The sequence below is a fragment of the Acetobacter nitrogenifigens DSM 23921 = NBRC 105050 genome (assembly GCF_000429165.1).
GTDB classification, from domain to species: Bacteria; Pseudomonadota; Alphaproteobacteria; order Acetobacterales; family Acetobacteraceae; genus Acetobacter; species Acetobacter nitrogenifigens.
This window is the reverse complement of sequence record NZ_AUBI01000010.1, coordinates 57,396-163,835: the sequence shown is the minus strand read 5'-3', so window position 1 is coordinate 163,835 and position 106,440 is coordinate 57,396. Positions and strand designations below refer to the sequence as shown.

Annotated in this window: 89 protein-coding genes and 3 tRNA genes (1 of these 92 cut by a window edge); 52 read left to right on the top strand and 40 right to left on the bottom strand. The window is 61.4% G+C overall.

Features of this window, described 5'->3' with window-relative positions:
- Nucleotides 1-296, top strand: a 296-nt coding sequence (locus tag G442_RS24435; RefSeq protein ID WP_026398287.1) for an IS5/IS1182 family transposase, incomplete at its 5' end; no start/stop codon positions are given.
- Between the two features lie 69 nt (nucleotides 297-365).
- Here G442_RS24435 and G442_RS0112620 read toward each other — a convergent pair.
- Complete coding sequence (locus G442_RS0112620) at nucleotides 366-1,709, bottom strand: metal-dependent hydrolase family protein (RefSeq protein ID WP_035376610.1); 1,344 nt, start codon at nucleotides 1,707-1,709, stop codon at nucleotides 366-368.
- A gap of 125 nt (nucleotides 1,710-1,834) precedes the next feature.
- Here G442_RS0112620 and G442_RS22190 point away from each other — a divergent pair, with 125 nt between their 5' ends.
- Entirely contained in the window at nucleotides 1,835-3,544 is a 1,710-nt protein-coding gene (locus tag G442_RS22190; protein ID WP_084440575.1) for an amidase, read from the top strand.
- 315 nt (nucleotides 3,545-3,859) lie between these two features.
- On the opposite strand, the gene G442_RS0112610 is transcribed toward G442_RS22190, so the two are convergent.
- Nucleotides 3,860-4,645 (bottom strand): aldolase, encoded by a 786-nt coding sequence (locus G442_RS0112610; protein ID WP_026398285.1) that lies wholly within the window; start codon nucleotides 4,643-4,645, stop codon nucleotides 3,860-3,862.
- Between the two features lie 366 nt (nucleotides 4,646-5,011).
- Between G442_RS0112610 and G442_RS0112605 the strand changes: the two genes are divergently transcribed.
- Together G442_RS0112605 and G442_RS22185 are read left to right on the top strand one after the other, a co-directional pair.
- The gene (locus tag G442_RS0112605; RefSeq protein ID WP_084440574.1) at nucleotides 5,012-6,979 is read left to right on the top strand and encodes a CocE/NonD family hydrolase; all 1,968 of its coding nucleotides are present in this window, start codon (nucleotides 5,012-5,014) and stop codon (nucleotides 6,977-6,979) included.
- A gap of 70 nt (nucleotides 6,980-7,049) precedes the next feature.
- Nucleotides 7,050-8,348: an MFS transporter gene (locus G442_RS22185; RefSeq protein WP_051292280.1), complete on the top strand. Its 1,299-nt coding sequence runs from the start codon at nucleotides 7,050-7,052 to the stop codon at nucleotides 8,346-8,348.
- Between the two features lie 336 nt (nucleotides 8,349-8,684).
- On the opposite strand, the gene G442_RS26675 is transcribed toward G442_RS22185, so the two are convergent.
- The 5 genes from G442_RS26675 to nrdR form a co-directional block, all read right to left on the bottom strand.
- Entirely contained in the window at nucleotides 8,685-8,891 is a 207-nt protein-coding gene (locus G442_RS26675; RefSeq protein ID WP_154660372.1) for a hypothetical protein, read from the bottom strand.
- 36 nt (nucleotides 8,892-8,927) lie between these two features.
- Complete coding sequence (locus G442_RS0112595; RefSeq protein WP_026398283.1) at nucleotides 8,928-9,632, bottom strand: dienelactone hydrolase family protein; 705 nt, start codon at nucleotides 9,630-9,632, stop codon at nucleotides 8,928-8,930.
- A gap of 153 nt (nucleotides 9,633-9,785) precedes the next feature.
- Nucleotides 9,786-10,817, bottom strand: a complete 1,032-nt coding sequence (gene thiL, locus G442_RS0112590; RefSeq protein WP_035376586.1) for a thiamine-phosphate kinase — start codon at nucleotides 10,815-10,817, stop codon at nucleotides 9,786-9,788.
- Nucleotides 10,801-11,388: a transcription antitermination factor NusB gene (gene nusB, locus G442_RS22180; protein ID WP_051292278.1), complete on the bottom strand. Its 588-nt coding sequence runs from the start codon at nucleotides 11,386-11,388 to the stop codon at nucleotides 10,801-10,803. The genes thiL and nusB overlap by 17 nt, the downstream gene beginning before the upstream one ends.
- Nucleotides 11,389-11,584: 196 nt before the next feature.
- A complete protein-coding gene (gene nrdR, locus G442_RS0112580) occupies nucleotides 11,585-12,052 on the bottom strand; it encodes a transcriptional regulator NrdR (protein ID WP_026398281.1) in 468 nt (155 codons plus the stop codon).
- A gap of 402 nt (nucleotides 12,053-12,454) precedes the next feature.
- Here nrdR and G442_RS23990 point away from each other — a divergent pair, with 402 nt between their 5' ends.
- Nucleotides 12,455-13,081 carry a copper chaperone PCu(A)C gene (locus G442_RS23990; protein ID WP_051292276.1) on the top strand — a complete coding sequence of 209 codons (627 nt, stop codon included), beginning with the start codon at nucleotides 12,455-12,457 and terminating at the stop codon, nucleotides 13,079-13,081.
- 107 nt (nucleotides 13,082-13,188) lie between these two features.
- Here the strand turns inward: G442_RS23990 and lpxB are convergent, their stop codons facing one another.
- Nucleotides 13,189-14,370: a lipid-A-disaccharide synthase gene (gene lpxB / locus G442_RS0112570; protein ID WP_026398280.1), complete on the bottom strand. Its 1,182-nt coding sequence runs from the start codon at nucleotides 14,368-14,370 to the stop codon at nucleotides 13,189-13,191.
- A gap of 215 nt (nucleotides 14,371-14,585) precedes the next feature.
- Here lpxB and tcuC point away from each other — a divergent pair, with 215 nt between their 5' ends.
- Both tcuC and G442_RS0112560 read left to right on the top strand, forming a co-directional pair.
- Nucleotides 14,586-15,953: an MFS transporter gene (tcuC, locus tag G442_RS0112565; protein WP_281285506.1), complete on the top strand. Its 1,368-nt coding sequence runs from the start codon at nucleotides 14,586-14,588 to the stop codon at nucleotides 15,951-15,953.
- A complete protein-coding gene (locus tag G442_RS0112560; RefSeq protein WP_026398278.1) occupies nucleotides 15,950-17,677 on the top strand; it encodes an OprO/OprP family phosphate-selective porin in 1,728 nt (575 codons plus the stop codon). Before tcuC ends, G442_RS0112560 begins: the two co-directional genes overlap by 4 nt.
- A 339-nt stretch (nucleotides 17,678-18,016) precedes the next feature.
- On the opposite strand, the gene G442_RS0112550 is transcribed toward G442_RS0112560, so the two are convergent.
- Both G442_RS0112550 and G442_RS0112545 read right to left on the bottom strand, forming a co-directional pair.
- Nucleotides 18,017-18,517, bottom strand: a complete 501-nt coding sequence (locus tag G442_RS0112550; RefSeq protein ID WP_146882457.1) for a hypothetical protein — start codon at nucleotides 18,515-18,517, stop codon at nucleotides 18,017-18,019.
- Nucleotides 18,518-18,762: 245 nt separating this feature from the next.
- Complete coding sequence (locus G442_RS0112545) at nucleotides 18,763-20,049, bottom strand: NupC/NupG family nucleoside CNT transporter (RefSeq protein ID WP_026398275.1); 1,287 nt, start codon at nucleotides 20,047-20,049, stop codon at nucleotides 18,763-18,765.
- Between the two features lie 293 nt (nucleotides 20,050-20,342).
- Between G442_RS0112545 and G442_RS0112540 the strand changes: the two genes are divergently transcribed.
- The 10 genes from G442_RS0112540 (at nucleotide 20,343) to G442_RS25110 (ending at nucleotide 34,339) form a co-directional block, all read left to right on the top strand.
- Nucleotides 20,343-20,825, top strand: coding sequence for a glutathione peroxidase (locus G442_RS0112540; RefSeq protein ID WP_026398274.1), 483 nt, complete (start codon nucleotides 20,343-20,345; stop codon nucleotides 20,823-20,825).
- Nucleotides 20,826-21,599: 774 nt separating this feature from the next.
- The gene (locus tag G442_RS0112535) at nucleotides 21,600-24,227 is read left to right on the top strand and encodes a penicillin-binding protein 1A (RefSeq protein WP_035376604.1); all 2,628 of its coding nucleotides are present in this window, start codon (nucleotides 21,600-21,602) and stop codon (nucleotides 24,225-24,227) included.
- A 37-nt stretch (nucleotides 24,228-24,264) separates the two neighbouring features.
- Nucleotides 24,265-25,396 (top strand): peptide chain release factor 2 gene (gene prfB / locus G442_RS0112530; protein WP_146882455.1). Its coding sequence is split into 2 segments (ribosomal slippage): nucleotides 24,265-24,333 and nucleotides 24,335-25,396, totalling 1,131 coding nucleotides; the frame shifts between segments, so codons are not numbered across the junction.
- 824 nt (nucleotides 25,397-26,220) lie between these two features.
- Nucleotides 26,221-26,877 carry an energy transducer TonB gene (locus G442_RS0112525; protein ID WP_371863415.1) on the top strand — a complete coding sequence of 219 codons (657 nt, stop codon included), beginning with the start codon at nucleotides 26,221-26,223 and terminating at the stop codon, nucleotides 26,875-26,877.
- 71 nt (nucleotides 26,878-26,948) lie between these two features.
- Nucleotides 26,949-28,001 carry a MotA/TolQ/ExbB proton channel family protein gene (locus tag G442_RS22170; RefSeq protein WP_084440571.1) on the top strand — a complete coding sequence of 351 codons (1,053 nt, stop codon included), beginning with the start codon at nucleotides 26,949-26,951 and terminating at the stop codon, nucleotides 27,999-28,001.
- A gap of 2 nt (nucleotides 28,002-28,003) precedes the next feature.
- Nucleotides 28,004-28,429, top strand: a complete 426-nt coding sequence (locus tag G442_RS0112515; RefSeq protein ID WP_026398270.1) for an ExbD/TolR family protein — start codon at nucleotides 28,004-28,006, stop codon at nucleotides 28,427-28,429.
- Nucleotides 28,430-28,536: 107 nt separating this feature from the next.
- A complete protein-coding gene (locus G442_RS0112510) occupies nucleotides 28,537-28,974 on the top strand; it encodes an ExbD/TolR family protein (protein WP_026398269.1) in 438 nt (145 codons plus the stop codon).
- Between the two features lie 4 nt (nucleotides 28,975-28,978).
- Complete coding sequence (locus tag G442_RS0112505) at nucleotides 28,979-30,214, top strand: tol-pal system YbgF family protein (protein ID WP_026398268.1); 1,236 nt, start codon at nucleotides 28,979-28,981, stop codon at nucleotides 30,212-30,214.
- 161 nt (nucleotides 30,215-30,375) lie between these two features.
- Nucleotides 30,376-32,475 carry a glycosyltransferase family 61 protein gene (locus G442_RS0112500; protein WP_146882453.1) on the top strand — a complete coding sequence of 700 codons (2,100 nt, stop codon included), beginning with the start codon at nucleotides 30,376-30,378 and terminating at the stop codon, nucleotides 32,473-32,475.
- Nucleotides 32,438-34,339: a hypothetical protein gene (locus G442_RS25110; RefSeq protein WP_146882450.1), complete on the top strand. Its 1,902-nt coding sequence runs from the start codon at nucleotides 32,438-32,440 to the stop codon at nucleotides 34,337-34,339. The genes G442_RS0112500 and G442_RS25110 overlap by 38 nt, the downstream gene beginning before the upstream one ends.
- An 8-nt stretch (nucleotides 34,340-34,347) precedes the next feature.
- Here the strand turns inward: G442_RS25110 and G442_RS25105 are convergent, their stop codons facing one another.
- Nucleotides 34,348-35,079, bottom strand: coding sequence for a hypothetical protein (locus G442_RS25105; protein WP_146882448.1), 732 nt, complete (start codon nucleotides 35,077-35,079; stop codon nucleotides 34,348-34,350).
- 197 nt (nucleotides 35,080-35,276) lie between these two features.
- Between G442_RS25105 and G442_RS0112490 the strand changes: the two genes are divergently transcribed.
- The 4 genes from G442_RS0112490 (at nucleotide 35,277) to G442_RS23985 (ending at nucleotide 39,211) form a co-directional block, all read left to right on the top strand.
- The gene (locus tag G442_RS0112490; protein ID WP_246789437.1) at nucleotides 35,277-36,665 is read left to right on the top strand and encodes a dipeptidase; all 1,389 of its coding nucleotides are present in this window, start codon (nucleotides 35,277-35,279) and stop codon (nucleotides 36,663-36,665) included.
- On the top strand, nucleotides 36,662-37,657 hold the full coding sequence (gene pdxA, locus G442_RS0112485) for a 4-hydroxythreonine-4-phosphate dehydrogenase PdxA (protein ID WP_026398265.1): 996 nt from the start codon (nucleotides 36,662-36,664) through the stop codon (nucleotides 37,655-37,657). Before G442_RS0112490 ends, pdxA begins: the two co-directional genes overlap by 4 nt.
- Nucleotides 37,654-38,397 (top strand): pyridoxine 5'-phosphate synthase, encoded by a 744-nt coding sequence (locus G442_RS0112480; RefSeq protein WP_026398264.1) that lies wholly within the window; start codon nucleotides 37,654-37,656, stop codon nucleotides 38,395-38,397. Before pdxA ends, G442_RS0112480 begins: the two co-directional genes overlap by 4 nt.
- A gap of 115 nt (nucleotides 38,398-38,512) precedes the next feature.
- The gene (locus G442_RS23985; protein ID WP_084440577.1) at nucleotides 38,513-39,211 is read left to right on the top strand and encodes a transglycosylase SLT domain-containing protein; all 699 of its coding nucleotides are present in this window, start codon (nucleotides 38,513-38,515) and stop codon (nucleotides 39,209-39,211) included.
- Between the two features lie 29 nt (nucleotides 39,212-39,240).
- Here the strand turns inward: G442_RS23985 and G442_RS25780 are convergent, their stop codons facing one another.
- The 4 genes from G442_RS25780 to G442_RS0112455 form a co-directional block, all read right to left on the bottom strand.
- A complete protein-coding gene (locus tag G442_RS25780; protein WP_026398263.1) occupies nucleotides 39,241-39,996 on the bottom strand; it encodes a hypothetical protein in 756 nt (251 codons plus the stop codon).
- Between the two features lie 300 nt (nucleotides 39,997-40,296).
- Nucleotides 40,297-40,373, bottom strand: a tRNA-Pro gene (locus G442_RS0112465).
- A gap of 99 nt (nucleotides 40,374-40,472) precedes the next feature.
- Nucleotides 40,473-41,066: an LOG family protein gene (locus G442_RS22160; RefSeq protein ID WP_051292291.1), complete on the bottom strand. Its 594-nt coding sequence runs from the start codon at nucleotides 41,064-41,066 to the stop codon at nucleotides 40,473-40,475.
- Between the two features lie 170 nt (nucleotides 41,067-41,236).
- A complete protein-coding gene (locus G442_RS0112455) occupies nucleotides 41,237-42,445 on the bottom strand; it encodes an MFS transporter (RefSeq protein ID WP_026398262.1) in 1,209 nt (402 codons plus the stop codon).
- Between the two features lie 204 nt (nucleotides 42,446-42,649).
- Between G442_RS0112455 and G442_RS0112450 the strand changes: the two genes are divergently transcribed.
- Nucleotides 42,650-43,210, top strand: a complete 561-nt coding sequence (locus tag G442_RS0112450) for an NUDIX domain-containing protein (RefSeq protein ID WP_035376600.1) — start codon at nucleotides 42,650-42,652, stop codon at nucleotides 43,208-43,210.
- 184 nt (nucleotides 43,211-43,394) lie between these two features.
- Nucleotides 43,395-44,636: an AI-2E family transporter gene (locus G442_RS22155; RefSeq protein WP_246789436.1), complete on the top strand. Its 1,242-nt coding sequence runs from the start codon at nucleotides 43,395-43,397 to the stop codon at nucleotides 44,634-44,636.
- Nucleotides 44,637-44,685: 49 nt separating this feature from the next.
- Here the strand turns inward: G442_RS22155 and G442_RS0112440 are convergent, their stop codons facing one another.
- Together G442_RS0112440 and G442_RS0112435 are read right to left on the bottom strand one after the other, a co-directional pair.
- Nucleotides 44,686-45,645 carry a hypothetical protein gene (locus G442_RS0112440; RefSeq protein ID WP_026398260.1) on the bottom strand — a complete coding sequence of 320 codons (960 nt, stop codon included), beginning with the start codon at nucleotides 45,643-45,645 and terminating at the stop codon, nucleotides 44,686-44,688.
- 275 nt (nucleotides 45,646-45,920) lie between these two features.
- Nucleotides 45,921-46,583: a protein-tyrosine phosphatase family protein gene (locus G442_RS0112435; protein WP_026398259.1), complete on the bottom strand. Its 663-nt coding sequence runs from the start codon at nucleotides 46,581-46,583 to the stop codon at nucleotides 45,921-45,923.
- Between the two features lie 368 nt (nucleotides 46,584-46,951).
- Here G442_RS0112435 and G442_RS0112430 point away from each other — a divergent pair, with 368 nt between their 5' ends.
- The gene (locus G442_RS0112430) at nucleotides 46,952-49,417 is read left to right on the top strand and encodes a TonB-dependent receptor (protein ID WP_026398258.1); all 2,466 of its coding nucleotides are present in this window, start codon (nucleotides 46,952-46,954) and stop codon (nucleotides 49,415-49,417) included.
- A 180-nt stretch (nucleotides 49,418-49,597) separates the two neighbouring features.
- On the opposite strand, the gene G442_RS0112425 is transcribed toward G442_RS0112430, so the two are convergent.
- The 7 genes from G442_RS0112425 to G442_RS0112385 form a co-directional block, all read right to left on the bottom strand.
- Complete coding sequence (locus G442_RS0112425) at nucleotides 49,598-50,056, bottom strand: hypothetical protein (RefSeq protein WP_026398257.1); 459 nt, start codon at nucleotides 50,054-50,056, stop codon at nucleotides 49,598-49,600.
- Entirely contained in the window at nucleotides 50,053-50,481 is a 429-nt protein-coding gene (locus tag G442_RS23980) for a hypothetical protein (protein ID WP_051292272.1), read from the bottom strand. The genes G442_RS0112425 and G442_RS23980 overlap by 4 nt, the downstream gene beginning before the upstream one ends.
- A gap of 202 nt (nucleotides 50,482-50,683) precedes the next feature.
- Nucleotides 50,684-51,466, bottom strand: a complete 783-nt coding sequence (locus G442_RS22145) for a succinate dehydrogenase iron-sulfur subunit (RefSeq protein WP_035376583.1) — start codon at nucleotides 51,464-51,466, stop codon at nucleotides 50,684-50,686.
- 36 nt (nucleotides 51,467-51,502) lie between these two features.
- Complete coding sequence (sdhA, locus tag G442_RS0112400; protein ID WP_026398255.1) at nucleotides 51,503-53,314, bottom strand: succinate dehydrogenase flavoprotein subunit; 1,812 nt, start codon at nucleotides 53,312-53,314, stop codon at nucleotides 51,503-51,505.
- Between the two features lie 88 nt (nucleotides 53,315-53,402).
- Nucleotides 53,403-53,822 (bottom strand): succinate dehydrogenase, hydrophobic membrane anchor protein, encoded by a 420-nt coding sequence (gene sdhD / locus G442_RS0112395; RefSeq protein ID WP_026398254.1) that lies wholly within the window; start codon nucleotides 53,820-53,822, stop codon nucleotides 53,403-53,405.
- Nucleotides 53,823-53,826: 4 nt separating this feature from the next.
- Nucleotides 53,827-54,297: a succinate dehydrogenase, cytochrome b556 subunit gene (gene sdhC, locus G442_RS0112390; RefSeq protein ID WP_026398253.1), complete on the bottom strand. Its 471-nt coding sequence runs from the start codon at nucleotides 54,295-54,297 to the stop codon at nucleotides 53,827-53,829.
- 256 nt (nucleotides 54,298-54,553) lie between these two features.
- Complete coding sequence (locus tag G442_RS0112385) at nucleotides 54,554-55,576, bottom strand: aspartate-semialdehyde dehydrogenase (RefSeq protein WP_026398252.1); 1,023 nt, start codon at nucleotides 55,574-55,576, stop codon at nucleotides 54,554-54,556.
- A 266-nt stretch (nucleotides 55,577-55,842) separates the two neighbouring features.
- Between G442_RS0112385 and zwf the strand changes: the two genes are divergently transcribed.
- Together zwf and G442_RS0112375 are read left to right on the top strand one after the other, a co-directional pair.
- Nucleotides 55,843-57,390 carry a glucose-6-phosphate dehydrogenase gene (gene zwf, locus G442_RS0112380; RefSeq protein ID WP_026398251.1) on the top strand — a complete coding sequence of 516 codons (1,548 nt, stop codon included), beginning with the start codon at nucleotides 55,843-55,845 and terminating at the stop codon, nucleotides 57,388-57,390.
- Between the two features lie 142 nt (nucleotides 57,391-57,532).
- Nucleotides 57,533-58,009 carry a DUF2501 domain-containing protein gene (locus G442_RS0112375; RefSeq protein ID WP_035376582.1) on the top strand — a complete coding sequence of 159 codons (477 nt, stop codon included), beginning with the start codon at nucleotides 57,533-57,535 and terminating at the stop codon, nucleotides 58,007-58,009.
- Nucleotides 58,010-58,528: 519 nt separating this feature from the next.
- On the opposite strand, the gene nusG is transcribed toward G442_RS0112375, so the two are convergent.
- The 3 genes from nusG to G442_RS0112360 all read right to left on the bottom strand — a co-directional run bounded on the left by nusG (nucleotide 58,529) and on the right by G442_RS0112360 (nucleotide 59,501).
- Complete coding sequence (gene nusG / locus G442_RS0112370; RefSeq protein ID WP_026398249.1) at nucleotides 58,529-59,059, bottom strand: transcription termination/antitermination protein NusG; 531 nt, start codon at nucleotides 59,057-59,059, stop codon at nucleotides 58,529-58,531.
- Between the two features lie 9 nt (nucleotides 59,060-59,068).
- Nucleotides 59,069-59,263, bottom strand: a complete 195-nt coding sequence (secE, locus tag G442_RS0112365; RefSeq protein ID WP_026398248.1) for a preprotein translocase subunit SecE — start codon at nucleotides 59,261-59,263, stop codon at nucleotides 59,069-59,071.
- 161 nt (nucleotides 59,264-59,424) lie between these two features.
- A tRNA-Trp gene (locus tag G442_RS0112360) sits at nucleotides 59,425-59,501 on the bottom strand.
- A gap of 307 nt (nucleotides 59,502-59,808) precedes the next feature.
- On the opposite strand from G442_RS0112360, the gene G442_RS0112355 reads away from it, so the two are divergent.
- From G442_RS0112355 to atpC, 7 genes are all read left to right on the top strand, one after another.
- Nucleotides 59,809-59,882 (top strand) — tRNA-Gly (locus tag G442_RS0112355).
- Between the two features lie 163 nt (nucleotides 59,883-60,045).
- Nucleotides 60,046-61,446 (top strand): MFS transporter, encoded by a 1,401-nt coding sequence (locus tag G442_RS0112350; RefSeq protein WP_307724323.1) that lies wholly within the window; start codon nucleotides 60,046-60,048, stop codon nucleotides 61,444-61,446.
- Nucleotides 61,447-61,691: 245 nt separating this feature from the next.
- Nucleotides 61,692-62,285, top strand: coding sequence for a F0F1 ATP synthase subunit delta (locus G442_RS0112345; protein ID WP_026398246.1), 594 nt, complete (start codon nucleotides 61,692-61,694; stop codon nucleotides 62,283-62,285).
- Complete coding sequence (gene atpA / locus G442_RS0112340; RefSeq protein ID WP_026398245.1) at nucleotides 62,285-63,820, top strand: F0F1 ATP synthase subunit alpha; 1,536 nt, start codon at nucleotides 62,285-62,287, stop codon at nucleotides 63,818-63,820. Before G442_RS0112345 ends, atpA begins: the two co-directional genes overlap by 1 nt.
- A gap of 15 nt (nucleotides 63,821-63,835) precedes the next feature.
- The gene (locus G442_RS0112335; RefSeq protein ID WP_026398244.1) at nucleotides 63,836-64,720 is read left to right on the top strand and encodes a F0F1 ATP synthase subunit gamma; all 885 of its coding nucleotides are present in this window, start codon (nucleotides 63,836-63,838) and stop codon (nucleotides 64,718-64,720) included.
- Between the two features lie 51 nt (nucleotides 64,721-64,771).
- Nucleotides 64,772-66,244, top strand: coding sequence for a F0F1 ATP synthase subunit beta (gene atpD, locus G442_RS0112330; RefSeq protein ID WP_026398243.1), 1,473 nt, complete (start codon nucleotides 64,772-64,774; stop codon nucleotides 66,242-66,244).
- Nucleotides 66,245-66,269: 25 nt separating this feature from the next.
- Nucleotides 66,270-66,680 carry an ATP synthase F1 subunit epsilon gene (gene atpC, locus G442_RS0112325; RefSeq protein ID WP_026398242.1) on the top strand — a complete coding sequence of 137 codons (411 nt, stop codon included), beginning with the start codon at nucleotides 66,270-66,272 and terminating at the stop codon, nucleotides 66,678-66,680.
- 38 nt (nucleotides 66,681-66,718) lie between these two features.
- On the opposite strand, the gene G442_RS0112320 is transcribed toward atpC, so the two are convergent.
- The 3 genes from G442_RS0112320 to queF form a co-directional block, all read right to left on the bottom strand.
- Complete coding sequence (locus tag G442_RS0112320; RefSeq protein ID WP_026398241.1) at nucleotides 66,719-67,246, bottom strand: PadR family transcriptional regulator; 528 nt, start codon at nucleotides 67,244-67,246, stop codon at nucleotides 66,719-66,721.
- A 293-nt stretch (nucleotides 67,247-67,539) separates the two neighbouring features.
- The gene (locus tag G442_RS0112315; RefSeq protein WP_026398240.1) at nucleotides 67,540-69,561 is read right to left on the bottom strand and encodes an FAD-dependent oxidoreductase; all 2,022 of its coding nucleotides are present in this window, start codon (nucleotides 69,559-69,561) and stop codon (nucleotides 67,540-67,542) included.
- A 645-nt stretch (nucleotides 69,562-70,206) separates the two neighbouring features.
- Complete coding sequence (queF, locus tag G442_RS0112310; RefSeq protein ID WP_026398239.1) at nucleotides 70,207-70,677, bottom strand: preQ(1) synthase; 471 nt, start codon at nucleotides 70,675-70,677, stop codon at nucleotides 70,207-70,209.
- A 161-nt stretch (nucleotides 70,678-70,838) separates the two neighbouring features.
- Here queF and rnd point away from each other — a divergent pair, with 161 nt between their 5' ends.
- Complete coding sequence (gene rnd / locus G442_RS0112305) at nucleotides 70,839-72,041, top strand: ribonuclease D (protein WP_026398238.1); 1,203 nt, start codon at nucleotides 70,839-70,841, stop codon at nucleotides 72,039-72,041.
- A gap of 179 nt (nucleotides 72,042-72,220) precedes the next feature.
- A complete protein-coding gene (locus tag G442_RS0112300) occupies nucleotides 72,221-72,997 on the top strand; it encodes a GcrA family cell cycle regulator (protein ID WP_026398237.1) in 777 nt (258 codons plus the stop codon).
- 728 nt (nucleotides 72,998-73,725) lie between these two features.
- On the opposite strand, the gene G442_RS0112290 is transcribed toward G442_RS0112300, so the two are convergent.
- Complete coding sequence (locus G442_RS0112290; RefSeq protein ID WP_246789435.1) at nucleotides 73,726-74,430, bottom strand: bactofilin family protein; 705 nt, start codon at nucleotides 74,428-74,430, stop codon at nucleotides 73,726-73,728.
- A 294-nt stretch (nucleotides 74,431-74,724) separates the two neighbouring features.
- On the opposite strand from G442_RS0112290, the gene G442_RS0112285 reads away from it, so the two are divergent.
- Nucleotides 74,725-75,714 carry an adenosine kinase gene (locus G442_RS0112285; RefSeq protein WP_026398234.1) on the top strand — a complete coding sequence of 330 codons (990 nt, stop codon included), beginning with the start codon at nucleotides 74,725-74,727 and terminating at the stop codon, nucleotides 75,712-75,714.
- Here G442_RS0112285 and G442_RS22140 read toward each other — a convergent pair.
- The gene (locus G442_RS22140; RefSeq protein WP_051292270.1) at nucleotides 75,711-77,258 is read right to left on the bottom strand and encodes a glycosyltransferase family 4 protein; all 1,548 of its coding nucleotides are present in this window, start codon (nucleotides 77,256-77,258) and stop codon (nucleotides 75,711-75,713) included. The two genes, G442_RS0112285 and G442_RS22140, sit on opposite strands and share 4 nt — an antisense overlap.
- The gene (locus G442_RS22135) at nucleotides 77,255-78,940 is read right to left on the bottom strand and encodes a glycosyltransferase family 4 protein (protein ID WP_084440569.1); all 1,686 of its coding nucleotides are present in this window, start codon (nucleotides 78,938-78,940) and stop codon (nucleotides 77,255-77,257) included. Before G442_RS22135 ends, G442_RS22140 begins: the two co-directional genes overlap by 4 nt.
- A gap of 260 nt (nucleotides 78,941-79,200) precedes the next feature.
- On the opposite strand from G442_RS22135, the gene G442_RS22130 reads away from it, so the two are divergent.
- The 5 genes from G442_RS22130 to G442_RS0112250 all read left to right on the top strand — a co-directional run bounded on the left by G442_RS22130 (nucleotide 79,201) and on the right by G442_RS0112250 (nucleotide 87,651).
- Complete coding sequence (locus G442_RS22130; protein ID WP_146882447.1) at nucleotides 79,201-81,402, top strand: glycosyltransferase; 2,202 nt, start codon at nucleotides 79,201-79,203, stop codon at nucleotides 81,400-81,402.
- A 322-nt stretch (nucleotides 81,403-81,724) separates the two neighbouring features.
- On the top strand, nucleotides 81,725-82,300 hold the full coding sequence (locus G442_RS0112265; protein ID WP_026398233.1) for a D-sedoheptulose 7-phosphate isomerase: 576 nt from the start codon (nucleotides 81,725-81,727) through the stop codon (nucleotides 82,298-82,300).
- 140 nt (nucleotides 82,301-82,440) lie between these two features.
- Entirely contained in the window at nucleotides 82,441-85,551 is a 3,111-nt protein-coding gene (locus G442_RS0112260) for a hypothetical protein (RefSeq protein ID WP_026398232.1), read from the top strand.
- 167 nt (nucleotides 85,552-85,718) lie between these two features.
- On the top strand, nucleotides 85,719-87,230 hold the full coding sequence (exaC, locus tag G442_RS0112255; protein WP_026398231.1) for an acetaldehyde dehydrogenase ExaC: 1,512 nt from the start codon (nucleotides 85,719-85,721) through the stop codon (nucleotides 87,228-87,230).
- Between the two features lie 124 nt (nucleotides 87,231-87,354).
- Entirely contained in the window at nucleotides 87,355-87,651 is a 297-nt protein-coding gene (locus G442_RS0112250; protein ID WP_026398230.1) for a helix-hairpin-helix domain-containing protein, read from the top strand.
- 196 nt (nucleotides 87,652-87,847) lie between these two features.
- On the opposite strand, the gene G442_RS0112245 is transcribed toward G442_RS0112250, so the two are convergent.
- Complete coding sequence (locus tag G442_RS0112245) at nucleotides 87,848-89,059, bottom strand: L-dopachrome tautomerase-related protein (protein ID WP_084440568.1); 1,212 nt, start codon at nucleotides 89,057-89,059, stop codon at nucleotides 87,848-87,850.
- A 200-nt stretch (nucleotides 89,060-89,259) separates the two neighbouring features.
- Between G442_RS0112245 and G442_RS25100 the strand changes: the two genes are divergently transcribed.
- Nucleotides 89,260-89,910 carry a hypothetical protein gene (locus G442_RS25100; RefSeq protein ID WP_146882445.1) on the top strand — a complete coding sequence of 217 codons (651 nt, stop codon included), beginning with the start codon at nucleotides 89,260-89,262 and terminating at the stop codon, nucleotides 89,908-89,910.
- 260 nt (nucleotides 89,911-90,170) lie between these two features.
- On the opposite strand, the gene G442_RS0112240 is transcribed toward G442_RS25100, so the two are convergent.
- Together G442_RS0112240 and G442_RS0112235 are read right to left on the bottom strand one after the other, a co-directional pair.
- Nucleotides 90,171-91,379, bottom strand: coding sequence for an MFS transporter (locus G442_RS0112240; protein ID WP_051292266.1), 1,209 nt, complete (start codon nucleotides 91,377-91,379; stop codon nucleotides 90,171-90,173).
- 4 nt (nucleotides 91,380-91,383) lie between these two features.
- Nucleotides 91,384-91,674 carry a putative quinol monooxygenase gene (locus G442_RS0112235; RefSeq protein WP_026398227.1) on the bottom strand — a complete coding sequence of 97 codons (291 nt, stop codon included), beginning with the start codon at nucleotides 91,672-91,674 and terminating at the stop codon, nucleotides 91,384-91,386.
- 823 nt (nucleotides 91,675-92,497) lie between these two features.
- Between G442_RS0112235 and G442_RS0112225 the strand changes: the two genes are divergently transcribed.
- On the top strand, nucleotides 92,498-94,369 hold the full coding sequence (locus G442_RS0112225; protein ID WP_051292282.1) for a cation:proton antiporter: 1,872 nt from the start codon (nucleotides 92,498-92,500) through the stop codon (nucleotides 94,367-94,369).
- A 304-nt stretch (nucleotides 94,370-94,673) separates the two neighbouring features.
- On the opposite strand, the gene G442_RS0112220 is transcribed toward G442_RS0112225, so the two are convergent.
- Nucleotides 94,674-95,192, bottom strand: a complete 519-nt coding sequence (locus G442_RS0112220; protein ID WP_035376580.1) for a L,D-transpeptidase family protein — start codon at nucleotides 95,190-95,192, stop codon at nucleotides 94,674-94,676.
- A 28-nt stretch (nucleotides 95,193-95,220) separates the two neighbouring features.
- On the opposite strand from G442_RS0112220, the gene G442_RS0112215 reads away from it, so the two are divergent.
- Nucleotides 95,221-95,409: a hypothetical protein gene (locus G442_RS0112215; RefSeq protein ID WP_026398223.1), complete on the top strand. Its 189-nt coding sequence runs from the start codon at nucleotides 95,221-95,223 to the stop codon at nucleotides 95,407-95,409.
- Between the two features lie 30 nt (nucleotides 95,410-95,439).
- Nucleotides 95,440-96,156 (top strand): response regulator transcription factor, encoded by a 717-nt coding sequence (locus G442_RS0112210; protein ID WP_026398222.1) that lies wholly within the window; start codon nucleotides 95,440-95,442, stop codon nucleotides 96,154-96,156.
- A gap of 163 nt (nucleotides 96,157-96,319) precedes the next feature.
- Here G442_RS0112210 and G442_RS0112205 read toward each other — a convergent pair whose 3' ends face one another.
- A complete protein-coding gene (locus tag G442_RS0112205) occupies nucleotides 96,320-97,114 on the bottom strand; it encodes an exodeoxyribonuclease III (protein WP_035376579.1) in 795 nt (264 codons plus the stop codon).
- 210 nt (nucleotides 97,115-97,324) lie between these two features.
- Here G442_RS0112205 and G442_RS0112195 point away from each other — a divergent pair, with 210 nt between their 5' ends.
- The 6 genes from G442_RS0112195 to G442_RS0112170 all read left to right on the top strand — a co-directional run bounded on the left by G442_RS0112195 (nucleotide 97,325) and on the right by G442_RS0112170 (nucleotide 103,063).
- A complete protein-coding gene (locus G442_RS0112195; RefSeq protein ID WP_026398220.1) occupies nucleotides 97,325-98,371 on the top strand; it encodes a dipeptidase in 1,047 nt (348 codons plus the stop codon).
- Nucleotides 98,372-98,688: 317 nt separating this feature from the next.
- Nucleotides 98,689-100,779, top strand: a complete 2,091-nt coding sequence (gene uvrC, locus G442_RS0112190; RefSeq protein WP_051292264.1) for an excinuclease ABC subunit UvrC — start codon at nucleotides 98,689-98,691, stop codon at nucleotides 100,777-100,779.
- 100 nt (nucleotides 100,780-100,879) lie between these two features.
- On the top strand, nucleotides 100,880-101,482 hold the full coding sequence (pgsA, locus tag G442_RS0112185; RefSeq protein WP_026398218.1) for a CDP-diacylglycerol--glycerol-3-phosphate 3-phosphatidyltransferase: 603 nt from the start codon (nucleotides 100,880-100,882) through the stop codon (nucleotides 101,480-101,482).
- Nucleotides 101,483-101,648: 166 nt separating this feature from the next.
- A complete protein-coding gene (locus G442_RS22125) occupies nucleotides 101,649-102,239 on the top strand; it encodes a hypothetical protein (protein ID WP_246789434.1) in 591 nt (196 codons plus the stop codon).
- A gap of 54 nt (nucleotides 102,240-102,293) precedes the next feature.
- Nucleotides 102,294-102,548: a molybdopterin converting factor subunit 1 gene (moaD, locus tag G442_RS0112175; RefSeq protein WP_026398217.1), complete on the top strand. Its 255-nt coding sequence runs from the start codon at nucleotides 102,294-102,296 to the stop codon at nucleotides 102,546-102,548.
- 68 nt (nucleotides 102,549-102,616) lie between these two features.
- Entirely contained in the window at nucleotides 102,617-103,063 is a 447-nt protein-coding gene (locus G442_RS0112170; RefSeq protein WP_026398216.1) for a molybdenum cofactor biosynthesis protein MoaE, read from the top strand.
- Nucleotides 103,064-103,067: 4 nt separating this feature from the next.
- Here G442_RS0112170 and G442_RS0112165 read toward each other — a convergent pair whose 3' ends face one another.
- Nucleotides 103,068-104,330 (bottom strand): adenosylmethionine--8-amino-7-oxononanoate transaminase, encoded by a 1,263-nt coding sequence (locus tag G442_RS0112165; protein WP_026398215.1) that lies wholly within the window; start codon nucleotides 104,328-104,330, stop codon nucleotides 103,068-103,070.
- An 874-nt stretch (nucleotides 104,331-105,204) separates the two neighbouring features.
- On the opposite strand from G442_RS0112165, the gene G442_RS0112160 reads away from it, so the two are divergent.
- The gene (locus G442_RS0112160; RefSeq protein WP_026398214.1) at nucleotides 105,205-105,984 is read left to right on the top strand and encodes an acetoin reductase; all 780 of its coding nucleotides are present in this window, start codon (nucleotides 105,205-105,207) and stop codon (nucleotides 105,982-105,984) included.
- Between the two features lie 292 nt (nucleotides 105,985-106,276).
- Here G442_RS0112160 and G442_RS0112150 read toward each other — a convergent pair whose 3' ends face one another.
- Nucleotides 106,277-106,440 carry the final stretch of an acetoin dehydrogenase dihydrolipoyllysine-residue acetyltransferase subunit gene (locus G442_RS0112150; RefSeq protein ID WP_026398213.1) on the bottom strand. 970 nt of this gene lie beyond the right edge of the window, so only the last 164 of its 1,134 coding nucleotides appear in the window; its start codon lies beyond the right edge, outside the window; its stop codon occupies nucleotides 106,277-106,279.

Sequence of the window (106,440 nt, the reverse complement as noted above, 5' to 3'; positions counted from 1 at the left end):
CCCTCCTTGACGCATTGCCGCACGCCCCGCGCTACGTCGTCTGCGATCGGGGCTATGCCTCGAACCAGTTTCGAGAGGCCTTATGGGACAGGGGTTCACGCCCGGTCATCCCGACAAAACGCAACGAACCGCAAGTAGCCTGCCCGAAATGGGCCTATCGGCACCGACATCTGGTGGAAAACCTGTGGGCACGCCTCAAGGAGTGGAGAGCAGTCGCCACGCGGTATGAGAAAACCGCTACGTCCTTCATGGCTGTCATCTGCATCGCTGCAACAGCAGATCATCTCAAGACCTAACAGACCCTAAGACGAAGGCGAAAGCGGCCATAATTGCACACTCAGCAATCGCCGCCATTAGCCCCCGCCTCAGTAGGCCTCCGGCAACGTCGGACGGCCATCGTTCCGGTAAACATCCCCGCCCTTCATCGCGAAATCCACATGGTCGAGAAGCTGAGGCTCCCGCAACGGATCGCCCTTGACGGCGACGATGTCGGCATACCGTCCCTCGGCCACCGAACCCATCTTGTCGGACACGCCCAGCAACTCTGCTGCGCCGCCAGTCGCCGAGACGATGGCCTGTGAAGGCGTCAACCCGTTGGTGACCAGAAGCCCGAATTCCATGGCGTGATCGCCTTCGCCAAGGTCGGTGCTGTAGGCGACCTTGACGCCGATCTTCGCGGCAATAGCGAAGTTCTTCTTCGGCTTGGCGTCGTTGGCGAGTTCCTTTTCCGCGCTCCCCGGAGGCAGAAGTTCGGGATGATGAAGCGCTGCATTGTAAAAAATCTCATACACGCTCAGGGTCGGCGACAGCCATACGCCCTTGTTCTTCATCAGTTGAAGCGTATCCGGCGCGGCGAAAGACCCGTGCTCCACGGAATCCACCCCGGCCTCAACAGCCGCGCGGATAGCCTTGTCGGCATAAATATGCGCGGCGACTTTCAGGCCGAGGCTGTGGGCCGTCTCGATAATCGACGCCATTTCCTCGTTCGTCATCAATTGCAGGTTGGGATCGTCCCCCGACGACCCGATGCCGCCTGACGGCATGATCTTGATGACGTCCGCCCCGCGCCGCTTATGCTCGCGAACGCGGAAGCGGCCTTCGTCCGGGGAATCCACGATGCCCAGCGCCCACGCCGGATCATTGATCTGCGGGTCGAGGCTGTTGCGTTCATCGCCGTGGCCGCCGGTTGGACTCAACGGCTCCAGCGCCACCAGAAGGCGCGGACCGGGGACCCATCCGGCGTTGATGGCGTCGCGCAGGGCGACGGTCTCCGGGCCGCCGCCGAGGTCGCGGCCGCCGGTGAAGCCCTGTTGCAGCATCGCCTGCATATAGTGCGCGCCCTCGAAGCCTCGATCGAGCGGCGTATGGGTCACTTCGTCTTCCGTCGCGTTGGCGCGGCCGGGTAGTTTTTCGCTGACATGGATATGGCAGTCGATGAAGCCCGGCATCACTGTCTCGTCCGACAGGTCGATGACGCGCAGGCCTTTGGGCGCGGAGAAGCCGGGGGTTACGGACTTGATCCGGTCGTCATGCACGATGATCGTCACCGTATGGCGGGGGAGGCCGCCGTGCCCGTCCAGAAGCGCGCCTGCATGAATGGCGTAGTCGCCAGCGAGAGCCGGTGCGTTTGAAAGTGCGAAGGTCGTGGCGCAGAGAGCGGCGTGGAGCCATGAACGGCGTGTGTGTGAGGGGCGGGGAAGGTGCGGCATAGCGGGCGGGGGCCTCAGGCAGTAGGCGACAGGTGTCGCGATATTTTCTCGCGCGATCGGCATTCTTTGATCGTTGCTTGTCCGTGATAGACTGTTTTGCACGGCGACGACAGCGGGGAACGTGGATGAGCAGCGGCGTGGACATTCGACTGGCCGGCGCATGGGGGAGGCGGCAGCCCTGGAAAGTACGCCCTTCTGGATGCTTCACGAGAACTGTCCACGTAGCCTGCGTGTTTGTTCTGGCGTCTTGCGCCGCCCCTGCGCCGCGTTCGGTTCTGGACGCGCAGGCGCCGGGCGGCGATTGCGCCCTGCCGTTTACGGTGGCTGCCAGTCTGCATGCGCTGGAGACGGGGACAGCGACCGCTGCGTCTCTGGCTGCCTGCGCCCGGACGCGTGTTGCGATGAACGACGACCCTCTGCGGCGCGACCGGTACGGGCTGCATGCGGTTCTGGCGCTCGACCCCACGGCGCAAGAGCAGGCGGCGGCTTCGGACCGACGAAGGCGGGACGGGCGCCTGAAGGGGACGCTGGACGGCGTTCCTGTTCTGCTCAAAGACAATATCGAGACGACGGGGACGTTGCCCACGACGGCGGGATCTCTTGCGCTCGCGGCGAATGTGTCGCGGTGGGATTCGACAGTGGCTGCGAAACTGCGCGCAGCCGGGGCGGTGCTCCTTGGCAAGACCAATCTGTCAGAATGGGCGAATTTCCGCTCCGGAGATTCGATCAGTGGTTGGAGCGGGGTCGGCGGCCTTACGCGCAACGCGTTCGATCGCAATCGTTCGGCCTGCGGATCAAGCTCCGGCAGCGCCGTCGCCGTGGCTGAGGGTATCGTTCCTGCTGCGATCGGCACGGAAACGGATGGTTCCGTCACCTGTCCGGCGGCATTGAATGGTCTGGTCGGGCTGAAACCAACTCTTGGGCTGGTCTCGCGCAGGGGTGTCGTGCCTCTGGCGCCGAGTCAGGATACGCCGGGGCCGATCGCGCACACGGTGGCGGACGCTGCGTTGCTGCTCGATGCAATTGCGGGTTCCGACCCGGCGGACAGCGCGACGCATGATGCTGAGTCGCGGCGGGGGAGGTACGGTGACGCCGTTAATGCGGCGGCGGATCGGCGAATGTTGCAGGGCGTGCGCCTCGGAGTGTTGCGTTTCGCCGTGGGCAGCGACCCGCGCGTCGCTGCGTTGTTCGAGCAGGCGCTCGAACGCCTGCGTGCGGCGGGCGCGGTTCTGGTCGACATCAAGGCGGTAGACCTGACGGGGTTGCGGAAGGAGGAAAGCGTTGTCCTCCATTCGGAATTTCACGCTGCGATAGATACGTATCTGGCGCATGCGCCAGCATCCGTCTCCAGTCGTTCCCTTGCGGATCTGATACGCTTCAACGTGGCGCACGCTGGCGAAGAAATGCCCTATTTCGGGCAGGATTCTTTCGAAAAATCGCTGACGGCGAATGAAGACGACGCCTATCGCGTCTCCCTGCTGGACGCCCGTCGCCTTGCGGGCGCCGAGGGCATTGACGCCATGCTGTCCGTTGCCCATGTCGAGGCGTTGCTCGCGCCCACGACCCGCGTCGCCTGGCCGATTGATCTGGAGGAGGCCGATCCTCCCGGAGATGGAACCGGCTCGGCGACGCATCTCGCCGCCGTCTCAGGATATCCGCATCTGACCGTGCCCATGGGACTGGCGCCGCAGCCCGGTACGGCGAAAGGTCTGCCGGTAGGGTTATCTCTGGTGGGGGCTGCGTGGTCGGATGCGCGGCTTCTGGCGCTGGGGGCGGCTTATGAACAGATCCGGGGGGCGTTTCCGGTTGCGCCGGAAACGAGGGAAGTTCGGTGAATGGAATTTTAAAAAATTCAATATTATGAAGAGAAAATTTGTCAGTATGTGCTGAAATTGAGGAGTCGTGTCTAGAGACGCCTCATCTGGGAAATTCCGTAAAGCCGATCCATTTATTCGGTATGCGAGCCTTTCAAAGTCGTTTGAAAGGCTCGCAGCTAAGTCGAGATGCATGCAAGAGGCGGGCGACCTGCGGCCGAATTACGGCCGAAAGTCTGGTAATCTCTCCCCCACAATATGACTCTCCATATAGACTCTGAATGAGTCGCATTGAGCGGGGCGTTGGTTCATTTGCTTCGACGGGCGACGACCCACTCAGTCGAGGAACGATGAGTCGGAGCGCTCCAGCCGACGCCGTGCGCTCGCCAGATGGAGCCGGGCGCTGTCCGCGCGTCCGGCCGCCTCTTGCGACGCGACAAGGCAAGCGATTTCGTCCGGGACAATTTTCAGCGGACGACCGGTGCTGGCTGCGAGCACCTGCGCCTGAGACGCGCGTTCAAGATAGTAGAGGTCGTCCCACGCTTCAGCGATCGTGTCGGCAAGTACAACCACGCCGTGATTTTTGAGAAATACGATATCTGCGTCTCCCGCAGTCAGGGCGATACGCTCGCCCTCGGTCGCGTCCAGCGCCAGCCCGTTGTAGTTCTCGTCGACGGCCACGCGCCCGTGAAAGCGCAACGCGGTCTGCCCGGCCCAGAGTAATGGCGGTCCTTCGACCATAGCCAGCGCGGTCGCATAGGGCATGTGCGTGTGAAAGACGACTTTCGCTCGTGGCAGACGCATATGAAGCTGCGCATGAATATGAAACGCGGTGGCTTCCGGCGTGCCGGAGCCTTCGAGGACTCGACCGTGCACATCGCAAAGCAGGAGAGAGGAGACCGTGATCTCCGAAAATGCGTAGCCGAGCGGGTTGACGAGGAAGGTGTCGTCCGAACCGGGGATCATGGCGGAGAAGTGGTTACACACGCCTTCTTCCAGCCCATGCAGAGCCGCCAGTCGAAAACACGCGGCGAGGTCTTCCCTCGCCGTCCGGACGGCGTCCGGATCAGGGAGGTCATTGCGTCCGGGGCGGCTGTCGTCGATCTGGTAGATGTGCGCCATGGGACGCTGTTCCTTTGCTCACTTTGACGTAACGCGCCTCCGGAGACGCGCGCTGCGTCCGGTTTCGAAGGTAGGTATAATCTACCTAGCGGCGCGCCTTGCGCCGACGCTGCTCTGGTCAACGCGCCGACCACTGGCAATGGCGCCCTGCGTGCTCGAATTTCCAGACCGGCTCGCCTCATCAATTACCACAGTGCGCCTATGGCGCGAAGTTGTAACGAAGTCGGCACGAATGCGTCGTCGCGGCGGCGCATTGCCGCTAAGCGTCGGTTGTGACAGGTTCGTATCGATTGGTGGCGTTCATGTGTGACGAACCTCTCCGCAGGATGACGTGTCGGCGAAACGCCGTCGGTAGTGAGAAAATTCATGGTAGTGACAGGCGCGCGTAACCTATTCATTCGTCAGGCGTTGGTGTGCGGAACGGCCTGCGCAATAGTCTTGGCGGGTCTGCCTGCGACGCGCGCCGCAGTTGCGGATACGGCGCCGACGGTGGTCCCGGCGCAAGAGGTTGGCAGAGCCTATATCGCCAGAGAACTGATGGTGCCCATGCGGGATGGCGTTCGCCTGCAAACAGTGGTTGTCACGCCGGTCAGGCAGACAGGGCCACTGCCGATCCTTATCACACGCACGCCCTATGGCGTCCCTGATCAGGCGATGGTCGACCGTCAGGACGGAGATCCGAAGTCGACCCTGCTTCCGAGTTGGCGCGCGTTCCAGAAAGACGGCTACATCATGGTGTATCAGAATTTGCGCGGCCGGTTCAAATCCGGGGGGCAGTTTCTGGAGACGTCCCGCTATGACGCGCATGATCCGAAACAGGCGAATGAAGTCAACGACGCGTGGGACACGATTGACTGGCTGGTCAAAAATATCCCGAATAATAACGGTCGCGTCGGAATCTATGGCGTTTCCTACGCTGGCCTCACTGCAGGCCTAACCCTCCTGCATCCCCATCCGGCGTTGAAGGCGATCAGTGAACAGGCGTCGCCCGCCGATCAGTGGATGAATGACGACGACCATCATTACGGGGCGCTTCGGGAAAGTTATACGTTCGAATACACAGTTCTGGTGCAGGCGGAGAAAGAGGCCAACACGAATTTCGATTTCGGCGTCCACGACGTGTATAGCTGGTATCTCGCGCTTGGTCCTTTGTCGCATATCAACAAGGACTATCTGCACGGTAAGCTCGACTACTGGAATCAGGTGGTTTCTCACCCCGATTATGATTCATTCTGGAAAGAGGAAGCCTGGGTAGACAAGGTTCAGGCGTCTACTGTTCCGAATCTTAACGTCGCCGGATTCTGGGATCAGGAAGATCCATGGGGGCCATGGCGTATTTTTCACGGAGCCAGCCAGCACGATCCGGATAATACGAACTTCATCGTCGCCGGCCCGTGGTATCATGGGGGCTGGCAGCGGACGGATGGCGGGAATATCGGCCCGCTGCCGCTTGGCGGGCATCAAACGGCGGTGGAGTTCCGTGAAGGGATAGAGGCGCCGTTCTTCCGCTATTACCTCCACGAAACCGGGGAAAAACCGTCGTGGAAAGCAAAAATGTTTGAAACGGGGTCGAATGAATGGCGCGAGTATAAAGTCTGGCCGCCGCAAGAGGCAAAGACCACCCAACTGTTCTTTCATGCAGACGGAACGTTGTCATTTCAGGCCCCGACAAAGAAAAATAGCGGAGTTCGTCATTACGTTTCGGATCCGGCGAGCCCCGTTCCCTATCGTCCGCGTCCGATATCGCCGACGTATCCGACGCCCGAATGGCGCACATGGGAAACAAACGATCAGCGTTTCGTCGACCATCGGCCCGACGTTCTGACTTTCGTCAGCGCGCCGCTGGATCACGACCTGCGCGTCGCCGGCCCACTGGAAGCCCATCTGTTCGCCTCCACCAGCGGAAAGGACGCCGATTTCGTGGTCAAACTGATCGACGTGTTCCCTGAAGAGGGCCAGAAGGCGTTTGTGGCTCATCCGGACGCCGCCACCTGGGCGGACTCACTGGATGGTTACGAACTGCCGATCGCGATGGACGTGCGTCGGGGCCGTTACCTGCACGACTACCAACACGCCCATCCGCTTGTTCCTGGCAAGGTCGAGGATTGGTCCATTCCCCTGCGCGATCACGACCACGTCTTTCTGAAAAGACACCGTGTGATGGCGCAGGTCCAGTCGACGTGGTTTCCCCTGATCGACCGGAATCCGCAGACATGGGTTCCGAGCATCTATCAGGCGAAGGAGGGTGATTTTCAGCCCGCGACGCAGAAGATTTACGCGACTCCTGAAGCGGCGTCCTATATCTCTCTCCCGGTGATCGAAGCGACGCCGTAGATACGATGTCGGGCAAGCCTGCTCCGCCTGTCGATTGTTTTCTGAATGATACGTTCCCGACGGTGACTGCATGATTTCGGCGGCTCTCGACGACCTGCAACTGTCCCGTCTGCACATGCGTCTTTTGCTGATCGCCGGACTTGGTTACATGTTCGACGGGCTGGACGGCTCGGCTCTGGCGTTTTTCCTGCCAGTCCTGAAGATGCAGTGGGGTCTGTCTGCATGGCAGGCGAGCATGATCGCGTCCAGCACCTCGGTTGGTTATCTTTTCGGCTCGTTCGCTTCAGGTTTTCTGGCCGACCGTATCGGCCGCCAGCGCGTGATGATGACGGCGTTGGCGTTTTACTGCGTCGCGTCGTGCCTGAGTGCGTTGGCCTATGACTGGCGCGTTTATTGCGCTTTGCGAGTTTTATGCGGCGTTGGAACCGGCGCCGAAGCGGTCGTCATTATTCCCTATATTGCGGAGTTTCTTCCGGCGCGTCTGCGTGGCGGGCTCTGCGGGGCGGTGGTCGGATTTTATTCTTTTGGCTATGTCGGGGCCGCGTTGATTGGCGTTGGCGTTGTTTGCAGGTTTCCTGACGGCTGGCGTCTGGCGTCCTTTATGACGGGCGCCCCCGTTCTGCTGCTGCTCTGGTGGCGTCGTGCGCTTCCGGAATCTCCGCGTTGGCTGGAAGCTCGGGGGCAGGTGGACAAAGCGCGGGAAGTCGTCGCCCATTTTGGCGCGAATGTCCGGGCGCAAGGGGCCGGACCTATTGCGGGGCCGATCGATACGAAGGTGATTTTGCGCGATCGACATTGGGTTTTTCGTATCGGTTTATGCATATGGATATGGACTTTCCTGTTTTTCGCCTTTTACGGAATTTTCGCATGGATTCCCTCCCTTCTCATGCAACGAGGGATGAATCTCTCGCAAAGCTTCGGAGTGTCGTTTCTGATCTTTGCGGCGCAAATCCCTGGATATTTCGTCGCGGCCTGGATGAATGGCGTCATCGGGCGGCGACGCGTGATGATCGGTGCTTTTTGCGTGGCGGCTCTGGCGGCAGCGTTTCTTGCAACTGCCCCGGCAACCATGGGCGTCATCATCGCTGCGATGGGACTTTCGGCGGGCCTGAACGGATCCGTCGCGGGACTTTACGCCTATACCCCTGAACTTTTTCCAACAGAGATCCGTGCGACGGCTATGGGCCTTGCATCTGGCGTCAGCCGTTTGGGCGCCATCGGCGGGGCGTTTGGAATCGGATTGTTGTCCAGTTGGGGGGGCTCTCAGCTTGTTTTTTCGGTCATTGGCGCCGCGCTGGCTTTTGCTGTGTTGCCATTGCTGACTGTCGCGCCAGAGACAAAGAACGCGCCATTGCCAGAACTTGGGTAACAATTTGCTCCGATGTCTGCCCGTTGCGTCAATTTTGTATCGGATCTAGCGAGAGTCTCTCCGTCCAAGCGGACGTAGTTTTACCGCCTCAGCATGCTCGATAAAAACTGATCACGAGTGCTCTTGCAGAGCCGATGAGGCATCTGATCATACAGACTCTACGATCTGTCGGGCATGCTTTCTCGAATTGCTCTGCAATCTTGCCCCCTCCAGTCGTAGGTAGGGCGTCGCGGTTGCTGCGCGACAGGCCGGGATAGGTCTGGCCGTGTTCCAGCGTTCAGAATGTGTCTCGCGATTTGGGGCGTGTTGGTAAAACGCTCGCAATGACAATGCTATTTATCTTCCGAATGGTTGTCGCTGCGTGTCCGCCGAAGGAGGGTGAGCTGCCCGCTCCGCCTCCGCGGCGCGCCGCAGGACGCCACCGGCTCCGGTGAGTTTACGAACCGCCGTCACCAAAAGGCTCGCAGCCGCGACGCTGATTCCTACGATAAGGACTGCCGCAGGCTTCTGTCGCGCCTGAAACTCCGGGGTTAGTCTCGACATCGCATATCCCCCACATATGTCGGTAAAAACTGGAGACTACCCTCGCTCGGGAATGTCTCCGACGGTGCGAAGGCCAGCTTCAAGAAACGTCAGGCTGCGTTCCCGTGCGAGATGCTCGGCGTCAGCGTTGAAGCTGGGACGATCACGATTGCCGAAACCGTGCCCAGCCTCATCATAGACGTAGATTTCGATCTCGGGATGCGTCTTGCGAATGTCGGACACGTCGGATGGCGGAATCGATCCGTCCTGTCCGCCAAAATGCAACTGCACTGCGCAATGCGGCGTCGCATCCTTGTGCGCCGCGATCCCGCCGCCATACCAGCCCACCGCTGCGGAGAAGGCGGTCGTGCGCGTCGCGCCGTCCCAGGCGAGCCGCCCGCCCCAGCAGAAACCGATGATCCCGACTTTCCTTTCCGGCGCCTGCTCCCGCAGATGGCGCGCGCAGGCTTCAAGATCCGCCAGCGTGCTTTCGAGGGGAATATCGGCCCGCAGCGCCAGGCCCTTCTGCACATCTTCCGGCGTGTAACCGAGCTTCGCGTCGGGCTCCACGCGGTCGAACAACGCGGGGACGATCACAGAAAACCCGTCGGCGGCCCAGGCGTCAGCTACAGCGCGCATGTTGTGGTTAACGCCGAAAATCTCCTGCACGACGACCAGAGCATGCGGGGCTTCGGGGCTGCCGGCGACGTAAGCGGAGAATGTATGACCGTCGGCGGCGGTGATGGAGATGAACTGACCCATGGCGCGACTCCTGTGCCATCCATGATGGGCGCGACCTTGCGGTCGGGCGTTTAGGGGAGGCCATTTCTGGCCCGTCAGATGAAAGTGTCAATCTGGGGCGTCAATCTTGCGTGCGGAGCTATGCAAGCGAGTCGAGAGGAGACAGGGCAGGGCCTACATATGGCTCCAGCCGTGTCGTTCCAGCGGGATGTCGGAGCCGTCGGCGCGCGCAAGTCGCGCGCCCGACACGCCTGAGTCGAAACGCCCGATCCGACTGATCGGCGTTCCGGTCAGACGACAGCTTTCCAGCAACCGCTCGCTCGCCGAATCGGGAACAGCGAGCAGAAGTTCGTAATCGTCTCCGCCCGTCGCGCAGAAGGTGGTGAGGTTTTCCCCGGTGAAACGACCGGCCGCCGCCCCGGAGGCGCGCGCGGCGGCGGAGAGCGGAATCGAGTCCGCGTCGATCACGACGCCGACGCCGCTTTCGCGCACCAGATGCCCGGCGTCCTGCACCAGCCCGTCCGAGACATCCATGGCGGCATTGGCGACTCCACTCAGCATCAGGCCAAGGCGCGGCTGCGGCAGTCGGTAGCGGTCAGCCAGCCAGCCATCCGGGTCCGGGATTTCGCCCCGAAGGGCCAGCAGACCAAGTGCGCCGTCGCCGATCGTCCCGGTCACCCAGAGGCCGTCGCCGTGACGCGCGCCGTTCCGTCGGAGCGCCGCGCCGGGCGCGACGTTCCCAAGAATGGTGAGGGACATCACCAGCGGGCCGCGTGTGGATGTCGTATCGCCGCCAAGCAATGTCACTCCGAACCGCGCCTGATCTTCAGCGACGCCAGCAGCGAACGCGGCGTACCAGGCGTCGTCACGGGCGATGTGACCGGGGCCACGGGGACAGGCAAGCGCAAGCAGCCAGCCGAATGGCTGGGCGCCCATCGCCGCGATGTCGGAAAGATTGACCCGGAGCAGCTTGCGACCGAGCGTTTCTGGCGGATCATCCGGCAGGAAGTGAACGCCTTCGACCATCGTATCGGTCGCGACCACCATGTCGTGGCCCGATTTCGGGGTGAACAGCGCCGCGTCGTCGGTCAGGCCCAGCGCTTCCACGCCAGCCAGTTGCTTGAAATGACGTCGGATAAAGGCGAACTCGTCAGGCTGCGGCGAGTCCGCGTCTGACGTCACAGGCGTTTCACGCCTGTTCGCCATTGGCGTCGTCCGGGGCGCCGGTTTCGTCCGTCGAGACGGCGCCAGCAGTCGCCTCGGCAGCGTCCTCGGTCTCAACGCCGCCCTCGCCCTCGCGGCGCAGGCGTTTCGCCACACCGTCGAGAACGCCATTGACCAGCTTCGTCTCGTCGCCCGAGAAGAATCCGTGGGCGACGTCCAGATACTCGTTGATCACGACGCCAGCGGGCGGCGCTTCAGGCGCATCCAGCTCCGCGATGGCGGCGACCAGAATGGCGCGCAGCACGGGGTCGAGCCTGTTGACCGGCCAACTGGCCGGGAGGGTTTCCGACAACAGGGCTGCGCGACGCGACGACGTTGCGCTGGCGCGGCGGGTGATCTCGGTGAACAGGTGGATGTCGGCTTCAGGGATATGACCCTCTTCGAAGGTCTCGCCGGACAGCGGTGTGCCGAAACGGTGCGTCACGAACTGCCGTATGACGTTCTCCGGGGCATCCGCGCCCTGCTCGATTTGAAAGAGCGCCTGCACAGCCGCGACGCGCGCTGCTGTTCGGGGCCGTATCGCCGGGCTCAGCCGTTCCTGTGTCTCGGCCATCCGCCGCTCTCCTGCCTGTTCTCTGTTCATGCGCTCTGCGTACGTCTGTGGTCGTATTCACGCGTGGCGCCGCCGGTCGCGACATCTTATCGCACGGATTCGCCGTTCCGGGGCGCGCTTCATCGCGCCTTTACCGTCTCAGGTCCACCCCCCTGGCGTCGGACAACGGCAAGTCGTGCGGACTTTTTGTCCCGGGTCAGTCCGATCCGGTCTTTCTGTCGGTCATCGAGGTGACGATCGCAGAGAAATCCTTGGTCTCCCGGAAGTCGCGATAGACGCTGGCGAAGCGGACGTAGCCGACGGCGTCCACGGTGTGCAGCGCCTCCATGGCAAGCTCACCGATCAGGTGCGTCGGGATTTCGCCTTCGCCGGACGCCTCCAGACGCCGGGCGATGCCGCTGACAATCTGCTCGACCCTGTCTTCGCTCACAGGCCGCTTGCGCAGCGCGATACGCACCGAGCGCAGCAGCTTCTCCCGATCAAACGGCGCCCGCCGACCATCGGCCTTTACGACGATCAGTTCCCGCAGTTGCACTCGTTCCACAGTGCTGAAGCGCTGACCACACTGGGAGCACGAACGTCGACGTCGAATGGACGCGCCCTCCTCGCTGGGGCGGCTGTCCTTCACCTGCGTGTCGTCGTGATTGCAGAATGGGCATCGCATCAAACTGTCTTTCCTCGGGCGATCTCGCACGGCGGCGAACATATCGACTGCTCCATTATAAAGCGAAGTGCGTCCCGGGCGCCACGGCGAGCAAAAATGTCGTCGCTTGCGTGGCGAATTGGGTTTGGAAGTGGCGAACGCAGCCGTGCTGCAGGTGTTGAACGGATTGCCGCAAATGCGGAGTGGGGGGCGAGTTGAAAGATCAGGAGTGTCGGCGAGTCGTAAACTGGGGACAGCGGCGCGGTGGCCCGGCGTTCGACTCCGCAGTTCGCAGTCTGACTATGCTGGCGACGCTTGCGAATCTGTTTCGACGGCTGACCCTGCGCGACTGGAGTGATAGGGTGTGTGGAACCGTTCTCGTGTCCGCAACGTAGTAGACAGGCGAATATCGAGGCGAGCGGCGTGGCGAAAATAAATAAGGTGCTCGGTGTGAAACGTTCGCGACTTATGTTCCCGGTGTTCCGCCGTTTTGTGGAGATTCGACAGGATACGCGCCCGAAGGTCTCGCTGTGGCGGGTCGGCCTCGCGTGTGCGGCGTTTCTGGCGGCGACGCCCGGCAACGCGGCGGACGAGGGCGCGGCCTCACCGGGCGCAGCGACGGCCAGTTCTGACGATATGAGTGGCGCGGAGGCGGTCCTGGTGCCCGGGCAGGAAGGAGCGGCTCATGACGTCGCCATCACCGGGCAGTGGATGGTTCGCGGAAAACGTGTTCCGGATCGGCTCTCGGCGTATTTCACGATAGAGAACCGGGCGGATGCGACATATCTGGTGCAGGGCGTGAGTTCGCCGTCCTGCGCACAGCTTTACGGCTACCACTCTGATCAGGAAATCTCGTCCGCCACGCGCAACCTGTTCTCCCATCTGGCTCTGCCGGAGAATCAGACGCTCGTGTTTCCTCCGGGAGGATACCATTTGATGTGCGATGAAGCGCCGGGCGTGACTGTAGCGGACGGCTCTACCGTGTCGGTCACGTTCACGTTCCTAGGCGGCGCCCACAAGACGGTGAATTTTCCAGTGAAAGCCCGATAATAAGCTACTGATCGAAAGTTGCCCGACTTCGGGTCTGGCAAGGTCGCTCGATCAGCCGCCACCGACCGGCGAGTTCTCTCGCTCACGCGAGAGCTCGCTGGATCAGCCTATGCGCCGGGTTGGTCCAACATGGACAGGATTTCTTCCGCCGCTGCGTCGGCGGGGATTGCGCCCCCCGGTCCACGCAATCCTTCCAAAAGCGTCTGGAATCCTGCGCGCTGGGCCTCAGCAGTCTGCCGGTCGGTGATAAGGCGCTCGACGGCGTCAGCCAGCACGTCGGGGCGGCAATCGCCCTGCAGCAACTCCGGCACAAGTCCACGTTCAGCAAGCAGGTTGACCATCGCCACATAAGGCACGCGTATCAGCCGCCTTGCGATCGCCGCGGTGAGCGGATTCACCCGATAGGTCACGGCCATTGGCACGCCCGCCAGCGCGAGTTCGAGAGTCGATGTGCCGGATTTGGTCAACGCTGCGCTAGCTGCGGCGAAAGCATCGTGCTTGTCGTTCACCTCCGTGACGATAATTGGCTGCGTCGGCCAGCGTGCGGTGGCGTTCAGCACTGTCTTCGCGACCACGGGCGAGACAGGAATAACCGGAACGACGTTCGGGATGCGCTGACGCAGCAGCGACAACATGCGCCCGAACACCGGCAGCAGACGCGGCGCCTCGGAACGACGGCTGCCGGGCATGAGGATCACGATCGGCGCATCATGGGACAGGTCGTGGCGTTTCCGGAACGCAGCCGCGTCGCCAGTGTTCGCGCCGGACTGCAGCACCGGGTGGCCAACGAAGCGGGCGTCCAGCCCGTGGCGACGGAAGAAGGCTTCTTCGAAAGGAAGCAGCACGAGAAGCCGCTCCCATAGCCCCGGAAACTCGCGGACGCGATGTTCGCGCCACGCCCAGACCTGCGGTGCGACATAATGTGCGCGGGGGATCGCGAGGGGCGCGATGCGTCGGAGCAGCCGAAGCGCAAACCCAGGACTGTCGATGGTCACTACGAGGGCGGGCCGGGTGCGTTCGATGTCGCGGACGGCGTCGTCCAGTCGACGGGACAGGCTGCGGATGCGAGGGAGAATCTCGACCAGCCCCATGACCGCAAGCTCATGCATAGGGAACAGGCTGCGCAGCCCCTGTTCCTGCATGCGCGGGCCGCCGACGCCTGCAAAGCGCAGGTCTGGACGGCGCGTGCGCAGGGCGGCCATCAGGCGCGCGCCTAAAACGTCGCCGCTCGCCTCGCCGGCCAGTATCCAGATCAGGGGGGCGTCAGCCCGGGCGTCGCTGGGGCTCATGCGCTCCGGATAATGCCGGGGCGCAGACGGCGCAAGCGGCGGCCTTATGGCCGGGGTGGCGGGCTGCTTCTTGAGAGCGCCTGAAGCTGACAGGGCGGCGATTACACAAAATCGATAGGACCCCGCGTCAACCGGGTTTTTCGGTCGACGCCGCGTCGTTCGTGGCGCAGGTAGGGAGAAGGCGAACCAACAATAAATTAAGGACAGGCAGCCGGATGACGAACAAAACGGCGTCTCTCGACGTCGCACGCAGCGCCGAAGGGTATGCTGCGGGCGGCGTTGCGCAAAGTTCCACCGTTGCGGACATCGCGCCGCCGATGACTACCGGAGCGCGCGTACGCGCGGCCATGCAGGTCGCCAGCGGCAATATGCTCGAAATGTATGATTTCATGGTGTTCGGCTACTATGCCGCCGCCATCGGTCGTGCGTTCTTCCCGTCCGGCGATGCCTACGCCGAACTGATGATGTCTTTCGCGACGTTCGGGGCGGGATTTCTCATGCGCCCGCTCGGCGCGGTCGTGCTTGGCGCCTATGTCGATCGCATCGGCCGACGCAAGGGCCTGATCCTGACGCTTTCGCTAATGTCGATCGGGACGATGTGCCTCGCGCTTACGCCGACATATGCGCAAATCGGCTTGCTGGCTCCGCTGATCGTGCTGTGCGGCAGGTTGTTGCAGGGCTTTTCGGCTGGTGTGGAGCTTGGTTCCACCTCCGTCTACCTGGCTGAAATCGCCACGCCCGCCACCAAAGGCTTCGTTGTCTCGTTTCAGTCGGCGTCGCAGCAGGTCGCGGTCGCCGCGGCTGCCGCTCTGGGCGTGTTTTTGTCGACTGTCATCCCGCCGGAAAGCATGGGGGCATGGGGCTGGCGCGTGCCTTTGCTGCTTGGATGCATGATCGTGCCGGTCCTGTTCTTCCTGCGCCGCAACCTGCGTGAGACTGAAGCATTCGCAGCGACGCATTCGCCACCTGCGATACGCGAGGTGCTTGCCACCATCGCCCGCGAATGGCGGATTGTGGGCGTTGGCGTGCTGATGGTGCTGATGACCACGACGTCCTTTTACGTGATCACTGCTTACACGCCCTCCTTTGGAGCGAGCGTCCTGCATCTGTCGTCTCGTGACAGTCTGGTCGTCACCCTGTGCGTCGGCGTCGCCAATTTTGCGATGCTTCCTGCCTTCGGCGCACTTTCGGACCGGATCGGTCGGCGCCGACTGCTGATCGTCGCGACGGTGACCGCTATCCTCACTGCGTGGCCCGCCATGACCTGGCTGACCACCACACCGTCCTTCGGTCGCCTCCTTGTGGTGGAATTGTGGCTGGCGCTGATCTACAGCGCCTACAACGGAGCGGCGGTCGCATTCCTGACGGAAATCGTGCCGCCAAGAATCCGCACGACCGGCTTCTCGCTGGCCTACAGCGCCGCGACCTGCATCGGTGGTTTCACGCCGACAATCTGCACCTTGCTCATCCACCAGACAGGCGACCGGGCGATGCCTGGAGCCTGGTTGTCCGTCGCTGCGGTGTGTGGTCTGATTGCTGCAATTCGGGCAAAGCCTTATAAGGACGAGGGCGCGCGCGCTTGACATCGATTGTGTGCTCGCCGAACGGCGAGAATGTAAGGCGTGGCCGATACGCTTGTGGCGTCGCCCTGATCGCCGTCGCCGCGTCGTTTTGTGGAGAGGGAGAGGCCCGGGCTGCATCTTCCGGAAACGTCGACGTTCAGGCATTGGCGGAGTTGGTGAAGGCGCAGGCCCGGCAGATTCATGATCTGCAGGCCCGTCTCGATCTCGTGGAGAAGCGCTCCACGCCTGCCTCGGCCAAATCCTCGTCTGCGTCAGCCGGGAAACCAAAAACGGCTTACGCAGCGACGACGATGGTCGCTCCAGCGGTGCTTCCGCCGGTCGTCGCGCCGCCTCAGGCCTCGAGCAGCGTGGTGGCGACGGTGAACCAGCCAGTGGTCAATGAGGCGAGGCCGACGTTCCGTATCGCAAATGATTCGTCGAACATGTTCACGACGCGTCATGTGTATCCGTTGATAGCGGCTCCGCCGGGCACATATGGCGCGATTTCGGCGATGCCATCGAACTCCTCGCCTGTCTATGGAGTCGAGTCTTCCATTCCGTCAGCGGCGCGGACGACGACCGTCGGTGGTCTGGTATTGAACTGGGGCAAGGGGCTGCCGGAATTTACGACGCCTGACGGGCACTACGCCTTTCGCGTGCGTGGACGTGTGCTGGCTGATTACGGGGCTGCGTTTGGTTCCCGGTTCGGCGGGCAGAATGTTTCGCGTACTGCGCTGCGCGCAGCCCGTATCGGCATCGAAGGACGGGCGCGGCAGCTTTCCTGGGTCTTCGAGACGGATTTTTCGGGAAATCAGGTCCAGATCGTCAGCGCTTTCGCGACCTGGAGCGACAAGATGGCAGGGCATCTTGTCGAATACACTCTTGGCAACAAATTCAACGAGCGCGGTTTCGACGGCTCGACGGGTTCGGACCAGACGGTGTTCCTTGACCGCGATCTGGTCGCCAATGCGATTTTGCCGGTCAAAGGTTGGTACGGGCTTGGCGGCGCCTACAAAATTTTTGGAAAAAGCTGGCATGTCGCCGCGCAGATCACCGGCGACGACGTTAATTCGTCGAATACGACCAACAATGTGCGTGACGATCTCACTTATGAATTGAGGTCGCATTGGATACCCTGGCGCTCCAAGGATGCGCTCATCCATCTGGGCGCCTGGGGTTTTTACGAGGACGTAAAACCCGCCGCGTCGTTCTCCCAGAATGTTCGGTTGATGGCGCGTACCGACGACGCGTTTTCTGCTTATCTGGGGCCGACCGTTCCTCTGGCCAATTCACTCGCGGGTGGGCTCGAGCTTTTTGGTATCTGGAAAAATGCGTGGGCTCTGGCGGAAGGCGGCGTTCGAAGCATGAAGTTCCGCGACCTTTCGGGCGGCGGCAGGGGCACGGAGAAGGCGGCGAGTGCGCAGACCGGTATCTTCCTGACGGGGGAGACGCCGAATTACTTCGCCCATACCGGCCAATGGGCTACGCCCCGGGTCCTGAATCCTGTGCCGGACGGAGGGGTCGGAGCCTGGGAGGTTGCGGCGCGCGCGGACTGGCTGGACGCCAGCGACGTGCCGACGGGCGCGCGCGCCTGGACCGTCACATTGGGCGTAAACTGGTATCTGGTGAACTATGCGCGCCTGATGCTGAACTACACCCATGCGCATGTATCGAACAAAACCGGCTCCTATATCGGGGAGACAGGCGGAAATATGATCGGGATGCGTGCGGGCATTACGTTCTGACGCCTATCCCGAAAACGGCGCAGAGGGCAGACGCCACGCCACATGGTCAATGGCGCAATAGGCGTTCACGTCGCGGTGCGGGCGCAGGGCGATGCAAGCGCTCGGTCGGTCGGCACTGTCTGAAACGCCATCCCATCCGATCGGTGCGGGCTGCTTCTTCGCCCGCATTTTCTGTGACAATCAGAACCCCTGACGTTCGGCGTTTGCTCCATGAGCCGCAGTCTGTGGGAACTGAATCGACATAGGTCGAGAAAACGGAAGATGTCAGCGCGATGGCTTTGCCGTCAGTGAGTTTCGCGAAAGCCGAGCGAGCGTGGCTTTCGCGCCTCAACGACGCGGTCAGGAGCAACGGATGCTGCTGACGCCCTGTGTCGATTTGCCAAGCACACGAAACCGCAACCGCGATGCTTCGGCGGACAGACGCACTCCATGCGTGTGAGTCGTGAGGCGCAATTCAACGCCCTTGGCGTTCTCCAGCGCCATGACCCCCGATCCGCCCCCCGCTGTAGCTTCAGCGTCCACAGCCCAGAACGTGCTGTCGAAATCGTTGGCCGACCCGAGATTGGCGACGCTGCCCTCCGCGCATGATTTCGAGTAACCAAGCGCCGGGGCGCCACCGCCGCTGACGGAGATTTTGTAGTCAGCGCCCTTGTAATGAAGGATGCCCTGGCCCCAGGCGTATCCGGGACCCAGATTGGCGCTGTGGACCTGAAAGACGAGCCGGTCGGAATCCGCGCCAGGTTGTGTCGCCGCATCGACACTTGCCGCAGCCGCTTCGCCTGTAGCGAGGGCGAGACCGCACAGCGCCGCCAGGACTGCAATTTTCGTGTGTCGGGACATGACGTAACTCCTGCTCATCGAGTATGCGCAATCGATCATGGACACGACTCAATCCGGTGCGTCGGTTGCAATGAAGCCATTTTCAGGCGCGTGCGCAACGGTCTGCATGCATGATCTTCGATAGCCCTGAGCGTTTCGCTGCGCATTGATTGGACGCAATGTTCGAGACGATCATTCCCCCCGCAGGCTTCGACCGTCCAAACGATGTCACGTGCGTGGCGCGCGCCTGAGCGTCTTTTTACGCTTCACGGCGTGCTTATGAACAGTCCTGCGATGACCGCGCTCGTCAGATTGGAGAGGCACCCCGCCAGAACCGCACGCGCGCCCATGCGGCAGACGAAAGCCTTGCGCTCAGGGATGACGCTGCTGAAGGCGCCGATCAGGATGCCGATGGAGGATACGTTTGAGAAACCGCAAAGGGCGAAGGATGCGATGGCGATGCTGCGGGGTTCAAGATCTCCCGTGTGGAGGTGCGGGGCGAGGGAGCCATAGGCGACGAATTCGTTGAAGGCGGTTTTCTGGCCGATCAGCGTGCCTACGACGCCTGAATCATGCCACGACGTTCCGATCAGCCACGCGAGAGGCGCGAAAACCTCCCCCAGCAATCCGGACAGGGAAAGCGTTCCGCCGATATGCAGCGCATGCCCGGCGGCCCCCAGCGTCCGATCCAGAAGCGCGATCAGCCCGACGAAGGCGATCACCGTTGCGCCCACCGCCACCGCGACCCGTGTGCCTGCGGCGGTGCCGTTCGCTATCGCCTCGAACACGTTGGAAGTCGCGCCCCCCGGAGCATCCTCCAGGGCGTTCCCGGTCGTGGTTGAGGCGGATGAGGTGTCGCGCATGTCGACGATGAGCGGCGTTTCGGTCTCCGGCATCAGAATCTGCGCGAACAGAAGGCCGCCGGGAATGGCCATGAACGACGCCGCGAGCAGATAATCCATGGGCACGCCAAGCGCTGCGTAACCGGCGAGAACGGAGCCCGTCACCGAAGCGGTGCCGCTGCACATCACAGCGAACATTTCCGCCCGTGTGAGACGCGACAGATAGGGAGCGATCGCGACGGGCATTTCGCTCTGGCCGACGAATATGGTGATGACGGCGGAGAAGGATTGCGCGATCGAGACGCCGATGAGCTTGCTGACCGCAAAACCGATCACCTCGGCAAGGCGCTGCATAATTCCGAAATGATAGAGCACCGCGATGAGCGCGCTGACATAGATGATTTCCGGCAGGACCTGAAAGGCGAAGATGAAACCTTCGCCGGGGAACACATCCCCCATTTTCGGGCTGACCAGCGCTCCGAACAGAAACGCGGAGCCTTGCGCGCCGCAGGAGAGAACCTGCCCCACGACTGTCGAGACGGCGTGAAGCGCGATGCGTCCCGGAGGCACGAACAGGACGATCGCGCCAATTCCGATCTGCGTCGCCAGAGCGGCGATGACAGGGCGCAACCGGATCGCGCTGCGATTCGTTGAGAAGGCCAGTCCAATCGCAAGCAGAAGCGCTACTCCCGCCAAGCCGCGCAAAATCATGCCTGCATCCCGGTTCGTGTCGATGTCGCGACGAGTCTTGTCCGCTCGCGCCGGGCTGTCCAGTGCCGCATCTGCAGGCTCTCGACAAATCGTGGCAGGCGAGGCAGGGCTAGGGCAGGGCGCGATCACGCGGATTCGGGACCGATAACCGACGGTTTCGCAAGCGACTCGCGCATGTGACGGGTTCGGCGATCGTCCTTCGACGCAGGAAGCGTCGTGCGACGTTTCAAGACCAGTCTGCGATGAAATTCGGCGCTCGCCGTGATGAGGCCGGAAGTTGCGAGGGAACGACCATGCAGTGCGCCTATGATTTCAGCATGCCCGGACTCGAAGGGGGTACCGTCGATTTCGCCGCGTGGCGTGGAAAGCCGTTATTGATCGTGAACACTGCCTCCAAGTGCGGCTTCACGCCCCAGTATGAAGGATTGCAGGCTCTCTGGTCCGAAATGGACCGGGAGTTGATCGTGATCGGCGTGCCCAGTAACGATTTCGGCGATCAGGAGCCGGGAGGTGGGAAGGAAATCGCGACTTTCTGCTCCCGCAATTATGGGGTCAGCTTCCCCATGACGGAGAAAGCCCATGTGCGTGGACGCGACGCGACTCCCCTGTTTCGCTGGCTGGCGGAGCAGGGTGGATTTCTGGCGCGTCCGCGGTGGAATTTCTTCAAATATCTGATCGATCGTCAGGGACGCTTGACGAACTGGTTCTCCAGCATCTCGTCCCCCGACTCACGCCGCGTGCGGGAGGCCGCGGCGCGGCTCGTGCTCGATCATTGAGGTCAGCCGTCCAAGGCCAAATGTGACTTGAGCGATGCCCCACGGGGCTTTCGAGAGGCGTCGTCCGGGTAAGGCTAAACCGAATGAACGGCGGCTGCGACGATTGGTGGTGGCGGCCCGCGTAGCGCTCGTCGGAAGATCACCTGAGAGCCCCGATTTCCGCTGCAGGAGACCCATCTTTCGGCGTGCTGAGCGAGCAAGGGCGATTAAGAGCTCTTTAATTGCAAGGCGGATCTTCACAGTTGGCGACGCCGCCACAAATGCGCCTTACCATCGGTTCAGAAGACAACTGATACGAATTACGGCCGCTGCCCCGCCCTATGCCGTTATCCGACGGCGTCGCCCGCCAGCGAGGATGGCGGTTGCGCGGGGGGCGACGGCTGACCGTGAGGATGCTAGACAGCCGCCATGACGCCTCGCCTGTTTTTTGCCTCCCGATTGCCTGCCGCATTCTTCCGTCCCGACGGCTGGTCGGGCGGCGGGGTGATCCCCACAGCCGCCCGCTGGCTTGCCGCAGGCATTCGCCTTCCCGTATTCGCGGGATACACGGCGCAGGCCTGGTCCGACATCCTGCATTCGGAAGGTGGACAGGGCGTCGGTGGTCTGAATGCGGGAGGACGTGGCGCCGACCGATTGGGAGCGTCGAGCGACTCTTCCCGACGTGCGGCGGGTAGTGGTTCCGGCGGCTCCGGGGGCGGTTCGGGCGGGGGGCGCTGGCTTGGCGGTGGGCCGCCGCGTCGTCCGCGTTTTCGGCAGTGGCGCAGGGCGCTGGGCATGGCGAGCGCGATTATTCTTCTGGGCGTCGGCGCCGCAGGGATCGTCGCGTGGAGCAAATACGCCGGGCTGGTCGCAGATCTGCCAACGGTGGAGGGGCTGAAATCCTACCAGCCTCCGGTGATGAGCCGACTTTATTCCGGCGATGACCGCCTTATCGCGGAACTCGCCTCAGAGCGGCGTATCTTCGTGCCGTACGAGGCGATTCCGGACAGGGTGAAGAACGCCTTTCTGGCGGCCGAAGATCAGAAGTTCTGGACCCACGGCGGCGTAGACCCTCTGGCGATCCTGCGCGCTGGTCTGACCGACATGACCCGGGGTAAGGGCCGTCGGCCGCTCGGCGCTTCGACCATTACGCAGCAGGTGGCGCGCGTCATGCTGCTCGGGTCGAACGCAGTGTCGATGGAGCGGAAGGCGAAAGAGGCGCTGCTCGCGATCCGTATCGAGCAGGTGCTGCCGAAGGAAAAGATTCTCGAAATCTATCTCAACGAGATCTATCTCGGCGAAGGCGCCTACGGCATAGGCGCCGCCGCGCAGGCTTATTTCGCCAAACCGCTGGATCAGCTTGACGACGCTGAAGCGGCGTTTCTGGCGGCTTTGCCGAAATCGCCCACGAATTATAATCCGCATCGTTTTCCCGACGCCGCGCGTGGACGCAGGAACTGGGTGCTCGAACGTATGCGCGAACTGGGCTGGCTGAGCCCGGACGCGACCCAGGCGGCGATCCAGGAACCGTTGATTCCGCGTGACTACCACCGCCCCGGACCGATCCCGGGATCGGAATGGTATGGGGAGGAAGTTCGGCGTGAACTGATCGAACGCTATGGCGTCGAGCAGACGATGCGCGGGGGACTGGACGTTCACACCAGTCTTGATCCGACGACCCAGAATCAGGCGACCGAAGCGCTACGCGAAGGGCTGATGGCGTATGACCGGTCTCACGGCGGCTGGCGCGGTGCCGTCGGTCATCTCGACGGCGTCGGGGGACGTGGCGGTTCGACCGACGAGGCTACGTGGTCGGCGCGTCTGGGAACGATGGCCGCGCCCGCGGGCATGCTGGAGCAGTGGCGGCTGGCGGTGGTGCTTGACCCGACGACCGGGGCGGTCGGATGGGTTGAGGGCGGCGCCCTTGGCGAGCCCCGTCGCGCGACCCTGCTCGCCAAGGATCTCGGCTGGATAAGAAATTACCGCGCCCTGCGTGCGGGCGACGTGTTGATGATCGAACCGCAGGCTGACGACGCGGCGCATGTCGCGCTAAGGCAGGTTCCGCAGATCGAAGGCGCTGCGGTGACCATGGACGCGCGGACGGGGCGTGTGTTGGCGATCGTCGGCGGCTGGTCGTTCGCCGCATCGCAGTTCAATCGCGCGACGCAGGCGCTGCGTCAGCCGGGCTCATCGTTCAAGCCATTCGTCTATCTGGACGCGATGGAGCAGGGGATATCGCCCTCGCAGACTTTCGATGATTCGGCAGTCTCTTATGGCTCCTGGCACCCGAGCAATTACGAAAAAGATTTCTGGGGACCGACGACGCTGCATGATGCGCTTCGCGAATCCCGCAATCTGGTGACGATCCGGCTTGCCGCGCATATAGGCATTAAAACGGTCGCCGATCTCGCGACCAATATCGGCCTTGTTCAGTCCATGCCGCATGTCCTTCCGGCGGCGTTGGGCGCCGTTGAGACGACGGTGCTGCGGGAGGCTGGCGCGTATGCGACCATCGCCAATGGCGGGCGAAAAGTGACGCCGACGCTCATCGACGATGTGCAGGACCGCGACGGGCACGTGATCTGGCGGCCGGAGGGTCTTGCGCTTTCGACCGCGACGCCCGATGCGGCTCCGGTCGACGCGCAGCCGGACGCAGTCTTTCCCTCGGCCGGGCAGGATCAGGCTGGGGCAGAAGGCCCAGCGACGACGGCTCCTGATGCAGCACAACCAGCCAAACCGGACGCATCGCAGGCGCCGCCGCCGATCGTCCCGCCCGGACGAGACGCTCTTCCGGCGCTCGTGGACGGTCGTAAGAGGATCGCCAGCGCCGACAGCGCCTTCCAGATCACCACGATGATGCAGGATGTGATCCGCCGCGGCACCGGCGTCGCCGCCGGGGCGGGGATCGATCACCCGATCGCGGGCAAGACCGGCACGAGTCAGGATTTCAACGATGCATGGTTCGCCGGATATTCGGCGGATCTGGTCACAGTCGTCTGGATCGGTTTCGACACGCCGCAATCCATAGGCAAGAACGAGACGGGCGGCGCCATCGCCGGACCGATCTGGAATCGGATCATGAAGGCTTCGCTCGCAGATCGACCGAAGCTCGACTTCCGGGCCCCGGAAGGGGTGACGCTGGTGCGTTACGACACCGGGCGCGGGGTCGCCATCGACGCCTTCAAGAACGATCAGATTCCGGGCCAGAGCGCCAGCTTCGCCAGCGCGGCCGATGCGGGCGCCCTCACGGCTGCGGACACGGGCGCGGAGAACCTGCCTGATTCCGAATCCGACATGGTCGAGACGGGCGGCAGTCCGGCGCGGCCTCAACCGGGTGCGGCTCAGGCTGCGGGAACTGAGGCTCGCCCTGCGGCGCCTTCTCAGCCCGCCGGGGGTGACATTGGCATGGGCGGCCTGTATTGAGGCCGGTCCTGTAATCCCGAGACGGAGTTCGGTCGTCATGTCCGCCGAGACGGAAGCTCTCAACGAACAGATCAAGCAGTCGGTCGCGCTGCTGAGGAGGCATCTTTGACTGGGATGTCGCACAGGGCCGTCTGGCCGAACTGAATAACCGCGCCGAAGATCCTGACCTGTGGAATGACGCCGAGGCGGCGCAGAAGCTGATGCGCGAGCGCACGTTGCTCGCCAATCAGGTTGAGGGCGTGCAGAAGCTGGAAGGCGAAGTCGCCGACACGGTCGAGCTGGTGGCGATGGCCGAAGAGGAAGGCGACGCCGATCTGGTGGCGGAAGCGATGGCGACGTTGCGCCGCCTTGCGGAAGAGGCGAAACGTCGTGAGACCGAAAGTCTGCTGTCCGGCGAAGCTGATGCTAATGACTGCTACCTCGAAATCAACGCAGGCGCAGGCGGCACCGAGGCTCAGGACTGGGCCGAGATGATCCTGCGGATGTACTCGCGCTGGTCAGAGGCTCATGGCTACAAGATCACCATCATGGAAAGCTCCGAAGGCGAGCAGGCTGGCCTGAAATCCGTGACCATGCAGGTGAGCGGCCCGAACGCTTATGGCTGGCTCAAGACGGAGGCGGGAGTGCATCGTCTGGTGCGTATTTCCCCGTTTGACGCCGCTGCGCGTCGGCAGACGTCGTTCGCATCCGTCTGGGTGTATCCGGTAGTCGACGATACGATCGAGATCGAGATCAACGAAGCGGATCTTAAAGTCGACACGTTCCGCGCATCCGGCGCCGGCGGACAGCACGTCAACAAGACGGAATCCGCCATCCGCATCACGCATATCCCGACGGGAATCATCGTCGCCTGTCAGACGGATCGGTCGCAGCACCGGAACCGGGCGACCGCGATGGGGATGCTGAAGGCGCGTATGTACGAAGCCGAGTTGCAGCGCCGGGAGGCTGCGGCGGCGCAGACCGAGGCGGCGAAGACCGATATCGGCTGGGGGCATCAAATCCGGTCCTACGTTCTGGCACCGTATCAGATGGTCAAGGATCTGCGGACTGGCGTCGAAAAGGGCAATCCCGACGCGGTGCTCGACGGAGCGCTCGACGACTTCATGGCGGCGTCGCTCGCGGCCCGCGTCGGCGCCACACGATCCGAGGCGAGCGCTTCGGCTCAGTAAGGCTTCTTGCCGCTCGCCGAGATTGGGATACGCAAGCAAAAAAGGCGCCCTCGCATTTAGCGAGCGGCGCCTTTTCATTATGCATGATGCGGTAGAGTTGAGCTTCTTGTGGGCATTGGCGCCGGGCAGGCGTCCTGCTCGCACAGCTATGCGAGAGTTCGCATTTCTCGAGTAAGCCTCAGGGATGAATTTGTTATTATTCATCCGTCGTTTCTTGGGGGGCGTTTAGCGCGCCCATCCTGTCGCGCGATACGCGTCAGGCATGTCAACGCGGCCCAGATTAAATCCGATTTGGACGATGCTTCGGTCTGCCGCAACTGTGCCTCAGGCACTGATGCGCAGGCGCACGCCGCGAAGAAGAAGGGGCGTGGCGAACGCCTGCGGGGGCGCGCTCAAACCGCTGTTAGCGTGTTGAACCGAGCGTCGTACGGCGCGTTGTCGGCGAATCACTCCAGCGACGTTTTTTTGTCGCCGCTCGATTTGCTAGCATTTTCGTGAGCAAGTTTTCTGCGCTCGGCCTGCTGCCCGCCGTGAGCCGCCATTCTTGCCGCAAGATGAATACTGGTTAACTTTTGAGCCGAATGCACCGAAAATGAACGTTTTCATTTCGGTAAATATCTTTCTTGACATCCCTTGCGGTCGATTGCCCAATCGCAACGGCCAGAGGCTCCATCCGTCGATCTGTCGCCCTTGTCCAGACGGCAAGGTGGACGGGAGAGCGTCACAGGGCTGCATGGCCAGCCGTTCGAAGAATCCGGCTGAGCGCCTCGGGGCATAGAATGTCCGGGGCGCAGTCACGTGACGAAGTCGAGGAGGTTTTCAGCATGATGGACTACGCGCAACAACAGCGAAATCCGATGAAGCGCGCCATCGGAATCGGTGGTGTTGCCTTCTTGTCCCTGATTTTTGGCGTCATCTACATGACTTGGGTCGACAAGGCGCCGAAGTCGGAGAACCACGCTCCGATCAAGACCGAGGTGATCAAAGAGGTGAAGCCGCCGCCGCCGCCGCCGCCACCGCCGCCGCCGCCGCAACTTACCACGCCGCCGCCGCCTTACATTCCGCCGCCGAAGATTCAGGTGCAGCCGCCGCCGCAGCAGGTGATTCAACACGTCACCCACACGCCGCCGCCGAAGCCGATGCCGCCCGCAGTGGCTGCTCCGCCGACGCCAGGACCTGTCGGTCCGCCGGTTCCTGATCATTTGGCTGGTTCACGCCCGATCAACCACGTCCAGCTCACCTATCCGGAGCAGGCCGAGGAAGAAGGTCGTGAAGGCAAGGTGACAGTTGTGTGTGACGTCGAGCCCTCGGGTGAAACCAGCAACTGTAGCGTCACCAGCGTCCAGGGTGGTCAGGTCTTCGCTCAGGCGGCGCTCGATTATGTCCGGCGCGCCCGTTACGCCCCTGCCACGCAGAATGGCGTGCCGATCAAGGAGTTCCACCACGCCTATACGATCACCTTCAGCCTGAACAACGACTAAAGCCTGATCGCACCCCCCAATCCTCTCGTCGGCCGAGACCGGCGAGAGGTTCAGACGAGGACAAGGAATAAATGAAGAGACTGCACCGCCGCCTTTCGGTTCCCGCTCTGGCCGCTCCCGCGATGGCGATGGCGCTGAGCGTCGCCTCTCCAGTCGTTGCGCTGGCTCAGGACGCCCAGCAGCCTGCCGCAGCAGCGCCTGCACCCGACGCGGCGCCTGCTCCTGACGCGGCTCCGGCTCCTGCCGCAGCGCCTGACGCTGCTGCGCCTGCGGCTTCTGCTCCGGCCGACGCCCCTGCCGCTGACGCATCGGCTCCTGCCGCGGCCCCGGCTGACGCTCCGGCCCCGGCTCCTGCCGCCGAGGCTCCACCTGCTCCGCCGCCGGCTCCGGCGGGTAACCCGTATGGTCTGGGCGCGCTCTGGGCGAACGGCGACATCATTGCACGCGGCGTTCTCGTCATCATGGTCATCATGTCGGTCGGCACATGGTACATCATGATCACGAAGTTCTTTGAGCAGGCGCGTCTGTTCTCCGCCGCGAAGGAAGCTGCGAAGAACTTCTGGACGAAGCCCTCCCTGCAGGAAGGCGCCGCCGCCCTGAAGTCCAGCTCGCCGTTCCGCTATATCGCTGACACGGGCATTGTGGCTGCCGAGCACCACGAAGGCACGATGCAGGAATCCATCGACTTGTCCGACTGGACGTCCTCGCAGATCCAGCGTTCGGTCGACTCCGTGCAGTCCAACCTTCAGGGCGGTCTGGCGTTCCTTGGAACCGTCGGCTCCACCTCTCCGTTCGTTGGTCTCTTCGGAACGGTTTGGGGTATCTATCACGCTCTGACGGCCATCGGCATCGCCGGACAAGCTTCGATCGACAAGGTCGCCGGTCCGGTCGGTGAATCGCTGATCATGACGGCCATTGGTCTCGGCACCGCGGTCCCGGCCGTGCTCGGCTACAACCTGCTGGTTCGTCGCAACAAGGGCGGCATGGACAAGGTCCGCAACTTCGCTGCTGACCTCCAGTCCATCCTGATCGGCGGCATGCGTCATGGCGCTTCCCACGACACCATCGTGGTCCGTCCTGACAACTCCCCGACCTCCACAACGATCTCGAACCGGGTGGCCTGATCATGGGAATGTCCGTCGGAGGCGGTGGCGACGAAGACGAGGTTGTATCGGCGATCAACACGACGCCTCTCGTCGACGTCATGCTGGTGCTGCTCATCATCTTCCTGATCACCATTCCGGTGGCGACTCATACGGTGAAGGTGCAGCTCCCCAAGGACGCCAACCAGCCGAGCAAGATCAAACCCGGGAACATTACTCTCGCGGTGACGGAAAACGGCCAGGCTTACTGGAACGAACACCCGATCAAGAGCCACGCCGATTTGCTGGCGCGTCTTGAGCAGGTGGCTGTCCTGAAGCCCCAACCGCAGATCCAGATCCGCGGCGATGCGCAGTCCCGTTATGAGGCGGTCGGCAAGATTGTCGCGACCTGTCAGGAAGCCGGGATTTATCACATCGACTTCATCACCGAGCAGCCTCACTCCGAGTGAGGCTGCAAGGCCCCCGCTTCGGCGGGGATCTGGGATGTAATGTGACGAAAGGCCATGTGGTCCCATCGTGTGACGGGACCCGGTCAATTTGAGAAAGTAGAGTCATCATGGGCATGAATGTCGGGTCGGAAAGCGCGACCGAAGACGAGGGCATTGTCGACATCAACACCACGCCGTTGATCGACGTGATGCTGGTGCTTCTGATCATGCTCATCATCACCATTCCTTTGCAGACACACTCCGTGTCGATGGATCTGCCCCAGGGCAATCCTCCGCCGTCTTCCGCGCCTGATCCTCAGGTGGTGACGGTCGCTATTGACTTTGACAACAGCATTTCCTGGAACGGCACGCCGATCACCAGCGAAGCGGATCTCCAGAATCATTTTCTTGGCGCCGTCGCTATGCCGGATCAGCCGGAAATGCATATCCACCCGAACCGTCTGGCCGACTACAAGACTGTGGCCCATGTTCTCGCCGACGCGCAGCGGCTTGGCGTGACGAAGCTTGGTATTGTAGGGCAAGATCAGTTCATGGAAGGGCAGTGACCTGATGTCGTTTCGTTTTTCGCGCCTGACGCTTCTTGCAGGCGCCGTTTTCTGTTTGCCTGTTGCTCTGGCGACCGCGCCGATTGCGAGCGCCGAAGACGCTCTGAGCGCCAAGGTGGGCAAGCCGCTTCAGGCCGCCCAGTCCGCTCTCGCTGCGCATAATTATCCCAAGGCGATGGCGGCTGTGAACGAAGCTGACGCGATCAAGGGAAAGTCCGATTACGAGACATATACCATAGCCCAGATGCGTGCTGCGGTTGCGGCCCAGTCTGGAGACGTTCCGGCTGCAGATTCCGCTTATGATACGCTGATCGCTTCTTCGCGTACGCCGAAGGACGCCAAGGCCCAGATGATGATGGCCGAAGCGACGATGGCGTACACTGCGAAAGATTACCCGCTCGCTGTGAAGTCAACGGAACGGTATCTGAAGCAGGTCGGGCCGAACCCGCAGATGCAGACGTTGCTGGTTCAGGCTTACTATCTCCAGCAGGATTTCAAGAACGCGGCGCGTGTCCAGCAGGACATGATCGATGCGGACATCAAGGCGAACAAGGTTCCGCCCGAGAGCCAGCTGCAACTCCTGGCGACTTGCCAGACGCAGTTGAAGGACACGGGGGGGATGACCCATACCTATGTCCTTTTGGCCAAATACTATCCCAAGCCTGAATATTGGGCGCAACTTCTGCATGGCCTGGAGACCAACTCCAAGCTTCCGCCAGCGTTGCAGCTCGATCTTTATCGAATTCGCATTGCCGCCGGAAACCTGACGTCGACGGCCGATTTCATGGACGCAACCGAGATCGCGATGCAGGCTGGCCTTCCTCAGGTCGCGCTGGATATCATGAATCAGGGCTACGCTCTTGGCGCCTTGGGCAAAGATGCGGGCGCTGCGCGCGAAGCGAAGCTTAAAGCGCTTGTGGTCAAGACTATTGATGACAAGAAGGCTTCAATCGCCGCTGATGAGGCTGCGGCCGAGAAAGCGCCGAGCGGCAACGCGTTGATTACGGTCGGCTACAACTACGTGACGTTTGGTCAGGCGGACAAAGGGCTGGATCTGATCAAGAAGGGCATCGCCAAAGGACCGTTCGACGTGAATGTCGCGAAATTGCACCTTGGACTGGCTCAGGTTGCGGCTGGTAAGACGGCGGATGCGATTGCGACGTTCAACTCCGTCGAGGGAGATAACGGTGCGCGTGATATTGCTCAGCTTTGGGTATTGAAGCTGCAGTCGAAAAAGTAAACGGCATTAAATATGTTCATAAAGGCGGCGAAGGCTTTGATAGCCCGCCGCCTTTTTTATTACGCTCACTAAGCCTCCGTACCCACTTGCAATGGCATACGCTTTTGACGATATGCAATGTTGCGCTTATTTTTGCAGCGAGTTCTGAAGGATGCTGAGTCGTGTTGAATTCGTTTTCCCAAATTAATCTTGAGGCGTGGCAAAATGAGCATTTGCAAGTTCATTTCCGTGACTTGCTACTTTCAGGTTCTGTAGAAGGACAGAGATTTGCGGCAACATATATTGGACTTGCTGACCCTACTGGCCTAGGTAAGGGGGAATTATTTCATAGCGGCGCTCAGTGGCTTGAGTTGCATGGCGATGATCGTTCCGCAGAAACGGTTGCCAAAATTGTTTATATCTCCAGTCGAAAAAGAGATAGTAACTGGGGTGGAATATATAAATATTTGCGCAAACATATCTATTTAACCGATGGGGAATTTAAAGATTTCTGTTTCATTAGTGATCAAAGATTCGATAGAGTTCCCAGTGTCATTCGGCAATGTAGACCGGATAAAAAATTGTATGCTTTGCGTGAGATTGAACAGGTAGGTTTATTTAACAAAAATAGAAGTGTTGACTATTTTTGTTATGATAAGTCTTCGGCTTATGAGTATCTTCAGAAATTTTATGGTCGTGATATTGCGGCTCTTTTTAATATAATTAATACCCCTCAAGCTGAGTCTGATTTTTTTCTGGTCGCCTCATTGTTGAGGGATGGCGGGGTCTCTGCGGATGTGTGCTCTGTCGGCCGGGCACCGATAGCTAAGCTCGTGAACTCTTTAACGGGATTGGGGATTGTCGAACGTAATGGCGGTATCGAAAAGAATTTTTTGTGTGCCCCTTCGGGGCATCCGGTTGTTTCCAGATACTTCCAAACGCTTGTTTCTTATCTTGATATGTGCCTGCTGAAGAAAATATCTCCTGATTATAAAGAGTTTTCGTCAAGGTGGGCTTTTGAGGCATGTCTTTGCGATATGTTTTCGGAAAATGTTTCGTTTTCGGAAGATGCGTCCATTACGTTAATTGACGGTTCTATTTACGACGGCTTTATCGAAGCCAGTGGTGAAGAGGAGAATCTGACTCAGCAGGATGTAGACGCTCCCTTCCCGCGAATTAGACTGTCAGGGATTGCTAGTCCAAGTATTTATAAAAATTCTATTCGTGCCGAATCTGTGGTCGGCATGCTTCCGGGAGCCTACTACCCTCCGTCAGATAATGTCACGATTATCGGTGAAGACCGGGTCCCTCATATTCTTCAGCAAATTCATGCGCCGATCGCGGTGCCTCCTCTGAAGCTTTTTCAGTGCTATGAATTGGGTGTCAGTGGGCATGGCTGCTGCTGGCATGAGGGCCAATTTCTAAGGCTTGAGTCCTATCTGTCCTTTGTCGCCGAGAGCGAAACTCTTGGCGGGCACTGGATGAGGCCTTCTGATGCGTCAGATATACGATACGTTGATGAGCCCGCAATTGTTGCGTTTGGGGCTGGCTATGGCTGCTACGGTCATTATCTGGTGGATGACGTGCCACGCATCGCTCTGGCTCGACGGATATTGGGCGATAAGGCCTTTGCGGACAGGAAGATCGTAATTCCTCAAAAGACGCCCGGATGGGCGATCAATGTGTTGAAAATTTTGGGGAGAGTGAATGAAGAGCAGTTCCTCTTTTTTGATCACGAGAGGGAGTTTCTGAAAATAAGAGACGCGCTTGTTCCGTCTTTTGGGCATCGCGACTACAGGTTTCATCCCTTTGTAAAAGAATACTACCAGTCGCTGTCTCCGGCCGACGTGACGCCTACGCGGCGTATTTGTCTTTCTCGACGTGCATGGGAGCCAAACAAGGTGAACCAACGTGTCTTTGAGCAACAGGAATTGTTCGAGGATATGGCGAGGCAGCGAGGGTTTGATGTTATCGCTCCTGAGACTCTGCCTCTAATGGAGCAGATACGCCTTATCGCTGAGACACGATGCCAGATAGGTGAGCATGGTTCTGCACAGCATGCATCTATTTATAATCGTTATGGCATGACGGTTGGAACAATAAATCCGTTGACAGAAATACAGACAAATCTGGGTCGTATTTACGGTGACACAAATGTCATTGTGTTTGCGGATGGAGAGCGACGCGATGAGGCCGGCAACACCTTTTTCTCGATTTCTTTGGAGAAGTTGGAGGGCTTTTTTGATGCCGTCATGCAACAAGATATGCAACGCTGGGGGTAAGAGAATTTTTTTTCCAGGTGCGCGTTTTTTTCTCTTTTGCATGATTTTTTTGTTTGAGGTTAACTATTCAGCATTGGCTCAGTGGAAAGGTGCTGTAGAAAATAAGAATAATTTCTGCTGTTCTTCTCTTGGGGGCGTGAGAGAATTTTTATATTATCCGGAAAACAACATAAAGATTCAAAATGGACCTTCGGTTTCTCTTGGTGATAATCTGAACTATAATATTCTAGATAATAGATCTATGCTGATTGGTGGAAGATTTTATTCTGACTCCGTTCCAACTTTTATTTATGCTGCCCCATATGGGGGGAGCGCTTTAGGAACGGTTCTAAGTGTAGCTATGACGAAGCGTGGAGTTGGGGGCGAGCAACCTGCGTTGGCACCATTTGGTACCGATGGACCTGGGGGACTCTCTGGTTACCCTGAAATGGACGCCGCAGCGACGTGGGTATTTGCCCATGGAACCAAGCCTTGGGTTACAGTCGGTGAGGATTTTATTAATTCAGACTCGCGTCGTCGTGTGGTGTCTTTCGACTCGCGGCACGCTTTTTTCTCTCCGGCGTTACCAACGCAAGAAGTAAAACTGTTGCGTGTAGGGATGCATGTAGTGACAAATATTTTGGGTCCAAGGCACAGCGGTGCGAGGAGAGAGCGTTATTGGAAGCCATTTAACGGATTTTCTGCTGAAGTAACTGCAATTTCTGCTTCTGGTGACTCTATCGAAGTCGGTGGATGGCGTGTGCTTGGAGATGGAGACGTAAACCCTTCGCAGATTCCACTTTCTAGCGGTCACCTAGATTTACATACATGGCCTAGTATAATTCATCCCGCAATTTTCATAGGCACTTACACTCATGCTATAGACAATAATTCTATGTGTTTCTTAGAAAAAAGAGAGAATTTTCCATCGGGTGATGCGAATGCGCCTGAGGGAAATCAATTTGGCACTCCGGTTAATGACTGCGAAATAGAGGAGGCCGATTTGAGTAGCGCACTACCTGACTATGAGGGGCGCGCTAAAGGTATTTTGGTTACTTATAATGGCCCTAATAAGCCGAGTTTGGATAGCTATGACTTTATGGCAGCAGGCCTGACACCTAATGGTTTTGTTGCGTGGAATGGATCGAATGCCAACAATTTTCTATCCGATGGCTTCTATGCACATGGCAATAGTGGAGTTTTTAGTAAATTCGATAATGTTAGCGGAAACGTTATTGGTGAAAAGGGTGACACTAGAGAGTTGGCAGAGTTTATAGGTGCCAGTGCGGTAAATTCCGACAAAAATGGCATAGGCGATAAGTTGTCTCTTGTGGCATTTGAGGAGCTACTTTCCGATCAAAACGACATGAGAAAAAGTTTGGCCTCAAATGTTGCGATTCATTGGGGATATTTAGTAAATGGCACCGATACTAATGTGGCAAATCTTACCGGTGGTGACAAAGTAAACATGGAACGGCGTAATGGAGATTTGATTTTTAATTCTGACGGGAGAGGGGGAGTAGATATAGTGGGGGGAAATGCGTCTGGTGGAGTGTTGTTTGACGCGGCAGGTAATTTGATTTTGCAGAGGCCTCAAGCGGCGTTGGAATTTGCTCAAGAAGGCAGCCTCTCTGCATTGCGAATCGAGTCGAACGGCAAGAATACAATTCGGTTTATATCCAATACAGGCGATAATGTTATTTCTTTGTCGGATGATTTTGTAGGAAAAATTTTTCGAGCCTCACAATATTTTCAGGAGAAGTTAACAACCCCAGCATCATCAACGGCTGCCTGTAATGAGGGGCAGTTCTCCGACGATCAAAATTACCACTATGTGTGCGTCCAAAAAAATAGATGGAAGCGGGTGAAGCTAAGCTCATGGTGAAGGTCAGATTACATGGAATTGTTCAGGTAATGTGGAAAGATATCATTTTGATAAAGGTCGAACGTATCTTGAAACTCTGCGGTATTGAATGGAAAGTTGTATAGGCTAAACCATGTTGGTTTTTTACTTCCGAGCCACATTTCGGCGCTGACACGTTGCAATGCGCTGGGGTGGCAAAAGGTTTCGTCTGCGAATACACGACTGTCAGGTGCTTCGAGCGATGAAATATAGCGTGACGTTGCCCACCAAAAATTACCTTGAAAGTGAGGTCGAGGCCAGAGGTGATAATTTATACCGGCCACATCATGTGTTTGCAGGGCCTGTATGCAGTCTGTCCATCGTTCTAAAACGCCGTATTCGAGCATCAACCGCCATCCGTTGATGGCTTTCACTTCTTTCATATTTGTATTGTCTACGAAGTGGCGAACTCCTTTCGTGTGGAAATAACATACAGCTTCAAAATTCTCCTTTTCTTTTCGACAGGAATTGTATAAATGTTTTAGTGTCAAATTTTCGTAGTGACTTTCGTTGGGTGTGGATTCAAGTATTGTGATGAATTTGTAATGGCTTATTAGAGATTCTACCTCTTTATGCTGACTTCCTGATATGCAGCAATACACCTCACAGTTTTGCATGATTCTGCTTGATATGAGTTTTTTTATTTGAGTGTCAACAAGAACGGACCAGCCAAGTCCAGATTTTGGTGTCCAGATGTGATAAAATACTGCATATTTTTTCATGTGAGATGGCCCCGTAGAATTAAATTACGAATTCTTTTTTATAATACCTGCGCTGATGTTGCGAGGCAAGATCGTGCGTACCGCGATGCTGGAACTTTATTATATGATGAATCTTGTCTATTTTTTTAGATTAGTTGTCGTAAATATAGGCATGATATAGATCGATATTGGCTTAATGTAAAAATATGGACGCGCAGATGAATGTTGTTCAGCCGCCCCTCATGCGAGTAAACATGAACCTCGAAGCCGCCCTCGAGCGCCTCTTCGCTCTCCTGCGCATCCCCAGCGTCTCGACCAAGGCGGCGCACGCCGCAGACTGTCGCGCAGCGGCTGAGTGGCTGCGTGAGGAACTGACGACGATCGGCTTCGACGCCTCCGTGCGCGACACGCCCGGCCACCCGATAGTCGTCGGTCATGCGAAGGGCCCGGAAGGCGCGCCGCATGTGCTGTTTTACGGTCATTACGACGTGCAGCCTGTCGATCCCCTCAGTCTCTGGGCGACGCCGCCGTTCGAGCCGCGCCTCTCGGAGAATGCCGCGGGGGTGAAAGAAATCGTCGCCCGAGGCGCGTCCGACGACAAAGGGCAGGTCATGACCTTTGTCGAGGCCTGCCGCGCGCTGCGCGAGACGGATGGCGGTTTGCCGGTAAGCGTGACGATCGTGATCGAGGGGGAGGAGGAGTCCGGCGGGGCCAATCTTCTGCCCTTCCTTCTGGCCAATCGTGACGAGTTGCAGGCCGATCTCGCGCTGATTTGCGACACGGGAATGCTTGACGCGCGGACACCCGCCATCACGACGATGCTGCGCGGCATGGTGGGCGAGGAAGTCGTCATCACGGCGGCCGACCGCGATCTTCATTCCGGCATGTTCGGCAATGCAGCGCGCAACCCGATTCAGGTTCTGTGCGACATCATCTCCGACCTGCGCGATCCAGCGACGGGTCGTGTCACGCTAAGCTGCTTCTATGACGGCGTGCCTGACATGCGGGAGTCCGTGCGGGAGCAGTGGCGCGCCCTTGGTCCGACAGACGCGGAAAGCCTCGGCGCCGTCGGGTTGAGCCAGGCGGCAGGGGAGGTGGGGTACACCGCGCTCGAGCAGACCTGGTGCCGTCCGAGTTGCGAGATCAACGGCATTTCCGGCGGGTACGAGGAAGACGGGTTCAAAACCGTTCTGCCCGCGCGCGCCTCCGCGAAGATATCGTTCCGTCTGGTCGGGGATCAGGACCCTGACGCCGTTCGCGCAGCCTTCCGCGCGCATGTGCGGGCGAGGCTTCCAGTGGATTGTTCGGCGGAGTTCATCGCGCACGGCGGATCCCGCGCAAGCGTCGTCCCCGAAGATTTGCCCGCTCTCAAACCCGCTTTGCAGGCTCTGACCGATGAGTGGGGGACACAGGCCGCAGTGATCGGTTGCGGTGGATCAATTCCCGTCGTCTCGGAACTGAAGCAGGCGCTTGGCATCGACTCGCTGCTGATCGGGTTCGCTCTGGACGACGACCGGGTTCACTCGCCAAACGAAAAATACAGCCTGACGTCCTTTCATAAAGGAATTCGGTCCTGGGTCCGCGTGCTGCAAGCGTTGTCGGCGTGACGTCGCCGCTCGCCCTGACAATGGGAGATCCGGCCGGTATTGGGCCGGAGATCACCGTCGGCGCATGGCGGGCGTTGCGGGAAACCGGGCCTGCGTTCGTATTTTTGGGCGATGCGTCCTGCCTGCCCGATGACGCGCCAGTTGAGATCGTCGAGGACGTTTCCGGCGCCGCCGCCTGTTTCTCCCGCGCAATTCCTGTGTTGCAGTCGCAGCTCTCCGCGCCCGTTCTTCCGGGCTCTCCGGATGAGGCGAACGCTCCGGCGGTCATCGACAGCATCGCCCGTGCGGTAGGTCTGGCGCGGGCGGGCGCTGTCGGCGGAGTGGTCACCAACCCGATCAGCAAGGCGGTATTGCGCAAGGCGGGATTTCCGCATCCCGGCCACACGGAGTTTTTGGGCGAGCTCTGCGGCGTTCCGGGACGGGAAGTGATGATGCTGGCGAGTCCCATGCTGCGGGTCGTGCCGGTCACGGTGCATGTCTCGTTACGGGAAGCGTTGGATACATTGACCGGAGAGGCGATCGAGGCGGCGGCGCGCGTCACGACTGCGGCGTTGCGGCGTGATTTCGGCCTGCCGAACCCGCGCCTCGCCATTGCGGGCCTCAACCCGCACGCGGGCGAAAGCGGCCTGATGGGGCGAGAGGAAATCGAGATGATCGCCCCTGCGATCGCGCGCCTGAAAGCCGAAGGCGTCGATGTGTTTGGCCCCGTGCCGCCTGACACCATGTTCACGCCCGCAGCCCGCGCGCGCTACGACGCTGCGCTGTGCATGTATCACGATCAGGCGCTTATCCCCCTGAAAACGCTTGATATGGAGAACGGGGTCAACGTCACGCTGGGCTTGCCGATCGTGCGGACCTCGCCAGACCATGGGACGGCGTTCGATATCGCGGGAAAGGGCGTCGCGCAGGCGGACAGCCTGATCGCGGCGTTGCGTCTTGCCGGAACTCTGGCGCACAACCGGGCTTCGTCCATACAGGAGAGGCCGGAATGACCGGACCGGGCAGCAAAATTCTTCGTCTCGGCGTCAACATCGACCACGTCGCCACGTTGCGGAACGCGCGCGGGGGCTCTGGTCCCGACCCGGTGGCTGCGGCGGCTCTTGCCGTGGCGGCGGGAGCGGACGGCATTACAGCGCATCTGCGTGAGGACCGGCGCCACATTCGCGACGCTGATCTGGCGAGGTTGCGCGCCGAGATCCGGGCGCCGCTGAACATGGAGATGGCGGCGACCGAGGAGATGGTCGCCATCGCGTGTGATCTGAGGCCGCACGCCTGTTGCATTGTTCCGGAACGCCGGGAGGAGGTCACGACCGAGGGCGGTCTGGACGTATCGGGGCAGGCGGCCTCCTTGGCGCCGTCCGTCGCAACGCTGCGCGCGCGTGGATGCAGGGTGTCGTTGTTCATCGACCCCGACCCCAGGCAGGTGGCGGCGGCCGCGGCGGTCGGCGCGGCGGTCGTGGAGCTTCACACCGGCGCTTACGCAGAAGGGGTCGATGGAGAAATCACCCGCCTGCGGGAGGCAGCAAGGCAGGCCGCGTCGCTGGGGCTGGAAGTCCATGCCGGGCATGGATTGAGCTTCGGCAATGTCGCCCCTGTCGCCGCTATTCCCGAAATCGCCGAATTGAACATCGGTCATTTCCTGATTGGGCAGGCGGTGTTCGATGGGCTGGAGTCGGTAGTGCGGGAAATGAGGGCCCTGATGCTCGCCGCAAGGGCGTCCATTTCGGGTTGAATTCGGGGATTTCTCGGCACACCCGGGATTGCTCCGAGAGCGTCGCCAAGTATCGCGGCTGAACACGCGACGGCAGTTTTACCGAGCGCTAATGTTCTGCGGTTACTGTGCGCGGATGCCGGTTGCGTTCCTGGAAAAGCCAAGACTCGCGGCGACATTGGTGCTGCTTCTCGGACTGTCGTCCGGAGCGCACGCGTCGCCGCTCGGGTGCGGGGAAGCGGCGGACATCGTCGAGCGAAGTCTCGACATCCCGCAGGGCCTGCTCGCGGCGATTGCCAAGGTTGAAAGCGGCGGAAATCCATTTGCAGTAAACGTGAACGGTCGTGCGTTGCGCTTCCCGAGCGAGGCTATGGCGAGCGAAGCCGCGCGGGTGATGAGCAACCCTTCCGCACCTGGCGCCAGACCGAAGATTGATATCGGGTGCTTCCAGATTGATCTCGCCTGGCACCCGGACGCTTTTGTCAGCGTGCGGGCCGGGTTTGATCCCGTCATCAACGGAATCGCCGCCGGGCTGTTTCTGCGGCGCCTGCATTTATTGACCGGAGATTGGCGAGAGGCGGTCGCGCGTTATCACGCTGCGTCCAGCGAGGGCGCGCGCTACGCGCTGGATGTTTTTCGGGTGTACGAAGGGCAGGGCGATCCGCATCGAACCGCCGGGGAGCGCCGCGGGACGGAGTTCGCTGTCGTCCCGCAGGCAGGTCGCTCACAACGCCGTAGATGGATTTCCTGCCTGCGTGGATCCGGCGTGACGATCTTCGTTCCGGCAAAGCGTGGCGCGGGGTGCGCGACGCCCGCCGGACATCAGCGGCTCTGACGGGGCGAGGCGCCCCGGCCTAATAAGGCTTACCGCCGGTCGCAGCTTTGCGTCAGACGGTTGAAATACAGGCCCGCCGAACACGTCACGACATTGCTCGGCTGCGCACTGGCCCCATAGGCCTGAGCCGGGTAGGCAGTCGCGCCGCCATAGGACGCGGCTCCGTATCCCGGTTGGGAATACGCCGGGGCTGCGGTCGCCGGAACCGGGTAGGACTGCTGGGCGTACCCGGCGGCCGGGTAGCCGTATCCCTGAGAATATCCATAACCGCCGTCGGCGTACGTGGACGTTGCGGCGGCTCCGGCCGCAAGACCGAGCAGGGAGCCGAAGGCGAAAGGAGCGCCCCAGCCCCAGCCCCAGCCCCAGCCGCCCCATCCACCCATGTAGGGGTAACCGCCCCAACCATAGTAACCTGGATAACCACCCCAGCCGTAATATCCGGGATAGCCACCCCATCCGCCGCCCCAGCCCCAGCCGTTACCCCATCCGCCGCCGCGCCAGCCCCATCCGCCGCCGCCCCAGCCAGCGCCTCGGAAGCCGCCTCCGCCCCAGCCGCCTCCACGGAAACCGCCGCCACCGCCCCAACCGCCGCCGCCGCCACGGAAGCCGCCACCGCCGCCTCCCCAACCACCGCCGCCGCCGCCATGGAAACCACCGCCTCCACCTCCGCCTCCGCCGTGGAAGCCGCCGCCTCCACCGCCACCGCGTTGGGCCAGAGCAGGGGCCGTGAAGATCAGCATCGAGGCCAACACGGTCGACAGAGGTAAGAGACGCCGCGGACTCATCTTGTTTCTCCCGAAATCATCGTATCGCAGCGGATCGCTGGAGGCCGCTTGCGTCGACGAGCAAGCGCGCGACGCGGGGCGGTCTGATCGAAACGATCCCGACCGCGTCGTGTTCCATATGGAGAGCCGACGCGGCGATATGAAGATTAACCGCGAAACGTCACTGGTTTATGACAGAAACGCGGCCTCATGGTGGCTGCGTCGCTTTCAGGCATTTGGTTTTTGGAAGGCTGGTATGACAGCGCCTTGGGAACAAGGCGTCGGGAATGTCATGAATGGCCGGTTTTTCCGGCGTTTACCTGGTCGGAGTGAGAGGATTCGAACCTCCGGCCCCTGCGTCCCGAACACAGTGCTCTACCAGGCTGAGCTACACTCCGATGCGGTGCGGGGCTAATACCCCTCATCCACGCGCGTCGCAAGAGGGGGCAAAAAATTCCTTGGCTCCCTCGCCGCAACCCGGGCTGCAGGGGGCGTCGTTACAGGCGCTCGGTCTCGACGTCAGACGAACCCGGGGTGATGGTCGCGGCCCGCAGAAGCGCCAGCGCCGCTTCCACGTCAGGCACGGTTTCGACCAACCCGCGCGCCCCGGGAGTTGCGAAGCCCTGCTCAACCGCCGCGTCCAGCATGGCGATGACTTTGGCCGCCCAGTTCTCGACATCGACGATCAGGATGGGCTTGCGGTGCAGTTGAAGCTGCTTCCACGTGATGATCTCCATCATCTCGTCAAAAGTACCGAACCCGCCGGGTAGAATCGCAAACGCATCGGCCTGCGCGAACATGAGCTGCTTGCGGCTGTGCATCGAATCGGTCACCACCAGTTCAGTCACGCCTTCGTGCATGACCTCGCGCGATTCGAGGAAGTCGGGAATGACCCCTGTCACCGAACCGCCAGCCGCGATGGCCGCGTCCGCCACAGCGCCCATCAGCCCGACGTAACCGCCGCCATAGATCAGACGCCATCCCTCGCGAGCAATGCCGCGCCCCATATCTTCGGCGGCGGCGCGATAGGCGGGCAAGTTGCCGAAGCGGGAGCCGCAGAACACGGCGACGGAGGAGATGAACGCAGACATGGTGGGGAAAACTCCTGCGATAAGGCGTGCGCGCATGATTGCGACGGCGGGTCGGCGACGTGTCAGCGGGCGATGCGCTAGACACGATGGCGCGTCGCCCAAGATACAGAGATGGCGCGGCCAGCCAAGCGCGACAGCCAGCCGTCAGGCGGAATTGACCTTGGCGCAGATTATGCGGCGCGGCGGGAAGGTCTCAGGGCGGCGCTCAGGGCCACGCCAGCCAGCGAAAACGCGGCTGCGACAAAAAACAGCGCTTCGTAGCCCCATATAGGAATGATCATACCCAGTCCCGGCCCTGACACGCCGATGGCGAGGTCAAGAAAGATTGAATACCCGCCGAGAGCGGCCCCGCGATTCGCCGCTCCAAGCCGCCCGACCGCTTCGACGCCCAGAGCTGGAAACAGGAGAGAAAAACCCGCGCCCGTAAGCGCCGCACCCAGATTGGCCAAAGCCGGGGTGTGTCCGACAGCGAGGGTCAGCAGCCCCAGCGTCTCAACCCCCATCGAAATCAGGGCGACGTTGGCTCCGCCGATGCGGCCGATCATGCTCGCGAAGAAGAAGCGGGTCAGCACGAACAGGGCGCCGAACAACGCCAGCGCGCTGGCCGCGCCGCTCCACGACCGTGCGTCAAAATACAGCGTGAGGCAGGACGCAATGGCGCCGAAGCCGATGGATCCTGCGGCCAAAGCCATGCCGTAGGGCAGAACGTTGCGGATGACGTGCAGGAAGGACGGCGCTTCGGCGTGCGGCGCGGGCTTCGTCGTCGCGTGACGCCGGGCCAGAGGGACGCAGGCGAACATCAGGATTGCGGCGAGCAGTCCCACCCCGGTCAGTCCGCCGAACCCGCCGTGGTGGGAGAAGATCATCGTGGCGATCGGGGCGCCCAATGCTATGCCGCCGTAGGAACAGACGCCGTTCCAGGAGATCACCAGCGCAGTGCGCTCGGGTCCGGCGCGATGGATGTTCCAGATGATCACGCCCACGGCCACCCAGCTTTCGCTGAAGCCGAGCAGCAGGCGCGCGGCGAGCGTCAGCGTCAGGGCCAGCCCCGGGGAAGATGGAATGAGCCCGGCTCCGGCAAGCAGCAGGCAGGAGAATCCCCCGACGATCAGGCCGGTGACGACGACGCCGCGTGCGCCGGTCGTGTCGATTCTGTTGCCCGCCCATGTGCGTGTGGCCAACGTCGCGAGGTATTGCGCGGAGATCGCGAAGCCGGCCAGGACGGTGCCGTAGCCAAGGGTGCGATGTACGAAAAGCGGCACCACCGCCATTTCCAGCCCGATGACGGTATAACAGGCGAGCGTGAACAGTACGACCGGAAGTATGCGCGCCGTGGCGGAGGTGGTGAACTCCGCGACGCGCGCGGAAAGGTTCAACATTAAAGAGACTCCCGATCCAGCGTTCTTTCGTTCAGCTTAGGGCCTCTGGCGAAAGGCGCCACCCTTCGGGCTGCGTGTAGTCGCCATGAAGTGCCCCGATATGCGAACAGGAGCGAATAGATGACGGCGAGAGAAGACGGGCGCAGTACAGAAGCCATGCGTTCCGTGGAGCAACTCGATCCGGCGACGCTGCGTCAGGCGGATATGTCCGACGACGGGGGCTACCTCACGCTATCCTCTCGCATCGCCTATGAAAATCCGTGGACAAAGATGCGGGAGGACATCATCCGGCGTCCGAACGGTCAGGATGGTCTTTACGGCGTAGTCGAGCGTGGGGAGTTCGTGGTCATCCTGCCTCTGGGTCAAGTTGATGGCGAACCCACGGTGACGTTGATCAACCAGTTTCGTTACCCGGTAGGGCGGCGGATGTGGGAATTGCCGATGGGCATGTGGGAAACCCGGCCCGACGCGAATCCGGACGAGGTCGCGGCAGGCGAACTGCGGGAAGAGACCGGGCTGATCGCCGACCGAATGACGCATGTCGGCGTGCTGTATCAGGGAGCCGGTTACTCCACGCAGCGCGGGCACGTGTATCTCGCGACAGGTCTGACACAGGGGCCTGCCGAACTGGAGGCGACCGAGCAGGACATTACGCGCCACACAATCAGCCTTGTGCAGTTCGAGGAGATGTTGCGCGACAACGTCATCACCTGCATGGTCTCGATCGCCGCATTCGCGCTGATACGGTCGCGCGGATTGGTCTGAACGCGACCGGAGGCTCCTGCCGCGAATTCATGCGGCGAGTCTATTCGCGCCTCCGTGACTTGACAGCGTCTTCTGCGCGTCATTGTGAGAAGGCGGTTGCTCTGGTCTGGCGGCGCGGTGGGAGGCACGATCAAGCCCACGCGGTTTTATGGCTGCTCCTCATCGATCGTCAGGAATGGACGGAATGCGACACGATACAGCCGAAGCCGGAGAAGTGGTCGCTGGCGAAGACGGCGTGGTCGAGATGGCGGGGCAACCAGTTGTCCCGCCGCCGCCTGTCTATCCTGAGGACGATAAAGTGGAGCGGGCGGCGGAAGTCGCCCAGCAGCAACGCGTGCATGCGGCGGTGCGCCGGGTGCAACTCGGCCTGACGCAGGTCTGTCTGCTGATTCTCACGATTCTTGCCGTTCTTTACACCCTGCGTTTCGCTGCATCGATCGTGCTGCCCATGGTGCTGGCCATGGTCACAAATCTGATGCTCGGTACGCCAATGCGCGTCATCACCCGCTGGACGCGTCTGCCGCGTATGATCGTCGCGTTTTTCATGATCCTGCTGACATTTTGCCTGATTGTCGCAGTCTGCGCGGCGGTCTCCGTTCCGGCCGCCGGTTGGCTGGCGCGCGCACCCGAAGGGCTGGTCGCCGCCGAGCAAAAGCTTGCGGTGCTGCGTATGCCCATACGCCTTGCGGAGAATGCGGCTCTCCGGATGCAGACGCTGCTTGGAGGCGGCCACGTCCAGTCGGCGGCGACGCCGGCGTCGCCGGGATTGAGCCAGTTCGGCTCGTCTCTGTTGCTCGGCACGCGGGCCTTCATGGGGCAGATGTTCACCTTTTTTGTCATGCTCTTCTTCCTGCTGGCGCAGGGAGACAGCCTGATGCGACGCTTTGTCGAGATCATGCCGACTTTCGCCGACAAGCGGCGCGCGATCCAGATCGCATCGCACGTCGAACGAAACATCTCGCTTTATCTCGCGACCATCACGATGATGAACGCGCTCGTGGGGCTGGCCAATTTCGCGCAGTGCTGGCTGGTCGGGATGCCTAACCCGTTCTTGTGGGGCGTCGTGGCTTTTGCTCTGAACTATATTCCGATTATCGGGCCGTTATCGGGTATGGTGATCTACCTGTTCGTCGGGCTTTTCGCGTATCCCACGGCGCTGCATGCGCTTGTCGCCCCGGCGGTCTATCTCGGCATCCACCTGCTGGAAGGCGAGACCATAACGCCATTGCTGCTGGCCAAACGGTTTACGCTGAATCCTGTTCTTGTGATGGCGTCGCTGATGTTCTGGGACTGGATGTGGGGCATCGCGGGTGCGTTCCTGTCTGTCCCGATGCTGGCGGTGCTGAAGATCGTCTGCGACCATGTGGACGCCCTGACGCCGATTGGCCACATACTCGGCGGACCAGGGCGGCGGTTGAGGCGGTAGCCGTCTTGCAAGATCCGCCGCGGTATCAAAGGACTTTTAGCTGGTCAGTTCAGGTGGACAGTATCTTGTCGCCGATGGCCAGCCAGCCTGCCTGCTCACGAATCAGGGCTTGGACATTGTAGCTGCCGAAAATACGCGTCAAACCGCGACGTTTGAACAACTCCCTGACTACGTCTGAGGCCGGGGTGGAAACTCCACGCAGGGTTCCTCGGCGCAGAGCGCCATGTTGTTCCTCGAATGCAAGCCAATGGAGACCTGCGGCCGCTGCGAAGCATGCGTGTCCAAAGCAAAGCTTGACCCCTGTTGCGGCGCTCGCTCCCGTAACGGTGGACGCCATTGCGGCATAGGAGCCGACATGGCCTGCGATCAGGCCGGTCGGAACTACCGAACCGCCGAGTTTTAATGCGCGTACGCCCAGTTTCCCGGCTTTCATGCGAACGACCACATCGCACCACTCGACCAACATTTGCTCGCAATCCGCAGGGAGGCCCCTTGCTATCTGATGGAGTTTGACCAGGTGGATAAAGGTCGTGAGGCTGGAATTCAGATGGCGGGTCCCACTGCCTACGTTGACGCCGTGCGTTCCCAGCGAGCCGATGGCCCCGCCTAGCCCGAGCAGATCGCCTCCCAAACTCTTTCGCTTGCGGTTGTTAAGATATTCTAAAGTGACGCGGTTCCCGCTAGACAGTGCGCGGTTGTCGTCCAGCAGGGGGTTGGCGGGTAGGCTGGCCGTTTGCGTCGCGCTGTATGCGCTGGAGAGCGCGTCCAGTCCGTTGCCAGTGATTCCTGCGCCCGTTTGCACGGGCGCTCCGCCACCGACAATTGCCCAGGCTATGTCCGATGCGGCGATAAGCTTCGCCTGAGTATCGAATTTTCCGGCTCCGACCTTTCCTGCGGCGTCGAGGGCTCTGGCGTGGCGAATTTCGGCGCTACCGGCTGGGGTGCGAGTTGATGCGTTTGAGGCGCCACTCTGCATCCCTTGCGCGCCGCTTTGGGGCGAATTGGCCATTGCCGTTTTCGCTGCGGCCGGGGCCAAAGGGTTTGGGCTTCCGGTTCCGGTGGCGCCTGATCGCGGTGCACCAGACGGAGTGGAACGGAATGTGCGCTGCGACATGGACATTGGGGCGGGAGGGGCTGGTCGGACCATGCGCTTTGAACTCACTGTTGGCGGACGTGGTGACGTCCTGTCAGGGTGAGCCATTCATTGGTCGGGTAACAATAAAAAAGAGGGCGCTGAGGCCCAGGAAATGGTTTCAACCGAAACAAAACGCCCAGAAACGGAGGTTACTCCCTGCGAAGCACCTGATCGTTCAGGAAGGAGGAAAGCTTTCCCGCCGTGAAATCCTTTTTGAGCGCCACTTCGTCATAATGGTGCTCCACCCAGTCAAGAAACGGAATTCGCCCCTCGGCCTCGGCGCGATATCGCATGAAGAACGCGTCGAGAATGCCCGTGCGAGACCGGTTGAAATGCCCGTAACGCCAGGAAAGCTGCTTCAGCGCCTGAGTAGCGGTCCCGCCTTCGAAGAGGATCACCAGCCCGGAGGCGAGTCCCGCTCGGTCAGCGCCGGATTTGCAGTGCATCAGTATGGGGAAGGCTATGCTGCGATACAGCGAAGCGAAGCGCAGGATGCGATCCCGGTGCGGGGCGCCGCGGCTCTCAAAGGCCATGTCAACGTGGTTCAGGCCGATCTGCTTCGCCGCGTCGCGTGACAGTGCGTCTGAGCCGCAGCGGCGGTGGCCGCGCAGGTTCACGAGCGTTTTCAGATCGAAGCGCCGCGTCGCGGCGGCCAAACGGCGCGGGGTCGGGTGGTTGCAGCGATACACCTTGCCGGGAATGACTGCGTGGAAATTGGTCCAGACCAGTCGAAATACGGCGTGGTCCACAAACAGGCTGTCGGTCCATGCCTGACGGCGGCCCCTCGTCGTAGCGAGGCTTCCCTGAAACACGCAATCGCTCCCGGCGGTTAAGGGACTGATTATAGGGCGTGCGCGCAGTCGATGTCCAACACACGGCAATACCGTTGCGGAAACGTAAGATGACCGAACAATCAATTGAGAAAAGCCGCTGAGGCGCGAAAATGAAAGGCGGAAATCTTTCGTAGAAAAAAGTTTATGTAACGGTGTGTCTCTGCGGCAACTGCAACGGAAACGTCACACACAGGCGAGGATGGGCTGTTTATCAGGACCGCGCCTTCAGCAAGCGGCGTCCGTTGGTCCGCCAATGCTGCCAACGTGTCAGGATGAGGTTTCATTTCGTAATGATGTGAAAATGTTCTGACGCAACGGAACTTATCCTTCCAGCCCTCAGGATCGACATGGCTTCAGTTTTGTCCCGCCTTCTCGCAACCAGCATGCTTGTGGTCGTCGCCGCACCTGTTTCGCTCGCCTATGGGGCGTCGACAGCTGCGGTCGGCGGAACGACCGTGCGGCACGATGCGGGGCGCCGCAGCACGGAGGACCGACCATCCATGATGGGCGCCACGGCGCCGACGGACACGGCTCAGGAAGAACGCGTGACGGTACAGGGATCACGTCACAGCCAGATCGCCGCAGGCCTGATGATCAAGGAAGACGCGCCGAAATCCCGATCGACCGTCACTCAGGCCTTCATCGCGCACCAAAATCCCGCCAGCAATCCGATGCAGCTGATCTCCCTGCTGCCCGGCGTGAACACCACCTCGCTCGATCCGTTGGGTCTCAGCAGCGGCTACATGTCGATGCGCGGCCTTACGCAGGATCAGGTCGGTTATACGCTTGAGGGGTTCCCGCTCAACGATATTGGTAATTACGCTATTTATCCGCAGGAAATCACGGATGCCGAAAACCTGCGCACCATCAATGTGGAGCAGGGATCAGCTGATCTCGACAGCCCGCATATCAGCGCAACAGGCGGCGCCGTCGACATGTATCTGCTGAATCCGAAGGAGAAATTCGGCGGGACGGTGGACGCGTCATACGGCAGCTATAACTCGCGGCGCATTTTCGGTCGCGTCGACACGGGGCGGGTCGGAAACTCCAACGTCAAGGGTTTCGTGTCGTTCTCGTATGCCGCTGAGGATTCGTGGCGCGGCCCAGGCGGTCAGAACAAGATGCACGGAGAGACGAAGTGGGTCGACGAATGGGGTAAAGGCAACGTCATTTCCTTTACCTTGGTGGGCAATCACGCCACCAGCACGCTCTTTCCATCAACCCACATGTCTGACTGGAATGCGAAGGGCATACACAACGCTTATTCTGGAACATGGGATCCAAAAAACCCGAGCAGCGATTATTACGAGCTGCATAGAAATCCGTTCACCAATATCTATGCCTCGGCTCCGTCAACTTTCACGCTCTCCGACCACATCAAGCTCACGGAGACTCCGTATTTCTGGTACGGCGACGGCAATGGCGGCGGCGCCTATTCCGAAAATCTTCAGAACTTTCAGTGGGGAACGCAGAGTTATACGGGAAGCGTCGGTTCATACAATGCTTCCAACGTGGATCAGGCGTTCGGCAATACGGGCAAGAACAAAGGCAATATCCTTCTCTACAACCCGTCGAACACCCAGACCTATCGCCCCGGCGCCGTTACGAAGGTCACCATCACGACGGGCGTCAATCGCCTGATGCTGGGGTACTGGTTTGAATACTCGAAGCAATTCCAGACCGGTCCGTACAGCCTGATAAATTACGCGACGGGAAAGCCTCTCGATATGCTTGGCGGTGGCCAGAACCTTGTCCTGTCCAACGGTGACACGGCCCAGTATCGCGACACGCTCACGCAGACCCGCATTCACACGCTGTTCATTGCCGACAGCCTGTCTCTGCTGAATAACCGTCTGAACATCGAAGCGGGTTTGAAATATACTTTTGTGGGCCGTCAGGGGCATAATTTCCTGCCAGACACCTCGACCGGTCCTTATATCAACCAGTCGTGGCAAGAACCGCTGCCCGCCGCCTCGATCCGTTACAAGATCAACGCGGAAAATCAGCTTTTTGCTTCCGTGACGACGAATTTCCGAATTCCGATGAACGTGTCGCTGTACGATTCCGGTGCGTATTACAAGGGTAGCGGATATTCGACGCATGCCAACCCGAACATGCGTCCCGAGGTCTCCATCTCAGAAGAACTCGGCTGGCGCTATCAGGGGCCTCTGGTCATGAGCTCCCTGACCTATTTTCATTACAACTTCACGAACCGACTCTACAGCCAGACCGTTCAGTTGCCCGGTGGAAACTATTACAGCCGTTCCTTCAACGGCGGCGGGATGCACGCAGACGGGCTGGATTTCGAAATCGGCACGCGCCCGATTTTCTACCATATACGACCATATTTTTCCGCCGAATACGTGCACGCGATCACGGACAGCAATATCGCGGCGTCTGGAGGCATCACGGATTACGTTCGCTCGAAAGGAAAATACGCACCCCAGACGCCAGCCTATCAGTTCGGGTTTAACCTCAGCTACGACGATGGCCATTTGTTCGGCGACTATAGCCTGAAATATGTCGCCCGCCAGTATTCGACGTTCAACAACGATCAGCATATTCCCAGCTACGTGCTGATGAACATTGATGTCGGATACCACTTTCCTGACATGGGACGCTTCAAGTCTCCGACAATCCGCCTGAACCTGCAAAATATCGCCAATAACCACTACCTGGGCTATGCAAGTGGCGTACAGGCGAACGCCACGTCCGTGAAGGGCGTATTTGGATCGACGCTTAAAGGCTCCGCTCCGACTTATGGAATCGCGGCTCCGTTTGCTGCGCTCGCCACAGCCAGCGTAGATTTCTGATAAGTGCGGGGAGGGGAGTTTTCCTCCCCGATATGCGCGTATTTCAGAAAATGTGATGCATTGATTGGTGTAAACGGAAAAGTGGAGAGTCGTGTCACGTTCCGGCTGTCCACGCTGCCGAGGCGTGCTACGTCGTAGATCGCTGGCCGACAATGTGGCTGCCCAACGCGGGCGCCACGCCTACTCGCCGATCGCCGGCGTCGGAACTCCCCGTAGTCCGATCTTCATCCGTGGCTGTCCGGGAATGACAACCCAGTCTCCAGAAAAATGGATTTTTCCAACATAGTTTTTACTTTTCCACGCCACTGCGCATGTGTCGGCGTCAACGACATAAAGCGCGCCTTCGCTGCCAGAATATGTCGGGACGTAGAGATAATGACCGCCGACAAGAGCAAGCGGTTTTTCAATCAGGCTGACCTCGTCGTTGACGACGCAATGGCTGCCGCCACGGGTCGTTATCTCAATAGGCCCTTCCCAGGTGCGCGGCGCTTTCGGGTCGTCGGTTTCGCCGAGCGCGATCGTATAGGAGCCAGCGGAAATTTGAGAATCGACTGGACTCAGTGTGGTGACGGTTGCCGCGCCGTTGGCGTGGGCCACGACAGGGGCGTAAAACAGAAAAAAGGTCAGTATTTTTTTCATGGTTTCATTGCCAGAGCGGGAACGAAGCGCGCGAAGTATTCCACATTTTTTAAGTCCGCCCGTTTCCACGCGAAGTTCAGCCCCTTGTTCTTGTAACCTGTGCCGCCAAGCCTTCCCCAATACCCCATGGCGTCGCCGTGGTTGCTCTTCCCCGGAATCACGATGACGACATGGCCATGGCCGCTTTCCTGTAACCCGGCGACCACCAGATATCCTTGTGCAGAAAGAAGCGACGCCCTGGCATGGTCATGATTGAGTTTGGTCCACATGCCGTCCTGCCGCCAGGCGTCGACCAGTTGATTGGCCAGTCCAGTCATGGGAACGCCAAGGTCTTTGGCTACGGCGCGAACAAATCCGCTACAATCAGATTTGTGGGCCTCCCAGCGTTTCTCTGCAATCGCGATGATCGGGTAATGCTCGTTCATATATCGTCTCTAAAAGTTGTCTGATGACGATAACGAACACAGAGTTTGCAAATCAATGTTACATTTGAGCGTTTGTTTACTTTTTTAGATTTCCGCCCACCGAAATGGACGACTCAACTCCCGATCGGGAGTGCAGCCAACAAAAAACGCCGGAGGCTGATCCAGCCACCGGCGTTTTCCGTTACCGCCCAGAAGTGTGGAATCAGAGCTTGCGCTCGACCTGCATCTCCTTGATCCGGCCAATGGCCTTCGCAGGGTTCAGACCCTTCGGGCATGTCTGCGTGCAGTTCATGATCGTGCGGCACGCATACAGCTTGAAGGTGTCTTCCAGCGAGTCCAGACGTTCGCCCGTGTGCTCGTCGCGGCTGTCCGCGATCCAGCGATACGCGGCGAGCAGGGTGGCCGGGCCGAGGTAACGGTCGCCGTTCCACCAGTAGGACGGGCAGGACGTGGTGCAGCAGAAGCACAGGATGCACTCCCACATGCCGTCCAGCTTCGCGCGCTCCTCGATCGACTGGCGGCGCTCGCCGTCCGGCGGCGGGGCGCTGTCGCTCTGCATCCACGGCTCGATGGAACGAAGCTGTGCATAGGCGCCGTCGAGGTTCGAGACCAGATCCTTGACGATCGGCATATGCGGCAGCGGGTTCACCGCGACGTCGCCCTTCACGTCCTGGATCGGCTTCAGGCAGGCGAGGGTGTTCTCGCCATCGATGTTCATCGCGCAGGATCCGCAGATGCCTTCGCGGCAGGAGCGCCGGAAAGTCAGTGTCGGGTCGATGTCGTTCTTGATGTGGATCAGCGCGTCCAGCACCATCGGTCCGATGGCGTCCAGATCGACTTCATAGGTGTCCATCACCGGATTCCGGTCGTCGTCCGGCGTCCAGCGGTAGATCTTGAAGCTTTTAACGTTCGTGGCTCCGGCGGGAGCGGGGAAAAACTGTCCCTTGCCCACCGTGCTGTTTCGCGGAAGTGTCAGTTCGACCATGTTCAGCCTCCCTCGTTCGTCCGATTATACGGCGGGTTAGTAGACGCGCTTCTTCGGCGGGAAGACCTCGGCCTCGTCGGTCAGGGTCTTCATGTGGACCGGGCGATACGTCATCGTCGTCTCACCCTTGTCATTCAGCCACGACACGCTGTGCTTCATCCAGTTCTTGTCGTCGCGATCCTCGAAATCGTCGCGCGCGTGGGCGCCGCGGCTTTCGTGACGGACTAGCCCGCTTTCCAGCGTCACCGTGGCGTTGGCGAGCAGGTTGTCGAACTCCAGCGCTTCCATCAGGTCGCTGTTCCAGATCAGCGAGCGGTCGGAAATCGACATGTCGCTGGAGCCTTTCCAGATCTCCTGAATCTTGTCGCAACCTTCCTTCAGGCTGTCCTCGGTGCGGAACACCGCAGCGTGGGCCTGCATGTCGCGTTGCAGACGGTCGCGCAGTTCGGAGACATGCGTGCCGCCCTTGGCGTTGCGCACCTTGTCGAGACGGTCGAGCGCGAACTCGCCGGCGCCAGCGGGCAGGGGGCGCACGAAATCGTTCGGCTTGATGATCTCGGCGGCGCGGCGCGCTGCGGCGCGGCCGAAGACGATCAGGTCGAGCAGGGAGTTCGTGCCCAGACGGTTTGCGCCATGGACGGACACGCAGGCCGCTTCGCCCACAGCCATCAGGCCCGGCACGACAGCGTCAGGGTTGTCATCCGTCGGGCGAACCACCTCGCCATGAATGTTCGTCGGGATGCCGCCCATGTTGTAGTGAACGGTCGGCAGAACCGGCACCGGCTCCTTCGTCACGTCGACGCCCGCGAAGACGCGCGACGTCTCGATGATGCCCGGCAGACGCTCATGCAGCAGGTCGGACCCAAGATGCTCGAGATGCATCATGATGTGGTCCTGCTTCGCGCCGCAGCCGCGACCCTCGTTGATCTCGACGGTCATGGCGCGCGACACGACGTCGCGGGAGGCCAGATCCTTCGCCGTCGGCGCGTAACGCTCCATGAAGCGCTCGCCTTCGGAGTTGGTCAGGTACGCGCCCTCGCCACGGCAGCCTTCGGTCAGAAGGCAGCCCGCCGGATAAATGCCGGTCGGATGGAACTGCACGAACTCCATGTCCTGCGTCGGCAGGCCCGCGCGCATCGCCATGCCGCCGCCGTCGCCGGTGCAGGTATGAGCGGAGGTGCACGACAGGTAGGCGCGGCCGTAGCCGCCGGTGGCGAGAACGACCGTCTTCGCGTTGAAGCGATGCATCGTGCCGTCGTCCAGGCACCACGCCATCACGCCGCGACACGCGCCTTCGTCGTCCATGATCAGGTCGACGGCGAAATATTCGACGAAGAACTCGACGTTATGCTTCAGGCACTGCTGATACAGCGTGTGCAGGATCGCATGGCCAGTACGGTCGGCGGCGGCGCAGGCGCGGGGAACCGGCGCCTTGCCGTATTCGCTCATGTGGCCGCCGAACGGGCGCTGGTAGATTTTGCCGTCTTCGGTGCGGGAGAACGGCACGCCGAAATGCTCAAGCTCGTGGACCGCCGGAACGGCTTCACGGCACATGTATTCAATGGCGTCCTGGTCGCCCAGCCAGTCCGACCCCTTCACGGTGTCGTACATGTGCCAGCGCCAGTTGTCCGGCTGCATGTTGCCCAGCGAGGCGCCGATGCCGCCCTGCGCTGCGACAGTATGGCTGCGCGTGGGGAAAACCTTGGTGACGCAGGCGGTGGAAAGTCCCGCGGCGCCCATGCCGAGGGTGGCGCGAAGGCCGGAGCCCCCGGCGCCGACGACGACCACGTCATAGGCGTGATCGACGATCCGGTAGGCTCCCCGCGAGGGAGAGGAAATAGCGTTCATTACGACGGCGCTCCCGTTGTCTTGCGACCAGTCAGAGTACTGCGAAAGCCGACGCGCGCCCGCTTGCGGGCGGCCCGGCGCGATACGGTCAGGACCGCGAGGAGGATTTGCCCAGCGCGAGCTTCAGCACGGCGATGACGCCGAGCAGCCCGACGAGCCAGGTTCCAAAGCGGACCAGCAGCTTGGTCGGAAGATGAGCCTTCCCGTGAACGTAATCGTCGACGATCACCTGCAGGCCGACTTCGGCGTGGTAGAAGCTGGAGATGACCAGCGCCGCGAGCATCGTGGCGTTGACGGGCTTGCCGCCCCATTTCGTCACGTCTTCGTAATCAGCGCCGCCAAGGCGAAACATCTGGACGACGAACCAGCCGGAAAGAGGCAGCAACGTCGCAGCGGACACGCGTTCCGCGATCCAGTGCGCGGTGCCGGAATGTCCCGAGCCCAGGCCGCGCGCGCGGCCGAGCTGGGAGCGCATCACTTCGTGACGCGGTGAAACCGAAGCATCCATTGAATCAGATCCCCTTCGCCTTGGCGCGTCGACTGGCGCGGACGCCGGACACGCAGAGCAGGGCGGCGGCCAGCGTCAGGCCGAATCCCGCGATCACGCCGACGGCGACAGGGCCGTCTTCGTTGAGTTCCTGCTTGTCGTAACGATGGCCCGCATCCCAGATGAAGTGGCGCAGCCCGCCGACCGTGTGCCAGACCAGAGACAGAATCCAGCCTGCAAGCACGACCTGTCCCAGGGGATTTCCGGTCACCTTACGCGCCGTGGCGAAGGACTTCGGCCCGCTCGCAAGCGACGCCAGCCACGCCACGCCGAGCGCGGAGCCGGCCGTCGCCGCGACGCCGGTGATTCGGTTGGAGATCGACAGAAACATCGACAAACGCATCTTGTAGACCTGAAGATGCGGCGACATTGGTCGTCTGATTAGAGTGCCGTCGCTACGGCTCCCGACATAAAGCGCTTCCCGGACATCCTGCATCGTCGCCTTCCCGCGTCGTTACACATGAACGCCGGTTAATAAACCGACGTCGTTGTGGAATCGGTCCTACGCCGCAGGATTTCGGGGGTCAATTCGGGAGGGGGACACGAGACCGAGAGGAGCCGCGCGGCAATCAGGCGCGTAAACCCGCAGGGTGGCCGGAGGTGTGACTCCGATTAACGCTCCTGAAGGCGCCTCGCTCTGGCTCGCCGGGAGCGAGGCGCATCCGGGGAGGGCGGCACCCCCCCGCGCGTGATCAGGCGGCCTTGTCGAGCAGACCCAGCGCCACCATGGTTTCGGCTATCTGCACTGCGTTCAACGCAGCGCCTTTGCGAAGGTTGTCGGACACGCACCAGAAGGCCAGTCCGTTCGGCACCGTCGGATCGATTCGCAGGCGAGACACATAGCTCGCGTCCTCGCCCACGCATTCGATTGGCGTCACATAGCCGCCGTCCTCGTGCTGATCCATCAGCACCACGCCCTCGGCTTCGCGTAGCGCTTCGCGGGCGCGCTCAAGATCGACCGGCTCATCGAATTCCACTGCGATGGCTTCTGAATGACCGATGAAAACCGGCACACGGACGCAGGTGGCGAGAACGGCGATGTCGGGATCGAGAATCTTGCGGGTTTCGACCGTCATCTTCCATTCCTCCTTGGTCGAGCCGTCATCCATGAAACGGTCGATCTGGGGAATGCAGTTGAACGCGATCTGCTTCTGGAACTGTTCGATCTTCGGCGGATCGCCGACGAAGCTGCCCTTGGTCTGGGCGAAAAGTTCGTCCATCCCGTCCTTGCCCGCGCCGGCGACTGCCTGGTACGTGGCGACGACCACGCGCTTGATCGTGAACAGGTCGTGCAGGGGCTTCAGCGCCACCACCATCTGGATGGTCGAGCAGTTCGGGTTCGCGACGATCCCGCGCTTCGCTTTGCGCAGGGCCTGCGGATTCACCTCCGGCACCACCAGCGGCACGTCCGGCTCCATACGGAAATGGGACGTGTTGTCGATCACGATGCAACCGGCTTTGGCGGCGCGGGGGGCGTGCACGGCGGACACCGAAGCGCCGGGGGAGAACAGGGCGACGTCCCAGCCTGAGAAATCGAACGTCTCAAGGTTCGCGACCTTCAGCGTGCGGTCGCCGAACGAGACTTCACGCCCGGTCGAACGCGGGGAGGCGAGGGCCACGATTTCGTCAACAGGGAACTTCCGCTCCGCCAGCGTTTTGAGCAGTTCGCGCCCCACCGCTCCGGTGGCGCCGACAACCGCTACCCGATACCCCATCGTCCTGTTTCCCTTCTCTCCACGCGTTGCGCCGCCGGGCGTTGTATTCCCGGCAGCGCTGGCATGTTTCGCGTTGACCGTCACGCGGATTTGCTCGTGACACCTAGAGCAAATTGGGGTCGGCTGAAAAGCAGGCAAGCCCTGTTCGCCGCTGGCGATAAGACGCTGCCAGCCAAATTCCAAGGCAAAAGCTGGTCCGACCGAGCGACCGGCGACGATCCCGCGCGCCAGATACGGCGCGGGACGGTATTTCGGAGGAACGCTTTATGGCTACCGCCCGTACGATTTCTTCACTCGCGCGCACGGATCGACCGGTCGCGCCGTCTGGCCGGAAGCCGGCGCCCGACTGTACGCTGGTTATTTTTGGCGCGCACGGAGATCTGACGAAACGTCTGCTGACGCCCGCGCTCTACGACCTCAAGGTCGCCGGATTATTGTCCGACGGCTTCAGAATTGTCGGCGTCGACATGGCTGACGATACGCTCGAAGGCTGGATCGAGGGGCTGACGGAGATGATGGAGGCGTTCACGAAGGACGCCGCAGGCGAATTCTACACGCCGTCCCTCAATGAAGAGGCATGGACATGGCTCAAGGAACGCCTGAGCTACGAGCGTCTGGACTTCACGAATCCTGACGAACTGAAAAAACTGTCCGCGCATATCGACAGCAACGCGGTGTTCTACCTCGCCATACCCTCCCGGTTCTTCGCCCCGGCGGTCGATGCGCTGGGCGCGTCGGGCCTCACGAAGGAGCCGGAGGGAGGTTTCCGGCGCATCGCGATTGAAAAGCCGTTCGGAACGGACCTCCAGTCCGCGCAGGAACTGAACCGGCGGATTCTCGACGTCGTCAAGGAACAGCAGATTTTCCGGATCGATCACTTCCTGGGAAAGGAGACGGTCCAGAACATTCTCGCCATGCGCTTTGGCAACGTCCTGTTCGAGCCGTTATGGCATCGCGACTACATCGATAACGTTCAGATCACCGCCGCCGAAACGGTCAATGTCGAAAGCCGGGGATCGTTCTACGAAGGGACAGGCGCGTTGCGCGATATGGTGCCGAACCATCTGTTTCAGATGCTCGCCATGGTCGCTATGGAGCCGCCCGCCAGTTTCGCCGCCGAGAAGGTCCGCACGTCGAAGCAGACGCTGTTCGAATCCATCCTGCCGGTAAAGCCGGAAGACGTGGTGCGCGGCCAGTACACGAAGGGCGAGGTGAAGGGGAAGTCTGTTCCGTCGTATCGCGACGCCGACGGCGTCGCGAGCGACAGCGTGACCGAGACCTATGTCGCCATGAAGCTGGAGATCCAGAATTGGCGCTGGGCGGGCGTCCCGTTCTACCTGCGCACCGGCAAGGCGCTGTCGAACCGGCGCACCGAGATCGTCGTCGAATTCCGTCGACCGCCCCTTACGCTATTTCCTTCGGCCGACACGCATGCCCCGCCGCCGAACCGAATCGTTCTGAATGTGCAGCCGACGCAGGGGGTCACTCTCTGTTTCGCCGCGAAAAAACCGGGTCCGGAGATGCGGTTGTCGGACGTCGAGGCCCGTTTCAGGTATCCGGATTTCTTCAATCGCGAGCCGAACGTAGGGTACGAGACGCTGCTGTATGACTGTCTGTGCGGCGATGCGACGCTGTTTCAGCGGGCGGATAATATCGACGTGGCGTGGAGTTCGGTCGAGCCTGTGCTCGAATCCTGGCGCAGCGAGAAGACAGCTCCGGAGCTTTACGAGGCAGGTACGGCTGGCCCGGCTGGCGCCGACGAGTTGCTGGCGCGCGACGGGCGTGAGTGGAGCCCGATAGACCAGAAGAGCTAGCGGGCGGTAAAAGAAGGCATCAGCGTCGCCGTGACGGATCGATATCCAGTCGGCGCCGCTTTCCTGCCGCATTGCCCGTCGATGCTGGCGCGTGGCCCGGCGTAAGCGTTTTGCCGGGCCTGAGTTTTAAAAGGGAAATCCCATGAACGTTCGTCGTTTCCGAGGCGCTTTCGCTACGCTGGTCGTCTCGCTGGCTGGCGTGTCCAGCCTGCCCGCCGCGCACGCCCAGTCCTTCGGCGGCATTCTGCAGGGCGCAGCGCAGGGAGCGGCCCAGGGCGCCGTCAGCCAGGGCACGTCCTCTCTGACAAACCGCATGGGCGGCGCAAGCTCGCTCCTCAATGGCAGCCTGCCGAACCTGTCCTCGGTCAGCTCCAGCAACCTGACCGGCGTCCTCGGCTACTGCGTGCAGAACAACCTGATCAGCAGCCAGAGCGCATCCTCGACCCTCAACTCGCTGAGCGGCCAGTCGGCGATCACGGGCGGCAGCGGCTATTCTGCGGGTCAGCAGGGGCTGTTGCAGGTCGGAAACGGCAACCAGCTTTCGCTGAACAGCCTGAACCAGAGCGCGAAAAGCGCCCTGTGCCAGCAGGTCATGCAGCGCTCGCAGTCGCTGCTCTGACCCTCTGTTTCCGCGCACCGTCCTCCATAAGGCTGGACGGTGCGTGCTTATTCGCCGGGCGGGCGGAAGGCCGCAGGCTCAGACTGCGTGCTTTATGGCGACGCCGGACCGGGTTCGGTTTTCCGAATGGCTAAAAAGCAATCGCCCGGGCAGCTACTACGTAGGCTGCGTGGCAGGCTTCCTGCGCAGAGTATCTATCGCGGCTCAAGGCTGCACTGGATGCGGCGTCAATGCAGGGCGCGCCTGGATCGCGTGGCCAATTACGTCAGAAATTCCGACGCCCTGCCAGGGCAATTTCTTCAAACGCCCGACAAGTTTTGTCTGATTGAAAGTGTTTCTGCTGCGGCAGGGACTTCTTGTGACGCTGCGAGCGTAGCGACCACGTCCCGAGCGTAGATGGACTCAGCATGTGCTGACGGGCCATGCTCGCTTGCGCCGGATGACGCCTGAAAGCGGAGCCGGATCAGGCGGAAGTTCCGCCCGATCTCGTCTGGACTCAAATGAAGACAGGCGAACCTGTCAGAGTTTCTCGACCTGCGCGTATTCCAGATCGACAGGCGTCGAGCGACCGAAGATGGAGACGCTGACTTTCAGGCGGCCCTTCTCTTCGTCGATTTCCTCGACCACGCCGTTGAACGACGTGAACGGGCCATCGGCGACGCGGATCTGCTCGCCGATCTCGAAGGAGACAGCCGCGCGAGGACGCTCCACGCCTTCCTGCGCCTGCTTCATGATCCGCTCGGCTTCAGCCTCGGGGATCGGAGAGGGGCGGGTCTTGGTGCCAAGGAAGCCGGTGACCTTGGGGGTGTCCTTGACCAGATGCCAGCTCTCGTCGGTCAGTTCCATCTTGACCAGCACATAGCCGGGAAAGAACTTCCGCTCGGAGTTGACTTTCTGTCCCCGGCGAACCTCAACCACGTCTTCCGACGGGACCAGCACCTGATCGATGTGATCGGCGAGGCCTTTCTGGGCCGCCTGCTCCATGATGTGGCTGGCGATTTTTTTCTCAAAGCCCGAATAGACGTGGACCACGTACCAACGCTTGGCCATTTCGGTCTTCTAGCCTCCCAGCCCGAAAAGCTCGCGAACGCCCAGACCTATGAGCTGGTCGACCACGAAAAAGAAAATGGAAGTGAGCGAGGCCATGGCGAGAACGGCGCCAGTCGTCACAAGCGTCGCACGCCGGGACGGCCACGTGACCCTCTTGGCCTCGGCTTCCACATCCCGCAGGAAATTCACCGGACTGACAGACACGAATGACCCTTCATTGAGAGAGTTCGGACCCTGGCGCGCCGCATCCGCAGCGCCTTTCGCCATTAGTCCCGGACGCATGCGGCGTCGGAAAACCGACCCCGCCCGCGCCACTGTCGCACAAGCCGAAGGGAAAACCCACCGGATGTCTGGTCGGGAAGGTCTGGCAGGGGTGGAGGGTCTCGAACCCCCAACCTCCGGTTTTGGAGACCGGCGCTCTAGCCAATTGAGCTACACCCCTGCGGAACCGCCCTGCGGATGACGCGCGGTGGAAGAAAACCTCCCTCGTCCGTCAACCAGGCTAACCCGGCGCAGGCGGCGGAACAGAATATGTCGGGCGTTTAAAGTCAAGAGGGGGGAGGGCGATAACCACGAAACACCTGAAGAAAAATCGTCAGGCGCTTACGAATTGGGAAAGATTTCCGCTCACGCTCGTCTCGAATCGGCGTTTGCGAATCACGACGATTAGGGGGCGTCGGGATTATACGTCGCAACCGTCGGGCGAAGCCTTGCGAACGAGCGGGTTGTGCAGTAATGGGGCTCCAGACGCGGGCGTAGCATAGTGGTAATGCAGTAGCCTTCCAAGCTTCTGAGGAGGGTTCGATTCCCTTCGCCCGCTCCATCTTCCCTTCCGATCCCGTCAAAACAAGCATCTGCCGCGACGCGTCCTCGCGTCCAGCATTGCGTGCTTTCGGCCCTTCGTCGAAGGCGCGGACGGTGGCCGCTGAGAGATTCGGGCGAGCATGAACGGCGCAGGCAAGGCAGTTTCCAGGAACCTCGTCCTTGTGGCGTGTTCTCTCAGTCTGGCCCTCGTGATGATGGACGTCACCATCGTCAACGTCGTGCTGCCTTCGGTGCGGCGGTCCCTGAGCGCAAGCATCTCCGAACTGCAATGGTTCGTCGACGCCTATTCCCTCGTCGTCGCGGGTGGGTTGATGACGGCTGGTTCGCTGGCCGATCGAATCGGGCGCAAGCGGGTGTTTCTCACTGGAATTATCATGTTTGGCGCGGGTTCGGCCCTGTGCGGCGGCGCGGGTTCCATGTCCTCCCTCATTCTGGCGCGCGCCATGCAGGGCGTCGGCGGGGCGATGCTGAATCCGGTGGCGCTGTCGATCATCGCCAATGTCTTCGTCGAGCCGAAGGAGCGCGCCCGCGCTATCGGCGTCTGGGGGATGACGTCCGGGGCCGCTTTGGCGCTCGGACCGATGGTGGGCGGCTTCGTCAGCGAATTCATCGGCTGGCGCGCCGTTTTCTGGATCAATCTGCCGATCGGGCTGATCGCCCTGTTGATGACGATTCGCTTTGTGCCTGAGTCGCGCGCGCCTGTGTCCCCGCCGCTCGATCCCTTCGGTCAGGCCGCGATCGCGGCCGCCGTCGTTGCGTTGTCTGCGGCGTTGATACAGGGGCCGGACGTCGGCTGGGGGAGCCCTCTGGTGCTGGCGTTGAGCGGATTTTTCCTCGTGTCGGTTGTCGGTTTTGTCGTGATCGAAACCCGACAGCTCCGGCCAATGCTCGATTTTCGCTTTTTTCGGTCGCTGCCGTTCTCTCTCGCCACTGTGGCGGCCGTTATGTGTTTTGCGGTTTTTTCCGCCCTGCTGTTCCTCAACACGATCTATCTGCAGGACGTGCGGGGGCTTTCTCCCGCGAGGGCAGGGATCAGGCTGATGCCTTTTGCGCTTTCGGTGATGATCTGCGCGCCCTTGGCGGGGCGTCTGATCGCAGCCAGAGGTTCGCGCGCGCCCTTCCTTCTTGCGTCTTTGGGGCTGACGTCCGGTGCGGCTTTGCTAACCGAACTGAGTGCTGACACACCTGACTGGTTGCTGACCATAGCGTATGCGGTCGCCGGGTGTGGTTTCGGGATGTGCAACGCGCCGATCACCAACGCAGCCGTGTCCGGAATGCCGCGATCGCGAGCCGGAGTGGCGGCTGCGGTTGCGTCGACCAGTCGCCAGATCGGCGCCGCTCTGGGGGTCGCCATCGCTGGAACCGTGCGCAGCGGCGCCCACGTCGACTCAGGAGCGGACCCTGCGGCGGCCTTCCTTGCTGCGACGCATCCGGTCTGGTGGCTGTCTGTCGGGCTTGGAATCGCTATCGGCGTCTGCGGGTTCATTGCGACCGGAAAACGCGCGCGCGACTCGGCGCTTCGGGTGGCCAGCGCGTTCGACGCGCACGACCGGCCGGGCTGACGCCGCCGCTTCGCCGGCCCCGAAGCGCTCGATGGTGAGGATTTTCTCCCCGTGCGCTGTATGGATAAATTGTCATTAAGGTCCGAAACTGCCGACGCCTTCTGTTGCGCGGCCTGAATCTCCATGCTAGAGGCCGCGCCAACAATGAAAGCGGCCTGGCGTGCGCTTCTGGTCCCGCGACAGTGGACCGAAACGATCTCGCCTGCGAACGCGCCTTGGCAACGCAGAAGGAAAGAGCCTGAAGAGTGGCCACCGCCGTAACGACCGCCCGATCCGCCGTGCGCGCCCCGACTGGGACAGGCGGCGGTCTCGCAGGACGCTATGCGACCGCGCTGTATGAAATCGCCGCAGATCGCTGGAAGCTCGACGAGGTTCTGCCTCAGGTCGACGCCCTGATTCGTCTGATCGACGAAAGCTCAGATCTGCAGCGCGTGCTGGGCGACGCCCGTCTGGATATTCGGGACTCCCGCAAAGCTGTTCTGGCCGTCCTTTCCGCCCAGGGTTTCAGCGAGACACTTTATAATTTCCTCGGCGTCGTGGCCGACAATCGCCGTCTTTCGCGGCTGCGTGAAATTCTGGCGGCTTTTGTTGCGCTCGCTGCCGCGCGTCGCGGCGAGATTGCCGCGGAGGTCGTCAGCGCCCAGCCGCTCACCACCGCGCAGCGCACCCAGCTTCAGGGCAAGCTCGCCGAAGCCGGTTACACGCGCATCGCGCTTCAGGAACGGGTCGACCCCACCATCCTCGGTGGTCTGGTGGTCCAGGTCGGTCCGCGCCTCTATGACAATAGCCTGCAATCCCGCCTTGTCCGCCTGCACTACGCCATGAAGGGAGCCGCGTGATGGAAATCCGTCCCGCCGAGATTTCGGATATCCTCAAGCAGCAGATCGCGTCCTTCGACACGGCGTCCGAGACGGCTGAGACCGGCACGGTTCTGTCCGTCGGCGACGGCATCGCTCGCGTCTATGGCCTGCAGAACGTCATGGCCGGCGAACTGGTCGACTTCCCCGGCGCGGGGCAGAAAGGCATGGCCCTGAACCTCGAGAACGACAACGTCGGCATCGTTATTTTCGGTGGCGATTCGGAAATTCGCGAAGGCGACACGGTCACGCGCTCCGGCGCGGTGGTCGAGGTCCCGGTCGGTCGTGGTCTGCTGGGTCGCGTTGTCGATGCGCTCGGCAACCCCATCGACGGCAAGGGGCCGATCACTGACGTTACGCTGACGCCCGCCGAGGTGAAGGCCCCTGGCATCATGCCGCGTCAGTCCGTTGGCGAGCCGATGCAGACCGGCATCAAGGCGATTGACGCGCTGGTTCCGATCGGGCGCGGTCAGCGTGAGCTGATCATCGGCGATCGTCAGACCGGCAAGACCGCCATCCTGCTCGACACCATCCTCGCGCAGAAAGAAGTCAATGCGCTGGGCGACGACAAGAAGTCGCTCTACTGCATCTACGTCGCGATCGGTCAGAAGCGCTCCACCGTGGCGCAGCTCGTCCGCACGCTCGAAGAGCGCGGCGCGATGGCGTATTCGATCGTCGTCGCCGCCACGGCGTCCGACCCGGCGCCGATGCAGTATCTGGCTCCCTACGCCGCCTGCGCGATGGGTGAGTTCTTCCGCGACAACGGCATGCACGCCCTGATCTGCTACGACGATCTGTCCAAGCAGGCTGTCGCTTACCGCCAGATGTCGCTGCTGCTGCGCCGTCCGCCAGCTCGCGAAGCTTATCCGGGCGACGTGTTCTACCTGCACTCCCGCCTGCTGGAGCGCGCAGCGAAGATGTCCGACGCCAATGGCGCCGGGTCGCTCACGGCGCTGCCGGTCATCGAGACGCAGGCGGGCGACGTTGCGGCGTACATCCCGACCAACGTGATTTCGATCACTGACGGTCAGATCTTCCTCGAGACCGATCTGTTCTATCGCGGCATTCGCCCGGCGGTGAACGTCGGCGGCTCGGTTTCGCGCGTCGGCTCCGCCGCGCAGATCAAGTCGATGAAGCAGGTCGCGGGCAAGATTAAGCTCGATCTCGCCCAGTATCGCGAAATGGCGGCGTTCGCACAGTTCGCTTCCGATCTGGACCCTGCGACGCAGAAGCAGCTCGCGCGTGGCGCCCGTCTGGTCGAACTGCTGAAGCAGCCGGAATCGTCCCCGCTGTCCGTTGAAGAGCAGGTTGTTCTGCTGTTCGCCGGCACGCGCGGTCTTCTTGATGGAATCGCGGTCGACAAGGTCGTCGCATGGGAAGCGAAGCTTCTCGGCGAGCTGCGTGGCCCGGCGAAGGACGTCATCGACACGCTGCGGGCGGACAAGCAGATCAGCAAGGACAGCGAAGCGAAGCTGGCCGAGCTTCTGACCGACTTCAACAAGCGCTTCGTCGGCTGATCAGGGGCATCTCCCATGGCTTCCCTGAAGGAACTCCGCGCTCGGATCGGCAGCGTCAAATCGACGAAAAAGATCACGAGCGCGATGAAGATGGTCGCCGCAGCCAAGCTGCGGCGCGCGCAGCAGAAGGCTGAGGCCGCGGGTCCTTACGCCGTCGCGATGCGTCGGATGTTGGGCGAACTCGCCGCCGCCATGGCGGGGCAAGACGGCGCGCCGAAGCTTCTGGCAGGCACGGGCGGAGATCGCGTGCATCTTCTGGTCCCGATCACCAGTGATCGTGGTCTTGCTGGCGGGTTCAACTCGAACATCAACCGCCGCACGCGTCAGACGGTCCGCAAGCTTCAGGCTGAGGGTAAAATCGTCAAGCTTCTGCCGGTGGGACGCAAGGGCGCGGATTATCTCGCCCGCGAGTTCTCCGATCTGATCGTTGATCGCGTGATCGGCGTTGGCGGCAAAGAGCTTCCGTTTTCCGCCGCCAGCGACCTTGGCGACAAGATCGTGTCGCTGCTTGACGCTGGCGAGTTCGATGTCTGCACCGTGATCTACAATCAGTTCCGCAACGTGATGTCGCAGGTTCCGACGCCGCTGCAACTGATTCCGTTGGGTCTTGATGACGCCGCCGCCGCTGAGCCCGACGCAAACGCAGCGCAGTATGAATTCGAGCCTGACGAACAGACGCTGCTTGAACGTCTTCTGCCCCGGAACCTGCAGGTGCAGCTTTACGCCGCGATGCTGGAATCCGCTGCAGGCGAGCAGGGTGCGCGCATGACGGCCATGGACAATGCGACCCGCAACGCGGGCAAGGCGATCGACCGTCTGTCGCAGACCTACAATCGGACGCGTCAGGCGAACATCACCAACGAGCTTATCGAGATCATGTCGGGCGCCCAGGCGGTCTGACAGACTTCTCTTCCAACCGCGTAGACGAAACTTCCCCCAGGAGCTGACCTCATGTCGGACACCATTAATCAGACCCAGGCCTCAGCTTCCGGGGCTTCGAACAACGTGGGCCGTATCACGCAGATCCGCGGCGCGGTCGTTGACGTGCAGTTCGACGGCGCCCTGCCGAAGATCCTCGGCGCGCTGCATGTGAAGAACGGCGAGAACACGCTCGTCCTCGAAATCGCGCAGGAAATCGGCGAACACGAAGTCCGCTGCATCGCCATGGACACGACGGACGGTCTCGTCCGCGGTCAGGAAGTGATCGACACGGGCGCGCAGATTTCCGTGCCTGTAGGGCCGGAAGTGCTCGGCCGCATCATGAACGTGATCGGCGAGGCGATCGACGAGAAAGGTCCGATCCGCGCCACGCGCCGCGCTCCGATCCATCGTCAGGCTCCGTCTTTCGAAGAGCAGGCGTCGGCGTCGGAAATTCTCGTCACCGGCATCAAGGTCGTCGATCTGCTGTGCCCCTACCTGAAGGGCGGCAAGATCGGCCTCTTTGGTGGCGCGGGCGTCGGCAAGACGGTCATCATCCAGGAACTGATCAACAACATCGCCAAGGCTCATGGCGGCGTGTCGGTGTTCGCGGGCGTCGGTGAACGTACGCGTGAAGGCAACGACCTGTATTTCGAAATGCAGGACGCCGGCGTGATCAAGGTGAACGAGGACGGCTCCACCGAGGGCTCCAAGGTGGCGCTGGTCTACGGCCAGATGAACGAGCCGCCGGGCGCCCGCGCGCGCGTCGCGCTGTCCGGCCTGACGCAGGCTGAATACTTCCGTGACGAGGAAGGTCAGGACGTCCTGTTCTTCGTCGACAACATCTTCCGCTTTACGCAGGCTGGCTCGGAAGTGTCGGCGCTGCTGGGCCGCATCCCTTCCGCCGTGGGCTATCAGCCGACGCTGGCGACCGAAATGGGCGCGCTTCAGGAGCGCATCACCTCGACGAAGAAGGGCTCCATCACCTCGGTGCAGGCCGTCTATGTCCCTGCCGATGATCTTACCGACCCGGCTCCTGCTGCGACCTTCGCCCATCTTGACGCTACGACGGTTCTTAACCGTTCGATCGCTGAAATGGGCATCTATCCGGCAGTCGATCCGCTCGACTCCACTTCGCGTTCGCTCGATCCGAAGATCGTCGGCGAAGAGCACTACAAGGTGGCGCGCGACGTGCAGCGTATCCTGCAGACCTACAAGTCCCTGCAGGACATCATCGCCATCCTCGGCATGGACGAACTGTCCGAGGACGACAAACTGATCGTTGCGCGCGCTCGTCGCATCCAGCGCTTCCTGTCGCAGCCGTTCCACGTCGCCGAGGTGTTCACCGGAGCGCCGGGCAAGCTGGTCGCGCTGGAAGACACCGTGCGTTCCTTCAAGGCGATCGTCGCCGGCGAGTATGACGATCTGCCGGAAGGTGCGTTCTACATGGTCGGTTCGATCGAAGAAGCGGTGGCGAAAGCCGAGAAGATGAAGGAATCGGCGTAAGCCGAGACCGGAAGGGACAGTTCAGATGCCGATCAAGGTCGAAATCATCAGCCCCGAAAAGGTTCTGGTGTCCCGTGACGTCGACATGGCCGTGATGCCGGGTGAGGAAGGCGATATCGCCGCCATGCCCGAGCATGCGCCGATGATGCTTCTGCTGCGCGGCGGTACGGTTTCCCTCTACGAAGGCGAGACGGTTACGGATCGCTATTTCGTCGCGGGCGGCTTCGCCGATATGACGGCGACCCGTTGCACGATCCTGGCTGACCAGGCCGTGCCTGTGACGGAAATCTCCATCGACTCCGCAACGGCTCGCCTTGAAGAACTGACGGAAGCGTGGGACGCGGCTGACAAATCCGACATCACACGCCTCGATGGCCTGATGGCGAAAATCCAGTCGGTTCGCGCCGAAATCGAAGCCGGTCTTCCCCCCGAATAAGACCAGAGACCCGGAAGACCGCTTGGATCTTCCGGGTTTTATTCATCCAGCAGGGCGAGAGCGCGCTCGCAGAAATCGATCCAGTGCGCTTCCGATTCAATGCCCGCCCGCAGGATGAGATGACGCAGTCTCTGTTTGCGCGTCGTATCCGGATCAGAAAAATCCTTTTCTTCAAGCGCCAGATAATGGGCGAGTGTTGCGCGATGCGCAGCCAGTCGCGCCTCGACGCCCGTCGTTAAAGCCGTCGGGCCGAGAATTGCGGCGGCGCGCAGACGCACCATCAATTCGTCCCGGACGGGTCGCGGCGCCTGGAGTTCTCCGACCCATCGCTTCAGCTCCGACAGGCCTGCGGGCGAGGCTTTATAGGCGCGCTTGCGTCCGCGTCCGGTTTCGATCGGTAGAGGTTCGATCCAACCTGACGCCTTCATGGTGGCGAGTTCCCGGTAAATCTGCTGGTGCGTTGCAGGCCAGAAATACCCGATGGAGCGGTTGAAGCGGTCTGTCAGTTCTGCGCCGCAGCAGGGACGCTCCACCAGCGCGGTCAGCAAGGCGTGGGCTAGCGACATGCTCGAGTGGTCCTGAAGCCAGGTTAGTTCAAATGAATGCGTTCGAATGGGAAAAGTATTTGCTGGAACAGTAAAACAGGGCAGCGGCGCCGAGTCGGATTTCTACGAAGACATCCGTCAGGCTTACGTGAAGTAGTCCCACCGCCACATTCGACGGCGGCCGGTTTGCGGAAACTACGACTCAAACTCGTTCCGGCGTCTGATCCCCCATGACACGGTCTGGTGATCGTGCCCCTTGTCTGGGGCCCTGCTCCGTTCAGACAAGGCGGAGAGGCTTCACGCGACAGTTCAGTTCACAGGGCGACGCCCAGCCTCACCCCCTGATCTATCGCCCGTTTGGCGTCCAGCTCGGCAGCCACGTCCGCGCCGCCAATCAGGTGAACAGACGCCCCTGCCTGCCGCAGAGGGGCTTCCAGCTCTCGCCGGGATTCCTGCCCGGCGCAGATCACCACAGTCTCCGCCGGGATCAGCTTGTCCTCTCCACCGACGCTGACGTGCAGCCCCTCTTCGTCGATACGCCGGTATGTGACGCCCGACACCGAGACGACGCCTTTCGCCTTGAGTGCGGCCCGGTGAATCCAGCCGGTGGTGCGCCCGAGCGTTTCACCGGTCTTCCCCTCTTTGCGCTGCAACAACGCGATGTGGCGAGGGGAGGCTTCGACTGACGGAACGCGCAGGCCGCCGGGTTCGCGGTAATCGGTGTCGACCCCCCACTCGGCGAAGAACTGGGCAGGTTCTGTAGCGGCGTCGGGGTCGGGTTGGGAGAGAAATTCGGCGACGTCGAAGCCGATGCCGCCCGCGCCAATAATTGCGACGGCCTGACCGACGGGCGCGCCGTGCAGCACGACGTCGACATAGCTGAGGCTTTTCGGCAGGTGGACGCCTTCTATCTCCGGCATGCGCGGCCGGACGCCGGTGGCCAGGACGATTTCGTCGAACGACCCCGCGAGCAGTTGCTTTGCATCGACCTGCGTGTTCAGCGCCAGCTTTACGCCTGTCAGGTCGATCTGACGGCTGAAATAGCGGAGCGTATTGGCGAATTCTTCTTTTCCGGGAATGCGGCGCGCGATGTTGAACTGACCGCCGATTTCGGATCCCGCTTCGAACAGTGTCACGTCATGGCCACGCGCTGCAGCGGTGACGGCGCAGCTCAGCCCGGCGGGTCCGGCGCCGACTACGGCGATGCGGCGAGGGTTAAGGCTGGGCTGAGGGTTCAGGTCGGTTTCGTGGCAGGCTCGCGGGTTCACGAGGCACGACGCGATTTTCCCGGCGAACGCGTGGTCAAGGCACGCCTGATTACAGGCGATGCAGGTGTTGATTTCATCGGCGCGCGCCTCGCTGGCTTTGAGAACGAAGGCCGGATCGGCGAGCAGCGGTCTGGCCATGGAGACGAGATCGCAGAAGCCGTCTGAAAGCAGGGCTTCCGCCACGTCGGGCGCGTTGATGCGGTTGGTTGCGACCAGCGGCACGGAGACGTGCCCCTTCAGGCGCTGCGTCACCCAGGCGAAGGCGGCGCGCGGGACGCTGGTCGCGATAGTGGGCACCCGGGCCTCGTGCCAGCCGATACCGGTGTTGATGATGGTGGCGCCAGCGTCCTCTATGGCTTTGCCGAGTTGAATGACCTCGTCGATGCTCGAACCGCCGGGGACCAGATCCAGCATCGACAGCCGGTAGATCAGAATGAAATTGGGGCCGACCCGCTCGCGTGTGCGGCGGACAATCTCGACCGGGAAGCGGATGCGATTTTCGTAGGAACCGCCCCATTCGTCCTCGCGCGCGTTGGTGCGTGCGGCGATGAATTCATTGATGAGGTAACCCTCTGACCCCATGATCTCGACGCCGTCGTAGCCGGCGGACTGCGCTAACGCCGCGCACTGAACGAAGTCTTCGATCGTCCGCTCGATGTCCTCGATGGAAAGGGCTTGTGGCGTGAAGGGGTTGATCGGCGCCTGAAGCGCGCTCGGGGCGACAAGGGTCGGCTGATAGGAGTATCGGCCGCAATGCAGGATCTGCATCGCGATCTTGCCGCCGTTGCGATGAACCGCGTCTGTGACCTGGCGGTGTGGCGCCGCCTCGGCCTCGGTCGTAAGGCGCGCGGCGTGCTTCATGGTGCGGCCTGCGTCATTTGGGGCGACGCCGCCGGTGACGATGAGCGCGACGCCCCCCGCCGCGCGCTCGGCGTAGAACGCGGCCAGACGTTCGAAGCCGTCGGGCGCTTCCTCCAGCCCCAGATGCATCGATCCCATGATGACGCGGTTTTTCAGCGTGGTGAAACCGAGGTCTAGCGGCGAGAGGAGCGACGGGTAGCGCTGCATGGCGCTGGTCCTTTATGCAACAAGTTGCATATCAATAATCCGGTTAATAAATGATAGCAATGGCGTTTGATATCGTGGTCAACAGGGGCAAGGAAACGGACCTTGTGGCGATCCGAGAAGGAGCGTTCAGGAAGCCAGAGGATGGAAATTCTCGCCGCCGCCATATGGTCGGGGGGAGGAGGGCTGACTGATGTCGCCGACAGCTCGCCTGACTTTTTAAGGTCAGCTTCCAGACCGAGGCGTTTCCTGTTCCGTCAGCTGGGTTTCAGCAGAAGTGCGTAGCGTGCTCTCACACAGTGAGTCTGGTTTTGTTCACGCTCGATGCTGCATGTAATCGCCACGGCAGCAGGTTTTATAGATATAAATTAATGTGTTGGAGCGCTGTCTCAGGCCTCTCGTCGGAGATCAGCTCAGACGCTCTGTGGCGTAGCTTCTAGCGGTGCTGACAAAACAGGATGGATGCGACAGGGCAACGAACGCGCGGCCTAGCCTGTCGTGACCGGCTGCATCGGCCCCTCTTTTGAAGCGGAAGGGGGAGAACGGGGACGCTGACTGGTGGAGAGCGTCGAAAACCACCGGAGGACGGCGCGTCTGTGCGTTTTTCCGGCGGCTCCCCCTGATGTCGATGGCGAGGCGGTTAGTGGCTCAGCCGCGCCCACGATATCCCGGCACGTCCTGCGCGGGAACCCACACTCCGGCCGGAGCCTCGCCGGTCTGCCAGAATACGTCGATCGGCATTCCTCCGCGGGGATACCAGTAGGCGCCGATGCGCAGCCATATCGGGTCGAGTGTCTCCACCAGCTTCTGAGCGATCGTGACTGAGCAATCCTCATGAAAGGCGCCGTGGTTGCGGAAGGACGTGAGGTAGAGCTTCAGCGACTTGCTTTCGACGATCCACTCGCGCGGGATATAATCGATCACGATATGGGCGAAGTCCGGCTGACCTGTCACCGGGCAAAGCGAGGTGAATTCCGGTGCGGTGAAGCGCACTACGTACTGGCGATCCTGATGCGGAGCCGGCACGCGTTCAAGATGGGCGGCTTCGGGCGATGCAGGAATGGCGGTCGCCTGACCGAGCTGCGTGAGAGCCGCAGCGCCGTTGTCGTGTTCTGTCATCGGGTGGCTCCGATAGAAAATTCGGGAGAATGGGACGCGCCGATCCTGTGGGCGCACAAGCGCGCCGGGTGTGTCAGAGCGCAGCCGCCTGCGTCAAGCGTATCCGTTATGGCTACCGTGGCAGCTTTCGTTCCAGCGGGCTCCTGTGTAAGAAATGGCTCATGGCCAAACCCGCCCGACACAGCTTTCCGGAACCGCGCCTTATCGTGCGGACCGATGATCTCGCCGAGACTGTCTCCCGTCTTCGTAACGAGCCGTTCGTCACGGTCGACACGGAGTTCATGCGGGAACGCACCTACTGGCCGGAGCTGTGCCTTGTGCAGCTTGCTGGCGCCTCCGAGGTCGCTCTGGTGGATGCGCTGGCGCCCGGTCTGGACCTTACGCCGCTGGCCGAGCTGTTCGACGATACGTCGGTCGTGAAGGTGTTGCACGCGGCGCGCCAGGATCTGGAGATTTTTCTCCACCTCTTCGACCGCCTGCCCACGCCAATGTTCGACACGCAGGTCGCGGCGATGGTGGCGGGTTACGGTGAACAGGTCGGCTATGACAATCTGGTGGGGGCGCTTACCGGCGCAGTCATCGACAAGAGCCATCGCTTCACCGACTGGTCGGCAAGACCCTTGTCGCAGGCGCAACTGACATACGCGGCGGCGGATGTGACGCATCTGCGCGATGTGTATGAGCATCTGCTGCGCATCCTCGCCCGAGAGGAGCGTGGGGCGTGGGTCGCATCCGAGCAGGCGGCGCTCTCCGACCCGGAGCGTCTGCGGGTCGACCCGGAAAGGCAGTGGGAGCGGCTGAAGGCGCGCACGGGCAATCGTCGGATGCTGGGCGTATTGCGCGCGATCGCTGCCTGGCGCGAGATCGAGGCCCAGAACGCCAACATCCCGCGCCAGCGGATGCTCAAGGACGAGAGCCTGCTGGAGATCGCGGCTACGGCGCCTCGGACCGTCGAGGCTTTGGCCCGCGTACGCGGCGTGACGCGCGGTTTTGCCGAGGGGAAGAGCGGCGCCGGGTTGCTGGAGGCCGTCGAAATCGCGCTGGAGCTTCCGGACGCGGAGTTGCCGAGGCCTGCGCGGGGCAAGGGCGTCGACGGCCCGCGGGCATCTCCGGCTCTTGTTGCGTTGCTGAAAGTGCTGCTGGCCCATCAGTGCGAAAAGCACGACGTTGCGCAGAAATTGGTGGCGACGTCCGATGAATTGGACGCGTTCGCTCTTGAACAGGACCAGGCAGGCCCCATCATGACAGGGTGGCGCCGCGATGTGTTCGGTGAGGAAGCGCTGGCGTTGTGCGAGGGCAGGCTGTCGCTGGGCGTCAAGGGCGATCGGGTGGAACTGATCCGCAAGGGCGACGCCCCGACGTAAGCGGGGACGTTTCCGGCGCGATTCGTTCATACAGAGTGATCCACCGGTTATCCATAGGGTTATCCAGCCCTTTGTCCCCAAGATTTTGTGGCGCCTTCCTTGAGCCGACCACAATATAATCCTATTTTCCGCCAAACTCGGAGTGGCGAGGACCGTTCCGTCAAAGGGAGGCCGATGTCATGGACTGGACGGAAGAGACGATCGCTCGTCTGAAAGAACTGTGGGAGCAGGGTCTCTCCACGGCCGAAATCGGACGCCAGATCGGCATCACGAAAAATGCTGTGGTCGGCAAGGCGCACAGGTTAGGTCTGCCTGCGCGGCCGTCGCCAATCCGTCGGCCGGGCGGCAAGAGCGCCAGCGCCAAGGCGGTGGACGTTGAAAAGTCTTCGGCGCCTGCGGAGCGCACAGTTGCAACTGCGGAAGTTGTGGCGGAGCCCCCGGTGAGCGTCGTGACGACAGCGCCTGCTCAGGCGGCTGTCCCCGTGGAGAACGCGCCTGCGCCACCGGTTGCTGAAGCGCCGATCCGAGAGGCGTCGCCTGCCGCTGAGGTCGCGGAAGCTGTCGCTGTGGTCGAGGCGACGGAAGTTTCGGCCGTCGTCGCCGAGACCTTGGCGGAGTCTTCCCGTTCCGCCGCAGCTGCGCCGGTCAAAACTGCAGAGGCGCGGCCTGTGGCGTCGAGCCCGGCGACTGCGAACCCGGTTTCTCGCGAACAGGTCGCCACGCCTGCGCCGACTCCAGTCAAAGCGGCCGCGCCGCGCGCCGCCTTCCGCAATGTAGTCAGCCCGCCTGCTGAGTCTCGCAAGCGTGGGCCAAGCTGCTGCTGGCCGCTTGGCGATCCGGGAACGCCGGGTTTTCGTTTCTGCGGCGCGGCGCCGTTGGCTGGAAAGCCCTACTGTGCGGAGCACGCGTCTTTGGCGTACGTAAAGTTGCGTGACCGTCGCGATAACGTGGCCTGATAAGGGCGTTCGCAAGTTCGGCCGTTTTTTATGGCCGGACTTGTCAGCTTTCGCGCCGTGCGCGTCTGGAATCGGTCTGGCTGGCGTCTTGACGCCTGCGGCCGGTGTCCTCGTCTCCTTACAAAACAGACTGATTCAACATCGTAATTTGTCGCGCGGCAGGCTCGCGTCGGAGCCGCCAGCGGCGATAGTCAGGGCGGATGCGTCCGATTTCCCTTCGAAAACGAGGGTCGCCTGATCGGCGTAGCCTTATCTGTAAGGGCCAGCTTTTGCGCTGCTGTAGTTGCCGGCTCCGAGGTGATTCCTCGAGAGCGAAGATCAGAGAGCGTCGTGTCCTGAGGGATTGATCGCGCCGGGCAAGCGCCGATTGTCGTTCGGGCTGCGCAGTAAGATGGGCGGCATGAAAAATGCGACGGCCCGGCCTTAATCCTGGCGAACGTAAAAGAAATTAGGCGACGCTTCATTTCTGTGCGGCGCCGAGCGCTGGCGTTCAATCTTCAGAACATCGGGAAGCGGGCGTCGAAGACGAGGGGGTGCGTCAGGCTTCCCTATCCGAAGCGCTATGCGGACTTCGGAGGAACGGAGGCGAAGTTTGAGAAGCGCTTATCCGGGAAAATCCGAACAGGAACAAGGGGGCCTTGTTTCCAAAAAGAAAGCCCTGCATGCGCGAACGCTATACAGGGCTTCTCTTCAGGACAGGCGGGTGCAGCGCCCGCCTGTCGCCGTAATCAGGCGGCGCTGGGCGCCGGAGTGGGCGTCGGAGTCGACTGCGCCGGAGAGCTGGAGGAGGACGCGGAGGAAGGGCTCGCTCCGTCGGTCAGCATTTCAAGCTGGCCGGTGATCTGGCCGCCGTCTTCGACACGCAGGCGCTTGCAGGTGGCCTTGCCAAGCAGGCGTCCGGTCGCGCTGACTGTCAGGCTGCCGCGTACGGTCAGGGTGCCGTCGACCGTGCCGGCAATTTCTGCGTCCTCGACTTCGACGCCGCCGCGGAACAGGCCGCCGGGCGCAACGGAGAGTTGCTTCGCCACGATCATGCTCGACTCAACAGTGCCCTCGACGACGAGGCGCTCTGCATCCTGCACGGATCCCTGAACGCTGATGCCGCGTCCGACCACGAGGGTGCGGCGCTGCTCTTCCTCGCGGCGAGGCGCAGGGCCTTGCGGACGCTGCGCCATGGGGCCCGGCGCTCCGGCGGGGGCTCCGCCCGGCGCGCCTGTAGGCACGGCGTTGGGCGAAGGGGTGGAGCCAGGAGCGGGCGGGAACGGGGCACGACCCATAGATGGGGTATCCTTTGCTTGTGGAGGAAATAAGGGCGCGCCGCTTTTGTCTGGCGCTGGGGGGCGGGCGCCAGACGGCGGCGCGGCTGGGGCCGCGCTGGGGGAGGGAGCGGACTGGCCGGTCTGACTTTCGTCTGGCTTACGTCTTCTGAACAAGAAAACCCCGTCACTCTTGTGGCTGCGTGCTAGAGGTCACACGACGCAGCCGGATTCTGGGTTCACGCGAACGTCAGGCTGACGGCTTCACCGACGCGACCCGAATGACCTTCACGCAACCTGCGCGAGCGTCCACGTGCTTGATTCGGTTATACGCATCAATGTGTTCGCCACAAGGCGTTTGCTGTAAATTTGAGTTAAATTCGCTCTGCCTGTTCCTTGTCCTGCAAGGCATACGTGGCGCGGTCCGACCGATGCGGATAAGGGATGGACCGCGATACATAGGGAAGAGTTATGAATACGCTTTACGACCTCCTCGGGATCGGCAACGCGATCACGGACATAGTGGCTCGGGTGGATGCCGATTTTCTTGAGCGGCACGGGCTGACGCCGGGATCAATGTCCCTGATCGACGCAGATCGTGCGGCGACGCTTCGCGCGCAGATCGCCCCGGAGAAAGAGTCAGGCGGCGGTTCGGCCGCCAATACATGCGCCGTCGCCGCGGAACTCGGGGCGCGGGTCGCCTATCTGGGCAAAGTCGCCGACGACAAGGCTGGACGCGCCTTCTCCGAAGATCTTCGTGCAAGCGGCATTACATTTCCGTCGCGCCCTCTGGACGGGCGGGAGGGCGCGAACCTGTCCACCGCCTGCTGCGTCGTTCTCGTCACGCCGGACGGCCAGAGGACGATGAACACGTACCTCGGCGCCTGCACGCACTTCTCGCCGGACGACGTGCTTGCCGATGTCGTGGGCGCGGCGAAGGTCGCCTATCTCGAAGGCTATCTTTTCGATCCGCCGCAGGCTCAGGAAGCGTTTCGTCGCGCAGCTACGATCGCGCACAAGGCGAAACGCAACGTGGCGTTGACGCTTTCGGATCCGTTCTGCGTGGCGCGCCATCGCGACGCGTTCCGAGATCTGGTGCATGGCCATATCGATATCCTGTTCGCGAACGAGGATGAGATATGCTCCCTGTATCAGACTGAAAGTTTTGAGGATGCGGCGACGCAGGCCTCACGGGATGCGAGTTTCGTGGTGCTGACGCGTTCGGAGAAGGGAAGCGTCATCATCCGCGACGGCGAAAGAACGAATATCGCGGCGGTTCCCACGACGGTTGTCGACACGACAGGAGCGGGAGACGCTTACGCCGCCGGGTTCCTCGCGGGGCTGACGGCCGGACGTTCGATGGAGGAAAGCGGGCGTCTCGCCTCCGTGGCGGCGTCGGAGGTGATTTCCCATTTCGGAGCGCGGCCGTTGACCTCGCTCTGGAAGGACATCGCCCTTTAAGGCGAGGCCTTCTGCATGGGCGTCTTCCGGAGGGAGTTCTTTCCGGAAGACATGTCCTGAGATTTCGCCGTCGAGTGCGGCGTCGCGCCGAACTCGACGCCGTAGGCCTTCAGCACGCTGCGGGCCTGTGTCTCCCATGGCGTGGGGACGAATTCCCGCACCACCTGTCGCCGCCACTGCTCTAACCCAGCAGGGTCGTCGAGAACCTCGCCGATTACCCGGAGCGCGTCGTCGATGTCCTCCGGATCGAAGTAGCGCCCCAAAGGCCCCCCGGCCTCCGGGATCGATGTGGTGGAGGACGCCACGCAAGGCTTGCCGAAACTGAGGCTTTCGGTGACCGGCAGTCCCCATCCCTCAAAGATCGAGGGGAACGCGGTGAACAGGCAGCCTTGATAAAGTTCGGCCAGTTCCGCGTCGGACGGGCCGCTGATCAGCCTGATTTTTCCGTCAAGCCAGTTGGCGTTTTCCAGTTGCTGCATCAGATCGGCGACAAGCCAGCCGACCCGACCGGCGAATACCAGTGTAGGGACATCCTCTGCAGGACGTTCTTCCAAAAGACGCCGCCATACCCGAAAGAGCAACGCGTGGTTCTTTCGGGCCTCAATGGTCGAGACGAACAGGACGTAGCTGCCTTCTGGCGGCAGGTGAGGCGAACGCTGGGCGCTGGGCCAGCGCTTGCCTGACAATTTTGGGCGGCCAGCGTCTTGCTGCGGCGTTTGGCCGAAGCCCGAGCCCATGCCGATCGACTGCACGGCGTCGTTAAGGAGCAGGCGCTGTTCGACAGCATGTGCTTCGACGTCGCGCCGTGTCGCGTCACTGATGGCGAAAATCCGGTCCGCGAGCGGTAGGATCATGCGGTGCCATTGAGAGAATGTGGAGATGATGCCGCGATCGCACCATTCCGGGCACCTGATCGGTACGAGATCGTACATGAGCAGACCGAAAGACATCCGCAATTCATCACGGAGCCAGCGCACCGAACGTCCGTAGTCCGCATGACGCCAGGGCGATCCAGGAACGAAGAACGCATCGCCCGGGCGTGCGGCGTCAGCCAGGCGAACGCCTTCTTCCACCACGACGGCGTCTTCGCCGACTTCCGCGAGTAGAGCCTCGCGTTCGATATTGGCGCGGCGTTTGACGTCAATCATGCGCAACGCATGCTGAACAGCGTTAAGGGGTGCTACCGCGAGTTGTTTTACGACCTCCAACTGCGTGTCGAGTATGGCGGGCAGCAGCGCGGCATTGTCGGCGGGCGGCGCAAACGGAACGCCCGGTCTCGGCGGCGGAGGCGCTGCAGGAGGTGGCGCCTGCGTCGGCGCGGCGCCGGTCACGCTGTCGAACAGCGCGTGGATATAGGTCCAGTCGACGGTTACGAAGTCGCACGGGCCATGACCGCGGCGCACAAAGCGGACATGGTCTGGCGCCATAGTCACCAGAGCACGGCTCAGCTCATACACGACACGCTGAATGCCGCTCGGGCGATTGTGGTGGGAGAGGTGATAAAGCAGGTCGTCGATATCGACCCATAGCGTGCGGCCAGTCATTGCACGCCTCCCTTGACGAGGGCAGGCGTCGGGAGTTTGTTGGCGGACACGTTGTCTGCGCCTTCCGGTTTATGAGCAGCGGCGCAGGCGTCCAGCACGGCGTCGGCTGTTGTTTCCCAGGAAACGCGCGGGAAGTCCTTCGTGACCTGCTCCCGCCAGAGAGCGAGGCCTGCGCGGTCGGCGATCACGTCACGGATCACGGCGGTCGCATCCTTGGCGCTTTCCGGATTGAAATAGCGGGCGAAGGCTCCGCCAGCTTCCGGAACGGATGTTACGTTCGAGGCGACGCACGGGCTGCCCATCATGAGGCTTTCCGTCACCGGCAGACCCCAGCCTTCAAACAGGGAAGGGAAAACGGTGAACATGCAGCCACGATAGAGCCAACGCAGTTCTTCGTCGCTCGGATCACGCAGAAGGCGAATCTTGCCATCCAGCCAGTCCGTGTTTTCGAGCTGTTGCATCAGGTCTGCGACCAGCCAGCCGACGCGCCCGGCGAAGACAAGAGTCGGTACGGCGTCCGCGCCCAATTCAGCGATGAGGCGACGCCACACCCGGAAAAGCAGCGCATGATTTTTGCGTGCCTCCATTGTCGATACGAAGAGCACGTAGGTGCCAGGTTTGGGCAATCCGCCCGGCGGCGTGGCGTCTTTCGGCTCATCCTGTTGCGCCGTCAGGCCGAACCCGGTGCCGAGGCGAATGGTGCGCACCTTGTCGGCCAGACGCAACCCTTCCTCTTCCGCGTAGCGCTCCACGTCGCGCGCGGTGGCGTCGCTGATCGCCAGAAGGTGCGCGCACTGGGGCAGGGTAGAGTCAAGCCAGTGGCGAAAAACTTCGACCAATGACTGCGCGCACCACTCGGGGCGGCGGACGGGGATGAGATCGTAAAGTAGCAGGACAGGCCGCAGCCCGTGAATCTCGCGAACCACCCGCAGGCGTTCGCCAAAAAGCGGATCGGACCAGGGGGCGCCCAGAACGAGGAAGATGTCGCTGGGCGCGGTGTCGTAGGTCGGGATCGTCGGCGACGCCGAAGAGAACGAATCGATGGAAGTAATAACGGGCCGCTCGGCGTGGTGCACGGTCGATGTCGCAGCAGAGGCTTCATGCGAGGTTTCATAAAGCCGTCGCGCGCGCTTAAGGCTCCAGTATCGTCGCGCCAGTCGAGCGGTGCGGACCTGCATCACGCCCGCGGTAAGGAACGGGTTGGCTATGCTGGGAGGTAATGCCTCCAGACGCCGAATAGCGCTGTGTCGCGCATGTTGCATCAGTCCCACGGGAGTAAACATGCACAAAAGTCGTTTGAGCATGCGCTTGGCGCGTCTATCGACAGGAGCGGACGAAGTCGGGGAGGGCGTCGGGCGAGCCACTTTCTGCGCCGGTTTGTCGGTAGACGGCACGCTCTTGGACGACGTAGGCGCCGTGTCGCCGGAAAGGCGATCGAATATGGCTTCAATGTCACGGAACGCGATTTTGGAAAGTGCCGAACCGTCAGCGCCGCGTCGAACGAAAACAACGCGTGGAGCATCGGGTCTGGTCTCGGCTCTTTGCTCAAGAACCCTCAGAATTTCGTATACCAGACGCTGAATGCCGCTCGGGCGAGGGTTGGAAGCAGCATATTGGAAGAGATCGTCTACATCGATCCAAAGTGTATAGGCAGGCGTTTTGTCTGAAGAAGGGCTAGCCATATACAGGAGTTCCGTAGCAAGTCTGGTTTCCGGCAGACGCAAATATACACGCCAATGCCGATCTGTACATCGTGAACGTTTCGATGGACCACATGTTTATATGAGCGTCAAGCGCATGCGGAAACTGTGTTTCGAGGGGCGGAACCGGGGGAAGTCTTGCGCGCCGGACGCTTTGCGGGCACCCCTTGAAGCATGAGATTCCTCCTTCCGTTTTCCATGTTGTATTGGACGATCATCAGGAATGGGGTTTTTTTCGTGCAATGAACTCTCGTCGTGACGCGGACAAGGCGGCTGCGGTAGTTCAGGTCTTCGCCACTGCTCTGGGGCGCTTGCCCGAACGGCCTGCGGTAGAGCATTTCGTTTCTGTAATGGAAACGCTGGATGCGCCGTTTGCGGACGTGACCGCTGTGGACCGTATGGCGGACATGATCGTCGGTTCTGACGAATTCCGCCAACGATACGGCGCTAAGCACGAGTCCGATGTGCTATTCGTGCGCGCATTGTTTCGCGACGCGTTAGGCCGCGAGCCCACGACGCTCGAATATATGCGCTTCGCCCGCCGGTCGAGCCGAGCCTCGGTGCTGGCGGAGGTGGCCGGGGCCCCGGAAATTCTGGGCCGTTTCGATCCGTTCGAATGGCTTTATCCGCATGGCGCGCCAGTGCAGGACGATCGCGCCTATGCCTTGTGGGCAGAGAGATATGATAGCGAGGGCGGGCCGAAAGATGCTCCGCTAGCTGCGGATCAAAAACCGTCGATCACCTTTTTATTGAATGTGCCAGCCTGGCGTTTTGATCTTCTGGAAGAAACGCTTGCCTCATTGCGGACCCAGACTCATCCTGGGTGGGCGGCATGTGTCGCGGCGAGCGTTGACGACTTTCGCACTGTGGAGCGACTGCTCGATGGGGCGTGTAAAGATCCACGCGTGCGGGTTCTCTCCGTGCCGCCCGACGTTGACGCGCGACAGGTTGCCTTTCAGGCAGCGGAGACGCCGTTTATCGCCTTCCTCGAACCCGGCGATCGTCTGAGGGCGTCGGCAGTGCAGTTTATTGCGGAAGCTTTGGCGGAATTGCCTGAAACGGCTCTGCTTTATACCGACGAGGACAGGATCGACGCGCACGGGCGTCGATGGGGCGGGCGTTTCAAGCCCGGATGGAGTGACGATCAACTGCTGGGCGGCGACACAATTGGGCAACTCGCCGTCATGGCGCGCGAGCGGATTATTGCGGTTGGCGGTCTGGACGCGGCTACCGCGTGCGTGAGAACGGCTGAGGCTTGCGACGTTCGGCAGTGGAGTGTGGAGGAGCGGGAGCGGGCGTTCCAGCTTGCAGTAAAGTTACGCGTTGCGGAGGCGACGGCGACTGACCAGATTGTGCATCTGCCGCGCGTGCTGTTTCATCGCGGGCGCGGATTTTCCGGACCGTCGCAGATGGTGGCTGCCCGGGCGTCCCCTCATGCGCCTGTTTTTGTGGAGCATGCTGTCGTGGCGCGCCATATCGCCGATTGCCGTCCTGGCCTGAGGTTGACGGAGGCCTCTCTGGACGTAGCAGGTCCGACCACCCACAGCATGCTGTGGCCCCGTGTTCTCTACCCATTGCCGACAGTCATGCCTACGGTTTCGATTGTCATTCTGACGCGTGATAACCCGGATCTGCTCGCGCGCTGTCTTTCCGGATTGCTCTACGACACGGATTACCCTGCTTTCGACGTGACCATCGTCGACAATGGAGGCGTCGAGCCTGAGGCGGCGGCGCTATTGCGGCAGCTCGCAGCCGATCCACGTGTGACAGTGCGACGGATCGACACTCCGTTCAACTGGGCGGCGCTGAACAACGAGGCGGCGCGCGGCACGAGCGGCCAGTTGTTGCTTCTGCTCAACGACGATATCGAGATCCTGCGTCGCGACTGGCTGGATGAGCTGGTCCGGCAGGCGCTTCGCCCGGGCGTCGGCGTCGTCGGCGCGCGCCTGCTCTATCCAGATGGAACGCTGCAGCATGGCGGTATGGCGCTGACGCCGGACGGAGCGACGCATATCCTGCGTTACGCTTCGTCCGGGGAAGGAGGATACCTTGGCCAGATCGGGTGGCAACGCGACATGCTGGCGGTGACGGGAGCCTGTCTGCTGATTCATCGCGCATTATTTGAGGAATTGGGCGGGTTGGACGAAGAGTTTCGCGTGACATGCAACGACGTCGACCTCTGTTTGCGCGTTGTCGCCGCGGGGCGGCGCGTCGTGTGGACGCCGCACGCCGTGTTGACCCACATAGATGGCGCAACGCGGGGAAGGGACTATCGGTCGGACCGTCAGGTGCGCTTCTTCAGGGAAACGGCGCGGTTGATCGGCCGCTGGAGCGCGCTTATCGCCTCGGACGCGACGATAAATCCCAATCTGAAACTAACTGATCGGGACGTTCTGCTGGCGCCGCCGGCTGATCAACATGGCTGTCCCGAGGGGGGAAGATGACAGGGCTGGGCGTCAAGGCGTAATGATCGCCCTTCGATCAGTCAGTGGCGCTTTCTCTCTCACGCAGTGCGTGCCTGCTGCGCGTCCTTGCCCAGTGCGCCGAAAGTTTATAAGCGACTCAGTGCAGGCGCTTTCCGGGACGTTTGGCTCTGAAGTTCAAACGCAGGGGTTTCAGACGCGCGGCCGACAGTGGCCGGTCGGACGGGATGTTAAGGCGCATGTCGGGATGAGGACAACGTGTGCGATGATCTCCATAGACCTGGCCGCCGCCGCCGAGCTTTCCGTCACGTCCACCCGGCCCAAGGTCGAGGATCGCGGCTTTATGGTCGATTATCTGCGGCGTTCTGCGGAAGCGATGGTCGCGTTCGCTGAGGATGAGGCGGCTCAGGCGGCCATGCATGACCTTGCAGAGCGTATCTCCACGTCACTGGCTGCGGGTGGACGGCTGCTGGTCGCAGGGAATGGCGGCAGTGCGGCGGACGCGCAACACATCGCTGCGGAGTTCACCGGGCGTTTGATGTATGATCGTCGTCCATTGAGCGCAGTGGCTTTGACCACGGACAGTTCAAGCCTGACGGCCATCAGCAACGACTACGGCTTTGCCGAGGTGTTCGCGCGCCAGGTCTCGGCGCTCGGCTGCCCCGGCGACGTGTTTCTGGGGATTTCGACTTCGGGGAAGTCGCCAAATATTCTGCGCGCCTTCCAGGCGGCGCGAGACGCTGGCGTGATCACGGCTGCGTTCTCCGGTGAAGCTGGAATCGTCGGGGCGACATGCGATGTGACCGTGGCTGTTCCTTCAGCGTGGACGCCGCTGATCCAGCAGATGCACATCACCGCAGGGCATATTGTCTGTGGCCTCGTCGAGCGCACGCTCTGCCCGCAGCGCGTAGAAGATTGAAATCCACGCCTCGGCGGAGCGCTGTAGACGCTCTCGGTAACACGCCATGCGTCGGCACGAGGTTTACCCGGGCGAACTGATCCGACGGAGGCAGGCATCGCCAAGGCAACAGACTCTGGAAAAATCGATGGCATGGCCTCATGACAACCGCAGATGACGCCGATCATACGTCGGGAGGGGCTTTCCAGCGGTTGCGGTCGCGGTTGGGCGTGTTCGGGTTGAATGGCGGCGAGCCAGTGAGCACGCCCGATTTCGGTCGCGCTGATCTCCCGCGCGAGGCCTCCGACGTCGACCGCTTTCCTCCTGTTGACCAGGAAACGGCGGACATGTTTCTGGAGCGGCGTTTCGTTGAGCTAATCGAACGCGTTCATGCACAGGATAGTCACGTTCGTGGACTGACCGCTCTGGTCGTGCGGCTTGAGGCCCAACTGCGCCGCGCGAACGAGGATATCGCCTCTTTCCGGCAAGCTGGAGTCGCTGCGGGTAGCGGTCACGCGGCTTCCGGCGCTCCTGCGGGGGAGAGCACGGCGACGCCCGGAGGGGAAGCGCAGCAAAACGGCGCGACGAAGCAGGACGCTGCGGATGCAGGTGACGACGCAGATCAGGATAACGACACACGGATGCGCCGCAACGGAGTGACGTTAGGCGGCGAACGTCCGGGTGATCAGGCTGGCGGCGGCGACTGTTCAAGCGCGTGCGATGAAGTTGTGTGTGGCGGCGCGCATCCCTCTTCCGAGGTGGCGGGGCATGGCGATGTCGGCATGTCCGTTGATGCTGACGCGCCCAATGACGTAATTGGGCGCCGTGATGCGGCGGAGCCCGGTCGCGGAGACGCATCTCACGGTGCAAGGGGCTCTGGCGATGTGAGTTCGCAGGGGCGTGCAGGTCCGACGGACGAAGCGGCGGAGAATGGCGGCGCGGTTCAGCATGGCGTGGTGGTTGCGCGTGAACGTCTGCCCGGCAGTGGCGATGAGGCCGCAGTTGCTGCAGTTTCGTATGATGTCGTGCCGGATTGCGATGACACAGGCGCGGACTACGAGGCGAACGCGGCTCCATCCCTCGAGACTTCCAGCGCGCTGGCGAGATTATTGCGGCGGGTTCCTGCTTTGGGAAGCATACTGCGCCGTCGGACTCCAGTATCTTCAGACCGGATGCAGGCCCAGTCGTCTGGTCAGGAGCCGTGGTCTTCCACTCTGGTTGCTGGTTCGTCCCTCTCGCCCGAGGGGGTGGTTGATGAGGCGCCCGTCTTGGATGCTTCCGGTCCGGAAGCCGGAACGCCTGTATCTTCCCACAGCGAATGTGAATCCGGTCAGGATGTAGAACGGCGGCAGCATGCCTTGCATGAGGCCGCAGCGGAATCGGCGTCGGAGACTCTGCCGCGCGCATCATGCGCCCTCACGCCCAGGAGCGCCTTCGATGACGATATGGCGCTGATTTCCGGATCGTCGTTGTTCGACGCGGAGTGGTATCGCGCCCAATGCGACGCGCGGCCTGATCGAGCCGAACTAACGTCTGAGACGAACCTCGTCGAACATTATTGCCGTGTGGGTTGTGAACTGGGGATCGATCCGCACCCACTGTTCGACTCGGTTTATTATCTGGCAGGCGTTCTCAGTCGTTCCCCGTCTGAAAATCTCGTCGGCGAGGCTGGATACGGTGTTCAGGGCAACCCGCTGGCGCATTATTTGCGCGCTGCGCCCTATGCTGCGTCAGACCCGCATCCTTTGTTTGAGGGGGCGTTGTATTGCGAGGGAGGGCTGCCCGGCCCCTTGCGTGGTTCGACTCTGCTGGAGGATTTTCTCGACAGAAATGGCGGCGCGCGACCGAATCCCGGTTTCCTTCCCGGCTGGTATCGCGCTGAATATCTTGCTGCAGCGGCGCTCGAGATCAATCCGCTCGTTCACTATGTCACAGTTGGAGAGAGTCTCGGACTGGCGCCGCATCCGCTGTTCGATCCCCGCGCGTACCTGGCTGAACATCCGGAATTCACTGAAGTCGGCGCATTAACCGGATATCTCCTGTCTACGCGAGATACGCGAGGCGTCGGGGAGGACGACCCGGCGCTGCCGCCTGCTCCCGTTCAGGGTTTTGGAGCTGCGGTCGCGCCGTATTCCGCTGTGATCGTCGGTAATTCCTCGCCTTACGCGCTATGGCGCTGCATCTACGCGCTGACGACTCAGGCGAATGTCGACGTCATATTGGTCGGCGTGGAGGACGCCATCGTGAAGACGCTGCTGGCTGCCCTGCCGGTTCGTGTGGCCCCCACGGTCAGGCTCGGGCTGCTGCGGGCCTTGGGCGATCTGGCGGTTGTGATGGAAAGCAGCTTTTGGCTCGCTGCGGGGGCGCTCGACGCTATAGCGGCGTCATTTGCGCAGGACGAGCGGGTCGTGCTGGTCGCCCCCGGGATTGTCGAGGCGGCGGGAGCGACGATTTCGGATGCGGCTTTGTCGGGTGCGGAGGGCTCCAGACAACACGGGAGAACCGTCAAGGCCGCTTCGCTTGAGGGCGGATGCTTCGTCGTGCGTTGCTCCATCGCGACGACTGGCGGCGGAGTGGACGCATGTCTCGACGCGGCGCTCGATCATGTCGGCGACCTCGCCGGGCGTTCGCTGGCTGAGTGGGGGGACGCCCTGTCGTCGCATATGCGAAAATCCGGGGGACATGCCCTGCAGCGCCGCGATGTTGAGGCGATCCGACATGTTCGCCGCTCTCTGCTCAGCGATGTTCCTCAGCCGATAGACGAATCCGGGCTTGGCGCCGGGGCGACTGCTTCAATGGCGCGAAGTGTGGTGACGGAGCCTGCGTTCATGGCTGTGGTGATCGACAGGGCGGGTTCGACTTTGGGCCGAAGTCTCGCAGGTGAGGCGGGGCGCGGGTATGTGTTTTATGTTGACGATACGGCGCATGGCCGCATGCCGCGCGCTGACGGCGGGGAACGTCTGGACGACTGGCTGGAGCGTCGGGGACGGGACGTGTCGGCTATACTGGTCGGGCCGGAAGCGGCTGCGGTGGACGTCCTTGCGACGCTGCGAAACGCAAGCGGCGCTCCTGTCGTGCTGTTCTGGAACGGCGAGAAGACCGATGCGACCGAGAGCGCGCTGGCTGGGGTCGATCTTGTTCTGGCGTCTGGGGCGGCCGACGTGGCAGGGCTGCAAATGCTGGCGGCGGATGCCGGCGTGACCGTGGTTTTCGCAGGCGCCGATTTTGTGGAGGGCGACGCCTTCCGGCTCATCGCTGAGGCTCTGCGATAGATCGCCATTCTCGCGCGACGCACATGTTTGCGTGAGGCGCCAGAACGTGACGTGCATTACAGTATTTCATTTTTTACAGTGCCAGTCCTCTGCCGGGGGCTGACTGCACATGTCGCCGGGGACCTCGAAGACACATAAATATAAAAGAGAGACCGTTCATGAACATCATGTCGCAGCAGGCCTCCCTGTCCAAACCGCCCTTCAAGTCCCGTTACGAGAATTATATCGGCGGAGAGTGGGTCGCCCCGGTTGGCGGCCAGTATATGAAGAACATCTCGCCTGTTAACGGTCAGGTGTTGTGCGAGGTTCCGGATTCTCGCGCGGCGGACATCGAGCTTGCGCTCGACGCCGCGCACAAGGCGAAGGAAGGTTGGGCGCGTACGTCCCATGGGGATCGCTCCACCATCCTTCTCAAGGCGGCGGACCGCATGGAGGCCGAACTGCAACGCATCGCGGTTGCGGAATCCTGGGACAACGGCAAGCCGGTTCGCGAGACGATGGCCGCCGACATTCCTCTCGCGATCGATCATTTCCGCTATTTCGCCGGATGCCTGCGCGCGCAGGAAGGCGGCATCAGCCAGATCGACGAAACCACGGTCGCGTATCATTTCCACGAGCCATTGGGTGTGGTCGGGCAGATCATTCCGTGGAACTTCCCGATCCTGATGGGCGCATGGAAACTGGCGCCGGCTCTCGCCGCCGGAAACTGCGTCGTCATGAAACCGGCCGAGACGACGCCTGCGAGCATCCTTGTGCTGATGGAAATCATCGGCGACCTGTTTCCGCCGGGCGTGCTCAACATCGTCAACGGTGTGGGACGTGAAGTCGGCGCGGCGCTGTCTTCGAGCAAGCGTATCGCCAAGATCGCGTTCACCGGCTCTACGGCCACCGGGCGCGGCGTTGCGCACGCGGCGGCGGAGAATCTGATCCCGGCCACGCTGGAACTTGGCGGCAAGTCGCCGAATATCTTCTTCGCCGACGTCATGAACGAAGATGACGGATATCTCGACAAGGCGCTTGAAGGTTTCGCGATGTTCGCGCTGAATCAGGGGCAGGTCTGCACCTGTCCGAGCCGCGCGCTGGTGCATGAGTCGATTTACGACCGCTTCATCGAGCGTGCCTTGGAGCGCGTGAAGGCGATCCGTCAGGGCGACCCACTCGACCCAATGACGATGATGGGCGCGCAGAACTCGAAGATGCAGGAGGACAAGATCCTTGGCTACATCGACGTTGGCAAAAGCGAGGGGGCACGCCTCCTGACCGGCGGCTCCCGCCCGGATCTGGGTAAGGCGTTCAATGACGGGTTCTACGTCGAGCCGACCGTGTTTGCGGGCGACAACAGCATGAGGATATTCCAGGAGGAAATCTTCGGACCTGTCCTCGCCGTGACGACGTTCCGCGATGAGGCCGAGGCGCTGGCCATCGCCAACGACACCCCCTATGGACTCGGCTCCGGCGTTTGGTCGCGCAACGCCAACACCTGCTACCGCATGGGGCGCGGCATTCAGGCGGGCCGCGTCTGGGTGAACTGCTACCACGCCTATCCGGCGCACGCAGCGTTCGGCGGCTACAAGGAATCTGGCATCGGTCGTGAAACCCACAAGATGGTTCTCGATCATTACCAGCAGACGAAGAACATGCTCGTCAGCTACAGCGAGAGCAAGCTGGGCTTCTTCTGATCGTTGTCGCCCCCGATGACGAGTAACGTCGGGGGCGGACTTGCTTTCATGCGTTGCGCAGGAGAACACTCGTCATTCGAACCGAAAACGGCGTAGCCGCCGGGTGGCTGAAAGGGGGCGTTCAATGCAGCAAGCGCAGTCGCTCGGACGGCTTCGTAATATCGGCAAGGCCGCTCTTGCCGATTTTCGCGTTCTGGGGATCGAGACTGTCGACGATCTGAAATCGAAAGACGCAGACACGTTATATGTCGCGCTCTGCCGCCAGACCGGGCAACGGCACGACCCCTGCGTCCATGACGTGTTCGCCGCAGCAATCCATCAGGCGCAAACCGGGGAAGCTCTCGACTGGTGGAAATTCACGCCCGCCCGTAAGGCGCGTCAGGCGGAGGGAACGTTTCCGGTCGTTGCCGCTTCTTCGTAATGGCACGCGACAGCGTCGTATGCTCGTGAGTGACGTTGGTGCTCCAAGTTTCACAAATGCTTTCTTCTGACCAATGTTTTGCGAATTTATTGTGTGGTCTGCCCATTTTCACTGAGCGCGGTTTCGGTCGAAACGACGTAGCCCGCCGTGGTGACGGGCTCCACGCATTTGAGCGACGTCGCTCAAATGCAATCCACTACCCGACGGGCGGCGTAATGGGGCAACGGACAATAAGATAGGGCGGCTGGCGCAGGTTATGACCGCCGTTCATCGCGGGCAGGCGGTTCCACTGCCCCAGAACGCAGTAAACATGCCGATCCGTAGCGAAGATTCCATCTGGCCAGACAATGCGCCGGTCGCGGGCGATCACGTCGATGGAGCCGTCGACGTTGCGACGCATGATGGCGTCGTGCTCTCCGGCGGTCAGATAAATGCGGTTCCAGGGATCCGTGGCCAGACCGTCCGTCATCACCTTCTCGCCCAGATCGACCACGGCTGCGGCAAGCTGCTCCTCCGTCGCGTCGAAGTTCGACAGCAGCGCAGTCGGCAGCCTGTAAAGGCGACGGCTGGTCAGGGGGGAGTAGTAGAGCATCGCGCTGTCCGTGCTCAGCGTAATGCTGTCGACCCCGCCGGTCGGAAACTGCGCATGCTGCGCCTGATACCGGCGCGGCTTGCCCTCCAGTACGGCGACGAAGCCTTTCTCCGCGACAATCGAGGGGTGGCCGGACAGGACGCGCCGTTGTCGCCCCGTCGCGATGTCGATCACGACAAGCGCGGGCGACGTTCCGAACGACGAGTCCGCGACATAGACGACGCCCTGCGCGCCATGCGTCAGATCGACCCGCAGGTCGTTCATATGGCTGTCGGGAAGCAGCGCGGGCGACTTGAGGACGAGACTGGCGATGCGTCGGCCAGAAGCCGGGTCGAAGCCGACCACTTTCGCAGCGTCCGGTTGTAGAGGCTTGCCCGCGATCTTGCCGTCATCAATGCCCCACAGACGCCCGCGCGTGTCGATGGTCAGGCCATGGAGCGAGATCAGTTTTTCTTCGGGCGGCAGGGCGCTCGGGCGTGTCGTCTCGGCATCGGGAAACGCCGTCAGACGCCCGTCGCGCAGTTCGTTAAGCGTCGGCTGGTCATGATCCTGCGCATGACGCGGCAGGCTGATGAAGACGCGCCCGTCGGGCGTGACGGCGATGCCGGACGGCCCCGGATCGGGCAATGCGGCGATCACCTCCATCTGCCCCGCTGGCAGCATGTCCTGCGCCACCGCCACGCCCTGCGCGTCCGGATTGACGCCGGAGGCCGCGTTAGCCGCTTTCGCAGAAGCGAGGGCGATGGGAAGCGCAGGCGCGGCGGCGGCTTTGGCCAGCAGGGAACGGCGGCCGAAACCGACGGATTGGCGGGGCATGGGGCTTTTCCCTTCACGGCGGCGCCGGGTTTGAGAGGTCATGATCTGACCTTACGCGGTAAGGGGCGGAGGTGTCGCCCCGTGCGTGAGGATGGTGAGTGGCCGCCTTGGGGGGAGGACGGAAGGTCTGCTTTATATGTAGATTGTCATTTCATCAGACATAGAAGAATATATTTTCACTTCTAAGGTCGGATAAAAAAATGAATGACTTTCCAACGCACACCATGTTTTTTTCATTGGCTATGTTTATTCTGTTAATAATTATTTTCCATACATATGTATACAGAGCCAAACCAAACGCTCGTTTTTTAAAGAAAGTTGATTATTGGTGGCTTGCATTTTCTTCTTTGTCTTTATTTGGGGCTGTTTATGCACAAAAACAACTTTACGCAGATAATATTATTAGTCGCAGTAATTCAATAACCCAAGAAGACATCGAGTTATTAAAGAAAGAAATTTCTTTTCAACGTAATTACGTCTGCAATACCCCATGGGTAGAACCAAAATTTCCAGATCCGGACGCCATTACTAGATACAAAACGCGAAATGAGGCGTGTGAGTGGTTTAAGGGACAAGATGAAAATGCCAATAAGGAAGGAATTACTTTCAAAGACATCATAGATGTTGCTGGCGAGCCTGTTCCAGAAAAATTGTCACAATGGGAAAATAATGAAATAAATAAATTACTGGTTATATCCAAAAAACAATTAAATGAAAACGGATACATCCACAGCGAATTTAACAGAAGCTTTCCAGAAGAAATAATAATATTTATTTTCCCATACATTTTAGTATTGGCTCTTGCCCTGAGAATTACAAAAGTAACTGGAGAATTAAGGATTCAAAAATAACAATAATATTCTCTCGCAATGATAATTATAATTTTAGACAAATCAATTAATTGAGGTGTAAATATAACATCTTTATAAAAAGGTCGGATATGCAGAGAGGGTCTGGACCTATTTTTGTCAGAAAAGAGGGGCGAAACCGGCCACACCAGCGTGCAACGTAATCGCCCAATTTAAAGAACAATAGAACTTCATTTGATCGCGCCAATCTGCGAACCCCACAGTGGTACCCGCCGGAGCAAGCGGGCCTACGGAAAAAGACCTCAGCCCACTACCGCCTCGCTCCGGCTGCGTCTCAGCAACACGACCGTAAGCGCGCTCCCGGCACTGGCGCAGAGCGCGCCGAGCAGGAAAACAGACCCGTATCCCGTGTGGTCGGCAAGAAGACCGGCGATCGGGCCGGTGGCGCCGTAGGCGAGATCCTGAAACGCGGCGAAGCCGCCGAGCGCCGCTCCACGCAGTTGTGGCGGGATCACCTTCACGACCTCGACACCCAGAGACGGGAAGGCCATCGAACATCCGGCCCCGGTCAGCAGTGCGCCCGCGAATGCGAACCACGGATCGGGCGCGCTCCAGAGCAGCCACTGGCCGCAGGCTTCCACGGCGAGGGAGGCGACGGCCACACGGTAGCCGCCGATCCTGTCGGGCAGGTGGCCGCAGAACACGCGGGTCAGCACAAATGCGCCGCCGAACAGGCTCAGGCCCAATGCGGGATAGGGCCAGTGACGGTGCAGGAAATACAGCGTCATGAACGCGCCGAGGCCTGCGAACCCGACGCCTTGCAGGCCAACCGCTGCGCCCTGCCCGGAGATGCGTCCGAGCACGCGCCAGAATGACTCGCGCCGTCCGGCGGCGATGGGGGCGGGCGCCACGCCGAGCACGAGCAGCAGCCCCAGTGCGGGGGCCATCGCGCCGACGGCCATGACGCCGCCAAAGCCAAAATGATGAAACAGGGCGAGGCCGACTGGCGCGCCTACGGCGAAGGCGCCGTACATCGCAGCGCCGGTCCACGCCATGACCTTCCCCGCACGCGGCTGGCCCATAAGGCCGATGCCCCAGCCGAGCATTCCGACGATGGTCAGGCTCTCCCCAAGGCCGAGTAGCAGGCGCCCGGCGATGAGCACCGCATAGGCGAGGGAGGGAGGCAGCGTGGGAAGCGCCGCGGCTGCGCAAAGCGCGCTTGCAACGATATAGAGAATCAGGCCGCGCCGTTTGCAGACATGGCCGCCGAGCCGATCGGCGACGCCACCTGCGTAGTTGCGGGTCAGGATCGTTGAAAGAAACGCGATCCCGACGGCGAGTCCTGCGAACATGTTGCCGAAGCCCGACAATCCCGTGACGAAGACGGGAATCACCGGCAGCGACAGCGCCACGGCCATGTATGACAGGAACAGCGCGGCGCTGAGCCGCGCCAGGGTGTCTGTTCCGAACTCCTGCCCGGTCGCCTGTCCGTTTCCGGGAGGAGCGTTCATCGGATCAGAGAGGCTGGAGAAGATGGATTGCGATCGGTTCGGCCAGCAGGTCGCCGAGTTTGCCAGCCATCGTTTTGAAGTGATCGGTTTCCAGATGCGCGTTAAAACCCTCGCGACTGGCCCAGCGCTCGATGATCACGATCGTATTCGGATCGTCGATGTCGCGGTGGGGGGTGTAAGCGTGATTCGCCGTCTCCGCACGGGACGGAGCGACGCACGGCGTGATTGCCGCAATGACTTCTTCCACCTTGCCCGGTTTGGCCTTGACGATGGCTGCGACGTCGATGGTCGACATGGGGGCTTCTCCTGTCCTGTTCGTCTGGTTGGCGTTTTGGCGCGTGGGCGTCGGGGCGCGGTTGTGCGCGTCCCGTGCGGCGCGTCAGGGGGTAGCGATTGAGGCCGCTTTCATATTCGGCGTCTTTTCGAATAACGCGGTTCCAGCGTTTCTCCTACCGGCGTCGCCGGGGTTGACGGAGATTTCATAGCGCATGGAACGCAGCGTCGGATCTGCGCCGGCATTACGCGCGATGGCGTGCGGCGGGCCGGGATCTGTTGGCCTGAGAGCAACGGCTCAAGGAAGAACATGGAGTCGTATCGGCTACGCCAGACGTGCGGGAGCGTGAAGTGGGGCGAGTAATCGACATCGCTACGGGCCGCTGGGCTGGATGAGCAGGGTTCCGCCAAGGCGTGGACAGTGTGAATCCGGGGGGGTAGTCCGGAGGCTTCGTTTTAACGGTTCACCTGACGAATTTTTGGACCGTGGAAGACGCCGCAGCGTTTTTGCCCGGCTCGGATGTGCGTATGGGGGCGTCCCCTCTGCGAGGTTTTTCCGAGGTCATTCCATCCGGAGACGTTGCCGCCGGAATCACGGGGCCCCATATGTGATCGGGGACAACTAGGAGAGTTCGGCGCACGTCTGGGCGGCCGCCCAGACGTGCGCCTCAAGCGTGCCTTCCAACACCGGCGCGACGCGGCTTCGGGGACGAGGGGCGGGGCGTGCATGGGGCTGACCGCCTGTGGCGGGCTTTTTCAAAACGAATTTGCAGGCTGCTGCGTTTGCAGGATCGTATTTCAATGACCGGAGATGCCATGACGGCCGAATTTCGCGTGCGTCGCCGATGAACGAAGATGCTATCGTTCTGATTTTCTTTGTGTTTTGTGGCGGAATGTTGGCGCAGTGGGTGGCGTGGTGGTTCAAGCTGCCGGCGATCGTCCTGTTGTTCTCGCTCGGTTTGCTGCTCGGCCCCGGCCTTGAGCTTCTGCATCCGTCCGACCTGATCGGGCCGATGTTTCACGTTCTCGTATCGCTCGCCGTGGCGTTGATCGTGTTTGAAGGCGGGCTCGCGCTCGACTTCCGACAATGGCAGAGCGCGGGCGAAGGGGTGCTGCGGCTGACGCTTGTGGCGTTGCCGATAAACTGGGGTTTGGGGGCTTCGGCGGCTCATTACGTCGGTGGGTTGTCCTGGGGGCCGTCCTGTCTGTTCGGCGCGATCATCGTCGTCACCGGACCGACCGTGGTGCTGCCGCTGTTGCGCCACGCGAAATTGCGGCCGCGGGTGGCTGCGTTCCTGCGCTGGGAAGCCATTGTGAACGATCCGGTGGGCGCGATTCTGGCGACGCTGGTTCTGGAAATCCTGCTGATGAAGCCGGACGAGGGGTCGAGCGCTTTCTTCACGGCGCTTCTGCCGCACCTGGTCGTCAGCTCCGTCGTGGCGATCGGGTTGGGGGTCGCCGGTGGGTGGGGCGTCAAGCAGCTCTTTATCCATGATCTGATGCCTGAGCCGTTGAAGATGCCTTTGCTGCTGACGCTGGCGATGACGGTCTACGCTCTGGGAACGCTGTTCATGGACGGCGCGGGGCTGATGGCTTCGACCGTGTTCGGCATGGCGCTCGCCAACATGCGGGTGCCGGGACTGGGCGAATTGCAGCGCATGAAGGAAAGTCTCGTCGTCCTGATCGTGTCGTTGCTGTTCATTCTGCTGACGGCGGATCTGCAGCGCGTGGTGTTGCAGCGCCTGTCCTGGTCGATTCTCGCCCTGACCTGCGCCGTGATTTTTGTCGTGCGGCCGCTTGGCATCTACCTTGCCACGCTTGGCAGCGCGCTAAGCTGGCGCGAGCGCGTGTTCGTGGGCTGGATTGCGCCACGCGGCATCGTCGCCGCCGCCGTCGCGGGCGTTGCGGGCATACGTCTCAGCGAGGCGGGGTTCGAGTCCGCACAACTGGTCATGCCGGCCGTATTCGCCGTGATCGGCAGTACGATGCTGTTGCACGGATTCTCGCTCCGTCCTCTGGCGCGGCGGCTGAGGCTGACGCTGTCTGACGTTCCTGCGCTGGCCATTGTGGGGGCCAATCCGTGGTCGCGGGATCTGGCGCAGGCGGTGTTCCGCGCTGGTACGCCGGTGACGCTGGTGGATACTGCGGCCCGTCCTCTGATACCTGCCCGGCGGGCGGGGGTGCCCGTTCTCCGCGCGGAGATGCTTTCCGAGGCCGGGGCCGAGAGTCTGGAGGAGCGACCTGCGGACTACCTGATCGCGACCACGCCTGATGCGATCTACAACGGCATGGTTTGCGCACATCTCGCGCCGCATTTCGGCCGTGCGCGTGTTTATCAGGTCAGTCCGGGAGTCGCGCGGCTCGACGAGTATCGTGGGCTCAGCCGGGATGCCCGCGGCAAGGTGTTCGGGTTGCCGGAGTGGAATTTCACCCTGCTGGAGACGCTGTATCAGGAGGGGTGGCGGTTTCAGGCGCTTGAGGTGACGATGGCGACGCTCGACGCCTTTCTGCAGGCGAGAGGCGATCGTCTCGATTTCATCACGCTGCGGCCGGGCGCCGGGATTTCGATCCACTCTGCGGAAGACTCTGCGGGGACGCCGCCCTCTGCAGGGGATGTCGTGATTTCGCTTGTGCCGCCGAGGGCGCCTGATGCGGCGGCGGAAGCGCAGCCGGTAAAAGCGATTGAGACCGCCGGAAGCGACGCCCCGGCCGTATAAATGCGTTTCGGCGGGCGAGAGGTTTGAAGCCTCACGCGCCACTTATGGAGATTCACGGGCGCGCTCCTGACGTCTTTGCGTGCGCCCGCGTCAGTATCCGGTCGGGCGCCGATGTGGTCGGAAGGTAAATTGGCCCAATATGGTCGTGTGACGCCTGGGCGTCTCCGCCATGCTGCGTCACTGTGACGTTGGGCAAGGCCTCGGGCTCAGGCCTTCGATTCAACGCGTCGGAGCCGCCAGCGTTTTGCGGGTCCAGGTTCTCCGACTTGCGCGATCAAGCGCGCGTTCCCCGAGAGCCGGTCGATCAGGATTGCGGTCGCGGAACGTCTATCGCCGCGACGCCTGACGCCAGCACGGCCCGGAGATCGGCTTCCGTCAGCGCGATGCAGCCTTCCGTGGGTTTTCCGTCCGGCGATTGAAGGTGCATGAAAATCGCAGACCCGCGTCCGGGGACGATGGGCGCGTCGTTGTGACCAAGGACCACGACGATGTCGTACAGATGGTCCTCTCTCCACAATTCCTCGTGACGAGCGGGGTGCGGCAACGCCACCTGAGTGTTGTAGTCGGCGTGCGTCACGTCGTCGCACCAGCCGTCGGACTGCGCGATCGGTTCGAGCGGCAATCCGCCGACTTCCGGGCGTTTTACACGGTCCGCGCGGTAGAGAACGCGTCTGAGCGCGAGCGTTCCTGTCGGGGTGGCGTGATCGCCTTCTTCCTTTTTGGCGCTCACTCCGGCGGCCCCGATCACGGCGCGATAAACCCTGTCGGCGCAATGCAGTCGTGCGTCGCTGCCGCTTTCAGGCACGAGGGTCGCATGTATCATCAGACTATGCCTCGGAGGTTTGCTGTCATTGCGACGAAAATCGACAGGATGGTCCGTTTCGCCGTCGGCGCCTTTTCCCGTCGCCGGATCGGTGGTCTATAGCGGAATAGATGGCGCCGCGCATGGCCCCTCCGTTCTCTTTGCCGAGGATGGCGGAACTGGCGACGACGCCGAAAAAACGCGACCGGATATTGTCGCGGCGGTGGTGGAGGGCTAGTGAGCCCCCCACAGAGATGGTGAGGTGACGATGTCGGGCGCACGTCCTGTTTTAATTGTCGACGATGACCAGACGCTCCGACAGATGCTTGTCGAACAGCTGCAGGTCGAGGGCGAGTTCCAGCCTGTAGAGGCGGCTTCTGTGGCCGAAGCGTGGGCTGCGCTGCGAAAGCCGGAGTCACGATTTGACGCCGTGATTCTGGACGTCACGCTGCCGGACGGCGACGGGCGCGATTTCTGCGTGGAATTGCGGCGCGAAGGCGTGCGGATGCCGATTATCATCCTGACCGGCTCGGATGATGAGGCTGATGTGGTGCGGGGCCTCGACGCGGGCGCCAACGATTATGTGGCCAAGCCCTTTCGCATCGCGGAATTGCTGGCGCGGCTGCGGGCCCAGCTGCGCATTTTCGAGAACAGCGAGGACGCCGTGTTCACGGTCGGTCCCTACACGTTCCGCCCGTCTGCCAAGCTGCTTCAGGAGGCGGCGCGCAACCGTCGCGTTCGCCTGACCGAGAAAGAGGCCGCGATCCTGAAGTTCCTGTATCGGGCTGGCACGCGACCGGTGCCGCGACAGGTTCTGCTGAACGAGGTCTGGGGCTATAACGCGGCGGTGACGACGCATACGCTTGAAACGCATATCTATCGGTTGCGTCAGAAGATCGAGCCCGACCCCTCCAATGCCTGTCTTCTGATCACGGAAGGCGGCGGCTATAGGCTCGACCCGGAAGGCGGCGTGCCGCAATCCTGAGAGCAACATCTCGATCGCCTCGGGCCGCCTTGTGCGGCCCTTGTGATTCTTGCGGGTGTGATTCCTGCAGGTGAATTTCGATTGGGCGTTTGGGGATGCGCGGTTCGGCCCGGTATGCCCCGTGCGCGCGCAGACTGGGGGCGTCAGGCCGCAGGCAGACGCGTCAGACCGCCAGATCGACCACGACGGGCACATGGTCGGAAGGGGAGGCCCAGTCGCGCGCTTCCCGCACCACGGTCATCCCGGTCAGCGACGGCTTCAGGTCTGGCGTGATCCACACATGGTCCAGCCTGCGGCCACGATTGGAGGCGCTCCAGTCGCGGTTGCGGTACGACCACCACGTATAGAGCTTCTCGCCGGGCGGCACGAAATGGCGCATCGCGTCGACGAAGCCGGTCTCAAGCCAGGCGTTGAGGCGTGTGGTCTCCGGCGGCGTGTGGCTGACGACGTCCAGAAGCTGCTTGTGGCTCCATACGTCATGCTCCAGCGGCGCGATGTTGAGGTCCCCGACGATGACCGAGCGCGTCTTGTGGTGGGTAGCGAACCACGCCGTCACTTCGTCGACGAAAGCGAGTTTGTGCGCGTATTTCGGATTGGCTTCCGGGTCCGGGATGTCCCCGCCCGCCGGGACGTAGAAATCATGAATCTCGACGGGCCCGCTGTCGGTGGCGATCGTCGCGGCGACATGCCGGCAGTCGCCTTTTTCGCACCAGTCGGGCGTGTCTTCCGACGCCACGAGCGGATAGCGCGAGAGGATCGCCACCCCGTTGTACCCCTTCATGCCTTTGCGCACGAAGTAGGGATAGCCGAGTTCGGCCAGCGCCTTCTCCGGAAATAGCGGGTCTGGGACCTTCGTCTCCTGCAGACAGATCACGTCAGGGGCCAGATGCCGGATCACCTCGCCCAGCAGAGGGAGTCGAAGGCGAAGGGAGTTGATGTTCCAGGTCACGATGCGCATGAGGATCGGGATCGCCTATCGAGCGGATCGCGGCAAGAGCAATTCGTGGCGACGTTGTGTACCTGTCCTTCGCGTCGCGCCGGTTTGAGGCCGCGTGGCGCCGCCGATCGCGTTCCCGTCTTGTAAACTGCGGCGTCTGCGCCGATTTTCTGTTCATGATTTTCCCCGCTTCCTAGCGCTCGGCGAACGAAGCCCCTCCAAGGATGCCCCATGCTGAAGGCTGCTGTTTCGGACGATGTCCGCGCCCTACACGAGTCGTTGCTGACCCTGGACAGCCACATCGACATTCCGTGGCCGGACCGTGACGACGCGTTTCTCGATACGGCCGGGCGTTGCGTCGATTTCCCGAAGATGCGGCGGGGCCATCTCGCGGCGGGGTGCTTCGTCGCCTATATTGCGCAGGATTCGGTCGACGCTGACGGCCATGCGGCGGCTCAGGCGCAGACGCTGGAGATGCTGGCGGCGATCGATCGCATGCAGGGCGAGCGCAATGGTCTGAAGGCGCGCGTGTGCGACACCGTGGACAAGATGGAGGACGCGTTTCGGGAGGGGGTTCTCGTGGTCATGCCGGGCGTCGAGAACGGATACGGCATGGGCGACGACATCGGCATGCTCGCCCGCTTTCGCGCTCTTGGCGCGCGCTATGTCACGCTGACTCATAACGGGCACAACGCGCTGGCGGATTCGGGACAGCCGAGCCGGAAGCTCGGCGATCCGGAGGCGCGCCATGGCGGTCTGTCGGCGCTGGGGCGGGCAGCCATTGCGGAGATGAACCGGCTGGGGATGGTGGTGGACGTGTCGCACACGTCGCGCGACACGATGTTGCAGGCGGTGGAGGTTTCAGCGACGCCGGTCGCCGCGACCCACGCGTGCGTGCGGGCCTTGTGCGACCATCCGCGCAATCTGGACGACGCGCAGCTTGACGCGCTGAAGGCCAGCGGCGGTGTGATCCAGATCACCGCCGTGGGGGGGTTCCTGCGTCCGCGTGCAGAGCTTGGTTCTCGTAGGGCGACAGTGGCGGACTACATGGATCATCTCGATTATGTCGTCCGCCGCATCGGCCCGGAACACGTCGGGATCTCATCTGATTTCGACGGCGGCGGAGAACTGGACGGCTGGCGGAACGCGGGCGAGTCGCTCTCCCTGACGGCCGAACTGGTCAGCCGTGGCTACGACCGCAGCGAGATCGAAGCGTTCTGGGGAGGGAATTTCCGTCGCGTGCTTCGTGCCGCCGAGCGTGCCGCTACGGCGGCCTGACCTAGGCTCTGTGGGCCGGTTGAAAAGGGTCTGGAGCGTTCTGGCGTGGGGATATGGAACAAATCAGGATCACCTTTTCGGCCTGCTTCTGTGAATTTTGTCCACTCCCGGGATTGACACGAGTTTTTTTCAGAAGGTTTCGGAGGCGTCTCCGAGATTTGGCGGCTAATAAGTGGTTAAATTTATATACTTCAAAGGGTTAGCATTCTTGGCTAAATTTTATGCAATCCGAGGGATGGCGAGGAAGACCGGGACTTCCATAAATCTGTCATCTTTGATTCCACAGACTTATCCACAAGTTCGGTGGATGAAATCGAATGCCTGAATCGTCCGATCTTTCCGCTACGGAAACGCATGAACAGGAGGCCTCGCTTCCTGTGGAGGAAACGGGCGGCGTGCCGACTCAGCGCGGCGTCGGGGTCATAGCCGAGGCGCTGAAGACAATGCCTCTGTCGCCCGGCGTTTACCGGATGATCGGCTCGACCGGAGAGGTGCTTTACGTCGGCAAGGCGCGCGCGCTGAAGAAACGGGTCACGTCCTACACGCAGCTTTCGCGCCTGCCCGAACGGATACGCAGGATGGTTTCGGAAACCGTCGCGATGGAGATCGTGACGACGCATACCGAAGCCGAAGCCCTGCTGCTTGAGGCCAACTACATCAAGCGCATGAAGCCGCGCTTCAACATCCTGTTGCGCGACGACAAGACTTACCCATGGCTGGTGCTGACGGAACAGCACCCGTTTCCGCAGATCGCCAAGCATCGTGGCAAGATGGAGAAGGGCGCCAGCTATTGGGGGCCGTTTGCGTCGGCGTGGGCGGTGAATCAGACGGTGGCGATCATGCAGCGGGTGTTCCTGCTGCGTACCTGCACGGACTCGATGTTCGCATCGCGGACACGTCCCTGTCTGCTGTTCCAGATCAAGCGATGTTCGGCCCCCTGCGTCGACCGGATCAGTCAGGAGGATTACGCGCATCTGGTGACGCAGGCGCGGGAGTTCCTGTCGGGGAACGACAAGGAGATCAAGGCGGAGTTCGCTGCGGAGATGGAGCGCGCGGCGGAAGCGCTCGATTACGAGCGCGCGGCCACGCTGCGCGACCGCATTCGCGCTTTGGCGCAGATGCAGGATTCCAGCGTGGTGAACCCGGCGTCTATTGGCGACGGCGACGTGATTGCGGTCTGGCAGGACGCCGGGCAGGCCTGCATTCAGGTGTTCTTCATTCGTGGTGGCCGCAACAACGGCAACCGGGCGTTCTTCCCCGCGCACACGCGCGACGAAACCGACGCGGACGTCTTGCAGGCGTTTCTGGCGCAGTTCTACGACGACAAGCCGCCGCCGCCGCTTGTTCTGGTCAATTGCGAGATGCCGGAAGAGACGCTTCTGGCTGAGGCGCTGTCGATCCGGCGGGGGCGTAAGGTGGAGATCCTGCGGCCCCAGCGCGGCGAGCGGCGGGACGTCGTCGAACACGCCGAAACGAACGCCCGGGAAGCTTTGGAACGCAAGATGGCGGAAAGCGCCGGACAGGCGAAGCTGCTTGAGGGCGTGGCTAAGGCGTTCGGCCTGTCCGCGCCGCCGTCGCGGATCGAGGTTTACGACAACAGCCATATCATGGGGACCAACCCCTATGGCGTGATGATCGTGGGCGGTCCGGAAGGCTTCGAGCGCCGCGCTTACCGAAAATACGGCATCAAGGGCGCGATCACGCCAGGAGACGATTTCGCGATGATGCGCGAAGTGCTCGAACGTCGGTTCGGCCGCGCCTTGCGGGAGGCGGCGGAGAAGGCGGGCGCTGCCTCGGCCTCTGGCGCGGGTGTGGCGGGTGACATTGCGGCGACGGGCGGTTTGTCGGGGCAGAGGTTGGACGTCGCGACGTCGAGCGGCGCTGTCGGAGGAGAAGAGACGCCAGTGACTTCCTCTGCCGGAGGGCGCCCTGAGGGCGCTGGAGCCGACTGGCCGGACGTGTTGCTGATCGACGGCGGCGCGGGACAGTTCTCGGCCGTGCGCGGCGTTCTGGACGCCCTGGGCGTCTCGGGGGTGAAGCTGGTGGCGATCGCCAAGGGACCGGATCGTGACGCAGGGCGCGAGTGGTTTTTCACCGACGACCAGCCGCCGTTTCAGTTCGAGCCTCGCGACCCGGTGCTTTACTATCTCCAGCGCCTGCGGGATGAGGCGCATCGCTTCGCCATCACCACGCATCGGGCCGGGCGGTCGAAGTCGCTGGTGAAGTCGGAACTGGACGACATTCCGGGCATCGGGGCCGCGCGCAAGCGGGCGTTGCTGAACCGGTTCGGGTCCGCGCGGGGCGTCAGTCAAGCGGGTTTGAGCGAGCTGGAGGCCGCTCCCGGGATCAACCGGGAAACGGCCCGGTCCATCTACGGTCATTTCCATCCCGGGTGGACCGGGGGGTGAGGACGCGCGGGGCCATGAAATCGTCTTCCATAGCCTTTGTAATAACACTTTTGTGGTAGTTACCGTTCCGGGGAGACGCGAAGTGGAGTAGCTTGCCGCCATGATCACCGATCTGCCGAACCTGCTCACGTTGTCGCGGATCGTCGCCATCCCGGTTCTAGTCGCCCTTGTGGCGATGGCCCGGCCCGGCGCGGACGCTGCTGCGTGTCTGCTGTTCATCGCGGCGGCGGTCACGGACTATTTCGACGGGCAACTGGCCAGATCATGGAAAATGCAGTCTGATCTGGGACGGATGATGGATCCGATCGCCGACAAGCTGCTTGTCGGCGCGTCGCTGATGACGCTCGCCGGAATGGGCAGGCTTCCTTTCGACTCGCTCTGGCCCGCGATCGTCATCCTGTGCCGGGAGATTCTTGTCAGCGGGCTGAGGGAGTATCTTGCTGCGACGCGCATCAGTCTTCCCGTCACGCGGCTTGCCAAATGGAAGACCGGTTTCCAGATGACCGCCATCGGTTTTCTGCTGGCGGGGGACAGCACTGGGGCGTTGCTGGGGATGCCGTGGTTGCATGTTGGGATGTGCGGGGCGGTGATGCTCTGGATCGCGGCGGTCCTTACGCTCATCACCGGGTGGGATTACCTGAACGCAGGTTTGCGCCACGTCGGTCGTACCGCGCCCAAAGGGGCCGTCGATTCGGCGGGGTAGTCAGTCGGTTTTGATGTGCTCGCGCAAATCTGGCTCTCAGGGTCTACTGATGCGCGAGAACCTGATGATTTAGTAAAATGCGCAAATACTTCGTTCTTTCGCTAAGCAGTAATTTACCTGATCACGCGACAACGATATCAATAGGACCCGATAGCAGGTGACGCTCATGTCGCGCGGGACCGATATCGGCGAGGTAGAACTGATGCGGAATGCCGCTCTTGTTGGGTTTCTTCTTCTGTTGAGCGGTTGTTCCGGGTTCGGCGAATGGCTTTCAGACACAGCCACGCTGCCGGGCGCGAATCCAAATGCGCCCCATGGCGATTCCGAAACCATGCGCCGCGTACGTGGCTACAGCACGGCGGAGACGCCGATGCTCCCGCAAAACGGCAATATCTGGCCGGGTGCTCCTGAGCCTCTCCCGTCGCTTTCGGACGTGGCGTCTGAGCGTTCCAGCGTTCTGCCCGGCCATGATCTGCATGATGGCGGCGATATGGCCATCGGCGACGACGTCCCGGACGCCAGCGCCAGTTTCTCCGGCGCCGGATTGCCGAGCAGCGAGCCTGACGTGGCGGCCAAATACGGCGCTGGCAAGGCCTCTGGCTCCAACATTGAAATCCCGAATGGCGACGGCACGACCACCGTTATTCACCCCGACGGTTCGATCGCCACGTTGAAGAACGGCGAAGTCCACAAGGAGAAGGCTGGTGCTCCCGCCAAGGCTGCGGAATCGACGGCGACCCCGGCGAAGCAGCCATAAGAAGGACTGTCAGCCACAGTTGGCGACCCGAAGGCGATTGGCTAAGAGTGGCGCATGAGCGTCACCGTCCTATATTTTGCAGCATTGCGCGAACGGCTGGGTAAATCGTCCGAGACCGCGTCGCTGCATGACGCCACCACCGTGGGCGAATGGATCGCTGCGCAAGGCCGCGTTGATCCTGCGCTGGCAGATGCTTTCGCGGGCTCGGGTGCGATCCGTGTGGCGGTTAACAAGACGCTGGCCGATTTGCATGCTCCCCTGACTGACGGTGACGAGCTGGCTCTGTTTCCGCCAATGACGGGTGGTTAGGGCGGAATGGGCCGCGCCTGACGTTTCGGGAAGCACGCGATATGACTGTCACTCCGCAAACAAGTGAGATCGTTGTGCGTGTCCTCGTTCAGGAGGAGGCGTTCGATGTGGGCGCTGAAACTGCTCGCCTGCTTGCGGACAGCGACGAGGTGGGTGGCCTGGGTTCATTCCTCGGCGTGGTGCGGGGTGGGGGCGGCCTGACGGCGCTGTGTCTGGAGCATTATCCTGGGATGTCGGAGGCTGCGCTAAACGACTTGGCGGAGCAGGCTGTCGCGCGTTTCGATCTGGCGGGGTGCACGGTTATCCACCGTGTCGGGCGTCTTCCTGTCGGCGCGCCGATCGTGCTCGTATTGACCTCCGCCGCGCACCGGGCCGCAGCACTGGATGCGACACGCTTTCTGATCGACCGCCTCAAGACGGGCGCGCCGTTCTGGAAGCGGGAAGAGTTCTCCGACGGTAGTTCTGTCTGGGTAGAAAGCCGCGCCGAGGATGACGCGGCCGCCGCTGGGTGGTGAAGGTCTACCCGTCCTTCAGCACACGGCGTATGGCGTTCGCGAGAAAGTCGAGTTGCTGTTCGCTGATTGTGAATGCGGGCGTCAGGTAAACGATATTCCTGAACGGCCGGATCCACGCGCCTTCCGCCGCAAAACGCGTCCGCAAACTGGCCGGGTCGGCGATACGATCCATTTCCACGACGCCGATGGCGCCCATGACACGCACGTCGCGCACGCCAGGCAAGGTACGACAGGGTTCCAGCGCCGTGCTGAGTTGAGCCGCGATGGTCGCGACCTGCTCCAGACGCGGCTCCCGTTCAAACAGGTCGAGAGACGCGTTCGCGCATGCGCAGGCGAGCGGGTTCGCCATAAAGGTTGGCCCGTGCATCAGCGCCTTCTCAGGATCGTCCGAGAGAAACGCCTCGTAGACATGCCGCCGGGCAACCGTCGCGGCGAGGGCCATGGTTCCGCCGGTCAGCGCCTTGGACAGGGTGACGATATCGGGAACGATGTTCGCCTGCTGACAGGCGAACATCGTTCCCGTGCGGCCGAAGCCGGTGAATATTTCGTCCAGAATTAACAGCAGGCCATGCCGGTCTGCCGCGCTTCGCAAGAACGACAGTGTCGCCGGGTCATGAAACACCATGCCGCCCGCGCCCTGCACCAACGGCTCCACGACAATGGCGGTAAGAGTCGATGCCTGTGTCTGCAAGAAGTTTTCGAACGCTGCCCGGGTCGCATCGTCGCGGGGCAGGTCGATGACGGCCTGCTCCGGCATCACGCCGGAAAACAGATGGTGCATACCTTCTTCTGGATCGCAGATCGCCATCGTCGCCAGAGTGTCGCCATGATAGCCGCCCTTGAAGGCCAGCAGCCGTCGTCGCTCCGGCTCACCCCGGTTGATGCGATACTGGATCGCCATCTTCATCGCCACTTCGACCGCGACGGAGCCTGAGTCCGTGTAGAAGACCCGCTCAAGGTCACCCGGCAACATGGCGGCCAGCCGTGCGGCCAGACGTAGCGCGGGCTCGTGAACCATGCCGCCGAACATGACATGCGGCATCCGCGCAAGCTGTGCTTCGGCGCAGGCGCGGATATGGGGGTGGTTATATCCATGGCAGGCTGTCCACCATGCGGCGACGCCGTCGACGAGTTCCCTTCCGTCATGGAGCGTGATGACGCTGCCCTGGGTCGAGCGTGCGGGTAGGGGAGTTGGCGCAGTTTTCATCTGGGCGTAGGGGAGCCAGATGTGTGGAAGGCCGGTTTCATACCACTCCGATGACGGCACGGGTTTGTCTTCCTTTTGTTCTGGCTGTGGTCATGTGACCGCTCGGGTTGCGCCGCACAGGCGCGTCGAGACCCTCTAGCATCATTAGCCTGCGTTCCGGCAGTTCCTAAATTAGGGAGCGTGATTCGGCTTGAGTGCTCGAATTGGCGAACGAGGTGACCGAGGGGTGGTGCGCGGTTGGTTGTCAGGGGCTGAATGCGTGTGACGGTTGATGAGACCAGCGCCGTGGTGGCCTTCTCACTCCCTTTTTTGCATACTTAACGTCACGGCGGTGAGAGATGTCAGAATGGCATCCTGCTTAAAAATTGCGATACGGAATGTGATCGCTGCATGTGATCGGGCCATTCATCCATGTGGCTGGTATCCAGATACAGGAAGTGGATCAGTGCGTTGAGTATGGATCACGGTAAGGAAGAAAGGCTCTGACATTTACCAAGGTCTGTTAAGGGGTCGGATTATCCTAGACGTGTTTGAGACGCTTTTTTGAGGGCGATGCTCCGCTTGGATCGATGCGAGTGTCAGAAAAAAGACGTCCGTGTTGGATGGTCCTATTCGTGCGTCTTTTTTTATAAAAATCACCGTGTACAAAGTGCATTTTGTCAGAAATTTTGCGTTGCGCCGTTTGTTTTGTGGTGATGTTATTTAACGTGAAGTGTGAGAAACTTTGACAAAAATGTTGATGAGTTAAGAAAGGTATGGACTCGTCACCTGGCGTATGGTCATCTCGTCTAAGATGTAAGTGATAATAAATTTGATTCTACGTCCCATGTTTCATTGAAACTTCGGCAGTTTCTTCGGTGGATTTTCTAATGGCCGCCCAGGATTGATCGCGAGGAGTCGGTGTCCATGGCTGCGCACGCAGGGGAGCGTCATCATGTCTTTACTTGGAAAAATCGCTGTTATTACTGGTGGAGCGCAGGGTATTGGACGCGGTATCGCATTGCGTCTCGCGACAGATGGCGCCGATGTCGCGATCATCGACATGAAGGATGACAAGGCTGAGTCGGTTGCCGACGAAATTCGCGCCTTGGGTCGAAAAGCCACGACATTTCGGGCTGATGTCGGTGATCGGGCGCAGGTATATGCTGCAATCGAACATGCCGAGGCGGAACTCGGCGGGTTTGACGTGATGGTCAATAATGCTGGTGTCGCGCTTGTCGGTCCGGTCGCGGACGTACAACCTGAAGAGGCCGAACGGATTCTGCACATTAACATGCTTGGCGTGCTCTGGGGCATTCAGGCGGCTGCGGCCAAGTTCAAGGCGCGTAAACAGAAGGGCAAGATCATCAATGCGTCTTCGGTCGCCGGTCACGACGGATTTGCGATGTTGGGCGTTTACTCCGCGACGAAATTCGCAGTGCGTGGGCTGACGCAGGCGGCGGCGCGTGAATATGCGTCGGACGGGATTACAGTGACGGCGTATTGTCCTGGTATCGTGGGCACCGACATGTGGGTCGAGATCGACCGCCGCTTCGCCGAAGTTACCGGCGCTCCTCTGGGTTCCACCTACGAAAAATATGTTTCCGGAATTGCGCTTGGTCGATCCCAGACGCCGGACGACGTGGCCGCGCTGGTTTCATTTCTCGCCGGTCCGGACTCGGATTACATCACTGGTCAGGCGATCATTAGCGATGGCGGATTGGTTTATCGCTAGCGCGCGACGATAAGGGCCGATGGCATTGATTTTTGGAATATCAGGACGAAGGCTATATTCTCTTGATATTCCATTCCCGTTTTCAGTGCGCCAAATGTCTGGAGGGAATGAATCTCAACGGATCGCGTCGTCGTCGTCGCGTGTAGAGTCAAGGAAAATTCGCAAAAGGTTATTTTGCAAATATTTCCAGCGGTTGTGTCGCTTTATTCATCGCAGGATCGACGCATCCCCAAAGTAGATGCGTTGGCCCCCCCCTCTCCATAGCAAATATGGAGAGAGGGAGCTGTTCTCGTCAGTCGTTCTTTTCGAGGAAGGCGCTGATCGCCTTGTTGACGTCACTGACTTTTTCCATCTGTGGCATATGCCCGGTTTCGGACAGCACGCTGACGGCGACTTTGTCAGGCAGCGACTGCGCTGGTGCCGATGACAGGATCTCGTCATTCTCGCCCCAGATGA

Excerpts from the sequence above, each read along its gene's own strand:
- G442_RS0112620 (WP_035376610.1), bottom strand. The coding sequence starts at position 1,709 with ATGCCGCACCTTCCCCGCCCCTCACACACACGCCGTTCATGGCTCCAC.
- G442_RS22190 (WP_084440575.1), top strand. The coding sequence starts at position 1,835 with ATGAGCAGCGGCGTGGACATTCGACTGGCCGGCGCATGGGGGAGGCGG.
- G442_RS0112610 (WP_026398285.1), bottom strand. The coding sequence starts at position 4,645 with ATGGCGCACATCTACCAGATCGACGACAGCCGCCCCGGACGCAATGAC.
- G442_RS0112605 (WP_084440574.1), top strand. The coding sequence starts at position 5,012 with ATGGTAGTGACAGGCGCGCGTAACCTATTCATTCGTCAGGCGTTGGTG.
- G442_RS22185 (WP_051292280.1), top strand. The coding sequence starts at position 7,050 with ATGATTTCGGCGGCTCTCGACGACCTGCAACTGTCCCGTCTGCACATG.
- G442_RS26675 (WP_154660372.1), bottom strand. The coding sequence starts at position 8,891 with ATGTCGAGACTAACCCCGGAGTTTCAGGCGCGACAGAAGCCTGCGGCA.
- G442_RS0112595 (WP_026398283.1), bottom strand. The coding sequence starts at position 9,632 with ATGGGTCAGTTCATCTCCATCACCGCCGCCGACGGTCATACATTCTCC.
- thiL (WP_035376586.1), bottom strand. The coding sequence starts at position 10,817 with ATGGCGAACAGGCGTGAAACGCCTGTGACGTCAGACGCGGACTCGCCG.
- nusB (WP_051292278.1), bottom strand. The coding sequence starts at position 11,388 with ATGGCCGAGACACAGGAACGGCTGAGCCCGGCGATACGGCCCCGAACA.
- nrdR (WP_026398281.1), bottom strand. The coding sequence starts at position 12,052 with ATGCGATGCCCATTCTGCAATCACGACGACACGCAGGTGAAGGACAGC.
- lpxB (WP_026398280.1), bottom strand. The coding sequence starts at position 14,370 with ATGAGCCCCAGCGACGCCCGGGCTGACGCCCCCCTGATCTGGATACTG.
- tcuC (WP_281285506.1), top strand. The coding sequence starts at position 14,586 with ATGACGAACAAAACGGCGTCTCTCGACGTCGCACGCAGCGCCGAAGGG.
- G442_RS0112550 (WP_146882457.1), bottom strand. The coding sequence starts at position 18,517 with ATGTCCCGACACACGAAAATTGCAGTCCTGGCGGCGCTGTGCGGTCTC.
- G442_RS0112545 (WP_026398275.1), bottom strand. The coding sequence starts at position 20,049 with ATGATTTTGCGCGGCTTGGCGGGAGTAGCGCTTCTGCTTGCGATTGGA.
- G442_RS0112540 (WP_026398274.1), top strand. The coding sequence starts at position 20,343 with ATGCAGTGCGCCTATGATTTCAGCATGCCCGGACTCGAAGGGGGTACC.
- G442_RS0112535 (WP_035376604.1), top strand. The coding sequence starts at position 21,600 with ATGGCGAGCGCGATTATTCTTCTGGGCGTCGGCGCCGCAGGGATCGTC.
- G442_RS0112525 (WP_371863415.1), top strand. The coding sequence starts at position 26,221 with ATGATGGACTACGCGCAACAACAGCGAAATCCGATGAAGCGCGCCATC.
- G442_RS22170 (WP_084440571.1), top strand. The coding sequence starts at position 26,949 with ATGAAGAGACTGCACCGCCGCCTTTCGGTTCCCGCTCTGGCCGCTCCC.
- G442_RS0112515 (WP_026398270.1), top strand. The coding sequence starts at position 28,004 with ATGGGAATGTCCGTCGGAGGCGGTGGCGACGAAGACGAGGTTGTATCG.
- G442_RS0112510 (WP_026398269.1), top strand. The coding sequence starts at position 28,537 with ATGGGCATGAATGTCGGGTCGGAAAGCGCGACCGAAGACGAGGGCATT.
- G442_RS0112505 (WP_026398268.1), top strand. The coding sequence starts at position 28,979 with ATGTCGTTTCGTTTTTCGCGCCTGACGCTTCTTGCAGGCGCCGTTTTC.
- G442_RS25110 (WP_146882450.1), top strand. The coding sequence starts at position 32,438 with ATGCCGTCATGCAACAAGATATGCAACGCTGGGGGTAAGAGAATTTTT.
- G442_RS25105 (WP_146882448.1), bottom strand. The coding sequence starts at position 35,079 with ATGAAAAAATATGCAGTATTTTATCACATCTGGACACCAAAATCTGGA.
- G442_RS0112490 (WP_246789437.1), top strand. The coding sequence starts at position 35,277 with ATGAATGTTGTTCAGCCGCCCCTCATGCGAGTAAACATGAACCTCGAA.
- G442_RS0112480 (WP_026398264.1), top strand. The coding sequence starts at position 37,654 with ATGACCGGACCGGGCAGCAAAATTCTTCGTCTCGGCGTCAACATCGAC.
- G442_RS23985 (WP_084440577.1), top strand. The coding sequence starts at position 38,513 with ATGCCGGTTGCGTTCCTGGAAAAGCCAAGACTCGCGGCGACATTGGTG.
- G442_RS25780 (WP_026398263.1), bottom strand. The coding sequence starts at position 39,996 with ATGAGTCCGCGGCGTCTCTTACCTCTGTCGACCGTGTTGGCCTCGATG.
- G442_RS22160 (WP_051292291.1), bottom strand. The coding sequence starts at position 41,066 with ATGTCTGCGTTCATCTCCTCCGTCGCCGTGTTCTGCGGCTCCCGCTTC.
- G442_RS0112455 (WP_026398262.1), bottom strand. The coding sequence starts at position 42,445 with ATGTTGAACCTTTCCGCGCGCGTCGCGGAGTTCACCACCTCCGCCACG.
- G442_RS0112450 (WP_035376600.1), top strand. The coding sequence starts at position 42,650 with ATGTCCGACGACGGGGGCTACCTCACGCTATCCTCTCGCATCGCCTAT.
- G442_RS22155 (WP_246789436.1), top strand. The coding sequence starts at position 43,395 with ATGCGACACGATACAGCCGAAGCCGGAGAAGTGGTCGCTGGCGAAGAC.
- G442_RS0112440 (WP_026398260.1), bottom strand. The coding sequence starts at position 45,645 with ATGGCCAATTCGCCCCAAAGCGGCGCGCAAGGGATGCAGAGTGGCGCC.
- G442_RS0112430 (WP_026398258.1), top strand. The coding sequence starts at position 46,952 with ATGGCTTCAGTTTTGTCCCGCCTTCTCGCAACCAGCATGCTTGTGGTC.
- G442_RS0112425 (WP_026398257.1), bottom strand. The coding sequence starts at position 50,056 with ATGAAAAAAATACTGACCTTTTTTCTGTTTTACGCCCCTGTCGTGGCC.
- G442_RS23980 (WP_051292272.1), bottom strand. The coding sequence starts at position 50,481 with ATGAACGAGCATTACCCGATCATCGCGATTGCAGAGAAACGCTGGGAG.
- G442_RS22145 (WP_035376583.1), bottom strand. The coding sequence starts at position 51,466 with ATGGTCGAACTGACACTTCCGCGAAACAGCACGGTGGGCAAGGGACAG.
- sdhA (WP_026398255.1), bottom strand. The coding sequence starts at position 53,314 with ATGAACGCTATTTCCTCTCCCTCGCGGGGAGCCTACCGGATCGTCGAT.
- sdhD (WP_026398254.1), bottom strand. The coding sequence starts at position 53,822 with ATGGATGCTTCGGTTTCACCGCGTCACGAAGTGATGCGCTCCCAGCTC.
- sdhC (WP_026398253.1), bottom strand. The coding sequence starts at position 54,297 with ATGCAGGATGTCCGGGAAGCGCTTTATGTCGGGAGCCGTAGCGACGGC.
- G442_RS0112385 (WP_026398252.1), bottom strand. The coding sequence starts at position 55,576 with ATGGGGTATCGGGTAGCGGTTGTCGGCGCCACCGGAGCGGTGGGGCGC.
- zwf (WP_026398251.1), top strand. The coding sequence starts at position 55,843 with ATGGCTACCGCCCGTACGATTTCTTCACTCGCGCGCACGGATCGACCG.
- G442_RS0112375 (WP_035376582.1), top strand. The coding sequence starts at position 57,533 with ATGAACGTTCGTCGTTTCCGAGGCGCTTTCGCTACGCTGGTCGTCTCG.
- nusG (WP_026398249.1), bottom strand. The coding sequence starts at position 59,059 with ATGGCCAAGCGTTGGTACGTGGTCCACGTCTATTCGGGCTTTGAGAAA.
- atpA (WP_026398245.1), top strand. The coding sequence starts at position 62,285 with ATGGAAATCCGTCCCGCCGAGATTTCGGATATCCTCAAGCAGCAGATC.
- G442_RS0112335 (WP_026398244.1), top strand. The coding sequence starts at position 63,836 with ATGGCTTCCCTGAAGGAACTCCGCGCTCGGATCGGCAGCGTCAAATCG.
- atpD (WP_026398243.1), top strand. The coding sequence starts at position 64,772 with ATGTCGGACACCATTAATCAGACCCAGGCCTCAGCTTCCGGGGCTTCG.
- atpC (WP_026398242.1), top strand. The coding sequence starts at position 66,270 with ATGCCGATCAAGGTCGAAATCATCAGCCCCGAAAAGGTTCTGGTGTCC.
- G442_RS0112320 (WP_026398241.1), bottom strand. The coding sequence starts at position 67,246 with ATGTCGCTAGCCCACGCCTTGCTGACCGCGCTGGTGGAGCGTCCCTGC.
- G442_RS0112315 (WP_026398240.1), bottom strand. The coding sequence starts at position 69,561 with ATGCAGCGCTACCCGTCGCTCCTCTCGCCGCTAGACCTCGGTTTCACC.
- queF (WP_026398239.1), bottom strand. The coding sequence starts at position 70,677 with ATGACAGAACACGACAACGGCGCTGCGGCTCTCACGCAGCTCGGTCAG.
- rnd (WP_026398238.1), top strand. The coding sequence starts at position 70,839 with ATGGCCAAACCCGCCCGACACAGCTTTCCGGAACCGCGCCTTATCGTG.
- G442_RS0112300 (WP_026398237.1), top strand. The coding sequence starts at position 72,221 with ATGGACTGGACGGAAGAGACGATCGCTCGTCTGAAAGAACTGTGGGAG.
- G442_RS0112285 (WP_026398234.1), top strand. The coding sequence starts at position 74,725 with ATGAATACGCTTTACGACCTCCTCGGGATCGGCAACGCGATCACGGAC.
- G442_RS22140 (WP_051292270.1), bottom strand. The coding sequence starts at position 77,258 with ATGACTGGCCGCACGCTATGGGTCGATATCGACGACCTGCTTTATCAC.
- G442_RS22135 (WP_084440569.1), bottom strand. The coding sequence starts at position 78,940 with ATGGCTAGCCCTTCTTCAGACAAAACGCCTGCCTATACACTTTGGATC.
- G442_RS22130 (WP_146882447.1), top strand. The coding sequence starts at position 79,201 with ATGAACTCTCGTCGTGACGCGGACAAGGCGGCTGCGGTAGTTCAGGTC.
- G442_RS0112265 (WP_026398233.1), top strand. The coding sequence starts at position 81,725 with ATGGTCGATTATCTGCGGCGTTCTGCGGAAGCGATGGTCGCGTTCGCT.
- G442_RS0112260 (WP_026398232.1), top strand. The coding sequence starts at position 82,441 with ATGACAACCGCAGATGACGCCGATCATACGTCGGGAGGGGCTTTCCAG.
- exaC (WP_026398231.1), top strand. The coding sequence starts at position 85,719 with ATGTCGCAGCAGGCCTCCCTGTCCAAACCGCCCTTCAAGTCCCGTTAC.
- G442_RS0112250 (WP_026398230.1), top strand. The coding sequence starts at position 87,355 with ATGCAGCAAGCGCAGTCGCTCGGACGGCTTCGTAATATCGGCAAGGCC.
- G442_RS0112245 (WP_084440568.1), bottom strand. The coding sequence starts at position 89,059 with ATGCCCCGCCAATCCGTCGGTTTCGGCCGCCGTTCCCTGCTGGCCAAA.
- G442_RS25100 (WP_146882445.1), top strand. The coding sequence starts at position 89,260 with ATGAATGACTTTCCAACGCACACCATGTTTTTTTCATTGGCTATGTTT.
- G442_RS0112240 (WP_051292266.1), bottom strand. The coding sequence starts at position 91,379 with ATGAACGCTCCTCCCGGAAACGGACAGGCGACCGGGCAGGAGTTCGGA.
- G442_RS0112235 (WP_026398227.1), bottom strand. The coding sequence starts at position 91,674 with ATGTCGACCATCGACGTCGCAGCCATCGTCAAGGCCAAACCGGGCAAG.
- G442_RS0112225 (WP_051292282.1), top strand. The coding sequence starts at position 92,498 with ATGAACGAAGATGCTATCGTTCTGATTTTCTTTGTGTTTTGTGGCGGA.
- G442_RS0112220 (WP_035376580.1), bottom strand. The coding sequence starts at position 95,192 with ATGATACATGCGACCCTCGTGCCTGAAAGCGGCAGCGACGCACGACTG.
- G442_RS0112210 (WP_026398222.1), top strand. The coding sequence starts at position 95,440 with ATGTCGGGCGCACGTCCTGTTTTAATTGTCGACGATGACCAGACGCTC.
- G442_RS0112205 (WP_035376579.1), bottom strand. The coding sequence starts at position 97,114 with ATGCGCATCGTGACCTGGAACATCAACTCCCTTCGCCTTCGACTCCCT.
- G442_RS0112195 (WP_026398220.1), top strand. The coding sequence starts at position 97,325 with ATGCTGAAGGCTGCTGTTTCGGACGATGTCCGCGCCCTACACGAGTCG.
- uvrC (WP_051292264.1), top strand. The coding sequence starts at position 98,689 with ATGCCTGAATCGTCCGATCTTTCCGCTACGGAAACGCATGAACAGGAG.
- pgsA (WP_026398218.1), top strand. The coding sequence starts at position 100,880 with ATGATCACCGATCTGCCGAACCTGCTCACGTTGTCGCGGATCGTCGCC.
- G442_RS22125 (WP_246789434.1), top strand. The coding sequence starts at position 101,649 with ATGTCGCGCGGGACCGATATCGGCGAGGTAGAACTGATGCGGAATGCC.
- moaD (WP_026398217.1), top strand. The coding sequence starts at position 102,294 with ATGAGCGTCACCGTCCTATATTTTGCAGCATTGCGCGAACGGCTGGGT.
- G442_RS0112160 (WP_026398214.1), top strand. The coding sequence starts at position 105,205 with ATGTCTTTACTTGGAAAAATCGCTGTTATTACTGGTGGAGCGCAGGGT.